This window comes from Metapseudomonas resinovorans DSM 21078, assembly GCF_000423545.1.
Taxonomy (GTDB): Bacteria; Pseudomonadota; Gammaproteobacteria; order Pseudomonadales; family Pseudomonadaceae; genus Metapseudomonas; species Metapseudomonas resinovorans.
Genome location: NZ_AUIE01000002.1, coordinates 57,672 through 170,804 on the forward strand (window position 1 = coordinate 57,672; position 113,133 = coordinate 170,804).

Genomic DNA, 113,133 nt, shown 5'->3' on the forward strand with positions numbered 1-113,133 from the left:
CGAAGAAATGCAGCGCATTGCGTCCGGACTGCTTGGCCCGGTACATCGCGGTGTCCGCCTGTTTGAGTACGTCAGCGGCAACCTGCTCTGCGAAAGGATGCAGGGCGATGCCAATGCTGGCGCTGACCACCAGCTCGTGCTCGCCGATGATGTAGCTGCCATGAAGGCTCTGCAGCAGTTTGTCCCCGACCTCGGCGGCCAGCTTGCCGGCCTGCTCCGGGGTATCGGCCATGGCCTCGAGCAGTACCACGAACTCGTCGCCACCGAGACGCGCCAAGGTGTCTTCATTGCGCAGGCAACCGGCGAGCCGCGCGGTAACTTCCCGCAGCAGGGCGTCGCCCACCGGGTGACCGAGGCTGTCGTTGACCGTCTTGAAGTGATCCAGGTCGATGAACAGCAGCGCACCGAAACGCTCTTCGCGCTGTTCGCGGGCCATGGCGTGCTGCAGGCGGTCGAGCAGCAGGCGGCGATTGGGCAGGCCGGTAAGTTCGTCACTATAGGCCAGGCGCTCGATCTCGCGCTGGTAGCGCTGGCGCTCGGAGATATCGGTAATGCTCAGGCGGATCAGCGGCCTTCCCTCTCCAGGCAGGCGCACCAGGCGTACCTCGCACGGGCGTACACGGCCGTTGACGTCACGCATCAGCCAATCGAACGTCGGGGTCTCCCCCTTGAGCGCCGCACGGGTGTGGGCGTTGCCCAGCTCCCGCGAAGAGCGGCCATCGGCCTGCAGCGGTGGGCTGAAGTCGGTGGGCATGTGGCCGTGCAGCTGTTCGCGAGAAAGGCCGAACAGGCGCGCAGCATTCTCGTTGGCCTCGACGATGCCGCGCTGCGGGTCGAATACCAGAATGGCTTCCGGCGCGTGCTCCACGAGGGTGCGGTAGCGCGCCTCAGCCTCGCGACGGGCACTGATATCTTCCACCAGCGCCAGCAACGCATAGAGCTGGCCATCAAGGTCACGCACACCGCGCACATTGACCCGCGTATGCACGGTACCGCCGGTGCCCTTCATGAAGCGTTTGTCCAGCTCGTAGCCGTCGCGCTCGCCCTTGCGCACCTCTTCCAGCAAGGCTTCCTCGGCGGCACGATCCTCGACCACCGTCATGCTCATCCAGTCGACACCCCGCAGTTGCTCGCGGGAGCGGCCGAGGATGCTGCAGAGCTTGTAGTTGATCTCCTCCCAGCGCTGGTCCGGGGTGCACAGGGCCATGCCGATCAGCGGCGCTTCGAAGAACAGGTGCAGGTGCTTGTCGCGTTCGTGCTGCAAGCGTTCTGCGCGCTTCTGGCTGGTCAGGTCGAGCATGGCGCCGTAGATACGGATCACCTGGTCGCCATCGTGTTCGGCCAGGCCCTTGATCCGCAGCCAGCGCGTGCTGCCCCGGGCGCCCTGCATGCGCAGCTCCACCTCGAAGGGCTCGGTGCTGCGCAGGCACTGCTCCAGGGTGTCTTCCAGAATGGCGCGACTGGCCGGATCGAAGAAGCTGAGCATCTGGCCAAGGCTGGGCGCACCGGCGCCAGGGTCCAGCTCATAGATGCGGAAGCTACCCTCGCTCCAGGCCATCTTCAGGGTGGCAATCTCCAACACCCAGCTGCCGATGTCGGCGATGGCTTCTGTCTGGTTCAACAGGTGGGTCTGGCGCAGCAACTCGTCACGGCGGGTATCCAGTTCCTCGGAGAGCATCTCGCGGCTGCTGACATCGTGCTGCAGGGCGACGAAGTGGCTGATGCCGTGGGCGTCGCGCATGGGCGCCACGGTGATCTCGTTCCAGAACAGGCTGCCATCCTTGCGGTAGTTGCGCAGCACCAGGTGGCACTGTTCGCCGCGTTGCAGGGCATCTTGCAGGCGCGGCAACTCGGACTGGTTGCGGTCGTGGTGGAGAAGGAAGCGCCAGTGGTTGCCCAGGGCCTCCTGTCGCGGATAACCGCTCATCTGCTCGAAAGCCGGGTTGCAGTAGATCAGCGGCTGATCGGCCTGGCGCGCATCCACGATGGTCACCCCCAGGGGGCTGGCCTGCAGCGCCAGGTTGGTCAGGGCCAGCTCCTTCTGCATCTCGTCACGACGACCCAGGGCCAGGCGCAGGTCGCTCAGGCTGCGTCCCACCAGCAGTGCCGACATCATCAGCAACAGCACGCTGAAGTAGAGCTCGACGCCCCACTGCGGCTCGGCCATGTGCGCCGCGCCACCCAGTTGACGCAGTGCCGGCAGGGCGAGCACGGTCAGTGCGGTGAGGCCGGCGCCGCAAAGGGCACCGGGGAACCCCCAGACCAGTGCCAGGCCGAGCATCATCAGGCCAATGGGTGGCAAGGTGAGGATCAGCGGCACCACCGTCAGCAGCCAGGGGATGAGCAATGCCAGGGCCAGCAGCAGCTGCCAGGGCGGCAGGCGGTGCAGGGTTTCCGGCAATGCCTCCACCGGCTCCGGCACCCAGCCACGGCGACTGAACATTGGGGTCAGGTAGGTCAGCAACGGCAGGCTCACGGCCAGGGTGGTCAGGCAGGCTCCGGGCCAGACCAGCAGGGCGGCATTGCCCCAACTGTCCCGCACGGGACTGCCGGCCAACATCAAGGCCGTCTGCTCGCCGTAGACCAGCAGGCTGACCGGCAGCAGCACGCCATAGAGCATGAAGCGCAGCAGTTCGGGGAAGTCCCGCAGATCGGCGTGGCAGCCTGCCCGCTTGAGTGCCCACCAGCCCGCAGCGACGCTGAGGGTTTCCGGTAGTGCATGGAACGGCGCCCAGTACCCGTTCAGGTCCAACAAGGGGGCGCTGAGCAAGGCATTGAAGTAGATGGCGGGCAGCACCCGGGCGCCCCACCAGAGGCAGAACACAAGGCCGAGGGCGAAGGGCAAGTACCAGACTGCGAGTCCGCTGGTCGCCTGTGTCGCCAGGGACATCCAGGTCGCCAGATGCAGCAACGGCAAAGGCAACCACCAGGTCCATTGGGGCAGTCGGAAGGGAGCAGCTGGCATACTGACCTCATGTCGGTGCGCAAGCTGAGGATAGCCCAGCGCCGGCCTAGCGTACCCCGAAAAAATGGCCCAGTGGCATCACCGCCGATGGCAGGCCGGAATCCTGGACCGAAGGGATTTCAGGAGCAGAAGCGCCCCAGCAGGGGCGCTTGCGGTATCTCGTTTCGTAGGAACCTACACCGCGTCGCGGGGGAGCATCAGCCCCAGCGGCAGGCACACCCGCGCTTCCAGCCCACCGCCCGAGCGGTTGCGCAGCTCGACGCTGCCGCCGTGTTGGGCGGCGATGCGCTTGACGATGGCCAGGCCCAGGCCGGTGCCCTTGCCGCCACGGGCGCGGTCGCCGCGGATGAAGGGGTTGAAGATGTCCAGAAGCTCCGAAGGATCGATGCCCTGTCCCCGGTCCAGCACACTCAGCACCACGTAGGGTGCGGCGTTATCGCCAGCCAGGAAGGCCGCCACTTCGACGCCGTTACCGCCGTATCGCAGCGCGTTCTCGATCAGGTTTACCAGCAGACGCTTGATCGACACGCGCCGCAGCGGAAACGGCGGCAGCGGTTCCAGGCACAGGCGAACCTGCTCCTCCTGCTGGTTGTAGGGCGCCACCACTTCACGCACCAGCTCGCCCAGGTCCAGCTCTTCCACGCGCTCGTCGCGGCCATCGCGGATGAAGGCGAGGAACTGGTCGAGGATGGCGTCCATGTCCTCGATGTCGCGGACCATGTCCTCCGTCAGCTCGGAGTCATTGCTCATCAGCTCCAGGGACAGGCGCAGGCGCGTCAGCGGCGTACGCAAGTCATGGGAGACACCGGCCAGCATCAGCTCGCGCTCGCGGGCGCCGCGTTCGACGTCCTCGGCCATCTGGTTGAAGGCACGGTATACCTCGGCCATCTCGCTCGGCGTGTCGCTCACCGGCAGGCGCACGCTGCGACCCTGACCGACCTGGCGGGCAGCGAAGACGAGACGCTTGAGCGGGGCGTTGAGCTGACGCACGAAGATCCAGGCAGCGGCGGTGGACAGCAGGCCAATACCCAGGAACCAGCCGAGCACGCTCCAGATGCGCTGACCACGCAAGGGGTGTGGATAGAGCGGGATGCGCACCCAGTCCGGCCCCAGTTCCGGGGCGTGGACCCAGAGCGCCGGCGGGCTCTGGGCGCGCAGGCGCACTTCAGTGCCAGGACCGAGCTCGGCCTGCATCTGGCGCTGGAAGATTTCGCTGTAGGGCCAGTGCTGCTCGCTAGCCGGCACGGCATCGCGGGTGACCCGCTTGAGACCGGCGGCCTTGGCCAGGTCGTGACGCTCTTCTTCGCTCGCCGCCCAGTAGGCGCGCAGGGTCAGCGCCGCGCCGTGGCTGTACTGGCGGTCCACCAGCACGTCCTCGTTCATCATCAGGTAGACCAGGGTCAGCGCCTTGGAAAACAGCACGACGATGAGCACCAGCCAGAGGGTGCGGGAGAAGAAGCTCTGCGGGAACCAGTAGGGGGTGCGCATCACCACCCTGGGTTGCCCGGCGGCGGGAACTCCCGCCGCACGTTCACTTGTTGCCATCAGGTACGAACACGTAGCCGACGCCCCAGACGGTCTGGATGTAGCGCGGCTTGGAAGGGTCCGGCTCGATCAGTCGGCGCAGGCGGGAAATCTGCACGTCGATGGAGCGCTCCAGGGCGTCCCATTCGCGGCCACGGGCCAGGTTCATCAATTTGTCGCGGGTCAGCGGCTCGCGGGCGTGCTGGACCAATGCCTTGAGTACGGCGAACTCACCGGTGGTGAGCATCTGCACGTCGTCGCCCTTCTTCAGCTCGCGGGTGGCGAGGGACAGTTCGTACTCGCCGAAGCTGACACTTTCGTCCTCGCTGGCCGGGGCACCCGGCACTTGCGGCGCCTGGCGACGCAGTACCGCCTTGATCCGCGCCAGCAACTCGCGGGGGTTGAACGGCTTGGCCAGATAATCGTCAGCGCCCAGTTCCAGGCCCTGGATGCGACTCGTCTCGTCGCCCTTGGCGGTGAGCATGATGATCGGCACCTGGTTGTTGGACGCGCGCAGCCGGCGGCAGGCCGACAGGCCGTCCTCGCCAGGCAGCATCAGGTCCAGCACCACCAGGTTGAAGAGTTCGCGAGCCAGCAGGCGATCCATTTGCTCGACGTTCTCCACGGCACGCACACGGAAGCCCTGCTCGTCGAAAAAACGCTCGAGGAGGCGCCGTAGACGGGCGTCGTCGTCGACGATGAGGATCTTTTCACCTTCAGCGGTCGGGTTGCTGCTCATGTTTTCTCCTGTTCGGCAAGCCGCGCATTATCGCTTGCAACGGGCGCGCGGCGGCTTGCCCATTGTTAGCAGATTTTTCCCCGAACGGTTCCCTACCCTTTGAAACTCGGTGTTTATAATGCGGCGCCTTTCATCACCGGCGAGCCCCTGGCTCGCCGGTCTGTTATTCCGCGGTAGCCTCCGTGGCCCGGCCCGGGCTGCCGCCCATGCAGGTGTTTTCAATGGACAGCATCAACAACCGCATCGCTGAAGAACTGGGCGTGCGCCCGCAACAGGTCGCCGCCGCCGTGGAACTGCTGGACGAAGGCTCCACCGTGCCTTTCATCGCCCGTTACCGGAAAGAAGTCACCGGCAGCCTCGACGACACCCAGCTGCGCAACCTGGAAGAGCGCCTGCGCTATCTGCGCGAGATGGAGGACCGCCGCACCGCGATCCTCTCCAGCATCACCGAGCAGGGCAAGCTGACCCCGGAACTGGAGCGCGAGATCAAGCTCGCCGATACCAAGACCCGCCTCGAAGACCTCTACCTCCCCTACAAGCAGAAACGTCGCACCAAGGGCCAGATTGCCCTGGAAGCCGGCCTCGGTGAGCTGGCCGACGCGCTGTTCAACGACCCGAGCCTGACCCCGGAAACCGAAGCCGAGCGTTTCATCGACGCCGAAAAAGGCTTCGCCGACGTCAAGGCGGTGCTGGAAGGCGCCAAGTACATCCTCATGGAGCGCTTCGCCGAAGACGCCACCCTGCTCGCCAACCTGCGCGGCTTCCTCAAGGACAACGCCACCCTCAGTGCCCGCCTGGTGGCCGGCAAGGAGCAGGAAGGCGCCAAGTTCAGCGACTACTTCGAGCATGACGAGAACTTCAAGGGCGTGCCGTCGCACCGTGCCCTGGCGATCTTCCGTGGCCGCAACGAAGGCGTGCTGAGCATCGCCCTCAAGGTTGGCGAAGAGCAGCCCGGCACCATGCACCCGTGCGAGCTGATGATCGGCGAGCGCTTCGGCGTCTCCAACCAGGGCCGGGCGGCCGATAAATGGCTGGCAGAAGTGGTGCGCTGGACCTGGAAGGTCAAGCTCTACACCCACCTGGAAACCGACCTGATGGGCGAGCTGCGTGAAGCGGCCGAAAGCGAAGCGATCAACGTCTTCGCCCGCAACCTGCACGACCTGTTGCTGGCGGCCCCGGCCGGTCCGCGCGCCACCCTGGGTCTCGACCCGGGCCTGCGTACCGGCTGCAAGGTGGCCGTGGTCGACGCCACCGGCAAGGTGCTGGACACCGCCACCGTCTACCCGCATGTGCCTCACAACAAATGGGACGAGACCCTGGCCATCCTCGGCAAACTCTGCGCCAAGCACAGCGTTGACCTGATCGCCATCGGCAATGGCACCGCCAGCCGTGAGACCGACAAACTCGCCATCGAGCTGATCAAGAAGTACCCGGCCCTGAAGATGACCAAGATCATGGTCAGCGAGGCCGGCGCTTCGGTGTACTCCGCGTCCGAGCTGGCCGCCAAGGAATTCCCTGACCTGGACGTTTCCCTGCGTGGTGCCGTGTCCATTGCCCGCCGCCTGCAGGACCCGCTGGCCGAGCTGGTGAAAATCGACCCGAAATCCATCGGCGTCGGCCAGTACCAGCACGACGTGTCCCAGCTGCAACTGGCGCGCAGCCTGGATGCCGTGGTCGAGGACTGCGTGAACGCCGTGGGCGTGGACGTGAACACCGCTTCCGCCGCCCTGCTGGCGCGCATCTCCGGCCTCAACGCCACCCTGGCGCAGAACATCGTCAGCTACCGCGACGCCAACGGCGCCTTCAAGACCCGCGACGAGCTGAAGAAGGTCAGCCGCCTGGGCGAGAAGACCTTCGAGCAGGCCGCAGGATTCCTCCGCGTGATGAGCGGCGACAACCCGCTGGACGCTTCCGCCGTGCACCCGGAAACCTACCCGCTGGTGCAGCGCATCGCCGCCGATACCGGCCGCGACATCCGCTCGCTGATCGGCGACTCCGGCTTCCTCAAGCGCCTGGACCCGGCCAAGTTCACCGACGAAACCTTCGGCCTGCCCACCGTCACCGACATCCTCAAGGAACTGGACAAACCCGGCCGCGACCCGCGCCCCGAGTTCAAGACCGCCGAGTTCCAGGAAGGCGTGGAAAGCCTCAAGGACCTCACACCCGGCATGGTCCTGGAAGGCGTAGTCACAAACGTCACCAACTTCGGTGCCTTCGTCGACATCGGCGTCCACCAGGATGGCCTGGTGCACATCTCCGCGCTGTCGGAAAAATTCGTCAAGGACCCGTACGAAGTGGTCAAGGCCGGCGACATCGTCCGCGTGAAAGTCATGGAAGTGGACATCCCGCGTAACCGCGTGGGCCTGTCCATGCGCATGGGCGACACCCCCGGCGAGAAGGTCGACGGCCCGCGTGGCGGTGGTCGCCAGGGCGGCCAGCCGCGCCAGCAGCAAAGCGCCCCGCGCCAGAGCGCACCGCCGGCCTCCGGTGCCATGGCTTCGCTGTTCGCCAACGCCAAGCAGATCAAGAAGAAGTGACCATGGACTTCACCGACCAGCAAACCACCAGTGCCTACAGCAAGCTGTTGGGCATCGAGCCGCTGAGCCTTGGCGACGGCGTCGCCGAGGCGCGCCTGCCCATGGACGAGCACCTGCGCAATCGCGGGCAGGTGATGCATGGCGGGGCCATCTTCTCGCTGCTGGACATCACCATGGGGCTGGCCTGCACCAGTACCCATGGCTTCGACCGGCGCAGCGCCACCCTGGAGTGCAAGATCAACTACATCCGCCCGGTTGCGGAGGGTGAAGTGATCTGCAAGGCGCGCGTGCTGCACGCCGGCAAGCGCACCCTGGTGGTGGAAGCGGATGTGCTGCAAGGCGACAAGCTGGTCGCCAAGGGACAAGGCACCTTCGCTCAGCTGTAACAGCGGGACAGTGACAACGCTCTATTCTGGACGAAGCGACAACGCGAGCCGCCGGCGGGAAAAGTATTTCGGCCGGCGGCAAAGTCCGCCTCTTGTAGACAGCTTGGTCCACCCCCATATTGGGGCGACCGACGCGTGAAGGATTCCAAATTGAGCGATCTTCTTTCCCGCCGCCTGGCCTTGCTCGGCGAGCGCGCCAACCTGCCCCTGCTCACCCGCTGCCTGCATGGCATCGAGCGTGAATGCCTGCGGGTCGATGGCAATGGCCAACTGGCGTTGACGCCACACTCCCCCGCCCTGGGTTCGGCCCTGACCCATGCGCAGATCACCACGGACTATTCCGAATCCCTGCTGGAGTTCATCACTCCGGCCGAGACCGATCCGGCGCAGACCCTGGCGGACCTGGAAAAGGTCCACCGCTTTACGGTGAACAAGCTCGGTGACGAACTGCTCTGGAGCCCGTCGATGCCCTGCCGGCTGCCGGCGGAGGAAGACATCCCGATCGCCCGCTACGGCACCTCGCCCATTGGCCGCCTGAAGTACGTTTACCGCAAGGGCCTGGCCGTGCGTTACGGCAAGACCATGCAGTGCATCGCCGGCATCCACTACAACTACTCCCTGCCCGAAGCGCTCTGGCCGCTGCTCAAGCAGGCCGAAGGCGATCCGCAGAGCGACCGCGACTACCAGTCAGCGCGCTACATTGCGATGATCCGCAACTTCCGCCGCTACAGCTGGCTGCTGATGTACCTGTTCGGCGCTGCTCCGGCCCTGGACAAGAGCTTCCTGCGCGGGCACCCGCACGACCTCGACAGCCTGGATGCCGACACCCTCTACCTGCCCTACGCCACCAGCCTGCGGATGAGCGACCTGGGCTACCAGAACAACGCCCAGGCTGGCCTGACGCCCTGCTACAACAGCCTCGACAGTTACCTCGCGAGCCTGCGTCAGGCCGTGTCCACGCCCTACCCGCCCTACGTCGAGATCGGCACCAAGGTGGACGGCGAGTGGGTGCAACTGAACACCAACGTGATCCAGATCGAAAACGAGTACTACTCGTCGATCCGTCCCAAGCGCGTCACCCACACCGGCGAGCGCCCGATTCATGCATTGATGGCCCGTGGCGTGCAGTACGTGGAAGTGCGCTGCCTGGACATCAACCCCTTCCTGCCGCTGGGTATCGACCTGACCGAAGCGCGCTTCCTCGATGCATTCCTGCTGTTCTGTGCCCTGCAGGACAGCCCGCCGATGGCCGGCGAGGAATGCGGTTGCGCCACCGACAACTTCCAGCGGGTGGTGAAGGAAGGCCGGCGCCCAGGCCTGCAACTGCAGCGCCACGGCCATGCCGTCGGCCTGACCGAGTGGGCCACCGAGCTGCTCGACCGCATCGGCCGCACCGCCGAGTTGCTGGACACCGCCCTGGGTGGTGAGGCTCACTCGCAGGCCCTGGCCGCTCAACGTGCCAAGGTCGCCGACCCGGCGCTGACCCCGTCGGCCCAGGTGCTGGCCGAACTGCGCGAACGCAACGAAAGCTTCAGCCAGTTCGCCTTGCGTCACAGCCGCCAGCATGCCGAGTACTTCCGCAGCCAGCCGCTGAGCGCCGAAGACCAGGCCCGCTTCGAAGCCATGGCCCGCGCGTCCCTGGACGAACAGGCACGGCTGGAAGCCGAACCGGAAGTGGACTTCGACACCTTCGTCGCCGCCTACCAGGCGAGCATCCTGGGGTTGATCAGCAACTGATCGCCGAATCGCCCTTCACTGTTCCTGTGGGGGCGATTTCAATCGCCAAGCAGACCGCAGGTCTGCCCTTCGATCTCGCGGGGCAGCTGCGCTGCCCTTAGCGAATAAATTCGCCCCCACAGGCTGAGGCCTTGCCAGCTTGGTCCACGTGGTTCACAGCGTCTTCTCGAACACCTGCGAATTGCGCTGGAAGTTGTACAGCGACGCCCGCGCAGCCGGCAGGCGTTCGACGCCACTGGGCTGGAAGCCGCGCTCGCGGAACCAGTGCGCGGTGCGGGTGGTGAGGACGAACAGGGTCTTCATCCCCATGGCACGGGCGCGTTCCTCGATACGCTCCAGCAGTTCATCGCCGCGGCCGCCGTGGCGATACTCCGGATTGACCGCCAGGCAGGCCAGCTCAGCGGTGTCGGAGTCGGCGATGGGATAGAGCGCCGCACAGGCGATGATCAGCCCGTCGCGCTCGACGATGGTGAACTGCTCGATCTCCCGTTCCAGCACTTCCCGCGAGCGGCGTACCAGGATGCCCTGGTCCTCCAGCGGGGTGATCAGGTCGATCAGGCCGCCGACGTCGTCGATGGTGGCCTCGCGCAGGGACTCGAACTGTTCCTGGTCCACCAGGGTGCCGCCACCGTCGCGAGTGAACAGCTCGGTGAGCAGCGAGCCATCCTCGGCGTAGCTGACCATGTGACTGCGCTTGACCCCGGCGCGGCAGGCTTGGGCGGCCGCATCGAGCAGCTCGGCCTGGTAGTTGTTGCCAAGCCGAGCCAGGTGCGGCGGCACCTGTTGCGGGCGCAATTCGCGCACCAGCTTGCCGGACTCGTCGATCAGGCCACGCTCGGCGCCGAACAGGATCAGCTTGTCCGCCCCCAGGTCGATGGCCACGCGGGTGGCCACGTCCTCGCAGGCGAGGTTGAAGATTTCCCCGGTGGGCGAGTAGCCGAGTGGCGACAGCAGCACAATGGTGCGCTCGTCGAGCAGGCGGCCGACACCCTTGCGGTCCACCCGGCGCACTTCGCCGGTGTGGTGGTAGTCGATGCCGTCGACCACGCCTATGGGCCGCGCGGTGACGAAGTTGCCGGTGCTCACCCGCAACCGCGAGCCCTGCATGGGTGACGCGGCGATATCCATGGACAGGCGCGCCTCGATGGCGATGCGCAGTTGGCCCACGGCATCGATCACGCATTCCAGGGTCGGGCCGTCGGTGATCCGCAGATCGCGATGGAAATGCGGGGTCAGGCCGCGGGCTGCCAGGCGCGCCTCGATCTGCGGGCGCGAGCCGTGCACCAGCACCAGGCGCACGCCCATGCTGTGCAGCAACACCAGGTCATGGACGATGTTGCCGAAGTTCGGGTGAGCGACGCCCTCGCCGGGCAGCATCACAACGAAGGTGCAGTCCCGGTGGGCATTGATGTAGGGGGTAGCGTGGCGCAGCCAGTTGACGTAGTCAGGCATGGTTCCGTGAGCCTTTGGTTAAGCGAAATGACGAGTGCGACTCCCAGCGGTTCTGGGAATGAGAGTAAGGCGGCGCGTTATCGTCGTCGCATGAGCATCAACGGAAACCCTCTCGATCAGTACGTGGTGGCGGATTAAAGGCAGTAATGCTGGATGAGCTGGCGCAGTAGCGCAACGGTAGGCTCGATCCGTGACAGTTCCAGGTGCTCGTCCGGCTGGTGGGCGCAGGCGATATCGCCGGGGCCGAGCACCAGGGTCTCGCAACCGAGCTGCTGAAGATACGGCGCTTCGGTGCCAAAGGCCACCGCCTGCGCGGTATGCCCGGTAAGACGTTCGGCCACGCGTACCAGATCACTTTCCGGCGACTGCTCGAACGGCGGTACCGCCGGGAACAGCGGCTTGAAGTCGATCTTCACCTGGTAATGCTCGGCCACCGGCCGCAGGCGCTGGCGGATCACCGCACGCAGGGTGTCCGGATTCATGCCCGGCAACGGGCGCAGGTCGAACTCCAGGCTGCACTGGCCGCAAATGCGGTTGGGGTTGTCGCCGCCGTGGATGCAGCCGAGGTTGAGGGTGGGCTGCGGCACGGTGAATTGCGGGTTGCGGAATTCCTGCTGCCATTCGCCGCGTAACTCGATCAGATCGCTCATGACCGCATGCATGGCTTCCAGGGCACTGTGGCCGAGGCTGGGGTCGGAGGAGTGGCCGCTCTGCCCGAGGATGTCGATGCGTTCCATCATCACGCCCTTGTGCAGGCGGATGGGCTTCAAACCCGTCGGCTCGCCGATCACCGCCGCGCGGCCCAGCGGCTGCCCCGCCTGGGCCAGGGCGCGGGCGCCGGCCATGGAGCTTTCCTCATCGCAGGTCGCGAGGATGATCAGCGGCTGGCGGAACGGCTGGTCCAGCAGGCCGCGTGCGGCCTCGATGGCCAGCGGGAAGAATCCCTTCATGTCGCAACTGCCCAGGCCGAACCAGCGGTCGCCCACCTCGCTGAGTTTCAGCGGGTCGGTTTTCCACAGGGCGGCATCGAAGGGCACCGTGTCGCTGTGGCCGGCCAGCACCAGGCCACCGGGGCCCGAGCCGTAGGTGGCCAGCAGGTTGGCCTTGCCAGGCGCCACCTGCTGGATCTCGCAGCGGAAACCGAGATCGCCGAGCCAGCCGGCCAGCAACTCGATCACCGCCTGGTTCGACTGGTCCCAACTGGGCTGGGTACAGCTCACCGAAGGCGTGGCGATCAACGCGGCGAACTGCGATTTCAGGTCTGGAACGGGCATCGGGGACCTCCACGGACAAGCGATCATCATAGGCCCAAGCCCGCGCCGGGCGAAACCGCTGCGGCAAGGTGCGGACCTGTCCTGTAAACTTCACCGCCTTGGTAGCCACCCCCTGGCTGCGTATAAAGACCCCGGCGATGAACAAAGAGACCGAAATCAAGCTTCGCGCCAGCCGCGAGACCCTGGAAGCCCTGCGCGACCACCCGCTGCTGAAGAAGCGCAACAAGTCCGGCTGGGAACGCCGCGAACTCTTCAACCAGTACTTCGACACGCCTGAGCGCGACCTGGCTCAGGCCCGCGTGGCCCTGCGCCTGCGCCGTGATGGCGAACAGTTCATCCAGACCCTCAAGACCCGTGGCCAGAGCGTTGCCGGGCTGTCCGAGCGCAACGAGTGGGACTGGTACCTGGACAAGGCCAAGCTGGACCCGAAGAAACTCACCGACGACTGCTGGCCCGCCAGCCTGGCCGAACTGGACAAGAAGCAGCTCAAGCCGATCTTCACCACCGACTTCAATCGCGACCGCGCCGAGATCGCCTGGGGTCGCGGCAAGGCCAAGGTGGTGATCGAAGCCGCCCTGGACCTGGGCAAGGTGATCGCTGGCAAGCAACAGGAAGAGATTTGCGAGCTGGAGCTGGAGCTGCGCCAGGGCGAACCCGAGGCCCTGCTGGAACTGGCCGCCGAACTGGCCGCCGACCTGCCGCTGATGCCCTGCGATATCAGCAAGGCCGAGCGCGGTTACCGCCTCCATGACGCCAACAGCTATCACCTCAGCCTGCCGGCGCCCGCACTGTCGGCGGAACTGACGCTGGACGACGCCTTCGCCGCGCTCGCCTGGCACCTGCTGGGCAGCAGCCAGCGCCTGGCCGAGCAGTACCGCTTCAACGGCCACTGGAAGCTGCTGGTGGACTGGCTGGAGCAACTGATCGACCTGCGCGCCCTGATCGGCAGCCTCGGCCAGGCCGCCCCGCGCGCCAGCAGCCACGAACTGCGCGAAACCCTGGATGCCCTGCTCAAGGACTGGCGCCCGCGTCTCCAGGCCGGTGAGCTGGACGAGGCCGTGCGCCACGGCGCACCGCAACAGTTCGCCGAAGAACTGCAGGGCACCCGCTGGGGCCTGTTCTCCCTGAATACCTCCCGCTGGCTGCTGACCCGCGCCTGGACCGTCGAGCGCAATGAGCGCGGCAACCGCCAAGGCAAGGCGCCGCTGGGCAACTGGCTGCCGCGCCTGCTGAGCGAGGAAGCCGAGGCCCTGAAACTGGAGCGCTACAAGCGCCAGCCCGAGGACCTGGCCGAGCAACTGCCGCGCATCGAGCGCCTGCTAGTCTGGTTGCGCCTGGCGCGCCAGGTGCTGGACGTGCCGGAGGTCGACCGCGCCTATGGCGAACTGTCCAAGTTCGCTGAGCTGGCGGCCCTGCCGCTGGACGGCGAAGTACTGGCCGCACGCGGCGAGCAGGCGCAGACCCTGATCAGCCTGCGCAGCTGGAAGGCGCTGGCCAAGTAAAGCGGAAACGCCACCATGCTCAGGCAAAGCTTCCGCTCCGTGGTCACCACCTGGCTGACCGGCCTGCTGGCCCTGCTGCCGCTGGTGCTGACCCTGGCGCTGCTGGCCTGGCTGGTGAGCCTGCTGAACAAGCTGGTGGGGCCGTCCACGGTGATCGGCCAGCTCCTCGGTGCTCTCGGACAGCCTTTCGCCAGCAATCCGGTGCTGGCGTATCTGGTCGGCACCCTGGTGCTGCTGGGCAGCCTCTATCCTCTGGGCCTGGCGGTGCAGCTCGGCCTGCGCCGGCCACTGGCCTGGCTGCTGGACATGACCCTGCGCCGGGCGCCGCTGGTGGGCAGCCTGTACAGCCTGGCCGACCGTTTCGTCGGCCTGCTGGATCGCAGCAAGAACGCCGATATCGCTGCCATGAGCCCGGTCTGGTGCTTCTTCGGCGGTGACGGTGCAGCCGTGCTGGCGCTGCGCCCAAGCTCGGAATCCTTCGAACTGGAAGGCCGCCAGTACTGCGCCGTGCTCGTGCCCACCGCGCCTATCCCGGTGGGCGGCGGGCTGATTTACGTCCCGGTGGAATGGGTGCGCCCGGCGGACATGGGTGTCGACGGACTGACGGGCATCTACCTGTCCATGGGGCTCTCCCCGCCGCACCAGGCGGGGAAGCTTGCGAAGGAGCAGGCGGTGCTAACGGACGGCGACAAGGCCCCCTGAGAACGCTTTTGTAGGGGCGAAATCATTGGCTATGTCTGCGTTAGCTGTTGCAACGTTGAGTACAGCCCTCTAGCCCGGCACCTCCAGGCCTCCGTGCCAATCCTCCCCCCTCATCCGAACGCGGCCCGCCCCGGCCCCTCTCCCTGAAGAGGAGAGGGGTGACTCGCGCCGGCGAGGCACGAACCATCCTGAAGCCCACACGGGCCTGACACCGGGCAGACGAGGTGGGGCAGCGACTACGCCCCTTCAGGAGGCCGAGTGGAATCGTTGCGCAGGGGGAGGAGCGGCATGGATGCCGCAAGAGGCGTGTGGGGCCATGGATGGCCCCTCTCGCCGTGCCCCCGGAGCAACGATGGAGCGAGGGCACCCGACGAAGTCGGGCCGGATGGTGGGGCAAGCGTTTTTGGTTACTTTTGCCGCGATTGGCAAAAGTGACTCGCCTGGGAAGGCGAAACCAGAAACATCCGCAGAACTCGGCAAGCAGCCTGGCTCAGGACGTTCTAGCAACACTTAACGCAGACATAGCCAAATCATTCGCCAAGCGAGCCGAAGGTTCGCCAATCAGGTAGAGCCTGATGGGTCAGCCGCGCCGCCCCTGGCGATTGAAATCGCCCCTACAGCCCCTGTCCCACCGGCAAGCTGGTGGTCGACTTGATCTCCGACAGCGCCACGATGGAGTTCACCTCCTGGATCCCCGGCACCAGCGACAGCTTCTCGAAAAAGAAGCGCTCGTAGGCCTCGATGTCCCTGGTGACGATGCGCAGCATGAAATCCACCGCGCCCATCAGCACATGGCACTCCAGCACCTCGGGAAACTGGCGCATGGCCTCGGCGAACTCGGTGAGGTTGGAGCGGCCGTGGGCGTTGAGCTTCACCTGGGCGAAGATCTGCGCGTTGAGGCCGACCTTGCGGCGGTCCAGCAGGGTGACCTGGCAACGGATCACGCCCTCATCCTTCAGGCGCTGGATACGCCGCCAGCAGGGCGATTGGGACAGCCCCACCCGCTCGGCGATCTCGGCGGTGGACAGGCTGGCATCCTCCTGCAGCAGGTCGAGAATGCGTTTGTCGTAGACATCCAGGGTGACGGACATAAAATTTCCCCGCTTTTCGAGTTACCCGGAAAGTTTATCCAAATATTCTACCTAACCACGCAATTCAGGCAGAAAAATCCCCATTCAGGCTGGAAAACTATCGGCATCCCCACCGAGGAATCTTCCATGCTCAGCCTGCAGACCGCCCCCGCCCTCCGCGAAGACCACTGGCACCCGCGCACCGCCCAGCTCCACGCTGGCGAGATGCAGTTCGCCATCCTCGCCGAGGCGGAAGCCGACATCCTCGGTCGCCTGCTCGCCTTCTTCGCCCAGCTGCAGCTGGTGCCGCGCTGGCTGGAGGCCAATCAGTTGGGCGACAACCTGCTGGTGCAACTGCGCCAACCAGGGCTGACGCCGCACCGGGCGGAAGTCATCGCGCAGAAAATGCGTTCGCTGGTCAGCGTGTTCTCGGTTGAGCTGGAACAGGCTTCCGTTCCTTGATCCAGCGCTTAGCCGAATGCTGGCGAATCGGGCATGCTTGCCGTCCCGCGAGAAGAGCGATTGACTACTCTTCCAGACTGAGCAGCGTGACCGAGGAGCTTGCATGTCCGCCTTTGCCTCACCCGCCCAGGACCGTTGGCTGGACCTCAACGACCTGATGCGCGAATTGGTGGCCCAGGGCCGCCTGAGCCAGGACCAGGCCGAGCACTGCCTGGCTATTCGCCGTAGCGCGGTGAACAACCAACAGCACCCCCTGGAGTTTCTCGCCGCGCAGCAGGTGGACGACCTCAAGCGCCCCGGCAAGAAGCTCGACCTGGAGACCCTCAGCCACTGGCTGGCCGAGCACGCCGGCCAGCCCTACCTGCGCATCGACCCGCTGAAGATCGACGTCGCCGCCATCACCCCGCTGATGTCCTACGCCTTCGCCCAGCGCCACAAGATCCTCGCTGTGGCCGTCGACAGCGAAGCGGTGACCATCGCCAGCGCGCAGCCCTTCGTACAGAGCTGGGAAAGCAACCTTACCCACGTGCTCAAGCGCCCGATCAAGCGGGTGGTGGCCAACCCGATCGACATCCAGAAATTCACCCTGGAGTTCTACCGCCTGGCCAAGTCGGTCAGCGGCGCCAGCGCCGTGGACCAGAAGACCAGCGGCGTCGGCAATTTCGAGCAGCTATTGAAGATCGGCGCCAGCGACCAGGAGCCGGACGCCAACGACGCGCACATCGTCAACATCGTCGACTGGCTGTTCCAGTACGCCTACCAGCAACGCGCCAGCGACATCCACATCGAGCCGCGCCGCGAACAGGGCACGGTGCGTTTCCGCATCGACGGCGTGCTGCATACCGTCTACCAGTTCCCGCCCCAGGTCACCATGGCGGTAGTTAGCCGCCTGAAGAGCCTCGGGCGGATGAACGTGGCGGAGAAGCGCAAACCCCAGGACGGCCGGGTCAAGACCAAGACCCCGGACGGCGGCGAAGTGGAGCTGCGCCTGTCTACGCTGCCCACCGCTTTCGGCGAAAAGATGGTGATGCGGATCTTCGACCCCGAGGTGCTGCTGAAGAGCTTCGATCAGCTCGGTTTCTCCCAGGACGACCTGCGCCGCTGGCAGAGCATGACCAACCAGCCCAACGGCATCATCCTGGTCACCGGCCCCACCGGCTCGGGCAAGACCACCACGCTCTACACCACGCTCAAGCAACTGGCCACCAGCGAGGTGAACGTCTGCACCATCGAAGATCCCATCGAGATGATCGAGGGCGCCTTCAACCAGATGCAGGTGCAGCACAACATCGACCTGACCTTCGCCAGTGGCGTACGAGCGCTGATGCGGCAGGACCCCGACATCATCATGGTCGGCGAGATCCGTGATCTGGAAACCGCCGAGATGGCCATCCAAGCGGCGCTGACCGGCCACCTGGTGCTTTCCACCCTGCACACCAACGACGCACCCAGCGCCATCACCCGCCTGCTGGAGCTGGGTGTGCCCTACTACCTGCTGCGCGCCACCCTGCTCGGGGTCATGGCCCAGCGCCTGGTACGTACCCTCTGCCCGCATTGCAAGGCGCCGATGGCGCTCGCCGAGGACGACTGGAACAACCTGACCAAACCCTGGAGCGCACCGCTGCCCACCGGCGCCCATCGCGCTGTCGGTTGCCTGGAATGCCGCGATACCGGCTACCGTGGCCGCGCCGGGGTATACGAAATCATGCTGCTGTCCGATGCCGTCAAGCCGCTGATCACCGCCGACACCGACCTCATCGCCCTGCGCCGTGCCGCGTTCAAGGAAGGCATGCGCAGCCTGCGCCTGTCTGGCGCGCAGAAGGTCGCCTCAGGCCTGACGACCATCGAAGAAGTGCTGCGGGTCACGCCACAAAGCGAGCAGAAATGAAATCCTTGTCGGCTTGGGGCGGAGGGGCCCCGACCAACAAGAATCACAGCCAGAAAACGGAGCTTTCCCCATGGAAATCGGCAGTGTCGTCATTCTCTTCGTCGTCCTTGCGATCGCAATCGTGTTCATGGGTTTCAAGGTCGTGCCACAAGGCTTCGAGTGGACCGTGGAGCGCTTTGGCCGCTACACCAATACCCTGAAACCGGGCCTCAACATCATCGTGCCGGTGATGGATCGCATCGGCCGCAAGCTCAGCGTGATGGAAAGCGTGCTGGACATCCCGCCGCAGGAAGCCATCAGCGCCGACAACGCTATCGTCACCATCGACGCCGTGTGCTTCTTCCAGGTGGTCAACGCCGCCCAGGCCGCCTACGAGGTCAACGACCTGGAGCACGCCATCCGCAACCTGGTGATGACCAACATCCGCACCGTGCTCGGCTCCATGGAGCTGGATGCCATGCTCAGCCAGCGCGACTCGATCAACGAGCGCCTGCTGCGCACCGTGGATGAAGCCACCGCGCCCTGGGGCATCAAGGTCACCCGCATCGAGATCAAGGACATCACCCCGCCGGCGGACCTGGTGGAAGCCATGGCCAGCCAGATGAAGGCCGAGCGCCTCAAGCGCGCGCAGATCCTCGAAGCCGAAGGCCGTCGCCAGGCGGAAATCCTCACCGCCGAAGGCGAAAAGCAGGCGCAGATTCTCAAGGCCGAAGGCCAGCGCGCCGCCGCCTTCCTCGAAGCCGAGGCCCGTGAACGGGGCGCCCAGGCTGAAGCCGAAGCGACGCGCATGGTGTCCGACGCCATTGCCCAGGGCAGCGTGCAGGCGGTGAACTACTTCGTCGCGCAGAAATACATCGAGGCGCTGGGCAACCTGGCCAGTGCCAACAACAGCAAAGTGGTGCTGATGCCGTTGGAAGCCAGCCAAGTGATCGGCGCCGTGGGCGGTATTGGCGAAATCGTCCGCGCCACCTTCGACAGCAAGAAGGGCTGAGCCGATGTGGAACTACCTCCAGCACCTGACCTACTGGGACTGGCTGGCCCTGGGCACCCTGCTCCTGATCCTCGAAGTCTTCGGCGCCGGCGGCTACCTGCTGTGGGTAGGCGTGGCGGCTGCCAGCGTCGGCGTACTCACATTCATCGTCCCGGAGCTGCACTGGGCCATCCAGTTTCTGCTCTTCGGCGTGCTTTCGATCGTCACCGCGGTGTACTGGTGGCAGCGCCAGCGCAGCGCCGCCAAACCCTCCGCGCAGCCCGGCCTGAACCAGCGCGGACAGGAGTTCATTGGCCGCGAGTTCGCCCTGCATGAAGCTATCAGCGGTGGACGGGGCAAGATCCGCGCCGGCGATTCCGTCTGGCTGGTGGTCGGCCCCGACCTGCCCGCCGGTAGCCAGGTGCGGGTCATCGGCCAGGACGGCGTGCTGCTCAAGGTTGAGCCGGCCTGACGCCCAGCGGGCAGACCGCCTGGTTTGGGTAGGGGTGAGGTAAGCATCCACGGGCGCATCATCAGACAGCCTTGACGGCCTCCGGGGCATTCACGGAACCTGCACGCCACCGTGAAGCACGCTTGCCAGTACAGCGGACGTCTGCATGTCGAAGCACCACCAGATTCCCCCGCGCCGGCCTGTCCGGCGCCCCGTCTACCCGGTCCTCGCGGGCCTGCTGCTATTGATCGGCCTGGCTGTCTGGTTGTTCGTCAAAGGAGGAAGCGACGCCCTGCCGGGCAAGGCGCCGTCCCAGGCCAGCGGCCAGCCGGCCAGCATGGTCGAAGAAGCGCAATGCGCCGGCTGCCACACCCAGCAGGCCCGTGACTGGCAAGGCAGCCACCATCGGCTGGCGATGCAGGCAGCCAACGACGCCAGCGTTCAAGGCGACTTCAACGATTCGACCTTCCAGAGCGATCAGGAAACCACCCGGTTCTTCCGCAAGGACGGTGGCTTCTGGGTCAATTCCCCCGGCGCGGATGGCAAGCCGGCGGATTTCCGCGTCGCCTATACCTTCGGCGTTGCGCCGCTGCAGCAGTACCTGGTCGACGCCCCCGGCGGTCGCCTGCAAGCCCTGGACGTGGCCTGGGACGTGGAACAGCGCACCTGGTTCAAGCTGCAGCCGGGCCAGGGCGTGGCGGCAAGGAATCCGCAGCACTGGAGCCGTCCGCAGCAGAACGCCAACGTCCTCTGCGTGGAATGTCACACCACCGGCTACCAGCGCAATTACGACCCGGCCAGCGACCGCTACGCCAGCCGCTGGAGCAGCCTCGGCGTTGGCTGCCAGGCCTGCCACGGCCCGGCGTCCCGGCACCTCGACTGGGCAACGAAGACGCTCAAGGCGGCCAACGCCGGATTCGATGTCGACCTGACCCGGGCGGACCGGATCAAGTCGGTGGAAACCTGCGCCCGCTGCCATTCCCGTCGCGTGCCCCTGGATGACGGCTATCACCACGACAAGCGCTTGATGGACGACTATCTGCCCAGCGCGCTGACCCGTGAACTCTTCGAGCTGGACGGCAAGATCAAGGACGAGGTGTACGAATACGCCGCCTTCGCCCAGAGCCGGATGTTCGCCAAAGGATTGCGTTGCAGCACCTGCCATGATCCCCACAGCACAGCGCTCAAGGTGCCGGGCAACGGCCTCTGCCTGCAATGCCACAACCCGTCGGGCAAGGCCGGGATCGAGGGCATCGACGGCAAGGGCCTGAAGGCGAAGAACTACGACAGCCCCGAGCATCACCACCACACCCAGGGCGAGGCAGGCTCGCAGTGCGTGGATTGCCACATGCCGGGCAAGCTGTTCCTGGGCAACGACTACCGCCACGACCACGGCTTCACCCTGCCCAACCCGGCCCGCGCCCTGCGTCTGGGCACCACGGATGCCTGCCTGGGTTGCCACCGCGACCAGCCGGGCGACACGGTCGCCGAGCAGTTCCGCCTCTGGTACGGCGAAGGCAAGGTCAACGCGACGCGCTACGACGAGAGCCTGTGGCTGATCCGCAATGGCCGACCAGGTGCCTCGCGGGCGCTTTACCAGCAACTGGAATCCCGCGAACTGCCGGCCATTCGCCGCGCCACCCTGCTCGCCGAGCTGCCCAGCTACCCCAGCGAACGCGCCCTCAAGGCTGCCGCCCGTGACCTGCCCCATCCGGCACCACAGGTGCGCGAGGCCGCAGTCAGGGCAGTGGGCGCCCTGGTGCCGCCGGAGCAGCGCCGCAACCTGCTGGCCCCCCTGCTGAATGACCCGGTGCGCGCGGTGCGCATCGCCGCCGCCCGCGAGCTGCTGGGCATGCGCGCAACGGGCCTGGGCAATTACGAGAAGAGCTGGAGCAAGGCCATTGCCGAGTACGAAGCGGCACAGCTCAGCCTGCAGGATCGCGCTGAGGCGAATCTGAACCTGGCGCTGCTGTACCAGGCCGACGGCCGCGCCGACCAGGTGGAGTCGCGCCTGCGCACCGCGCTGCAGCGCGACCCGGCCTACCTGCCGGCCCTGGTAGTCCTGGTGCAATGGCTGGACGGCAACTTCCGCTGGGAAGAAGGCCGCGCCCTGCTCGAGCAGGCCATCCGGGAGCATCCGCAATCGGCACTGCTGCAGCACGCCAACGGCCTGTTGCTGCTTCGCAAAGGCGATCTGCCCGCCGCCCTCAAAGCCTTCGCCGAGGCGGTCCGGCTGGAGCCGAAGAGCGTTGCGTACGACTACGCCTACGCGGTAGCCCTGCACGACAGCGGCCAATTGGAAGCCGCCGGCCACCGCCTGGAGGAGCTGCTGGAGCGCGACCCCGCCAACCGCGAGGCACGCCTGGCGCTGATCAATTACTGGCGCGAAGCCGGGCAGATCCAGAAAGTCCAGGCGCTGCTGGCGGAACTGGAACAGCAGAACCCCGACGACCCCGCATTGCGTCGGGAATGATCCGGCCTGGCGAGACACCATGACCGGCCGGCAGCCAGGTTGAACTCCGCAAAAGGCGGCCGAATCTGATGGTTCAGGTCCACCCGCAATCGGAGTAACCGCCATGCGCACTCGCCTGTATGCCGCCGCTCTCGCCCTGATCGCCCTGCCCGTGGGGTCGGCCATGGCCGACAGTGACTTCTGGCGCGACGTCATTTCGTCCGGCGCCACCACCGCCTCCACCTACCTGACCTTCAAGGACGACAAACTGATAGTCGCGGCCCGCGACGACGCGAGCAGCTTCGTCGCCAGCGGCGGCGAGATTCGTGGCCCGTACCTGGAGGCCGCGCTGCAGCGCATCCGCAGCGAGCACCCGGACCTGAAAGCCAGTGACGGCGAGCTGGCCAGCGCGATTCTTGCCGCCGAAGAGTGAGCCCCCAACGCCGTCGCGTATCGCCCAGCCATGCGCGGCGGGCGTTTTCTCCGGACAAAAAAAGAGCCCCGCCATGCAGAGGGGCTCAGGGGTTGCTACCCACACCGGTAGCACATGATGAACACGTCCCACGCCGACGAGAGTCCACATGGGCGGAGTGCGGGGCACACCTTGACGCCCGTCCCGGGTCAGGTCAACGCCATGGGCGAGACTTCAGAAAAAGCCGACACAGCCCGGGAACTTGCCTACTCGCGATAGTCATCCACCGGCACACAGGCGCAGAACAGGTTGCGGTCGCCGTAGACGTTGTCCACCCGGTTTACGGTCGGCCAGTACTTGTGGGCACGGGTATGGGCGCTGGGGGCGACGGCTTCTTCGATGCTGTAGGGACGCTCCCAGTGACCGATCACGTCGGCCAGGGTGTGCGGGGCGCGCTTGAGCGGGTTGTCCTCGGTCGGCCAGTCGCCCGCCTGCACCTTGGCGATCTCGGCCCGGATGCTCAGCATCGCCTCGATGAAGCGGTCCAGCTCGTGCCTGTTTTCGCTCTCGGTGGGCTCGACCATCAACGTGCCCGGCACCGGGAAGCTCATGGTTGGGGCATGGAAGCCGTAGTCCATCAGGCGCTTGGCAACGTCCTCCTCGGAAATGCCGGTTTCCGCTTTGAGCGGTCGCAGGTCAAGGATGCATTCGTGGGCCACCCGGCCATTGCGCCCGCTGTAGAGCACCGGGTAAGCATCGCCGAGCTGCTTGGCCAGGTAGTTGGCGCTGAGGATGGCCACTTCGGTGGCATCGGCCAGTTCCGGCCCCATCATGGCGATGTACATCCAGCTGATCGGCAGGATGCTCGCACTGCCCCAGGGCGCCGCACTGACCGCACCATTCTCCGGATTCGGCCCCTTCAGCTCGATCACCGGGTGGTTGGCGACGAAGGGCGCCAGGTGCGCCCGTACGCCGATCGGCCCCATGCCCGGCCCGCCACCGCCGTGGGGAATGCAGAAGGTCTTGTGCAGGTTCATGTGGGAAACGTCGGCACCGATATCTGCCGGTCGCGCCAGGCCCACCTGGGCATTGAGGTTCGCGCCATCCATGTAGACCTGGCCGCCGTGGCTGTGGATAACCTCGCAGATCTCGCGGATGCCCTCCTCGTACACGCCGTGGGTCGACGGGTAGGTGGCCATCAGGCAGGACAACTGGCCGCCGGCTTCAGCGGCCTTGCGCTTGAGATCTTCCAGGTCGACGTTGCCGTCCTGGTCGCACTCGACGATCACCACGCGCATGCTCGCCATCTGCGCCGACGCCGGGTTGGTGCCATGGGCAGAAGCCGGGATCAGGCAGATATTGCGGTGCCCCTCGCCGCGGCTCTCGTGGTAACGGCGGATGGCGAGTAGCCCGGCGTACTCACCCTGGGCGCCGGAGTTGGGCTGCATGCAGATGGCGTCGAAACCGGTAATCGCGCAAAGCCAGTCTTCCAGCTCGTCGATCATCAGCTTGTAGCCCAGGGCCTGTTCGCGGGGGGCGAAAGGGTGCAGGTTGGCGAACTCCGGCCAGGTGATGGGGATCATCTCGCTGGTGGCATTGAGCTTCATGGTGCAGGAGCCCAGCGGGATCATCGCCTGGTTCAACGCCAGGTCCTTGTTTTCCAGCTGCTTGAGATAGCGCAGCATCTCGGTTTCGCTGTGGTGGGCGTTGAACACCGGGTGGCTGAGATAGCCCGTGCTGCGCTGCAGTTCCGCCGGAATGCCCGGGACCAGCACCGACGCGTCCAGCTCGGCAATAGAGAGGCCGTGGTCGGCGCCGAGGAAGATGCAGAACAGCTGTTCAAGGGTGTCGGCCGTGCAGGTCTCGTCGAGACTGACGCCCAGCTTGCCGCGACCGAGGATGCGCAGGTTGATGCGCACCGCCTTGGCCGATTCGATGATGGCGGTCTGGCTGCCGCCCACATCCAGGGTGAGCGTATCGAAGTAGTACTGGTTGTCACGCTGGATGCCCCGGCGCGCCAGCCCTTCGGCGAGGATGGAGGTAAGCCGGTGGACCCGCTGGGCGATGCGCTTCAGCCCCTCGGGGCCGTGATAGACGGCGTAGCAGCTGGCGATATTGGCCAGCAGCACCTGGGCCGTGCAGATGTTGGAGTTGGCCTTCTCACGGCGAATGTGCTGCTCGCGGGTCTGCAGCGCCATGCGCAGCGCGACATTGCCTCGGGCATCCTTGGAAACGCCGATGATCCGTCCCGGCATGGCCCGTTTGAAGTCGTCGCGGGTGGCAAAGAACGCCGCATGGGGTCCGCCGTAGCCCATGGGCACGCCGAAGCGCTGGGCCGAGCCGAATACCACGTCGGCGCCCAGCTCTCCGGGCGGGGTAAGCAGCAGCAGGCTGAGCAGGTCGGCGCCGACGCAGGCAAGCGCCTGCTGGCCGTGCAGGTGTTCGATCAGAGGCCGCAGGTCGCGGATTTCGCCATGGGTGTCCGGGTACTGCAGCAATGCGCCGAATACCTGGTGTTGCGCCAGGTTATCCACAGGGGCCACCACCAGGTCGAAGCCAAAGGCCTGGGCGCGGGTTTGCACCACCGAGATGGTCTGCGGGTGACAGTCTTCGTCGACGAAGAACAGGTTGCTCTTCGACTTCGCCACGCGCTTGGCCAGGGCCATGGCTTCGGCGGCGGCGGTGGCCTCGTCCAGCAAGGACGCGCTGGCGAGATCGAGGCCGGTGAGGTCGATGGTCAGTTGCTGGAAGTTCAGCAACGCCTCCAGCCGCCCCTGGGCGATTTCCGGCTGGTAGGGGGTGTAGGCGGTGTACCAGCCGGGATTTTCCAACACATTGCGCACGATCACGGTGGGCGTGACCGTACCGTAGTAGCCCATGCCCATCAGGCTGGTCCACAGCTGGTTCTGCTCCGCGTAGCCACGCAGCTTGGCCAGGGCCTGCTGTTCATCCAGCGCCGGTGGCAGGTCCAGGGGCCGATTCAGGCGAATCGCCGGCGGCACCGTCTGCACGATCAGCTCGTCACGGCTGGCGAGGCCCAGGGCCTCGAGCATGGCCTGCTGTTCCGCCTCGTCCGGGCCCAGGTGGCGGCGAAGGAAGGCGTCGGGCTGTTGGAGCTGGGACAGCGAGGGCATCTGGGACATGGGGCAGAACCTCGTTTGGCCTCTTCAGAAAAACAAAAAGCCTCGACTAGCGAGGCTTTTTGAAGGATAGCGGGAGAATCAGCTATCGGCGTCGGCGGCGGCCTTGTAGGCAGCGGCATCGAGCAGCTTGTCCAGTTCGGCCACGTCGCTCGGCTTGAGCTTGAAGAACCAGGAACCGTACGGATCGCTGTTGACGCTTTCGGGGGCGTCGCTGACCGACTCGTTCACCGCGATCACTTCACCGCCGATCGGCGCATAGATATCAGAGGCGGCCTTCACCGACTCCACCACGCCAGCTTCCTGACCAGCGGCAACGGTCTTGCCGACTTCCGGCAGTTCGACGAAGACCACGTCACCCAGGGCCTCCTGGGCATGGTCGGAGATACCCACGGTAACGGTGCCATCGGCTTCCAGACGGGCCCACTCGTGGCTGGGGGCGTAACGCAGATCAGCGGGGATGTTGCTCATGTCGAGTTCCTCAGAGACTGTGGCGGATGGCCCGCCTGCAAATTTAGATCAAGGCTTTGCCATTGCGCACGAAGTTCGGCCGCACAACGCGGACCGGGAACCATTTGCCGCGAATTTCCACCTCGGCGCGATCACCGGTGGCCATCGGCACGCGCGCCATGGCGATGGATTTGTTCAAGGTCGGGGAGAAGCTGCCGCTGGTGATCTCGCCCTCGCCCACGCCTTCCACCCGCACCACCTGATGGGCACGCAGCACGCCGCGTTCCTCCAGTACCAGACCGACCAGCTTGCTGGCCACTCCGGCAGCGCGCTCGGCTTCCAGGGCCTGGCGGCCGATGAAGTCACGGGTTTCGGGCTCCCAGGCAATGGTCCAGGCCATGTTGGACACCAACGGGGACGCGTCTTCGGTCATGTCCTGGCCGTAGAGGTTCATGCCGGCTTCCAGGCGCAGGGTGTCGCGGGCGCCAAGGCCGATGGGCGCGATACCGGCTCCCACCAGCTCGTTGAAGAACCCGGCGGTCTGGTCGGCAGGGAGCATGATTTCCAGGCCGTCTTCGCCGGTGTAGCCGGTGCGGGCGATGAACCAGTCACCGTCGGGCAGGCCCTGGAAGGGCTTGAGCTCGTGGATCAGCGCGGCACGTTCGGTGCTCAACAGTTCGGCGACCTTGGCACGGGCACTGGGACCCTGGATGGCGAGTATGGCCAGGTCAGCGCGCTCGGTCAGTTGGACATCGAAACCCTGGCAGCGGGCCTGCATCCAGGCCAGGTCCTTGTCGCGGGTAGCGGCATTGACGACCAGGCGGTAGCCGAATTGGGTGAGGTAGACGATCAAGTCGTCGATCACCCCGCCCTGCTCATTGAGCATGGCACTGTACAGGGCCTTGCCGGGCGCCTGCAGGCGCTCGACATCGTTGGCCAGCAGGTGCTGGAGCCAGGCTTTGGCCTGGGCACCGGAGACATCCACCACGGTCATGTGGGAGACGTCGAAGACACCGCAGTCGCGCCGCACCTGGTGGTGCTCTTCGACCTGGGAACCGTAGTGCAGCGGCATGTCCCAGCCGCCGAAATCGACCATCTTGGCTCCCAGCGCCAGGTGCTGGTCGTGCAATGGAGTGCGCTGTCCCATGGGTTTCTCCTTCCGGGCTTGGCGAGGATGCGGCAGGCCCTGGGCGCGGAAAATTCCGCTGCCGCAGCAGGGTAGGCCGCAACGAATGGCGCGCATTGTAGCCGCAAGGTGAGGCACTGGACACTCCAGCCAGCGGTGAGCGAACGGTACCGCCGTGAGTCGGAAAATCGGCAAGGGACCCTGTTCAGGTCTAGCTTGCGGACGCCTTTGCGCCCGTCGTCAGTGGCCGATCCGCCGTGCCGAACGGCGGATCAGGCCGATCACCGGCAGCAGGCCGACCAGCACCAGGGTCAAGGCAGGCAACGCGGCCCGGGCCCACTCGCCTTCGCTGGTCATCTCGAAGATGCGCACAGCCAGGGTGTCCCAGCCGAATGGGCGCATCAGCAGGGTGGCGGGCATCTCCTTGAGCACATCGACGAACACCAGCAGGGCAGCACTGAGGGTGCCGGGCAACAACAGGGGCAGGTAGACCCGGAAGAACAGCGCCGGGCCGCCGACACCCAGGCTGCGAGAGGCTTCCGGCAGGGACGGGCGGATGCGCGCCAGGCCGTTTTCCAGCGGCCCGTAGGCTACCGCCATGAAGCGCACCAGGTAGGCCAGCAACAGCGCGCCGAGACTACCCAGCAGCAGCGGCTTGCCGGCACCACCCAGCCAACCGGACAGCGGGATCACCAGATGGCTGTCGAGGTAGCTGAAGGCCAGCATGATCGACACGGCCAGCACCGAACCCGGCAGCGCATAGCCGAGATTGGCCAGCCCCACCGCAGCACGTACCGGCCGCGTCGGCGCCAAGCGCCGGGCGAAGGCCAGCAGCAGCGCCACACAGACCGTGAGCAGCGCAGCCATGCCGCCGAGGTAGAGGGTGTGCAGGATCAGCCCGGCATAACGCTCATCGAGGTCGAAACGTCCTCGCTGCCAGAACCAGACCAGCAACTGCAGCATGGGGATGACGAAGGCGCAGGCGAACACCAGGGCGCACCATGAGGTGGCCGCCAGGGCCTTGATGCCGTGCAGATGGTAAAGCGCCTTGCCCCGCGGTCGTTCGCTCGCCGGGCGGCTGGCACCACGGGCACGGCGCTCGCCGTAGAGCACCAGGCAGACGCCCAGCAGCAGCAGGCTGGCCAGTTGCGCCGCACTGGAGAGGCTGAAGAAGCCGTACCAGGTCTTGTAGATGGCCGTGGTGAAGGTATCGAAGTTGAACACCGCCACGGCACCGAAGTCGGCCAGCGTCTCCATCACGGCCAGGGCCAGGCCAGCTCCAATGGCGGGCCGCGCCATGGGCAAGGCGACGCGCCAGTAGGCCTGCCAAGGCGACAGTCCGAGCACCCGCGCGGCTTCCATAAGGCCCTTGCCCTGGGCGAGGAAGGCCGCGCGAGCCAACAAGTAGACGTAGGGATAGAAGACCAGCACCAGCACCAGGATCACCCCACCGGTGGAGCGCACGCGCGGCAGCCGCAGGCCGCTGCCGAACCACTCGCGGAGCAGGGTCTGTACCGGGCCGGAGAAGTCGAACAGGCCGATGAAGACGAAGGCCAGCACATAGGCCGGAACGGCGAAGGGCAGCATCAGCGCCCAGTCCAGCCAGCGCCGGCCGGGGAATTCGCAAAGACTGGTGAGCCAGGCCAGGCTGACGCCGATCACGGTCACCCCCACCGACACACCGGCAACCAGCATCAGGGTGTTGCCCAGCAGGCGCGGCATCTGGGTTTCCCAGAGGTGGGACCAGATCTCCCCATCCACCTCGCCCCAGGACAGCAGCAATACGCTCAGGGGCAGAAGAACCAGGACGGCGACGGCAAAGCTGATGGGATACCAGCGACGCTGGGCGGGATGGGCCACGCAAACCTCTCGGGGATCAAAACAGGACGCCCCGGGCAGGCCGGGGCGTCGAGTATAGCGGCACAGCGGCGGATCAGTTCCAGCCGACGCGGTCCATCATCTTGATGGCTTCGGCCTGGCGCTTGCCAGCCACTTCCACTGGGATGCTGTCGGCTTTGAAGCTGCCCCAGGCAGCCACCTCTGCCGACGGCTTGACCGTTGGATTGGCAGGGAACTCCTGGTTGATGCCGGCGAACAGGCCTTGCGCCTCATCGGTGGTCATCCACTCCACCAGGGCCTTGGCGGCCTCGGGGTGCGGGGCGTGCTTGGTCAGTCCGATGCCGGACAGGTTCACGTGTACGCCGCGATCAGCCTGGTTTGGCCAGAAAATCTTCACCCGCAGGTTCGGGTTTTCCTTGTGCAGGCGGCCGTAATAGTAGGTGTTGACGATACCGACGTCGCACTGGCCGGCATCCACGGCCTGAATCACGGCGTTGTCGTCGGCGAAGACGTCGGTGGCCAGGTTGTTCACCCAGCCCTTGAGGATTTCCTCGGTCTTGGCCGCGCCATGGGTCTCGATCAGGGTGGCGGTCAGCGACTGGTTGTAGACCTTCTTCGCAGTACGCAGGCAGAGACGGCCTTCCCAGTTCTTGTCAGCCAGCGCCTCGTAGGTGGACAACTCTTCCGGTTTCACCCGCTCGGTGGAGTAGATGATGGTCCGTGCGCGTAGCGACAGGCCGGTCCAGGCATGGCTGCCGGAGCGGTACTGGGGAGGAATGTTGGCGTCGATCAGAGGCGAGGTGAAGGGCTGCAGGATACCCATCTGCTCGGCTTGCCAGAGGTTGCCGGCGTCGACGGTAAGCAGCAGGTCGGCCACGCCGTTCTCGCCCTCGGCCTTGATCCGCTGCATCAGCGGGGCTTCCTTGTCGGTGATGAACTTGATCTCCACACCGGTCTTGGCGGTGTAGGCATCGAATACCGGCTTGATCAGCTCATCGATCCGCGAGGAATAGACCACCACTTCTTCGGCGGCCTGGGCCGAACTGGCGGCGGCGGAGAGCGCGAGGAGCGCGAAAAGAGACTTACGTGCCCACATTGCTGGAACCTCTTGATGGCGACAAAGGCTGAATGATAGTCAACCTCAGTTGCAAGCTGAAGGGTGATTTATGTCCGGGTGTGTATCTTTTGCCTGAGGAATCAGAGAAGCCTGGGGTGGGAAAGTGCCCACCCCAGGTTCAAGCCCGTGCCAGGTCCGGCAGGTCACCGGACAGGCCAAGGGCCTGGCGGACGAAAAGCGCCTTGGCCTCAGGCATGCCGTCCACCCATTTCAGGCCGCTGTTGCGCAGCCAGCGAAGCGGCAGCGGATCGGCCTGGAACAGCCGCTCGAAGCCTTCCATCGCCGCCATCATCGCCAGGTTGTGGGGCATGCGTCGACGTTCGTAGCGGCCCAGCACGCGCTCATCAGCCAGACGCTCGCCACGGCCGTTGGCGTGCAGCAGGACTTCCGCCAGCACCGCCGCGTCGAGGAAACCGAGGTTGACCCCCTGCCCCGCCAGCGGGTGGATGGTGTGGGCAGCGTCACCGATCAGCACCAGCCCCTCTTCCACATAGCGCTTGGCATGACGCTGGCGCAGCGGGATGCACAGGCGCGGGTCGGCGCCGAGCACCTCGCCCAGGCGCCATTCGAAGGCACGGCCGAGTTCGCGACAGAAACCGGCATCGTCCAGTGCCATCAGGCGCTCAGCCTCGGCGGGGGTCACCGACCAGACAATGGAGCACCAGTGCTCGCCTTCCCGCTCCAGCGGCAGGAACGCCAGCGGGCCGTCGTCGGTGAAGCGCTGCCAGGCGGTGCGCTGGTGCGGTTCGGCACAACGCACGCTGGTGACGATGGCGTGATGCAGGTAATCCCACTCGCGCGTTGCGCAGCCGGCCAGGCGGCGTACCGCGGAGTTGGCACCATCGGCGGCCACCACCAGCGGGGCGCGCAGTTCGCGGCCATCCACCAGGGTCAGCAGCCAGTCGTCGCCGGAACGTCGCAGGCGCTCCAGGCGCGCACCGGGCATCAGGCCGATGCCGCTGTCGTGCAGCGGCTCCATCAGGGCATCCTGGACCACGCGGTTTTCGACGATGTGGCCAAGCACCTCGGCATGCACGCTGGCGGCCGAGAAGTGGATCTGCCCAGTGCCGGAACCATCCCAGACATGCATTTCGGAATAAGGGCTGCTGCGCCGCGCCATGACGCCCGGCCAGGCGCCCAAACGCAGGAGGATGCGCTGACTGGCGGCGGACAGCGCGCTGACCCGCGGCTCGAAAGCCGAACTCGCGTCGAAGGGTTTGACGCTGAGCGGGCTGCCGTCGATCAGCAGGATGTCCAGGCCGCTGTCTTTCAGCGCCAGGGCCAGGGCACTGCCGACCATGCCGGCGCCAACAATGATCAGATCCGCGCGCAGTTCCATATCAGGCCTTGAGGCTCCCTGTGTGTACGAATGAGGCACGCCCGATCAGTCCGGGCGGGTGCCCAGGCCCATGGCCTGGCGGGCGAACCAGCGCTTGGCCGGCGGCAGCAGGTCGAGGCCGAGCAGGCCCAGGTTGCGTCCGGCGGCCAGTAGCGGCTCGGCATTGGAGAAGAGGCGCGTCACCTGGTCGGAGAAGCCTACCGTGAGGTTCTGGTCGAGGCGCTGGCGCTGCAGGTAACCCTGCAGGGTGGCGATATCACCCAGCGGCTGTTCGCTGGTCAGCAGCGCCTCGGCCAGGGCTTGGGCGTCGCGCAGGGACAGGTTGTAACCCTGCCCGGCGATGGGGTGCAGGCTGTGGGCAGCATTGCCCAGTACCACCAGGCTGGAGCGCACTTGTTCCTCGGCTTCCACCAGTTCGAGCGGGTAGAGGTGCCGCGCGCCCACCTGCTGGAAAGCCCCCAAACGGTAGCCGAAGGTCTCTTGCAGCTCGTCGAGGAAACGCCGCTCATCCAGCCGGGCGAGGCGCTCAGCGCCATCCCCCGGACGGCTCCAGATCAGCGCGCAGCGGTTTTCCGGCAGCGGCAACAAGGCCATCGGGCCATCATCGGTGAAGCGCTCGAAGGCCTGGCCGCGATGGGCTTCCAGCGGGCTGACGTTGGCGATCAACGCCGTTTGCCGGTAGGGAATACGCCGCACGCCGATGCCCAACTGCTCGCGCAGCCCGGAGCGACCACCATCGGCCAGCACCGCAAGGTCACAGTCGAGCTGGGTTTCGTCGTTCAAGGTCAGGCGGTAGCCACCCTCCAGCGCCTGCATGCCGACCACTTCGGCCGGGCAGTGCCAGGTCACCACCTCCTCGTCCAGGGCCTGCCAGAGGCACTGGCCGAGCCAGGCGTTCTCCACCACGTAGCCCAGGGCCGGCACGCCTTCTTCAAGGGCAGCCAGGCGCGCGGCACCGAAACGTCCGCGATCGGACACGTGGATTTGCAGGATGGGCTCGGCGCGCTGGGCGATGGCCTGCCAGAGGCCGAGACGTTCGTAGACCTGCCGGCTGCCGAAAGACAGTGCGGACGACCGAGCATCGTAGCTGGGCTGGAAGCTGTTACCGGGGGCGAAAGGTTCGATCAGGACGATTTTCCAGCCCCGTGCGCGGGCACCTTCCTGCAGCGCCAGGGCGAGGCTGGCGCCAACCAGGCCACCGCCGATGATCGCGACTTGGCAGTGATGCATATCAGGCGGCCTGGGTGCGCGCAGCAGCCATCAGCGCCTCGATTTCGTCGACCGTCTTGGGCACGCCACCCGTAAGGATCTCGCAGCCGGTCTTTGTCACCACCACGTCGTCCTCGATTCGCACACCGATGCCGCGCCACTTCTTCGGCACGTCCTGATTGTCGGCGCCGATGTAGATGCCGGGCTCGACGGTCATCGCCATGCCCGGCTCCAGCACGCGCCACTCGCCGCCGACCTTGTACTCGCCGACGTCGTGCACGTCCATGCCCAGCCAGTGGCCGGCACGGTGCATGTAGAAGGCCTTGTAGGCTTCGGAGGCGATCAGTTCGTCGACATCGCCCTTGAGCAGGCCGAGCTCAACCAGACCGGCGGTGATGACCCGCACGGTCGCCTCGTGGGCTTCGTTCCAGTGTTTGCCGGGGGCGATTTCGAGGAAGGCGGCTTCCTGGGATTTCAACACCAGCTCATAGATGGCCTTCTGCTCGGGGCTGAAGCGGCCACTGACCGGGAAGGTGCGAGTGATGTCGCTGGCGTAGCAGTCCAGCTCGCAGGCGGCGTCGATCAGTACCAGGTCGCCATCCTTCAGCGGTGCGTCGTTCTCGCGGTAATGCAGGATGCAGGCGTTCTTGCCAGCGGCGACGATGGAGCCGTAGGCCGGCATCTTCGCTCCGCCCCTGCGGAACTCGTATTCCAGTTCGGCTTCCAGATGGTACTCGTAGAGCCCGGCCCGGGCGGCCTGCATCGCGCGCACGTGTGCGCGCGCGGAGACCTCGGCGGCCTCGCGCATGACCTTCACTTCAGCCGCCGACTTGTACAGGCGCATGTCGTGCAGCAGATGGTCGAGGGCGACGAATTCCTTGGGCGGTTGTGCGCCCTGGCGGGCCTTGGAGCGGATGGTGTTGACCCACTCCATCAGGTGCTGGTCGAACTCGGTGTTGGTGCCGATGGAGTAGTAGACGCGGCTGCGCCCTTCGATCAGGCCGGGAAGGATGTCGTCGATGTCACCGATGGGGAAGGCATCATCGGCGCCGAAGTCCCGGATGGCGCCATCCTGGCCGGCGCGCAGGCCGTCCCAGAGTTCACGTTCCGGATCGCGCTCGCGGCAGAACAGCACGTACTCGCCATGTTCGCGGCCGGGAATCAGCACCAGCACGGCTTCCGGCTCGGGAAACCCGCTGAGGTACTGGAAGTCGCTGTCCTGACGGTAGACGTGCTCGACATCGCGGTTGCGAATATGCACGGGCGCGGCGGGCAGGATGGCAATGCTGTTGGCTTCCATCTGCGCCATCAGCGCCTTGCGGCGGCGGGCATATTCTGCCTTGGGGATACGGGTCATGCGCGCTCCTTCAGGGCGGGCAGACGGCCCGCCGCTCGAGTCAATGCAACGAGGGTTTGGCGGCCGGCGCGGCAGGCTTGGCGCATTCTGCGAAGAGCAGCAGGGGCGCGACGCGCAGGTACTCCATCACTTCCATATAGTCGCTCTCGCCGTCGTCGGAGTCTTCCAGGGCACTCTGCACCTGGGCGATCGAGGCGAGGTCCTGGAGCACTTCGACGGCTTCGCCGGACAACGCGCCTTCACGGGCGGTCAGGCCGAAGCCGCCGAGGAAGCCTTGGCACCACTGGCCAAGGGCGGCAGCACGTTCGGCCAGCGGCGCATCGTCGCTGGGCAGCAGAAGCACCACGGCCATTTCGGTGCCGGTCAGCTCGCTCTTGACCATTTCCTGCAGGCCGATCAGGGCCTGGCGCAGGTTGTCCTGCGGGGCGCCACCGAGCAGCTCGGCAGCATCCTCCAGCCAGGGCTCGGGGTCGAAGCCGGCGCCGGCGCAGCTGCGACCGAGCAACACGCCGTGCAGTTCGGCGGGGGAAACCGGCTGACCGGTGGAGGCGAGGAGCGCGGCGAAAGCGTTGTAGGGAGAATTCGAACTGGACATAAGGGTGGCTAGGCGCCAGAGGGCGCAATCACTAGAATGACGGCCTCGTATCCTAGCAGCCTGGCGCCGTGAAGGCAGCATTGGCCTTGCGGTCCTCAGGACCTGACCGCAGGCGTGCAACCAATCGCGCCGGCGCTTGCGGGTTTGACCCTTCCCGGAGTCGGTCCTATATAGTCCCGGTCACTCCCCACCAAGTAGACAGCCCATGGAAGATGCCGAACTGCATGCACTGACAGCCAAGCTGGAACTGCTGATCCAGCGTGTCGAGCAGCTCAAGGCCCAGAACCGGCTCCTGCTTGCCAGCGAGAAGGCCTGGCGCGAAGAACGCGCTCATCTGATCGAAAAGAACGAAATGGCCCGGCTAAAGGTCGAAGCGATGATTTCGCGCCTGAAAGCCCTGGAGCAGGATTCATGACCCAGTCCAACACCGTTACCGTCCAAATCCTCGATAAGGAATACTGCATCGCCTGCCCTGCGGACGAGCGCGCCAACCTGGAAAGCGCCGCGCGCTACCTGGACGGCAAGATGCGCGAGATCCGTTCCAGCGGGAAAGTCATCGGTGCCGACCGTGTCGCCGTGATGGCCGCCCTGAACATCACCCATGACTTGCTGCACAAGCAGCAGCGCCTGGACCAGGAAGCCTCGTCCACCCGAGAGCGGGTCCGCGACCTGCTGGAGCGTGTCGACCACGCCCTGGCGGCTGACCCGGACACCCAGCAGGCCTGAGCCCCCGGCCGCGACAAACTGACGCTCTCTGGCGTTTTTTGACGCGGCCGGACCGACGCGCAGCAGTTTCCTGAACGGTTCTTGGGGTATACTCGCCGCCAGCTCCCTGGTGTGTTGGCCAGTCGGTGATGTCCCTGAGCCGATAAATGCAACCACGGGGGTTGCAAGTTGAGGCCGGTGTGCATGTCCGCCTGACGGAAAGCCTTAACGCCTCCTGCAGCCTCCACCTTGAACTTTCGGGTTCAAGGGCTAACCCGACAGCGGCACAACCGGGGAGTCTATTTTTTTCATGATCTGCGCCGGTTCACATTCCCGCCAGAGCCTGCGCCGCCAGCTTCGCCAGGCCCGCCGCGCACTCACCCCCCTCCAGCAGAAAAACGCCGCAAAGTCCCTCTATCGCCAGCTCGCGCAGAACCCGCTGTTCCGCCGCGCCCGACATGTCGCCCTCTATCTGCCCACCAATGGCGAGATCGACCCACGTCCGTTGCTGCGCGAAGCCCAACGCCGGGGCAAACAGGCCTACCTGCCGGTACTGAATGCCTGGCCACGGGAAAAGATGGTGTTCCAGCGTCTACGGCCGGGAGAAAGGCTGCAGAAGAACCGCTTCCGCATCCTCGAGCCACGTGCCAATCCGGCGCAGCAGCGCAAGGTCTGGGCACTGGATCTGGTCATGTTGCCCCTGGTGGGTTTCGATGAATACGGTGGGCGTCTGGGAATGGGCGGCGGTTTCTACGACCGCAGCCTGGCCTATCTGGCACGTCGACGCCAATGGCGCAAACCAGCCCTGCTGGGCCTGGCGCACGAATGTCAGAAGGTGGACAGGTTGGAACTGGCCCGCTGGGACGTGGCCCTGCAGGCAACCGTAACGGATAAAGGCTGGTACTGACGGACCTGACGACGGCACCACGATCCTTGCGGTGCCGATCAGCGTGAAATCAGGGCTGCTGGGTCAAATTGATGGGTGCGCTGCTCTGGCGCTCCCACAGGCTTTGGGTGTAACCGGTAGTAACCACACCCAGGCCAAAAATGATGACCAATACCCAGAGAATGTCTGGCTTGCGTTTCATCGATTGCCTCCCCCTTGCAGGCAAACTTCGCGCGATGACCGATGGCGAGTTGTTGTTTTGATTGGACCGAACGGCGGTAGCAGCTTAAAGCGCGGCATTCTCCGGCAACGTGAGCGAACACGCAATTTATGACGCCAACCGGCTGTCGGCCAGACCCCAAGCTTGAGTACCCCAATTAAGGACGAACGTACAGGAGCAAAGTTCATGCCTTTCTGGCTGATGAAATCCGAACCCGACGAACTCTCCATCCACGACCTGCAGCGCCTGGGCAAGGCACGCTGGGATGGCGTGCGCAACTACCAGGCACGCAACTTCATGCGCGCCATGCGCCCGGGCGAACTGTTCTTCTTCTATCACTCCAGTTGCCCCGAGCCAGGCATAGCCGGTATTGCACGGATTGCTGGCGAGACCTACCCGGACCCCACAGCCCTGGACCCGCAAAGCCACTATCACGACCCCAAGGCCAACACAGAGAAGAATCCCTGGAGCGCCCTGGACGTGGAATTCGTCGAGGCCTTCCCCCACGTCATTCCACTCGCCGCCCTGCGTGAGCAGGCCGTGCTCGCCGGCATGCCCCTGGTGCAGAAGGGCAGCCGTCTGTCGGTAATGCCGGTGACCGAGGAAGAATGGTCCGGGGTACTGGCCCTGCGTTGAGTCAGGAATGGCCCTGTGCTATGAGGGAGGGGAATCCTCCGGGGCGCATCCATGCCGCATTCTCATCCTGCCTGGCTGGTCCGAACGACACTCGCCCTGCTCTTCCTGGCGATGTGCGGCACCAGCCTGTTGCTCTGGAAGCAACTGGAAGACGCCCAGCAGGAGCGCATCCGTGACCGCGTGGGCTATCAGGCGCGAACGCTCGCGACCGAGCTGGAAAACAACCTGATCGATGAGGTCGAGGGCCTGCGTCGCATGGCCCTTTTGTGGAACCATCGAGGCCGTATCCCCCGGGACGAGTGGACCCTGGAAGCCAACTTCGCCCTGGAGCACTTCCCCGGCTACCAGTCGATCCAGTGGATGGGGGCCGATCTGCGCATGCGCTGGGTACTGCCCGAGCAGGGCAATGAAGCCGCAATCGGCTTCCGCCTGACCCGCAACCATCCCAACTTCAACCTCGCCATGCAGGCCAAGGCCAGTGGCGAGGCGCAGATGTCCAACAGCTTCGCCCTGGTCCAGGGCGGGCGCGGCTTCGTCCTCTATACCCCGCTCTACATCCGCGACGAACAGAGTGATCGGAGCTTCGACGGTTTCCTCCAGGGCGTATTTCGGGTCGAGACCTTGATGGATGAGCTCCTCGCCGACCTCGACAACCAGGACTTCAGCGTCCTGCTATTGGAATCCGGCCGCTCCATCTATCACCAGGAGCAGCCCGAAATCTTGCCGTCCCTCAGCCAACGCGTGCCGCTGCACCTGCTCAATAACAGCAACTTCTCCCTGCAACTCTCTCCGACCCCCAAGTTGGTGGAGCAACTCAGGTCGCCACTCCCGCAGGTGGTTCTCGGCGCCAGCCTGCTCACGAGCCTGCTGCTGGTCGCCGCCCTGGTCCTGGCGCTGGAAAACGCCCGCCGCGCCAGCGCCCTGCAGGCCGGTTACCGGCGCCTGAATGAAGAGGTCAGCCAGCGTGAGCACGTCGAACAGGATCTGCGTGAAAGCCGCGAGCGCCTGCAACTGGTACTCGACCTGACCGATTCCAGCGAGGATGGACTGTTCATTTTCGACCTCGCCAACCGTGAGGTCCTGCACATGAACCGGGCCACCCATGCCGGCCTGGGCTACAGCGCCGAGGCATTCCGACAACTGCTGAAGGAAGATCCGGAACAACTGCTGCCCGGCTTCCATACCTGGCTGGAGCTGGTGCGCCAGGCACGCAGGGATGGCGACTCCGGCATCTTCCAGCGGCAGATGCGCCGCGCCGACGACAGCCTCCAGGCAGCCGAGATCAGCGCACAAATGGTCAGTCTGAATGGCCGTGACTATCTGATCGGCGTGTCCCGCGACAACCGCGAACGTCTCGAGCTGGAGGCGCGTCTGCAGCGACTATCCCAGCAGGACGGCCTCACCGGACTCTTCAACCGGCGATACTTCGATCGTCAGCTCAATGGCGAGTGGCGCCGCCTGCGTCGCCTTGGCGCGCCGCTGGCCTTGCTGATGCTGGATGTGGATCACTTCAAGGCATACAACGACCGACTCGGCCATCAGGCTGGCGACGACGCGCTGCGCCAAGTGGCCCAGGCGCTGCAACAGAGCCTGCAACGCGAAGGCGACGCGGCTTGCCGATACGGTGGCGAGGAGTTCGCCATCATCCTCGCCAATACCGCCGAAGACGGTGCGCGACATGTGGCAGAACGGGTAATGGCGCAAGTGGCCGCACTGGCCATCGAACACCCGGCCAGCCCGGAGGGGTACCTGACGTTGAGTATCGGTATCGCGATTTCCGACCCAGCCCGCGAGGACCAGCCCGACAGCCTGGTATCACGCAGCGACGCCGCGCTCTACCGGGCCAAGCACGAGGGACGCAACCGCACCTGCTTGTGGGAGAAGGGTCAGGGCTGAATGATCAGGTTGTTGAACAGCAGGTCGTCCACCAAGGGCAGACCTTCCTCGCTGTGCAACACCTGCTGCACCTGCTTGAGGGCTTCCTGGCGCAACTTCTCCTTGGAGTCGGACGCGTTCAGGGTCTCGTCGGTCTGCTGGGAGAAAAGCATCACCAGTTGGTTGCGAATCAGAGGCTCATGACGAGTGACCTTTTCCTGGGCTTCAGGACCGGTGACCCGCAGGGAAATATCCGCCTTGTAATACTTCAGGCGCGGCCCGGAACCATAGTTGCCGACCAGGGAGGGCACCAGATCAACATAGGCAACCTTGGGCGTCTCTCCTTCCTTGGGCTCGTCCTCACTGGCGACCGCCAGCAGCGGAAGGGTCAGGGCCAGCAACATTGCAGTCAGTCTTTTCACCTGGATTATCCTCAGCACGAATGGCGCCTAGCATAGCCACAGGCGCGGCCGGCCCCAAGACCTTCGTTTATGCAGGTCCATCAGGCGCAGCCATGCTGATTGACCCTCCAGGCACCCCACCTACACTGCAAGGCCACATGCCCGGGGCCAGCGCCCCAAGCCAAGGAGCTCCGCGATGAAAGCCGTCTTGTGCAAAGCCTTCGGTCCGGCCGATACCCTGGTGCTGGAGGAAGTCGCCAGCCCTGAACCCAAGAAGAACGAGATCCTGATCGACGTACACGCCGCGGCGGTCAACTTCCCCGACACCCTGATCATCGAAGGCAAGTACCAGTTCAAGCCACCATTCCCCTTCTCCCCGGGCGGCGAAGCAGCCGGTGTGGTCGCGGCGGTTGGCGAGAAGGTCAGCCACCTCAAGCCCGGCGACCGGGTGATGGCGCTGACCGGCTGGGGCAGCTTTGCCGAACAGGTGGCGGTGCCGTCCTACAATGTGATGCCGATTCCCAAAGGCATCGACTTCAACTCCGCCGCCGCCTTCGGCATGACCTACGGCACCTCGATGCATGCCCTCAAGCAGCGCGCCAACCTGCAACCCGGCGAAACCCTGCTGGTACTTGGCGCCTCCGGCGGCGTCGGCCTGGCGGCGGTGGAAATCGGCAAGGCCATGGGCGCGCGGGTAATTGCTGCGGCCAGCAGTGTGGAGAAGCTGGAAGTGGCCAAGGCCGCCGGTGCCGACGCGCTGATCAACTACAGCGAGGAAAACCTGAAGGACCGCGTCAAGGAACTCACCGGCGGCCAGGGCGCCGACGTGATCTACGACCCGGTGGGCGGTGACCTGTTCGACGCCGCCGTGCGCTCGATCAACTGGAATGGCCGCCTGCTGGTCGTCGGCTTCGCCAGCGGTCGCATCCCCGAGCTACCGGTCAACCTTGCGCTGCTCAAGGGCGCCTCAGTGGTGGGCGTGTTCTGGGGTTCTTTCGCGCAACGCCAGCCCCAGGACAACCTGGCCAACTTCCAGCAGCTGTTCGCCTGGTATGCCGAGGGCAAACTGAAACCGCTGGTGTCCCAGACCTTCCCGCTGGAGCGCGCAAGCGACGCCATCAATGCCCTGGCCACGCGCCAGGCCGTGGGCAAGGTGGTAGTGGAAGTGCGCTGAGGCATGGACCGGCAGGATAGGTTGATCGAACACGAAGCGATACCCATCCTATGGAACGCACAAGGCCGCCCGAGGGCGGTCTTTTCATGTCCGGAGTTCAGGGGCGCGGCGCATAGGCGAACACGTCAGCACGCATCTGGTGGGCATCCATCCCGGCTGCCACCAGGGCATCGAGGGTCGCATAGACCATGGCGGGCGAGCCGCTGGCGTAGACCCGCAGGGACTTGAGGTCAGGAAAGTCCTCACACACCGCTTCATGCAACAGGCCGCAGCGACCCTGCCAGTCAGCCGGTTCGCTGACTACTTTGTGCAGGAAGAGGTTGTCCAGGCGCTGCCAGTCGTCCCAGTGGGCCAACTGATAGAAGTCCTCCGACTGACGCACCCCCCAGTACAGGTGCACCGGGTGCCTGAAGCCTGCAGATCGGCAGTGTTCGATCAGGCTGTGCATCTGGCCCATGCCGGTGCCAGCAGCGATCAGCACCAGAGGGCCGTCAGGCAGTTCCGCCAGGTGGGTATCGCCGAAGGGCATGCGGACCTTGGCCATGCGGGTACGCTGCAGTTGCGCGAGCAGTGCCTTGGCGCTGCTCTCGCGCGCAAGGATATGCAGCTCGATCTCCCGCCCGGCGCTGGGCGCCGAGGCCATGGAAAAGGCCGATGACTCACCGTCGTCACGCTCGATCAGCAAGTACTGCCCGGCGTGGTAACGCGGCGGCTTTCCGGCCGGGGCACGCAGGCGCACGCGCCAGACATCGCCGCCCACTTCCACACACTCGCTGAGCTGGCAGCTCAATGCGCGCACCGGCAGTTCGCCCGGGGCCAACACACCGTCCCAATGCAGCACGCAGTCTTCCATCGGTTCAGCCAGACAGGTGAAGAGCTCGCCCTGACTCAGTTCGGCACCGTTCTGGCGCACCCGCCCTTCCACCAGCAGGGCCGCGCACACGTGGCAGTTGCCGTTGCGGCAGCTTTGCGGGCACTCGTAGCCGAGACGGCGCGCCGCATCCAGAATCCGCTCGTTGGGAGCCGTCTGGATGACCGCGCCAGAAGGTTGCAGGGTGACACGCATCAATCGATTCCCAGAGAAGACCAAAGCTCATCGACGCGGCGCTTCACCGCTTCGTCCTGGACGATAACCCGACCCCATTCGCGGTTGGTCTCGCCGGGCCACTTGTGGGTGGCGTCCAGGCCCATCTTCGAGCCGAGGCCGGAGATGGGCGAAGCGAAGTCCAGGTAGTCGATCGGCGTGTTGTCGATCATCACCGTGTCGCGTTTGGGATCCATGCGCGTGGTGATGGCCCAGATCACGTCGTTCCAGTCGCGCGCATTGACGTCGTCGTCGGTGACTATGACGAACTTGGTGTACATGAACTGTCGCAGGAACGACCAGACACCCAGCATTACGCGCTTGGCGTGGCCTGGGTACTGCTTCTTCATGGTCACCACCGCCATGCGGTAGGAGCAGCCCTCCGGCGGCAGGTAGAAGTCGACGATCTCGGGGAACTGCTTCTGCAGGATCGGCACGAAGACTTCGTTCAGCGCCACGCCAAGGATGGCCGGCTCATCCGGCGGCCGTCCGGTGTAGGTGCTGTGGTAAATCGGTTTCTGGCGGCGAGTGATGCGCTCCACCGTGAATACCGGGAAGCTGTCCACTTCGTTGTAGTAGCCGGTGTGGTCACCATAGGGACCTTCATCGGCCATCTCGCCGGGATGGATCACCCCTTCGAGAACAATTTCGGCGCTGGCCGGCACCTGCAGGTCATTGCCACGGCACTTCACCAGCTCGGTGCGATTGTCCCGCAGCAGGCCGGCGAAAGCGTATTCGGAGAGAGAATCCGGCACCGGGGTAACGGCACCGAGGATGGTCGCCGGATCAGCGCCCAGGGCGACTGCCACCGGGAACGGCTGGCCTGGATGCTTGGCGCACCACTCGCGGTAATCCAAGGCACCGCCACGATGGCTCAGCCAGCGCATGATGACCTTGTTGCGGCCGATTACCTGCTGGCGATAGATGCCGAGGTTCTGCCGCTCCTTGTTCGGGCCACGAGTGACGGTCAGGCCCCAGGTGATCAGCGGAGCGACATCGCCAGGCCAGCAAGTCTGCACCGGCAGCCGGGTGAGGTCGACATCATCGCCCTCCTCCACCACTTCCTGGCAGGGGCCGTCCTTCAGCACCTTGGGCGCCATGGCAATGACCTTCTTGAAGATCGGTAGCTTGGACCAGGCGTCCTTCAGGCCCTTGGGCGGCTCGGGCTCCTTGAGGAAGGCCAGCAGCTTGCCGATCTCCCGCAGCTCGCCGACGTCCTCGGCACCCATCCCCAATGCCACGCGTCCGGGGGTGCCGAAGAGGTTGCCGAGCACCGGGATGTCGAAGCCGGTGGGTTTCTCGAAGAGCAGCGCCGGACCTTGCTTGCGCAGGGTGCGGTCGCAGATTTCGGTCATTTCCAGCACGGGCGAAACCGGGGTGACGATGCGCTTGAGCTCGCCGCGCCGTTCCAGGCCGCTAATAAAGTCGCGCAGATCGCGATACTGCATGCTTGAGCCTCTTGGGGCGTGCAGGTCGGGGCGCAAAGTTTAGCGCCGAACTGGGTTATTCAGAAGGACAAAGGGCCAGCACAGAAACGCAAAAGCCGGGTTTCCCCGGCTCTTGCGGCACATCCAAGACTTACTTGCGCTTCATCGACAGGAAGAATTCGTCGTTGGTCTTGGTGTCTTTCAGCTTGTCGAGCAGGAACTCGATGGCGGCGATCTCATCCATCGGGTGCAGCAGCTTGCGCAGGATCCACATGCGCTGCAACTCGTCATCGGCGGTCAGCAACTCTTCACGGCGGGTGCCGGACTTGTTGATGTTGATGGCCGGGAACACACGCTTCTCAGCGATGCGACGGTCCAACGGCAGCTCCATGTTACCGGTGCCCTTGAACTCTTCGTAGATGACTTCATCCATCTTCGAGCCGGTTTCGACCAGCGCAGTAGCGAGGATGGTCAGCGAGCCGCCTTCCTCGATGTTGCGCGCGGCGCCGAAGAAGCGCTTGGGCTTCTCCAGGGCATGGGCGTCGACACCACCGGTGAGTACCTTGCCGGAGCTCGGAATCACGGTGTTGTAGGCACGTGCCAGACGGGTGATGGAGTCCAGCAGGATGACCACGTCCTTCTTGTGCTCGACCAGGCGCTTGGCCTTCTCGATCACCATCTCGGCGACCTGCACGTGGCGGGTCGGCGGCTCGTCGAAGGTGGAGGCGACCACTTCGCCGCGCACGGTGCGCTGCATCTCGGTCACTTCTTCCGGGCGCTCGTCGATCAGCAGGACGATCAGGTGGCACTCGGGATTATTGCGGGTGATGTTGGCTGCGATGTTCTGCAGCATGATGGTCTTGCCCGCCTTCGGCGGCGCCACGATCAGGCCACGCTGGCCCTTGCCGATCGGTGCGCAGAGATCGATCACGCGGCCGGTGAGGTCCTCGGTGGAGCCGTTGCCGGCTTCCATCTTCAGCCGCTCATTGGGGAACAGGGGCGTGAGGTTCTCGAACAGGATTTTGTTCTTGGCGTTCTCGGGGCGGTCGTAGTTGATCGAGTCGACCTTGAGCAACGCGAAGTAACGCTCGCCTTCCTTCGGAGGACGAATCTTGCCAACTATGGTGTCGCCGGTCCGCAGGTTGAAGCGGCGGATCTGGCTCGGGGAGACGTAGATGTCGTCAGGGCCGGCCAGGTAGGAAGAGTCAGCGGAGCGCAGGAAGCCGAAGCCGTCCTGGAGTATCTCCAGCACACCGTCACCAGAGATCTCCTCGCCGCTCTTCGCGTGCTTTTTCAGCAGGGCGAAAATGATGTCCTGCTTGCGCGAACGGGCCATGTTCTCCAGGCCCATGGCGTCGGACATTTCCAGAAGTTCGCCAATCGGCTTTTGCTTGAGTTCGGTCAGATTCATAGGAATGACGTAGATAGATATGGAGAAGGGAAAGCATTGAGCTTTTTAGGCCGCGCCGCTGAGAAGGCGACAGGATCGCTGTGCTTATTCGAATAGGAGTGCGTCGGCGACGGCGTGGAGGGCTGCGAGAAAGAGCAGCGGTCCGAATGTAACACCGGCGCAACGGGGAGTCTAGTGCAGGCCAATGAAAAAGCCCCGCTTTGCGCGGGGCTTTTCCGGGACGCTTCTGATGCGGCTTCGGCGGCGCTGGTGGCCGCGCGAATCAGATGTTGGCGTCGAGGAAGGCAGCCAGCTGGGACTTGGACAGGGCACCTACCTTGGTCGCTTCGACGTTGCCGTTCTTGAACAGCATCAGGGTCGGGATGCCACGCACACCGTACTTCGGCGGGGTGTCCTGGTTCTCGTCGATGTTCAGCTTGCAGACTTTCAGTTTGCCCTGGTAGTCCTTGGAGATTTCGTCGAGGACCGGGGCAATCATCTTGCACGGACCGCACCACTCGGCCCAGTAGTCGACCAGCACCGCGCCTTCGGCTTTGAGCACGTCTTGCTCGAAGCTGGCATCGGTGACGTTGGTGATGAATTCGCTCATGGAAGAATCTCCGTGGTTCGGAAGCAAAAAAGTGGAGCCATCATAGCCCGGCTTTTCCGGGACCGAAAGCCGAAGGCGATTGAGCTTCGCTATGGTGTTACGGGGAAAAACTGATAGATGTGCGGGCCGGCGTCAATCTGGCAGCCGATCCGGGGCTGCCTGAGCAGACCGCTGGCCCTATGACGCGCGACTGTCATATCCCACCTATAGTTTGCACAGCCAGCTATTCGCCAGAAGACCGCACCCAACCGACCGCTGCCGGCTCACGCCAGACTGGTACCAACGTACCGCTATTCGCATTGGCGCGACCGGGCAACCGTGGCAGGATTGCGCGGTTCAGCCTCGAGACCCGAAACCATGCCGCAAAAGCCCGTCGAAATCCCGTCCCTGATCGCCGCCATCGACCTCGGCTCGAACAGCTTCCACATGGTGGTGGCCAAGGTCGACCACGGTGAGATCCGTATCCTGGAACGGCTCGGCGACAAGGTGCAGCTGGCGGCAGGCCTGGACGAAGCGCGCAACCTCAGCGAGGAGTCCATGCAGCGTGGCCTCGATTGCTTGCGCCGCTTCGCCCAGATGATTGCCGGCCTGCCGGAGGGTGCGGTGCGCATCGTTGGCACCAACGCCCTCCGCGAAGCGCACAACCGCGCCGAGTTCATCCGCCGCGCCGAGGAAGTCCTCGGACACCCGGTGGAAGTCATCTCCGGCCGCGAGGAAGCGCGACTCATCTACCTGGGTGTCTCCCACACTCTGCCGGACACCCCCGGTCGCCGCCTGGTGGCGGACATCGGCGGCGGCAGCACCGAATTCATCATCGGCCAGCGCTTCGAATCACAGCTGCGGGAGAGCCTGCAGATGGGCTGTGTGAGCTACACCCAGCGCTACTTCCGCGACGGCAAGATCACCCCGGCTCGCTATGCGCAGGCCTACACGGCAGCGCGCCTGGAGCTGATGGGCATCGAGTACAGCCTGCGCCGCCTCGGCTGGCAGGAAGCCGTAGGCGCCTCCGGCACCATCCGCGCGGTGGGCCTGGCGATCCAGGCCGCGGGCCTGGGCAATGGCGAGATCAACCCGGAAGGCCTGGCCTGGCTCAAGCGCAAGCTGTTCAAGCTGGGCGACGTCGAGAAGATCGACCTGGACGGCATCAAGCCGGATCGCCGCCCCATCTTCCCGGCCGGCCTGGCGATTGCCGAAGCCATCTTCGAAGCGCTCGAACTCAAACGCATGACCCATTCCGAAGGTGCCCTGCGCGAAGGTGTGCTTTACGACTTGCTGGGCCGCCACCACCACGAGGACGTCCGCGAGCGCACCCTGAGCGCCCTGATGGAACGCTGCCATGTGGACCTGGAGCAGGCCGCGCGGGTCGAGGCCAAGGCGCTGGCGGCCCTGGAAAAGGTCGCGGACAGCTGGGGGCTGGACGATGACTGGCACCGCGACCTGCTGCTGTGGGCAGCACGGGTCCACGAGATCGGCATGGACATCGCCCACTACCACTACCACAAGCACGGCGCCTACCTGATCGAGCACTCGGACCTGCCCGGCTTCTCCCGCCAGGACCAGTTGATGCTGGCCCTGCTGGTGCGCGGCCACCGCCGTAACATCCCCAAGGACAGGTTCGCCGAATTCGGCGAGGAGGGCGTGAAGCTGCTTCGCCTCTGTGTGCTGCTGCGCTTCGCCATTCTGTTCCACCACATCCGGGGCACCTCGGCCATGCCTGAAGTGAAACTCAAGGCCGCCGACAACAGCCTTGAAGTGCAATTCCCGAAAGACTGGCTGGAAGCCAACCCGCTGACGCAAGCGGATTTCGAGCAGGAAGCCGAGTGGCTGAAGCGCATCGATTTCGCGCTGAAGGTGAGCTGAGGTAACAAGCAGGGGGTGGAATGAAAGACGCCCCCACCCTGCAAGACTCGACAATGACAACGGGGCCCGAAGGCCCCGTTTTCATGTCCGCACTCAGCGTGCGCTGATCGGCGGGTTGGTCAGCTTGTCCAGCAGCGTTGCCTGGGCGTTGCGCGAGTTCTGGTTGCCGCTCGGGCTGTTGCGCAGGTAGCGACCATCCGGCTGCAACACCCAGCTCTGGGTGTTATCGCTGATGTAAGCCTCCAGCTCCTTCTTCACGCGAGTCAGCAGCTTCTTGCCTTCCACCGGGAAGCAGGTCTCGACGCGCATGTCGAGGTTGCGCTCCATCCAGTCGGCGCTGGAGAGGTACATCTTCTCGTCGCCACCGTTGAGGAAGTAGTAGATCCGGCTGTGCTCGAGGAAGCGGCCAATGATCGAACGCACCTGGATGTTGTGCGACACACCGGGAATACCGGGGCGCAGGCAGCACATGCCGCGCACCACCAAATCGATGCGCACGCCGCTCTGGCTGGCCTTGTAGAGCGCGCGGATGACCTTGGGATCGGTCAGCGCGTTGACCTTGACCATGATGTGCGCCGGCTTGCCTTCACTGGCATGCAGAGCCTCACGGGCGATCATGTCGAGCAGCGTCTTCTTCAGGGTGAAGGGCGCGTGCAGCAGCTTCTTCATGCGCAGGGTCTTGCCCATGCCGATCAACTGGTTGAACAGCTTGTGCAGGTCTTCGCATAGCGCATCGTCGGCGGTCAGCATGCTGTAGTCGGTATACAGGCGCGCGTTACCCGCGTGGTAGTTGCCGGTCCCCAGGTGCGCGTAGCGGCGCAGCTCGCCGTTCTCTCGGCGCAGGATCAGCATCATCTTGGCGTGGGTCTTGAAGCCAACGACGCCATAGATCACCACGGCCCCCGCCTGCTGCAGACGGCTCGCCAGCTGCAGGTTGGACTCCTCGTCGAAACGCGCGCGCAATTCGATCACCACGGTGACTTCCTTGCCGTTGCGTGCCGCCTCCACCAGGGAGTCGACGATCTCGGAGTTGGCACCGGCGCGGTAGAGGGTCTGCTTGATCGCCAGGACATTGGGGTCCTTGGCGGCCTGGCGCAGGAAATCCACCACCGGGGTAAAGGATTCGAAGGGATGCAGCAGCAGGATGTCCTGCTTGCCCACCACGCTGAACAGGTTCTCGGCCTTCTGCAGCAGCTTGGGGATCACCGGGGTGAACGTCGAGTGCTGCAGTTCCGGATGGCTTTCCAGGCCGGTGATGCTGAACAGGCGCGTCAGGTTCACCGGACCGTTGACCTGATACAGCTCGCTCTCAGCCAGGCCGAACTGTTTGAGCAGGTAGTCCGAGAGGTTCTTCGGACAGGTGTCGGCGACTTCCAGCCGTACCGCGTCGCCGTAGCGGCGCGAGAACAGCTCGCCACGCAGGGCGCGGGCAAGGTCGTCGACGTCTTCGGTGTCCACCGAGAGATCGGCGTTTCGGGTCAGGCGGAACTGGTAGCAGCCCTTGACCTTCATGCCGGGGAACAGGTCATCGGCATGGGCGTGGATCATCGAGGACAGGAAGACGAAGTTGTCCCCCGGCCCACCGATATCTTCGGGCACACGGATCACCCGCGGCAGCAGGCGGGGCGCCGGGATGATCGCCAGGCCGGAATCGCGGCCGAAGGCGTCGACACCTTCCAGCTCGACGATGAAGTTCAGGCTCTTGTTCACCAGCAGCGGGAAGGGGTGCGTCGGGTCCAGGCCGATGGGGGTGATGATCGGCGCGATCTCGTCGCGGAAGTAGCGGCGCACCCAGGCCTTCAGCTTGGCGGTCCAGTAGCGGCGACGGATGAAGTTGACCTGGTGCTTGGCCAGCTCCGGCAAGAGGATGTCGTTGAGGATGCCGTACTGACGGGTCACCTGATCGTGCACCAGCTCGCTGATGCGCGCCATCGCCTGGTGCGGCAGCAGGCCATCGGCGCCAGCCTGTTCGCGGGCGAAGGTGATCTGCTTCTTCAGGCCCGCAACGCGGATTTCGAAGAACTCGTCCAGGTTACTGGAGAAGATCAGCAGGAACTTCAGACGTTCGAGCAATGGATAGGACTCATCCAGCGCCTGCTCCAGCACGCGGATGTTGAACTGCAACTGAGACAGCTCACGGTGGATGTACAGGCTGCTGTCATCCAGGCTCGGCACCACCAATGGCGCCGGAGCGGGCGCCGGGGCTGGGGCAGGTGCCGCCTCGGCGACCGGCTCCTCCGGGGCCACCGGAATCTCTGTGGCCTCTTTCAGGGGTTCGAGCAAAGCGCTGGGATTGAGTCCTTCGGTGTTCATCTGCAGTTCCTGGGGGGAGATCAAGCTCCCGTCTTGAGCATTTCTGCGGCGCGTACGGCGAAATAGGTGAGGATGCCATCGGCGCCGGCGCGTTTGAAGGCCACCAGGGATTCGAGGATGACCGCCTCGCTCAGCCAGCCGTTCTGGATCGCCGCCATGTGCATCGCGTACTCGCCGCTGACCTGATAGACAAAAGTCGGCACGCGGAATTCATCCTTCACCCGACAAACGATGTCGAGGTAGGGCATACCGGGCTTGACCATCACCATGTCGGCGCCTTCGGCCAGGTCCGCGGCCACTTCGTGCAGGGCTTCGTCGGTGTTGGCCGGGTCCATCTGGTAGCTGGCCTTGTTGCCCTTGCCGAGGTTGGCGGCGGAGCCGACCGCATCACGGAAGGGGCCGTAGTAGGCACTGGCGTACTTGGCCGAGTAGGCCATGATGCGCACATTGGGGAAGTCAGCCAGTTCCAGGGCTTCGCGAATCGCCTGGATGCGGCCGTCCATCATGTCCGAGGGGGCCACTACCTGGGCGCCGGCTTCGGCATGGGACAGTGCCTGCTTGACCAGTGCATCGACCGTGATGTCGTTCTGCACGTAGCCGTTCTCGTCGAGGATGCCGTCCTGGCCATGGGTGGTGAAGGGGTCCAGGGCCACGTCGCTGATCACGCCGAGCTCCGGGAAGCGATCACGCAAGGCGCGGATGGCGCGCTGGGCAATGCCATTCGGGTTCCAGGCCTCGGCGCCGTCGAGGGATTTCTTTTCCAGCGGCGTCACCGGGAACAGCGCCAGCGCCGGGATGCCCAGCTTGACCCAGGCCTCGGCTTCCTTGAGCAGCAGATCGATGGACAGGCGCTCAACGCCCGGCATCGAAGGCACGGCTTCGCGGCGGTTTTCACCGTCCAGCACGAATACGGGGAGGATCAGGTCGTCTACGGTCAGGACGTTCTCGCGTACCAGGCGGCGGGAGAAATCGTCACGACGATTGCGGCGCAGGCGGGTTGCGGGGAACAGGCGATTGGCGGGGGTAAAGCTCACAGCAGACTCCAGGGCCCGGAACGGACGCAGTGTGACAAATATAAGCGCCGATTATGACCGAATGGTAACAACGCGCGACAGCGACCCGCGGTCGCGTCGACCGGCGTAGTGCGCCTGGCGATGCCATGCGGGCATTGTCCGGGGTCAATCTGATGGCAATCAGCGCGGGGCGGAGCTTTTCCCGGGGCGCCAACCCGGTTAGGCTGCGCGTTCATTTCGCTGTGCACCCCAACCATGCTGCAACAATTTCTCCAGGATTTCGGCTACGTCGCCCTCTTCCTCGGCACCTTCTTCGAGGGTGAGACGATCCTGGTCCTGGCCGGCTTTCTCGCCTTCCGGGGCTACATGGACATCAACGCCGTGGTTGCCACGGCGTTCTTCGGCAGCTATGCCGGCGACCAACTCTGGTACTACATGGGCCGCCACAAGGGCCGTCAGATCCTTGCCCGCAAGCCGCGCTGGCAGGCCATGGGCGACCGCGCCCTGGCACATATCCGCCGCCACCCGGATATCTGGGTCCTGAGCTTCCGCTTCGTCTACGGACTGCGCACCGTGATGCCAGTGGCCATCGGCCTGTCCGGCTACCCGCCGCTGCGCTACCTGATCCTCAATGGCATCGGTGCGCTGGTCTGGGCCCTGGCCCTGGGTTTTGCCGCCTTCCACTTCGGTTCCGTGCTCGAAGGCATGCTGGGCAACCTAAAACGCTACGAGCTGATGGTCCTCGGCGGCCTGCTCGCCCTTGGCGGTCTGCTCTGGCTGAGACGCCGCCTGCGCAACAACGGCAAGGACAACTGATTCAGATCGCCAGCGCTGCCTCGCGGCGCGGCAGGCCGAACAGTGCGACCAGACTGATCAGACTGTAAAGCGCCGGCATTCCCCACCCCATCGCCCCGAGCGGCAGCAGCCCCAGCGTCGCGCCAGCCCAGAGGGTCGGCCAGTTGACTGCCAGCCGCACCAACTCCAGCCAGCGCGCCCAAGGGCGATTCTCCAGCCAGCTGCCGATCACATAAAGCCCAAAGGCCATCCAGGACCAGGCCAGCCAGAGCCCGGCCAGCGAAACCTCGCTACCAGTGCCCAGCAACCAGGTGCCGGCCACGACGTAGAGGGTGAACTGCAGCCCGGCGTACCACTTCTGCCCCAAGCCCAGGGGCACCTCGAACTTGGCGAAGCGTGACAGGTCGGGCTTGGCCTGTGGATAACGTTCAGCGACGTCCGCCGGACGCCAGCCGGTGCGCATGAACCAGATGCGCAGCTTGTCCCACCCGGATTCGGTGCGCACCGCGTCGCGCCAGAGCTGCACATAGAACTGCAGGTTGGCCCAGATCGGGTTCCAGCTCGCCAGCGGCGTAGTCACACCGAAGATCACCGGCTCCTCGTCAAGTTCCTCCTGGAAGGTGCCGAACAACCGGTCCCAGAGAATGAACACGCCGCCGTAGTTGCGATCCATGTAGACCGGGTTCTGCGCATGATGGACGCGGTGGTTGGACGGCGTGATGAAGATCCACTCGAACCCGCCCAGCTTGGGCACGTGGCGCGTGTGCACCCAGAACTGGTACAGCAGGTTCATCGCGCCCACGGTGAGGAACACCAGGGGCGGCACGCCGGCGAGGGACATGGGCAGGTAAAAGATCCAGCCGAAAAGAAACCCCGTGCTGGTCTGGCGCAGGGCGGTGGAGAGGTTGTACTCCTCGCTCTGGTGATGCACTGAGTGAGCCGCCCAGAGCACGTTGCGCTCATGACCCAAACGGTGATTCCAGTAGTAGCAGAAGTCGTAGAAAACGAAGGCCAGCAGCCATACCCAGAGGTTCGACGCCGACAGCTCGAACAGCGCCAGGTGCTCCCAGGCGAACGAATAGGTCAGCACCCCCACCACCTTGGTCAGCAGCCCGCTGGTAGTGGACAACACGCCAGCGCTCAGGCTGTTCAAGGCGTCAGCGGTACGGTAGTTGTTCATTCCGCGCCAGCGGTCGGCGATCAGTTCGATACCGATCAGCAGGAAGAAGAAGGGCACTGCATAGAGGACGTAATTCATGGGGCAGCCTTATCGTCGTTCTTGTCCGGTGACCCACAGGCGGCAAAGAGGAGTGGCGCAGCGCTCGCGACCCTATTCCCCGGCCTGCTAGGATTGCTCGTCAGGGTCTGGACGAAAGCTCGCCAAGCACAGGCAACTTTCGTTCAGTACCCGGGATGCTACTCCCGCAGCCGCCCCGCCCCCGCGGCATGGCGTGCCAACCCAAGCGGCATATGACGACAGCATGCGCAAACTCCTGAAACCCGCCCTGATAGTCCTGCTTCTCCTGGCCTGCGCGGCCCTGCTCGGACTCTATCCCTATCGCGATGCCCTGCTGCCGCAAACCGCCGACCTGCCTGCGACGGAACAGCGCCTGGCACCTCACCTGGATCTGTTCACACCGGAAGGCAGCGGCCCCTTTCCCACCGTGCTGGTGTTCCACGGCTGCAGTGGCCAGAGCCCCCTGTTCGTGCGCAACGTGAACGCTTGGCTACTGCCCGCCGGCTACGCCGTGATGTTCGTCGACAGTCACGCCGCGCGCGGCATCGAGAACTGGCGCCCGGTTTGCGACGGCAAGCGCCTGTGGGGCAACGAACGCGCCATCGACGTATACGCAGCCCTGGCACTGGCACGGAAAAACCCGGCCATCGACAGCAGCAAGCTGGCCCTGCTTGGTTATTCCCACGGCGGCTGGACCATCCTCGACGCCCTCTCCTATGACGGCAGTGCCGGCCACGGCTTCCCTGCCACAGGCAAAGGAGCGCTGGCCGGCGTGCGTGGCGTGATCGCCTACTACCCCTACTGCGGCTTCCCCGCCCACCTGCGTGCAGGCCTTGGACACAACACGCCGGTGCTGATGTTCCTCGGCGGCAAGGACCACATCACCGACCACAAGCAGTGCCTCTCGGCCCTCGACAGTCTGGACGATGCACGTCTGGAACTGGTGCAGTACGGCGATGCCGACCACGTCTTCGACCAGCGCAGCGACTTGAATACCTACCAACCCGGCCCAGCCCAGGATGCCCAGCGACGCGCGCTCGCGTTCCTGCGCGAAACCCTCGGGCCGGCCCAATGACCTGGAGATGTCCATGACCAAGAAAGTTGCCGTGATCCTGTCCGGCTGTGGCGTTTATGACGGTGCGGAGATCCACGAGAGCGTGGTCACCCTGCTGCGCCTGGACCAGCGCGGTGCCAAGGTCCAGTGTTTCGCCCCGAACATTGCACAGCACCATGTGATCGACCACACCACCGGCGACGAGATGCCGGAGAGCCGGAACGTGCTGGTGGAATCGGCTCGTATCGCCCGTGGCGAGATCAAGGACGTGCGTGAACTGAATGCCGCCGACTTCGACGCCCTAATCGTTCCCGGTGGCTTCGGCGCAGCAAAAAACCTTTCTGACTTCGCCATCAGCGGCGCCAACTGCACCGTCCAGCCCGACGTGCTGGCCGCCGCCCGAGGTTTTGCCGAGGCGGGCAAACCGGTGGGTCTGATCTGCATCGCTCCGGCACTGGCGGCGAAGATCTACGGCGAAGGCGTGAGCTGCACCATCGGCAACGACGCCGGTACTGCAGCTGCCCTGGCGGAAATGGGCGCCCAGCACGTGGACTGCGTGGTCAGCGAAATCGTCGAAGACGAGAAGCGCAAGCTGGTGACCACCCCGGCTTACATGCTGGCGCAGTCCATCAGCGAAGCCGCCGCCGGCATCTACAAACTGGTGGACCGGGTGCTGGAACTGGCCCACTGAAGTCCCCCGGGCGGGTGGCGCCAGCCACCCGCTCCGTGTCGATCCGGCCAATCCTCCCGCCTCTCCCGCCGCCCCTCTGGCACCCCGGCCGTTTCTGCGGCAGCGTCGAAGCATCGATGTATCCAGGAGGCGCCATGAGCCAGACCGATTTCACCCTCACCCCTGAACTGCAACAGGCCGTCGCTGGCTTCTTCGAACGCATTCCCTTCAACCGTGTGCTCGGTATCCAGCTCGGCGAGATGAGCACTGAGAAGGTGGTCATGCACCTGCCGATGAAGGACGAACTGATCGGCAACTTCGTCCACGGCATCCTCCACGGCGGGGTGATTTCCAGCCTGCTGGATGTAGTGGGTGGTGCCATGGCGTTGATCGGTGCCTTCGAGCGACACCAGCACTTATCCACAACGGAACGCATGGCGCGGCTATCCAAGCTCGGCACCATCGACCTGCGTATCGACTACCTGCGCCCCGGTCGTGGCCAGCACTTCACCGCCACCGCCGTGCTGCTGCGCTCAGGCAACAAGGTGGCCGTGGTGCGCTCGGAACTGCATGCCGACGACGGCACGCTGGTGGCGGTGGGCACCGGCACCTATCTCTGTGGCTGAGCAGATCGTGACCGGCCTCATCCTGTAGCGGTGAATTCATTGGCTATGTCTGCATGACGTGTTGCAAGCACCTGCATCGCCCGTAGGAGCTGACTTGCCAGCGAATGGCCCCGTTTCGCTGGCAAGCCAGCTCATACAAGGCTCTTGGCCCAAGGGTCAATCTCTAGCAACAGCTAACGCAGACATAGCGAATTCATTCGCCAAGCAGGCCGCAGGCGTGCCCTCCACATCAGCCTCGGCTCAGTTTCGTCAGCAAGCGGTCCAGGGTGTTGGCGAAGGCCTGCCGCTCTTTCTCACCATAGGCGGCTTGGCCACCGCCCATCTGGCCCTGGTCGCGCAAGTCGGTAAGCAGGTTACGCACTGCCAGGCGCTCGCCCATGTTGCGCTCGTCGAACTCGCGACCGCGCGGGTCGAGAGCAACCACGCCTTTCTTCACCAGGCGATCGGCCAGGGGCACGTCGCTGCAGATCACCAGCTCACCAGGTACGGCGTTCTCCACCAGGTAGTCATCGGCGGCATCCGGTCCGCTGGGTACCACCACCAGCTGCACGCAGGCGAAGGCCGGTTTCACCTGGCTCTGCCCGGCCACCAGCACCACCTCGAACTTTCGCTTCAGGGCGAACTTGATCACCTGGTCCTTGGCCGCCCGGGGGCAGGCATCGGCATCGATCCAGACGCGCATTGGCTTCACCTTCCGAAATGAAAAAGGGCGAAGAGTTTACACCCCTCGCCCCGGATTCAGGCCTGGGCCACGTCGCGCTCGCGCAGCCAGCTGCGACCATAGAGCGCCGCGATGGCCAACAGCGCCAGCCCCTGCGCCGACAAGGTGTAGGCGTCCGGATGGATGCCCAGCCAGTCGAACTCGAAGAAGGCTACCGGACGAGTGCCCAGCACCCCGGCTTCCTGCAGCGCCGCCACACCATGGCCGGCGAACACCACCGACAGGGCACAAAGCAAGATGGCGTTGGCCATGAAGAAGGTTCCCAGCGGCAGCTTCGCCGAGCCGCGCAGGATGACCCAGGCCAGCCCCACCAGCAGCACCAGCGCAGTCAGCGCACCGGCGATCACCATGCTGTGTCCGGCCGGGCCGGCCTGCAGCCAGAGGGTTTCGTAGAACAGGATCACTTCGAACAGCTCGCGGTACACCGAGAAGAACGCCAGGGTCGCGAAGCCGAAGCGGCCGCTGCTGCTCAGCAGGTGTTCCTTGATATAGCTCTGCCAGGCAGCCGCATGGCGGCGGTCGTGCATCCACACACCGAGCCAGAGCACCATCACGCAGGCGAACAGCGCGGTGAAGCCTTCCATCAGCTCGCGCTGGGCACCACCGACATCGATCAGGAAGGCCGCCACTGCCCAGGTCGCAAAGCCGGCAACGACGGCCAGCCCCCAACCAACGTGGACACCGCGTACCGCATGCTCCTGGCCGGTCTTGCGCAGGAAGGCGAGGATCGCCGCCAGCACCAGGATCGCCTCCAGGCCCTCACGCAACAGGATCAGCAGGCTGGAGATAAAACTCAGCGAGCCGCTCAACCCATCGCTACCCAGCAGGTTCGCGGACTTGTCCAGCTCAGCCTTGGCCTGCTCCAGCAACTGCGCCGCCTGCCCCACGGACTGGCGATCCTGCAGGGCCTGCCGGTAAGCCATCAGCGCACGCTCGGTGGTTTTGCGCTGCACCGCATCGAGGTTGTCGAGGGAGCTCTCCACCAACTCGAAGCCTTCGAGGTAGGCAGCGACCGAAAGGTCGTAGGCCTGGTCGGCATCGCCATCACGGTAGGCCTTGAGACTCTGCTCCAGGGTCGCGCGGGTATGGCCGATCAGCTCCTTGGGCCCGCGCTGCTGGATCGGCGGCTGGGCCCGCTGGGCGCGGAACAGCGCCTGGGCCGCAGCGCCCTGGCTGACGCCGACTTCCTCCGGCGTGCGGCCTGCCAACTCCCCAAGGGAAATGGCCTGACCGTTCACCGAAGGATCGGCGCTGAAGCCGGCGATGTAGCTGGCCAGATCCCAGCGCTGACGATCATCCAGTTGGTCGATGAAGGCCGGCATATCGGTGCCTTCAACGCCCAGGCCGAGCGTGTTGTAGAGGTCGTAGAGGCTCATCCGGTCCATCCGCGCCTGATCGCGCAGATTGGCCGGTGGCGGCTCCAGCCCCAGGCCCGCCGGGCCATCACCGGCACCGCTGTCGCCGTGGCAGACGCTGCAATGCTGGGCATAAAGTGGTGCACCACGAGCGGGGTCAGGGGTGATGAGCGGAGCCTGGCTGACCTCGTAGGTCGCCGCCAGCCGGGTGGCCAACTGGCGCGCCTGACGGGCCACGGCGGCGCCATCCTGCTTGCTTTCGATGGCCTGGTGCAGGCTGGCGACGCCCTGTTCCAGGTCCTTCTGGCCCTCACGAGCCGGCAGGGCAACGATCAGGCCCTGCAGCACACCGAGGAATTCGATCTGTTCGCGGTATTCACCGGAGTCGATGACCTCGCCATCGACCACGGTAGCGGGGTAGTCGGCACCAATGTAACTGAGCAGGTGCAGTGCCTGGGCTGCGCCGTCGGCCGGGTCGGCCATCAGGCTGAAACTGCAGAGCGCCATCAGCGGCATCAGGAGCCAGCTGAGCAATCTCGGAATCGGGAACATGAGTCAATCTCAAATGAGAATGGGGAGCGGAATTGTTACCTTCCTAACGATTCAGCTCAACCCCGGATAACTTGACCCGCTGCGGTAGTTTGTCGCAGGTTTCGGCTGCAGGCCCCGCCATTCCTGGCCTGCAACAGAGTTAAAAATCCTTGGGACAGATCGACGGAAAGAGACTTCCGACAGGAAGACGCCCGGCGAGCGCCCGCTCGCCGGGAGATGCGCAGCTCAGACTGGCGCCCGGCGCACGGTCGCCAGCAATGCTGCGGCGCCGACGAACAGTGCGGCGAAGCTGCGGTTCATCACCCGCTGCTGACCCGGCGTGCGCAGCAGACGCAGGACGCGGGCGGCGAGGCCGGTGTAGCCGGCCATGACGATCAGGTCGACAGTGATCATTGTCACGCCCATTACCAGGTACTGCTCCACCAACGGCGCGTGGGGGTCGATGAACTGTGGCAGCACGGCGAGCATGAAGACAATCGCCTTGGGGTTGCTGAAGTTCACCAGGAAACCGCGCAGCACCAAGGTGAGCGGGCGTCCGATGGGGCGTTCGGCGGAATCGTTGCTGAGGTCGCTGGGCAGCGCTTTCCACTGCTTCACCGCGAGGTAGACCAGGTAGATCACGCCGAACCACTTGATCAGGCTGAAGGCCAGGGCGGAGGTGGCGAGGATGGCGCCGACGCCGGCGGCAACGATGGCAATCTGCAGGGCCAGGCCGATCTGCAGGCCAAGCGCGTTCCAGTAGCCACGCAGGAAGCCGTATTGCAGGCCGGAGGACATGGAGGCGATGGCACCGGCACCCGGTGACAGACTGATCACCCAGCAGGCGACCAGGAAAGCGAGCCAGGTCTGAAGCGCCATGGCAGATACCTCGGAAACGAAAAAAGGCAGGCCGCAGAGCCTACCCCTTCGTCCAACCGCTGCCCAGTACCGTCAGCGCCAGCGGCGCACCGCCTTCTGGAAGAACAGGCTGTTGGGCACCTGCACCAGCGCGCCGTGGCTGTCTTCGCTGAGATCTTCGAGGGTGGTGTAGAAGAGATTGATGGCGATCACCCTGCCCTTCACGCCCGGCTTGTCAGCGCTTTCTATCACCTCCACCTTGTCCCCCAGGCGAAACGGCCCCAGGGAGAAGATCAGCACCGCGCAGAACATGTTGGAGAGCACGCTCCAGATGGCGAAGAAAGCCACGGCGGCCACGGCTGCAAAACCGGTCAAGGCGGTCCACAGCACTTCGGCCGACACGCCGAAGCGCTCCAGCACCAGCATGAAAGCACTGCCGAGGATCATCCAGCGCAGGAGCCCACGCAGGGGAAGCATCAGCTCGGAAGGCAGCTGGGGATAACTTTGCCCGAGACGGGTGATGCCGCGGGTGACGATGCGCTGCACCAGCCAGGCCAGCAGCACGATCAGCAATACCTGCGCTGCGCGGATCAGGGGCTCGCTCCAGGCGGTCAGGAGTTGCAGGTCATCCATCAGTCCGCGGCCTCCAGTTGCCGCTGCAGATCCTCCAGGGTTTCCAGGGCCAGGAGCCAGGCTTCTTCCAGTTCGGCCTCGCGGGCCTTCAAGCGCGCCTGCTCGGCCAGCAGGTCACGCAGTTCGTCCTTGCGTGCCGCCTCGTAAAGGGCGGAATCGCCCAGGCGTTCCTCGATGCCCGCCAACTGCTCGTGCACCTTGCCCAGGTCCTTCTCCAGCTTGTCGGCTTCCTTCTTGTGCGGCGCCAGTTGCTGGCGCAGGGCGGCCGCGGCCTGGCGCTGGGCGCGCTTGTCGGTCTTGTCCGGGTTCACCGGTGTACTGGTCACGGGAGCCTGGCGCGCGCGGTAATCCACCAGCCAGCGGGCATAGTCGTCGAGGTCGCCATCGAAGCTCTGCACGCGGCCATCGGCCACCAGCAGGAACTCGTCGGTGGTGCTCTTGAGCAGGTGACGATCGTGAGACACGACCAGGACGGCACCCGCGAAATCCTGCAATGCCATGGTCAGGGCGAGGCGCATTTCCAGGTCGAGGTGGTTGGTCGGTTCGTCGAGCAGCAGCAGGTTCGGCTTCTGCCAGGCGATCAGCGCCAGGGCCAGACGCGCCTTCTCGCCGCCCGAGAAATTGACGACCGCTTCGTCGCAGCGATCACCGCGGAAGTCGAAGCCGCCGAGAAAGTCGCGCAGGGTCTGTTCGCGTTCGCCCGGTGCGATACGCTGCAGGTGCAGCAGCGGGCTGGCCTTGGCGTCGAGCGCATCCAACTGGTGCTGGGCGAAGTAGCCGATGGCCAGGTTCTCACCGCGTGCCAGGCGCCCGCCGAGGGGCTCGATGTCGCCGGAAAGCGTCTTGATCAGGGTCGACTTGCCGGCACCGTTGGGGCCCAACAGGCCGATGCGAGCGCCCGGCGCCAGCTGCAATTTGACCTGCTGGAGCACGGCCTTGTCGCCATAGCCCAAGCGGCCTTCGGACAGATCCAGCAGCGGGCTGGAGATCTTGTCGGCCTCGCGGAAGCTGAAGTCGAAGGGTGAATCCACATGGGCGGGCGCCAGCTCTTCGAGGCGTTCCAGCGCCTTGATCCGGCTCTGTGCCTGACGAGCCTTGGTCGCCTGCGCCTTGAAGCGGGCGATGTACTTCTCCATGTGCGCACGCTGGGCCTGCTGCTTTTCGTAGGCCTGTTGCTGCTGCGCCAGTCGCTCGGCGCGGGTGCGCTCGAAGGCCGAGTAGCCACCGCGATAGAGGGTCAGCTTCTGCTGCTCCAGATGCGCGACGTTGTCGACGACCGCGTCGAGGAAGTCCCGGTCATGGGAGATCAGCAGCAAGGTGCCCGGGTAACCCTTGAGCCACTCTTCGAGCCAGAGGATGGCGTCGAGATCAAGGTGGTTGGTGGGCTCGTCGAGCAGCAACAGTTCGGACGGGCACATCAGCGCTTGGGCAAGGTTGAGGCGCATCCGCCAGCCGCCGGAGAAGTCGCCGACGCGGCGGTCCATTTGCTCCGAGGTGAAACCAAGGCCGGCCAACAGCTTGCGCGCGCGGGCGTCCGCCGTATAGCCGTCGGCGCTGTCCAGCTCGATGTGCAGGCGGGCAATGGCAGTGCCGTCGTGGCCAGCCTCAGCGGCAGCAAGGTCACGCTGTACCTTGCGCAGGTGCTGGTCGCCGTCGAGCACGTAGTCCACGGCCAGGCGCTCCAGGTTGTCCACTTCCTGGCGCATGTGGGCGATACGCCAATCAGCGGGCAGCAGGCAATCACCAGCATCCGGCCCCAGCTCACCGCGCAGCAAGGCGAACAGGCTGGATTTGCCGGCACCGTTGGCACCGATGAGACCGACCTTCTGGCCGGCATGCAGGGTCATTTCAGCGCCTTCTAGCAGGCGCTGCGGACCTCGCTGTAGAGTGAGATTTTGCAGTCGGATCATGATGGCGGCGGAGTTTATCAGCTTCGTCGCCCCATCGCCCGAGGAGCGCCATGACTTCAGACCTGTGGACTTTCGCCCTTCGCCTCTACACCGAGCCCGGTGTCGAGCAGGCCTGCCTGCGTCTTCAGGAGGCTGGCGCCGACGTCTGCCTGTTGCTCACAGCCTGCTGGCTGGGACGGCGCGGCGCAACGTTCGACGCCTCACGCCTGGACGCCCTGAACAAGGTGTGCGAGCCCTGGCAGGAACAAGTGGTGAAACCCTTACGTGAACTCCGCCAGAATTGGCGGACGCAAGCGCAGGACGATCAGGCGTTGGCCGGGTTACGAGAGCAGATCAAGGCGCTTGAGATGGACGCCGAGCGCAAACTGCTGGCGCGGCTGGAAGGCGCCACCGATGGCTGGGCAGAAGGAGGGTTGGAGCAGGTTCAGCCTTGGCTTCTGGGCATTTGCCCAGGGCTGGAAGGAGCAGACCGCGACGCGCTCGATCTACTGCGCGTCGCGGCCCTGGCGCTTTAGTTCGACGGCGAGGTCGGGGAAGCACCGTTGCTGCTGGTCGGCGCCACGCTGGCAACCGGCGCGGCAGCCGGCACAGTCGGAGCGACCGGAGCAGCGGCAGCCGGTTTGACAGCCGGCGCTACGGCGGGGTTGGCTGCTGCGGGCTTGGCCGGAGCGGCTTTCTTCACGGCCGGTTTAGCCGCTGGCTTCTTCGCCGCGGGTTTGGCAGCGGCTGCAGGCTTGGCAGCAGTCGCAGCTGGTTTGGCGACAGGCTTGGCGGCTGCGGGTTTCGCCGCAACGGCGGGCTTCGCGGCCGGCTTGGCTGCAGTTTTAGCAGCTGGTTTCGCGGCCGGTTTAGCTACAGCTTTAGGCGCAGGTTTGGCTGCGGCAGGCTTGGCAGCAGCGGCCTTCGCAACTGGCTTGGCTGCAGCCTTGGCAGCAGGTTTAGCTGCGGCAGGTTTGGCAGCGGCGGCCTTTGCAACCGGCTTGGCTGCAACCTTGGCAACGGGTTTGGCCGCTGGCTTGGCAGCAGGTTTCGCAGCGGCAGCCTTGGTAGCCGGCTTCGCAACAGGCTTGGCAGCAGCTCTTGCAACCGGCTTCGCAGCAGCCTTAGCAACTGGTTTCGCCGCGGGCTTGGCAGCAACTGCCTTGGCAGCGGGTTTGGCCGCTGGCCTGGCAGCCGGCTTCGCGACCGCCTTGGCGGAGGCAGGCTTGGCTTCGCGGGAGGTCAGGGCCTTGGTGGCAGCCTCCCGTACTTTGCCGACGCCCTGGGCGAGCTTCAGGCTTTCCTGGGAGTCGCGCTTGAGCTGGGCGATATAGGTCCGGGTTTCGGCCTGGCGATTCTTCAGGGTCTCCAGCAAGGCTTCGAGTTCGCCAATGCTGTCCTTGGCCTTGGCTTGCGCCTTGGCTTTGCCGGCCTTGGCCGCGTCTTGCAGCTTGGTGTGCGCGGTATGCAGTTTTTCCTGGGCCTTGCCGCGCTGTTTCTCCAACTTGGTCAGCAACTTTTCAGCGTCGACCGAGGCTTGGGCGCAGGCTTTTTCGAGGTGTTCGAGCAGGCTGTTGGAAAGCTGATGCAGCAGGTGCAGCGGGGTGCTTACGGGCTTCTTCTTGGCCGACATGGTATGCCTCCTGGCGGGCGTTATTTGGCCCATACTAGTCGCCTGTTTCGCGAGTCGCCAGAGGCCAAGCCATTCCGCCCGCACAGGCCTTGCGACTAGGTGTCGGTACAGGGTTCCGCTGGAGCGATCCGAACCTGGCAATGCAAGGCCGGGGAACCCTGTTCGCGCCGACAGCTGTGCAACGCCCGGAAGGCTCTGGAATAAGGCCTGCGGGGCGTACCCCGACCCTATTCCAGCGCCAGCAGGGTGCAGTCAGGCCGGTTGCGAGGCCTGCCCCTGGTGGGCGTTGTGCAACACTTCGATCAGGCAGTCTTCCAGCTCGAAGCGTTCGTGAAGCAGCTGCCCGAGATTCGTTAACTCGGTCGTCAAGCTGAGGTCACGGCAGTCGCCGTTGTCGCAGCGGTCGTTGAAGGCCAGCGCAACTTCGGTGATGGCTTCGATGCGAGGATAGATTTGCTTGGCGAGGTCGAGGCCGCGTTGGTCGCCAAACGCTTTCGCCTCATTGAGCAGTTGCTCGTAGACCTCGAAGTGCCCTGCGGAAACATAGTCCAGCAGGACCTCACAAAACCTTTGCAGCCCTTCTGCATTGGCGCTGGGGGCCTGGGGCTTGTCGCTCAGCGAGCTGTAGACGCGAACCAACTCTTGGCGTTCCTGTAACCAGCGGTCGATCAGCTGGTGCACGCCACCCCAACGTTCCTGAGCGTTCTGGCAACTTTCGAGCATGGTGACGACCTCACTTCCCTAATTCGGTAATGCCGTTATACGTCCGCTCCGAGACGGTTTTTTGTCGACCGGTGCAAGATCCTGGGAAGACACCGCCAAAACGGCAATATTCCGGCGGCGCGTGCGGGCCAGATTATGCCCGCGGGGCAGTACCAGCAAGGCGCTGGCGGGAAAAAATTCATACGAGCGTTTAATTGGCAGGCCGCGGCTTGTCTGGCCGGAGCCTTGAGCGCTGCGCGAGGGATTGGCGCAGGGAAAGAACGCAGGAGAACAGGCGGGAACTAGCAAGCGAAGGGCGCATGACAGGTCATGCGCCCAATTCGGTCAGGCGCGGCGCAGCAGTTGGTAGAGCGAGAACAGCACGCAGCCGGCAAAGGCCAGCAGGCTCCACTCGGGGATGCTCATGCCGAACAGGGTCCAGGTCACTTCCGCGCAATCGGCAGTACCGTGGAGCATGGTTTTGAGGATATCGAGGAAGGGCCACGCCTCGATCATGTAGTCGAAGCTCGGCAGGCAGGCAGGCAATTGGTCCGCCGGCACGCTCTGCAGCCAGATCTGGCGCCCGGCAGCAGCAGCGCCGCCTGCGGAGAACAGCAACGCCAGTACGGCGTAGACGCGCTGCCCGGTGCGCTCTGGACCATGCAGTGCAGCGATCAGGCAGATGACGCCAAAGGCGATGATGAACACTCGCTGGACGATACACAGCGGACAAGGCTCGAGACCGAGGACGTGTTCGAGATAAAGCGCACCGCCCATGACGGCGACACAGCCAAGGAAGGCGAGCAGGAAAAGCGAACGCGGGCTTGCCAGGGACATGGCGGCTCCGTTGGGTTATCGGAAAGGGCGATACGGTAGTGGAAAGCACCTTGGGCTTTCAAGGCGACCGTCTAGGCTGGTGGAGGTCGTCTATCCGGAGAACTCTGCCATGTGTCGGCTTCTGATGCTTACCTTTCTGCTGCTGCCTGGGCTGGCGATTGCTGCCCTGCCTCTGGATCGCATCAGGCTGCCCGAAGGCTTTCGCATCACGCTGTTGAGCGATCAGGTTGCCAATGCCCGGGAGATGGTCTGGGGCGAACGCGGGACTTTATTCGTCGGCAGCAATGCGGCGGGCAAGGTCTACGCACTGGAGCCCTCCAGCGGCAAGGTTCGCACCGTCGCCAGCGGCCTACAGCTGCCGGTCGGCGTAGCCTACAAGGAGGGCGACCTTTACGTCTCGGCGGTCAGCCGAATCCTGCGTCTGCGCGACATAGAGTCGCGACTGGACGCACCACCCAAGCCGGAGGTGGTCTACGCGGACCTGCCGCGAGAAACCCACCACGGCTGGAAGTTCATCGCCTTCGGCCCTGACGGCAAGCTTTACGTGCCGGTGGGCGCACCGTGCAATGTCTGCAACGAGAATCCGGACCTCTACGCCGCCATCCACCGCATGAACGCCGATGGCAGTGACATGGAGCTGGTGGCGCGCGGCGTGCGCAACACAGTGGGCTTCGACTGGCATCCGCAGACCGGTGAGCTCTGGTTCAGCGACAACGGCCGCGACCTGATGGGTGACGATGTGCCGGACTGCGAGCTGAACCGCCTGGAAAAGGCTGGCCAGCATTTCGGTTTTCCCTTCTGCCATGCCGGCGAGGTGCCTGACCCGGAATTCTCCCAGCGCCCCTGCAGCGAATTCGTCTCCCCCGTGGCCAAGCTCGGTCCTCATGTGGCGCCACTCGGCCTGCGCTTTTACACCGGCAGCCAGTTCCCGGCGGAGTACCGCAACAATCTGTTCATCGCCGAACACGGCTCCTGGAACCGCAGCGAGAAAATTGGCTACCGGATCAAGCGGGTTGAGCTTAACCCCGACGGCAGCCTGAAACGCCAGAGCGTGTTCGCCGAGGGTTGGCTGGAGGATGGGGAAGTCTGGGGCCGCCCGGCGGACGTGCTGGTTACCCCGGACGGCGCCCTGCTGGTTAGCGACGACCACGCCGGGGCGATCTATCGCATCGACTATGTGGGGAATTGAACCGAGCGAGGCGTGATGAAAAAGGCCCGGGGGTTTCCCGGGCCTTTTCGCATCAGGCGGTCTTTTCGGCCGGCAAGGGCAAGGCCGGCAGGCGCTGGTCGAGCAGGCCGAGCCCTTCCTGGAAGAGCTGGTTGCTGCGCTCCACCTCGCCCATCTGCGCCAGCAGGCGAGCCAGCTCCGCGCAGGTTTCCGGATCACGACGGAAACTCAGGCTGCTCTCGAAGTACTCCCTGGCCTTGGCCCAAAGGCGGTTGCGCAAGCACAGCCGGCCCAGGGAGAGGAGCAAGGTCCCGTCACTCGGGTGCTCCTTCAACCAGCCTTCAGCCGTCTGCAACTGACGGGCCGGATCGCGACCTCTCAGCAGGCCGTAAAGTCGCACCAGGGCATCATCGTAGCCGCGCTTGATGGCGCTGCGCACGGATTCCTCGGCCTCTTCCTCCGCTCCCAGCCGACGCAGTTGCTCGGCGAAGGCAAGCACCAGGCGGGGTTCATTGCGTTGGGAGGACGTCAGCTGCTGCCAGGCCCGGGTGAGGGGCTGCAGGGCGGTTTCGCCTTCGTTCTGCCCCTCCTCGCCAGCCTGGTGCAGGCGCGCGCTCCAGGCACGCAGCTCGAGCTCTGCCAGTTGGCTTTCCGGCAGCGCCTTCTCTTTGCGCAAGGTCGGCAGCAGGCCAACAAGGGAGGACCAGTCGCCGCGCACCTCATGCAGATGCAGCAGTTGGCGCAGCACCTGGTGATGACGCGGATGACGCTCGTAAACGGCCTTGAGGGTTTCCAGTGCGGCAACGGAGTCACCACGGTCCAGCTGCAACTCGGCATGGGCCAGGGCGATGGCCAGCTCGGCCTGGGGCTGGCGCTCCAGGGCACGTTCCAGCAGTTGCTCGGCTTCTTCGGTCTGCCCGATCTTCTGCGCGGCGCGAGCGGCGCCCAGGTAATAGATCAGCGGCTGCGAATCGCCTTCGGCGGCACGCTTGAGATGACGTAGTGCGCGCGCCCAACGGCCTTCGGCGAGATCCAGCAGGCCCTGCTCGGAAGCCAGACGCGCCCGGCGCCGGGCATTGCGGCGCGACCAGGGATTGACCACACCACCAGACACTGCCACCAGCCGCAGCAGGTATCGCAGGCCAGCGAACAGCAACCAGAGCACCGCCAGCAGCGCCAGGGTGGCCCAGAGAGTGGATTCGTAGCGGAAGCCCTTGTAGGCCACCAGCACGTAGCCTTTGTGCTGGGCCACCGCCATGCCAATGAGCGTAGCGGCAGCACCAATCACCAGGAGGATCAGCAGGACCTTGAACAGGCGCTTCATTGGCCGGCCTCCTTGGCCGGCTCGGCAGCACCCGGCTCCTCGGTTTCGGCGGAAGTAGCGCCAGGAACACGCTGCAGATAGGACTGCAACGCACTCAGCGCCGGCGCGAGATCAGGCGCCTGCACTTCCACAGGCTTGCCTGCGAGTTCGTCGAGTCGGGCCAGCAGGGCGCGACTGTCCGGGTTCTCTTCGTTGAAGTGGCCGCTGAGCACTTCACGGGCTTGGCGCAACGACTGCTGGTAGACCTGGGTCTGGCCGTGCAGCGCGCCCCATTGCGCCTGTTCCAGAGCCAGCGACAGGGCAAGCCGGACCTGCGACAGACTCTGACCTGCGAGCAGCGGCTTGATGTCCTGGCTGGCATTCAGCTGGATGCGGAAGTAGTGAGAGAGCTTTTCCAGCCACTCGGACCAGCGGCTGCGGCCATCGCCCTCGGCGGCCATGTCCAGCAGCACACCACCCTTGTCCTCGAAAGCAGGTACCAGCGGATTGAGCTGGGCTGCCTGTTCACGCAGGGCACCCAGTTGCAGGAACAGGCCGGTGCGGTCCGGCTGCGCGGTACTGCGCAGGGCGACCAGGCTTTTCGCCAGCTGCTCGCGGGCAGCATAGGCTCCGGGGTCATCCTGCTCGCGAAGGATGTCGTCGGCCGCCTGCACCAGTGCGGTGGCGCTGTAGATGTCCTGCAATGCAGACAGGCGCAGGCTGGCCAGGCGCAGCAGGTGCTCGGCCTCGGCCAGGCGCCAGTCCTTGCGGCTGGCGCCAAGGATGGTTTCCAGGCGCTGGCGCAGTTGCTGCTGGTCGCCCTGCAGGTCCACCAGCAGGCGGCGACGCTCATCCAGCTCGGCGGCGCTGGGCAGCTCTTCCAGGCGCTGGGTGAGTTGCTGATCGCGCTCGGCCAGGGCGCGGGTCTGGCCACGCGCGTCTTCGACCATGCTGAGCTGCTGTTGGTCGCGGGCTTCCAGATTTCGAACCTGCCAGATGCCCCAGCCGCCTGTGGCGATGCCGGCGGCGCCAACCAGCAGGGCGAACAGGGCCAGGCCATTGCCTCGAGGGGCAGGCGCAGCACTGCTGGGGGTGACGGGTTCGGCGGCTGCGGTGTGTTGCTCTTGTTTCGGGGCTTCTGCTTCGCTCACGTATCCATCCTTCGCATCAGTGGGCCGGCGCCGGATACTGCCTGAGCGCGGCCAACAAGGCCGCGGCACTGGCGCCACGGCAGTCCACAACATTCTTCGCGCCCGCCTCGGCAGCCTGTTCAGCCACCCGCGGGCTGGGTACGAACAAGGTCAGGCGGGCCAGCTCTGGCCAGGCGTCCCCGGCCAGACGCTGGAGGTTCTCCAGCCCCTGGCCACTGCTGACCACCAGGCCGTTCAGGCGTTCCGACTCGACACGAGACGCCAGGGTGCCGGCCGGGTAATCCGGCAGGCAGCGCCGGTAGAGTTCCAGATAGTCGACCGCGACGCCTTGGCCGCGCAAGCGCTCGGCAAGGAATTCTCGGCCACCTTCGCCGCGCATGATCAGCACCCTGGGGTCGTGCACGGACAGCGCTTCGGCCAGTTGCGGCAGCGTCAGCAAGGCCTCGCTGTCGTCACCTGCCTCCGGCCAGGCCGTAGGCAGGCCGTAGTCCTGGAGCAAGGCGCCGGTGGCTGCGCCGACGCTGAACCAGTGTTGGTCCGTCGGCGGTTGCGGCCAATAGCGGTCGAGCCGCTCGAGGCCGAGACGTGCCGCAGGCTTGCTGACCACCACCACGGCGCAATAACGGTCGAGTTCGAGGATGACGCTGCGCTGTTCGGGCGTTTCCGCGAGAGGTTCGATGGCCAGCAGCGGCAGGCTGCTGCTGAAGACCTGCTGCTCCGCCAGAGTCGCGGCCAGGGCTTCGCACTCCTCAAGGGGGCGCGTCAGCAGCAACCGCCAGCCCGTCACGGGTGACCGGCCTCGCCGTAGACGGCCTTGAGGATAGCCTCGGCGCCCAGTTCCAGCAGTTCATCGGCGACCTTCACACCCAGGGCCTCGGCATCGGCGACACCAGCGCGGGCTTCGGCGCGCAGCAGCTGGCCGCCATCGGGCTGGCCGACCAGTCCGCGTAGCCAGAGCTGGTCGCCTTCAAGTACGGCGTAGCAGGCAATAGGCACCTGGCAGCCGCCGTTCAGGCGTTTGTTCAGGGCGCGCTCGGCGGTGACACGCAGGGCGGTGTCCTGGTGGTGCAGCGGCGCCAGCAGCGCATGGATCTCGCTGTCGGCGGTCCGGCACTCGATGCCAACGGCACCTTGGCCGCCGGCTGGCAGGCTGTCTTCGACACTGATCGAGGAACGGATGCGATCCTCGAAGCCGAGACGGATCAGGCCGGCAGCAGCGAGGATGATGGCGTCGTACTCGCCGGCATCCAGCTTGGCCAGGCGGGTGTTCACGTTGCCGCGCAGGAACTGGATCTTCAGGTCCGGCCGGCGGGCCAGCAGTTGAGCCTGGCGACGCAAGCTGGAGGTGCCGACCACACTGCCGGTAGGCAGGACGTCGAGGCTGTCGAAGCGGTTGGAGACGAAGGCGTCGCGCGGATCTTCACGCTCGCAGATGCAATAGAGGCCGAGACCTTCGGGGAAATCCATGGGGACGTCCTTCATGGAGTGCACGGCGATGTCGGCCTCGTTCTCCAGCAGGGCGGTTTCCAGTTCCTTCACGAACAGGCCCTTGCCACCGATTTTCGCCAACGGCGCGTCGAGCAGCTTGTCACCCTTGCTGACCATGGGCACCAGACTGACCTTGAGGCCAGGGTGCGCCTCCTCGAGACGGGCTTTGACGTATTCGGCCTGCCACAGGGCCAAGGCACTCTTGCGGGTGGCAATGCGGATCTCGCGAGACATTTTCACTTCCGGAAACGGTGATACCCGGAATCATAACAGGCCCGCGAACAGCCTGGGCGCGGGCGGTTGTCGCGCAGCGACACGGGTTGTCGAAGAAACGCAGCGGGCGAACGCCGGACGGCCGTCAATCTGTTCGACGGCAACCGGTCAGAGGTTGTTCATCAGTTTCCGCACACCGGCGACATGGCGGCGGCTGACGGTCAGGGCCTCCCCGTTCATCCCCTTGAGATAGAGCTGGAAATGCCCCAGAGGGGTGCGCTGCAAGCGCTCGATGCGCTCGCGCGCCACCAGGGCGTTGCGGTGGATGCGCACGAAGCGATCACCGAATTCGTCCTCCAGCGCCTTCAATGGCTCGTCGAGCAGCACTTCACCGTGTTCGTGACGGAGGGTCACGTACTTGTGGTCGGCGATGAAGAAGATCACCTGATCCAGCGGGATCAATTCGATTCCTTTCCGGGTACGGGCGCTAATGTGACTTCGGGGACCGCTCCCGCTGACCGCAGCAGGACGGGTCAGCGCAGCGAGTTGCACACGGTTTGGTCGCTCGGCCTTTTTCAACGCCTCGGCCAGCGACTCGGAGCGCACGGGTTTGACCAGGTAGCCCACGGCGCTGACCTGGAAAGCCTCCAGGGCGAACTCGTCATGTGCCGTGCAGAAGATCACCGCTGGCGGTGCCTCCTTCTCACAGAGCCTGGCGGCCACTTGCAACCCGTCCAGGCCGGGCATGCGAATGTCGAGCAGAACGACATCCGGCTTGAGGCTGTCGATCAAAGTAAGTGCCTCCTCGCCATTGCTGGCGGCAGGCTCCAGTACACGGTACCCCTCGAGGTCGCCGACCAGACGGCTGAGGCGCTCGCGGGCAAGGGGTTCATCGTCGACGATCAGGACATTCATATCGCACGGGCTTCCTGCGTGAGTCTCGCACAAGGATAGCGTAGACAGGTGAAGTGGCGGCCGTCACGGCGCTCCACGCTGAGACTTGCCCGCGGCCCGAAAAGTGCCGTCAGGCGGGCGTCGATATTGCGCAGAGCCTGCTGGGTACCACGCGATGGCAACTGCCCCTGGACCTCTTCGTAAGGGTTGCTCACGCAGAGGCGGAACATACCGTCGCGATAATCCGCTTCGATCCGTACCAGCCCCCCTTCGATGCGCGGCTGGATGCCATGAATCAGGGCGTTCTCCAGCAAGGGCTGCAGCGTCAACTGAGGGATTGGTAGATCGTCCGGTACTTCATTCACCTGCCAATCCAACTGTAGCCGTTCTCCGAGACGATATTGCTCGATCGAGAGATATCGTTTCGCCAACTCCAGCTCCTCGCCCCAATCAACCAGGGTGCCGGGCTTGGCCAGACTGGCACGGAATATGTCGGAGAGGTCGAGCACAGCCTGCTCGGCCTTGTCCGGGTCGATCACCACCAGGCTGGCGATGCTGTTCAGGCTGTTGAACAGGAAGTGCGGCCGGATGCGGGCCTGCAGGGACTCGATACGCGCCTTGAGTTCCGCCTGTTGCTGCTTGCGCCACTGGCTCTGAAGGTAGAAATAGCGCAGCAGCAACGCCGACATGATCAGGCTGATCAGCCCGTGACGCAGGTAGAGGTTGACCTCGCCATCGCGCGGCAGCGGCCCGCCGAGATCGAAGTAGTCGGCCACCGCGGTGCCGGCCAGGGTCAGGCCCACCACCAAGGCGCAACAGAGGCCACCGGCCAGCGCCGCGCGCAAACGCGCCAGCAGCGGCCGCAGCTGGCACAGCAGCGCCGCGGAGAGCAGGACGATCCATTGCACGAAGAGCGAGGTCAGGGCCAGGCGCACCCAGTTGAAGCTGGGCAGCATGGGCTCGGCCAGCACCAGCACCAGCACCAGCAGTTCCGCCAGCAGTACCAGCCCGAGCAATGCTTCGGGCAGGCACAGCTCCGGCAGAAAGAAATCGTCGTTGGCGGTTCTGGAACGCGCTTTCTTTTTCAGGCGCTTCGGCATCCCGGACATATCCCCAATGGCCCGGCAGGCGACAAATCGGGGTCGCCGGGCAAAAGCCTGTACTGAACCATCAAATCCACGGCACGTCCGTGAAAGGCTCCGGCAAACTGCCCAGTCCCCGACCGGACAGGCCGCGCCGGTTTTTTCGGCAACACTGTTATTATCGACGGTATTTTCCGGCCCATCGGCTTTCTTTCACCATCCTCACCGAGTGAACCCATGAGCACCGACAAGACCAACCAGTCCTGGGGTGGCCGCTTCAGCGAGCCCGTCGACGCCTTCGTCGCCCGTTTCACCGCGTCCGTAGACTTCGACAAGCGCCTGTACCGCCACGACATCATGGGTTCCATCGCCCATGCCACCATGCTGGCACAGGTCGGCGTACTCAGCGAGACAGAGCGCGACACCATCATCGACGGCCTGAAGCAGATCCAGGGCGAAATCGAAGCCGGCAGCTTCGACTGGCGCGTGGACCTGGAAGACGTGCACATGAACATCGAAGCGCGCCTGACCGACCGCATCGGCATCACCGGCAAGAAGTTGCACACCGGCCGTTCGCGCAACGACCAGGTCGCCACCGACATCCGCCTGTGGCTGCGCGACGAGATCGACATCATCCTCGGCGAAATCACCCGCCTGCAGCAGGGCCTGCTCGGTCTGGCCGAAGCGGAAGCCGACACCATCATGCCGGGCTTCACCCATCTGCAGACCGCCCAGCCGGTGACCTTCGGCCACCACCTGCTGGCCTGGTTCGAGATGCTCAGCCGCGACCATGAGCGCCTGGTGGACTGCCGCAAGCGGGTCAACCGCATGCCGCTCGGTTCCGCCGCCCTGGCCGGTACCACCTACCCGATCCAGCGCGAAATCACCTGCCAGTTGCTCGGCTTCGACGCCGTTGGCGGCAACTCCCTGGACGGCGTGTCCGACCGCGACTTCGCCATCGAATTCTGCGCCGCGGCGTCCCTGGCGATGATGCACCTGTCGCGCTTCTCCGAAGAGCTGGTGCTCTGGACCAGCGCCCAGTTCCAGTTCATCGACCTGCCCGACCGCTTCTGCACCGGCTCCTCGATCATGCCGCAGAAGAAGAACCCCGACGTGCCGGAGCTGGTACGTGGTAAATCCGGCCGGGTATTCGGCGCCCTCACCGGCCTGCTGACCCTGATGAAAGGCCAGCCGCTGGCCTACAACAAGGACAACCAGGAAGACAAGGAACCGCTGTTCGATGCCGCCGACACGCTGCGCGACAGCCTGCGCGCCTTCGCCGACATGGTTCCGGCGATCAAGCCCAAGCGCGAGATCATGCGTGAAGCGGCCCGCCGCGGCTTCTCCACCGCCACAGACCTCGCCGACTACCTGGTGCGCAAGGGCCTGCCCTTCCGCGACTGCCACGAAATCGTCGGCCACGCGGTGAAGTACGGCGTGGACAGCGGCAAGGACCTGGCCGAGATGAGCCTCGAAGAGCTGCGCAGGTTCAGCGATCAGATCGGCGACGACGTCTTCGCCGTGCTGACCCTGGAAGGCTCGGTCAACGCCCGTGACCACATCGGCGGCACTGCACCGAATCAGGTACGCGCCGCCGTTGTGCGCGGCAAAGCCCTGCTCGCCGCCCGCTGACCCTCTTGCCGGGTGGCGCCCCATGCGCCGCCCGGTTGTCTCGATGACAGGAAATCGCAATGACCGACGACATTGATGACGGCGAAGAAGCCTTCGCCGAAGCCACGCTGACCCAGGCCATCGAGAACCAGATCGAGGCCGGCGAACCGCCCGCCGCCCGCGCCACCTTCAACAAGCTCAGCCTGGTGGGCTACGAGCGCGAGGAGATTCTCCAGTTGATGGCGCTGGTCCTGGCCCACGAGATCGATGCCATGCTCGCGGCCGACCGCGCCTTCGACACCGAATGGTACGAAAAGGCCTTGCGGGCACTGCCGGACCTGCCTGAAGATCAGGCCTGACCTCTCTACACTCCATAGACTCCAGATTCCGGCCGGCCATTGCCGGCCTCCGCGGTACAACAAGAACTAGGAGCGATCATGGTCTTCACCCCCGAACTCATTGCCGAATTCGAACTGCTGGCCCTGTTCAACCTGGATAACACCCAGGAAGGCCTGAAAGTCCACAACAATGCCAACCCCAAGGCCCAGGCCGCAGTGATGCGATTGCACCAGAAGGGCCTGATCACCCAGCCCGACGGCGGCTACCTGACCAGCCTCGGCCTGGATGCTGCCGAACACGTCCAGTCCCTGCGCACCATTCTCCAGCCCCAGCCCGCCTGAAGCCGCTGCCGCTCAAGTCGGCAACATAACGGGCGATACAATGCGGACGCCTGCCGGCAGTGAAGGCTGACGGCAGGCTGCCAGCATCGGGACATGAGCAGAGCATGACGCGCACCCAGGAAATCCGCCCGGACATCGACGACGGCATCGACCGCAAGGTCCTCGCGCAACTGCGCGCCCGCTTCCTCAAGGTCAACAATGGCCGCCTGGATCGCGCCATGCAGGCGCTGTCCACGCGCCAGCAACTGGTCCTGAAGCTGTTGCCACTGCTGTTCCACGTCAACCACCCGCTGCTGCCCGGCTACGTCTCCGGCACCACGCCGGCCGGGGTCGCCGCCTACGAGCCCGATGACGACCTGCTGGCCGAAGTCCAGCGGCTCACCCGCTCCTTCGCCTACAAGCCGCGCCGCGCCCCGCAGCCAACGCCGATCCACGGCCTGTTCCTGATGGGCAGCCTGGGGACCATCGCCCAGGCCGAACAGAGCGACATGGACATCTGGGTCTGCCACGCGCCGGACATGGATGCCGCCGCCACCGCCGAACTGCAACGCAAGTGCAGCGCCCTGGAGGAATGGGCGGCCAGCCAGGGTGCCGAAGCCCACTTCTTTCTCATCGACCCGGCCCGCTTCACCCAGGGCGATCGCGAGGCACGACTGACCTCCGACGACTGCGGCACCACCCAGCACTACTTGCTGCTCGACGAGTTCTATCGCACCGCCATCTGGCTCGCCGGGCGCACCCCGCTCTGGTGGCTGGTGCCGGTGTACGAAGAGGCTCGCTACACCGAGTACACCGAGACCCTGCTGTCCAAGCGTTTCATCCGCGCCGAAGAAGTTCTCGACCTTGGGCACCTGGCGCACATTCCGCCCGGCGAGTTCATCGGCGCCAGCATGTGGCAGCTGTTCAAGGGCATCGAATCGCCCTACAAGTCAGTGCTCAAGTTGCTGCTCACCGAGGTTTACGCCAGCGAGCATCCGCAGGTGGCCTGCCTGTCCCTGCGTTTCAAGGAAGCGGTCTATGCCAACCGCCTGGACCTGGACGAGCTGGACCCCTACATGGTGGTCTACCGCCGCCTGGAGGAGTACCTGCGCGGGCGCAACGAAACCGAGCGCCTCGAGCTGATCCGCCGCTGCCTTTACCTGAAGGTGAACAAAAAACTCAGCCGGCCACCACGCAACCGCAACAAGAGCTGGCAGCGCCTGCTGCTGGAGCGCCTGACCGCCGAATGGCACTGGCAGCAACGCCAGTTGGCGATGCTCGACAGCCGCAGCCAGTGGAAAGTACGCCAGGTGCTGACCGAGCGCCGCGCCCTGGTCAATGAGCTGACCTACAGCTACCGCTTCCTCTCCCAGTTCGCCCGCAGCGAACAGGCCAGTGGCACGCTCAGCAGTCGCGACCTGGGCGTACTCGGTCGGCGACTCTACGCTGCCTTCGAGCGCAAGGCGGGCAAGGTGGAATTCATCAACCCCGGGATCGCCCCGGACATCGCCGAAGACACCCTCACCCTGGTGCAGTGCACCAGCCCGGATGCCGAGGGCGAAACCCAGTGGGCGCTATTTTCCGGCAGCCTGAATGCCCTGGAATGGCAGGACTTCGCGCCGCTGAAACGCAGCCGCGAACTGATGCCGCTCCTCGCCTGGTGTCATCGCAACGGTGTGATCGACACCAGTACCCGCGTTTCCCTGCACCCGGGGAGCAGCGATCTGACCGAGTACGAACTGTCCAACCTGCTGACCAGTCTGCAGCAGGCGTTCCCCCAGCCTCTGGGACAGGTGGACGACAGCGCCTTGTTACGGGCCGGCGCGCCGACCGAGGTGCTGTTGCTGGTGAATATCGGCGTCGACCCCCTGAAACAGCACAGCCAGAAAAACCTCCACCTGACCACCGAGCGCACTGATGCCCTGGGCTATTCCGGGGCGCGCGAAAACCTGGTGTTGACCATCGATCAAGTGACCTTGAACAGCTGGAACGAGATGCTGGTCAACCGTTTCGAGGGTCCAGACGCCCTGCTCGCTTGCCTGCGGGACTACCTCAACAGTCTACCCAGCAGCAGCGCACGCCCCGGCCTGCGGGTACGCTGTTTCTGCCGCAACCGGGCCCAGGCCATCGGCCAGCGGGTACAAGAACTGTTCGACGACGCCCAGGCGTTGCTCGGCGCAGCCGGAGTGCCGCGCTTCCTGCTGCAAATCCAGCAGCGCTTCCACGTACTACAACTGGAGCCAGGCCAGGTGAGTCACGCCAGCCTGGTCGACCTGCCGGGGCTGGTGGAGCACCTGGGGCGCGACCTTCCGGGCTTCAGCCCTCTGCAACTGGATCGCCACGCCCTGGAAGATCAGGATCTCGCGGTGATCCTGCCCATCGGCCGACCGGAATGCATCCAGGTGTTCTACCGCCGGGAGGGCGACAGTGCCGAGATCAGCCTGCTGGACGAGCACAACGCTCTCTGGCGCCAACGCCTGCCCTTCCGTGACGAGCAGAGCCTGCTGACGCCACTGCACCGCTTCCTGCAGTCGCTGCTCTACCGACGCAATGCCTTGTTGCCACTGGACAGTCCGCACGCTGCGCTGGTGCCGGAAATCCTTTATTACGAAGTGGTTCGCCAAGGCCGCCACCTGGAACGACGCCCGGTGCCCTCAGCGGCGGTCAGCCACCCCTTCTACGACGTGCAGGCCATCGTCGAGCCGGCTGAACAGGGCCTGGTGCATGTGACCCTGTACTGCAACCACCGCGAATTCTCAGAACTGGAGTACGGCACCGGCCTTTTCGCCGCCGTAGCCCGACACATCCTCGCCCAGCGCCGTACGCCTGAGCGCTACCCGTGCTACATCACCGACCTCGACCTGTCGCGGGTGCCTGGCAAGGGTCAGGCGCAGACCGTCCACTACCTGCGCTACAAGGTGGAGTTGGAAGAACGGTTGAACCGGGCGCTGCGCGACGGTTGAATCGCGGCCCCTTCTCTCTAAGGGCGAATTCATTCGCCAAGGGCGGCAAAGCCGCCCCAATCGAATCAAAAGAAGCGAACCGTCGGTCCGCCTGGCGATTGAAATCGCCCCTACGGCTGGAAGGATCAGCGGCTGTACTCGCCGGCCGCTTCGGGCTGGTACTCGACTTCCAGCAAGGTCAGCTTGAGGGTCTTGCCGCCGGGCACCGGCCAATCGATGTGCTGACCGACGGACAAGCCGAGCAGCGCACTGCCCACCGGGGCGAGGATGGAGACCTTGCCTTCGCCACCCACGTCTTCCGGGTAGACCAGCGTCAGGTGATAGTCCTTGCCACTGCTTTCCTCGCGGCAATGCACGCGGGAGTTCATGGTGACGACGCCCGGCGGAACTTCCTCATGGCCAACCACCTGAGCGCGAGCCAACTCGCGCTCCAGCGCCTCGGCGGCGGGGCCGAACTCCTCCAGGCTGTCGAGCAGGCGCTCCAGGCGTTGCAGGTCGAGACGGGTAATGGTGATGGGCGGGTGGGTGTTCATGGCGAACGCGCGACTCCTTATGCAGGTAGCGAAAAAAGCGAAACCCCGCCCGAAGGCGGGGTTTCAGATTCTGTCTAACCGGACGACTTGCCCGGAAGCCCGACAGTACGTCAGGGCACCCGCGATTGGCAAGACCGGCCGGTCAGCCGCGCATCGGTCGCCGTCTCAGTTCGGCGGCGGCACAGATTTCGCGGCGACGCGGGTCGCCGGCCTGGTTCCACTCGCAGATTTCCGCAAGGGTTCGGCCGCAGCCTACACAGACGTCCGTATCGTCCAGACAGCAGCGTCGGATGCACGGCGACGGATGGCGAGCCAGGGGCGCGCGGTCAGAGTTCGTCGAACTCAAGGTCTTCACCCGCCTGTTCGCGGGTTACGCGGCTGAGCAGCTCGCCCAGCGGTTCGTCGCTGCTGTCGCAGATCCAGCGACCGCTGGCCTGGTCGTAGTCAAAATGGAAGCCCCCCGAACGTGCTGCCACCCAGAGTTGGCGCAGAGGCTCCTGGCGGCTGAGGATCACCTGGCTGCCGTTCTCGAAGCGCACGGTGAGCACACCCGCGCTGTTTTCCAGGTCCAGGTCCAGGTCGCTGTCATCGAATGCGTCTTCCACGCGCTCCTGGGCTTCATCGACCAGGTCGTGGAATTGGGCTTCGCTCAAACTCATCAGGGATTACCTCAGGGCATAGGGGATAAAGGGCGACGGTACTCGCCGAGACTCTGCCCGGTCCAGCGGCGGAAGGCGCGCCCCAGGGAGCCGGGTTCACTGAAACCGACCAGAAAGGCAATGTCGGCCAGCTCCAGCGTCGGATCGCGCAGATAGTGCAGCACCAGCTGCTGGCGCGTCTCGTCCACCAGTTGGCTAAAGGATAACCCGGCCTCGCGCAGGCGGCGCTGCAGGGTACGCGGACTCAGCGTCAGCGCGTCAGCCAGGCGTTCCAGATCCGGCCCGGCGGCAGACAGCTGGGCGGCCAGCATCTCGCGGGCGCGGTCCAGCACGCTATGGCCCTGGCGCAGTTCACCGAGAAGGCGCTCGGCATAGCCATCGAATAGTCGGCGCACCTCGGCGTCGGCCTGGCCAAGCGGCGTAGCCAGCAGGCGCTTGGGAAAAACCAGGGCATTGTCCGTCTGACCGAAGCGTATCGGGCAGCGGAAGATCCGCTGGTGCTCCGAGATGTCCACCGGCGCCTGATGCTGGAAGCGCACCTCGGTGGGTGGGATATCCAGTCCGGTGATCCAGCGCCCGAAGGTCACCCAGCCGGCAAGGGTCTCTTCGGCCAGCAGCGCGCGCTGCTGCGGCAGGATGGACTCCCAACTGTGCGCCACCTGGGGCTCCAGGCCCTCACGGGGTGGCTCGTCGGCCAGCTCGACCCGCCCCAGGTTGCCCACCAGGGCGGCGTAGCGCGCCTGGCGGTGCAGGGCGTCGGCCAGCGTTGCGCAACTCATCAGCAGGAAGCCCAGTACACCGTAGTGGCCGGGGCGCACGGCCTCGCCCAGATGCAGCCCAAGGTGCGGATCGCCGGACAGCCGTGCCGCATGTCCAAGCAGCTCGAGGTAGGCGCTGGCGGCAATGCGCTGGTCACGTTGGGCGAGGATCGCGGGCGTCAGCTGGACATGGCCAAGCAGGTCGGCAGGGGCCACGCCGAGCGGCTCGAGCCGCGCCATCAGACCCTGCAAATAGGCAACCGAGACAGAGCCGGCAAGGGATGCGGCGTTATCCATGGGATCTCCTTTTTCCAGCCGCCAATGCTAGCCCTGCACAGGCCCGCAGGCCACGCCGGACGGGTTTTCCGGCGAATAGGCAAGGCGTCGGGGGGTCGGTATACTCCGGAACAATTCACGTTTTCTGCAAGGATTCCGTCATGAAGCGACTCCACGCCCCCTTCGTCGCCCTGCTCGCTGCTGCCTGCCTGCTGGCTGGCTGCGGCCAGAAAGGCCCGCTCTACATGCCTGACGACGAAAAAGCAGCGAAAGAACACCAGAAAGACGTGTACATCCGCTGATCGGGGGAGCAGTCATGGACGCTTTCACGTACCGCGACGGCGAGCTGTTCGCGGAAGGCGTAGCGCTGTCCGACATCGCCGCTCGCTTCGGCACGCCCACCTATGTCTACTCCCGCGCCGCCATCGAAGCCGGCTATATGGCCTATGCCGATGCGCTGGCCGGGACGCCGGGCATGGTGTGCTATGCAGTCAAGGCCAACTCCAACCTCGGCGTGTTGAACCTGCTGGCGCGCCTCGGCGCGGGCTTCGACATCGTTTCCAGCGGTGAGTTGGAGCGTGTGCTGGCCGCCGGCGGCGCACCTGGACGCATTGTCTTCTCCGGCGTAGGCAAGAGCCGTGACGACATGCGCCGCGCCCTGGAGGCCGGCGTGTACTGCTTCAACGTCGAGTCGCGCAACGAGCTGGAACGCCTGCAGAACGTGGCCGCCACCATGGAGGTGAAGGCTCCGGTATCGCTGCGGGTCAACCCCGACGTGGACGCCGGCACCCACCCGTACATCGCCACGGGCCTGAAGGAAAACAAGTTCGGCATTTCCATCGAAGAAGCCGAAGCCGTCTATACCCAGGCCGCCAGCCTGCCGAACCTCGATGTGATCGGCGTCGACTGCCATATCGGCTCCCAGCTCACCAGCCTGGAACCCTTCCTCGACGCCCTCGACCGCCTGCTGACACTGATTGACCGCCTGAGCGCGCGTGGCATCAACATTCGTCACTTGGACCTCGGCGGCGGCCTCGGCGTGCGCTACCGCGATGAGCAGCCGCCGCAGCCCGGCGACTACATCCAGGCCGTGCGCCAGCGCCTGCAGGGCCGCAACCTGGAACTGCTGTTCGAACCCGGTCGCTCCATCGTCGCCAACGCCGGCGTGCTGCTGACCCAGGTCGAATACCTCAAGCACACTGAACACAAGGATTTCGCCGTGATCGACGCGGCCATGAACGACCTGATCCGCCCGGCGCTCTACGAGGCCTGGATGGACGTGGTACCGGTGCAGCCCCATGCCGGCATCGAGCGCACCTACGACCTGGTCGGCCCGATCTGCGAAACGGGCGATTTTCTCGCCCGCGAGCGCAATCTGGTGCTGGCCGAGGGCGATCTGCTGGCGATACGCTCCGCCGGCGCCTACGGTTTCGTGATGAGTTCCAACTACAACACCCGCGGCCGTGCCGCCGAGGTGCTGGTGGACAGTGAGCAAGCCTTCGAGGTGCGCCGCCGCGAGACAATCGAAGACCTCTACGCCGGCGAAAGCCTGCTGCCGCAGTGAGGGCGCATCCATGTTATTGCGCTTCACCAAGATGCACGGCCTCGGCAACGACTTCATGGTCCTCGACCTGGTCAGCCAGCACGCCCATATCCAGCCCAAGCACGCCAAACAGTGGGGCGACCGCCACACCGGCATCGGTTTCGACCAGTTGCTGATCGTCGAAGCCCCGACCAACCCGGATGTTGACTTCCGCTACCGCATCTTCAATTCCGACGGTTCGGAAGTGGAACAGTGCGGCAATGGCGCGCGCTGCTTTGCCCGCTTCGTCATCGACAAGCGCCTGACGGTGAAGAAGCGTATTCGCGTCGAGACCAAGAGCGGCATCATCGAACTGGATGTGCGCCCCGATGGCCAGGTCACCGTGGACATGGGTCCGCCGCGCCTGGTCCCGCAACAGATTCCCTTCGTGGCCGACGCCGAAGCCCTGAGCTACCCGGTCGAGGTGGACGGCCAGACGGTCGAACTGGCAGCCATTTCCATGGGCAACCCCCACGCGGTGCTGCGCGTCGATGATGTCGCCAGTGCACCCGTACACAGCCTGGGGCCGAAGCTGGAACACCACCCGCGCTTCCCGCAGCGGGTGAACGTGGGCTTCCTGCAGATCGTCGATCGCAAGCAAGCGAAGCTGCGCGTCTGGGAGCGCGGCGCCGGGGAAACCCTGGCCTGCGGAACCGGTGCTTGCGCCGCCGCAGTGGCCGCGATCCGCCAGGGCTGGATGGACTCACCGGTGCAACTCGAACTGCCGGGCGGCCGACTCTCTATCGAGTGGGCCGGCCCGGGGCATCCCGTTATGATGACCGGACCCGCCGTCCGCGTATTCGAAGGACAGGTTCGCCTATGACCGACCAGCATCAGGACCCGCCACAACACCTCGACTCCGAGACGGTGGCGGCCTACCTGCGCCTCCATCCGGAGTTCTTCGTCCAGCATGAAGAGCTGATTCCTGAAATGCGCATCCCGCACCAGCCGGGTGACGCTGTGTCCCTGGTGGAACGCCAGGTGAAGCTATTGCGCGAGAGAAACATCGAGATGCGCCATCGCCTGGCGCAATTGATGGATGTCGCGCGGGAGAACGACCGGCTCTTCGACAAGACCCGCCGCCTGGTGCTCGACCTGCTCGATGCCTCCAGCCTGGAAGAAGTGGTGGGCGCCGTGGAAGACAGCCTGCGGCACGAGTTCCAGGTGCCCTTCGTCAGCCTCATCCTGTTCAGCGAGAGCACCCTGCCGGTAGGTCGGAGCGTTACCGTTGCTGAAGCGCACCAGAGCATCGGTGGACTGCTGGCCGGCGGCAAGACCATCTGCGGCGTACTGCGCGGCCATGAGCTGGAGTTCCTGTTCGGCGCCGAGGAGCGCGACCAGGTCGGCTCCGCTGCCGTGGTCAGCCTGACCTACCAGGGCCTGCACGGCGTACTCGCCATTGGCAGCCCGGACCCGCAGCACTACAAGAGCTCCCTTGGCACCCTGTTCCTCGGCTATATCGCCGAAGTCCTGGCCCGGGTGCTGCCACGCTTCGCCACACCCCTGCGTTCGGTGAGATAGCCCGTCACCACGCACGCCAAGGAAGTCCCATGCAAGCCGACCTGGATGCCTACCTGAATCACCTGCGCAGCGAGCGCCAGGTTTCAGCTCACACCCTGGACGGCTACCACCGCGACCTGCTCAAGGTACGTGCGCTCTGCGAGAAATTCGGCATTGCCGACTGGCAGGGCCTGGACGTCCGCAGCCTGCGCAGCTTTATCGCCCGATTGCACCAGGACGGCCTGTCCAGTCGCAGCCTGGCGCGTCTGCTCTCGGCCGTGCGCGGCCTCTACCAATACCTGATCCGCGAAGGTCGCTGCCGTCACGACCCGGCCAATGGTCTTGCCGCCCCCAAGGGCGCTCGCCGCCTGCCCCGCGCGCTCGACGCCGACCGCGCCCAGCAACTGCTGGACGGTGCCGTTGAGGACGACTTCATCGCCCGCCGCGACCAGGCCATGCTGGAGCTTTTCTACTCGTCCGGTCTGCGCCTGTCCGAACTGGTGGGCCTGGACCTCGACGGCCTCGATTTGTCCGCCGGACTCGTGCGGGTACGCGGCAAAGGCAACAAGACTCGCGAGCTGCCGGTGGGCAGCAAGGCCCGCGAAGCGCTGGACGAGTGGCTGCCGCTGCGCGCCACGACCAATCCGGGGGATCGCGCAGTGTTCATCAGCCGGCAGGGCCGCCGGCTCTCCGCACGCGCCGTCCAGTTGCGGGTGCGCCAGGCTGGAGTGCGTGAACTGGGCCAGCATTTGCACCCGCACATGCTGCGGCATTCCTTCGCCAGTCATATGCTGGAGTCATCCCAGGACCTTCGGGCGGTACAGGAGCTGCTCGGCCACGCCGACATTTCCACCACCCAGATCTACACCCACCTGGACTTCCAGCACCTGGCCTCGGTCTACGATCAGGCCCACCCGAGGGCAAAGCGACGGGGAGCGGACGAATGAGTATTCAGCTGATCACTTTCGACCTGGACGACACCCTGTGGGACAACCGGCCGGTCATCGAGGGCGCGGAATCAGCCATGCGCGACTGGCTGATGGAACACACTCCGGCCCTGGGCACCTTGCCCGTGGAACACCTCTGGGTCATTCGCGGCGAGATCCTGGCTGCAGAACCGAGCCTCAAGCACCGTCTCAGCGAACTGCGCCGCCGCACCCTGCGCCGCGCGCTGGAAGGCGTTGGCTACTCAGCCGAAGATGCCATCGACCTGGCCGAAGGCGCCTTCCAGGCCATGCTCCACGCTCGCCACCGCATCACCTTCTTCCCCGACACCGTACCCACCCTGGAACGCCTGGCCATCCGCTACAACCTGGGCGTGATCACCAACGGCAACGCCGACGTGCGCCGCCTGGGCCTGGCCGATTACTTCAAGTTCGCCCTCTGTGCAGAGGAGCTGGGCATTGGCAAGCCCGATCCGGTGCCCTTCCTCGAAGCGCTCAAGCGTGGCGGTGTCAGCGCGCGGGAAGCCGTACATATCGGCGACCACCCGGCCGACGATATCGAAGGCGCCCGCCGCGCCGGGCTGCGCGCCATCTGGTTCAACCCGCTGGGCAAGGAATGGAGCGGCGAACACCTGCCGGATGCGGAGATCACCAGCCTGCGGGAGTTGCCTGAGGTACTGGCGCGCTGGGCGAAGTGGCACTAGAGAGCCCGCACTTTCGCAGATAAGGTCGCCTGCACACCGATTACGGCGCTTTCTTCCCCTGCACGCATGAAAAAGCCCGCGCAATGGCGGGCTCTTTCGACGGGTGCCGGCCTCAGATGGGGCGGCTGCCGTACTTGCTGTCCGGCTTCTTCGGTGGGTCGGCAACCACATTGGGTTCGACCTCTTGCACCTTGCCACCGCGGGCCAGGAATTCTTCCATTGCCCTGGCCAGGGCATCACGTTCTTTCTGCTTGGCTTCGATGCTGGGCATCTCTTCGACTTCGACCGCGGCCTTGGCCTTCTTCCCAGTGGGGGCAGGGGCCTCGCCATCGTCGTCGCTTTCGCCATCATCGGCTGCAGCCAGCTCTTCGCCGTCTTCCTCGTCGGCCGCTTCCAGCTCGTCTTGTTCCAGTTCTTCGTCGCTCATGTTCTACCTCATGCCTTGCCAAAGCAGGTTAGTTATAGCCCAGCTACGCCAGCTTACTAACGCGGCTGGAAAAAAATCAGGGCGCCTCGCCGTGCAAGGTCGCCAACAGTCGGCGAGCACCACCCTGGTCGCGGTGCTCACCCAGGTAGACACCTTGCCAGGTGCCCATTGCCAGCTGCCCGTCTCGGAGCGGCAGGCTCAGTTGGCAGCCGAGCAGGCTGCCCTTGAAGTGCGCGGGCAGATCGTCCGGCCCTTCATAGTCATGTTCATAGCCGCTTTCACCCTGGGGCACCAGGCGACTGAAGAATCGCTCGAAATCTCGCCGCACAGCGGGATCGGCATTCTCGTTCACCGTCAGGGAAGCCGACGTATGTTGCAGCCAGAGGTGCAACAGACCGACGCGATAGCGCCGCAGTTCCGGCAATGCGGCCAGGATTTCCTCGGTCACCAGGTGGAAGCCACGCGGCTTCGGGCGCAAGGTAATCAGGGTCTGCTGCCACATCCGCAAATACCTGTCTCGGCTTGTACGGCCGGCATTCTAGCGCGGCCGCTGAAAAAGCAAAGGGCGCCTTGCGGCGCCCTTTTAGGCATTTCTGCCGACTTCCCCGTCGGCAGCTGCCGAACAGGGAAATCATCTGCATCAGAGGTTGTAGCCGCGCTCGTTGTGCTGAGCCAGGTCGAGGCCGACGGTCTCTTCCTCTTCGTTGACGCGCAGGCCCATAACCACGTCCAGCACCTTCAGGATCACGAAGGTCACGATGCCGGTGTAGACCACGGTGAAGGCCACACCTTCGAACTGGATGAAGAGCTGGGCGCCGATGTCTTCAACGGTACCGAAGCCACCCAGAGCAGGGGCTGCGAACACGCCGGTCAGCAGCGCGCCGACGATACCGCCGATACCGTGCACACCGAAGGCGTCCAGGGAGTCGTCGTAGCCCAGCTTGCGCTTCAGGCTGGTGGCGCAGAAGTAGCAGACCACGCCGGCCACCAGGCCGATGATCAGGGCGCCCATCGGGCCGACGGTGCCGGCAGCCGGGGTGATGGCAACCAGGCCGGCGACCACACCGGAAGCGATGCCCAGAGCGCTCGGCTTACCGTGGGTCAGCCATTCGGCGAACATCCAGCCCAGGGCGGCGGCGGCGGTGGCGATCTGGGTAACCAGCATGGCCATGCCGGCAGTGCCGTTGGCGGCTACTGCGGAACCGGCGTTGAAGCCGAACCAGCCCACCCAGAGCATGGCGGCGCCGACCAGGGTGTAACCCAGGTTGTGCGGAGCCATCGGAGTGGTCGGATAGCCCTTGCGCTTGCCCAGCACCAGGCAGCACACCAGACCAGCAATACCGGCGTTGATGTGCACCACGGTGCCACCGGCGAAGTCCAGCACGCCCCAATCCCACATCAGGCCGCCATTGCCGCTCCACACCATGTGGGCGATCGGGGCATAGACCAGAGTGAACCAGACGGCCATGAAGATCAGCATGGCGGAGAACTTCATGCGCTCGGCAAAAGCACCCACGATCAGGGCCGGGGTGATGATGGCGAAGGTCATCTGGAAGGTGATGAACACGCTCTCAGGAATCGCGTACACCAGGCTGCTGGTGTTCAGGCCGCTGAGGAAGGCCTTGGACAGGCCGCCCACGAAGGAGTTGAAGTTGATCACTCCCTGTTCCATGCCGGTGGTGTCGAAGGCCAGGCTGTAGCCGTAGACCACCCAGAGGATGCTGATCAGGCCGGTGACGGCGAAGCACTGCATCATCACCGACAGAACGTTCTTGGAACGCACCATGCCGCCGTAGAACAGCGCCAGGCCGGGGATGGTCATGAACAGCACCAGTGCAGTAGCGACGATCATCCACGCCGTGTCACCACTGTTAAGCACGACCTCGTCGGCGGCCATGGCCAGGCCGGGGGTAACGAGGGACAAAAGGGCTCCTAGCCCTGCGGCTTTACGCAGAGTCATGTTGTTTTCTCCTGGGGCGTTGGGGTTCGGAGGCTTAGATCGCGTCTGTGCCGGTTTCGCCGGTACGGATACGGATGGCCTGTTCCAGATTGACGACGAAAATCTTGCCGTCACCGATCTTGCCGGTATTGGCTGCCTTGGTGATGGCCTCGATCACGCGATCCAGTTGATCGTCGGCAATGGCCACGTCGATCTTCACCTTCGGCAGGAAATCGACAACGTACTCGGCGCCACGGTACAGCTCTGTGTGGCCTTTTTGCCGTCCGAAGCCCTTGACCTCGGTGACGGTAATGCCCTGCACACCGATCTCCGACAACGACTCACGCACGTCGTCGAGTTTGAAAGGCTTGATGATGGCGGTGACTAGTTTCATGAAACTCTCTCCCGTGTTTGGTTGACTTGCCCCAGGAAAAACGCGAACCCGGCTCAAGTCTAAGCGCAGTGTCTGGCTTTTGTAATGCATCGGCCCGCCCTGCCTCGGCACGCCGACATCAACCAACCGCTTCTGGCGAAACACTCCCCCGCCTCGCCCGGTGCACCGGAACTGCATCGGTGCATGCGTCGCCCACCTCCAAGCAGATTTCTTGCCAGCTCCGAACAAAGTGCCTTTTTTCAAGCAGATACTGGCCGAATGCCGGTTCGGAGAGACCGGAACCGCACCCTGATCGCACCAAAGCAGTGCGCAACGCCCCAGCATCCTGCTCAAAAAGTGTGCGCCGCCCATCGCCAGTCCGGCCCCCGGGAGCACCGTGGTAGACTGCCGCCCATTCACCTACGGAAACCCACCATGCTGCCGCCCAAAGCCCTGCTCGATACCCTCGCCGCCACTGCCTCGCGCTTGTTCAGCAGCGACAGCCCGCTGCCCCGCGCCGAGGTCGAGACCCAGTTCAAGGCTTTGCTGCAGAGCGCCTTCGGCAAGCTTGACCTGGTCAGTCGCGACGAGTTCGACAGCCAGATGGTGGTCCTCGCCCGCACTCGCGCACGCCTGGAAGCCCTGGAAGCCAAGGTCGCGGAACTGGAAGCCAAGTTGAACCCGCCGCCGGCGGAGTGATCCCGCTCCGGCCCGGCGGACCGATCAAGGAGTGATCAATGTCCCTGGCCATCGTCCACAGCCGCGCGCAGGTCGGCGTCGAAGCCCCTGCCGTGACCGTCGAAGCCCACCTTGCCAATGGCCTGCCGTCCCTGGCCCTGGTGGGCCTTCCGGAAGCGGCCGTAAAGGAAAGCAAGGACCGTGTGCGCAGCGCGATCCTGAACAGCGGGTTCGACTTCCCGCCCCGCCGCATCACCCTCAACCTCGCCCCGGCTGACCTACCGAAGGATGGCGGCCGGTTCGACCTGGCTATTGCACTCGGTGTGCTCGCCGCCAGCGGCCAACTACCGGCCAATGCCCTGGAAGAGGTCGAGTGCCTGGGAGAACTGGCGCTCTCCGGGGCTCTGCGCCCAGTTCAGGGTGTACTGCCCGCCGCGCTGGCCGCTCGTGCCGCCGGGCGGACCCTGGTGGTACCCAAGGAGAACGCGGAGGAAGCCAGCCTCGCCAGCGGCCTCAAGGTGCTGGCCGCCGCGCACCTGCTGGAACTTACCGCACACTTCGCCGGCCATACCCCGCTCGCCCCCTATCAGCCCAGGGGCTTGCTGGAGGAACGACCGCCCTACCCTGACCTCGCCGACGTCCAGGGCCAGGCAGCCGCCAAACGCGCCCTGCTGGTGGCCGCAGCCGGAAGCCATAACCTGCTCTTCTGTGGGCCTCCCGGCACCGGCAAGACCCTGCTTGCCAGCCGCCTGCCCGGCCTGTTGCCGCCCCTGGGAGAGCAGGAGGCACTGGAAGTGGCCGCCATCCATTCGGTCGCCAGTCACGCGCCTCTGCAGTCCTGGCCCCAGCGACCCTTTCGACAACCGCATCACAGTGCGTCGGGCGCCGCGCTGGTCGGTGGCGGCAGTCGACCCAAACCGGGGGAAATAACCCTGGCGCATCAGGGGGTGCTGTTCCTTGACGAGCTGCCAGAGTTCGACCGGAAGGTGCTGGAAGTTCTGCGTGAGCCGCTGGAAAGTGGCGAAATCGTCATCGCCCGTGCCCATGACAAGGTGCGCTTCCCGGCGCGCTTCCAACTGGTGGCGGCGATGAACCCATGCCCCTGTGGATATCTGGGTGACCCCGGTGGCCGCTGCCGCTGCACCCCAGAACAGATTCAGCGCTACCGCGCCAAGCTGTCCGGCCCCCTGCTCGACCGAATCGATCTGCACCTGACCGTCGCCCGCGAATCCACCAGCCTGGAGCCACCGGCCAGCGTAGGCCCGGGCAGTGCGCAAGCCGCGTCCGAAGTGGCTCGGGCACGGCGCCTGCAGCTTCAGCGGCAGGGCTGCGCCAACGCGTTCCTCGACCTGCAGGGCCTGCGTCGGCACTGCGCCCTGGACGCCTCCGACCGCGCCTGGCTTGAAGACGCCTGCGAGCGCCTGAACCTGTCCCTGCGCGCCGCCCACCGCATCCTCAAGGTGGCGCGAACCCTGGCCGACCTGGAACAGGCCGGGAAGATCGCCCGCCATCATCTCGGAGAGGCCCTGCAATACAGGCCCGAGGCACTGACCTGAAGCAATGAAAGCTATTGATCAAATACCGATAAGAGACTTTATCTATCATCTTTGCTAGAATACTGCGCCTTCCGCCCTTGGCGGCCATCCGATTAAAAGGAGAGCTAGCTCAATGGAGGCACGTTCGTCTTCGCAATCCACCCTCAATCCGCCGGTTTTTTTCGGCTCCGCCTTCCTCATCATTGCCCTGGTGCTCTACAGCACCCTGGCCCGCGAACAGGCCCAGACGCTGTTTGGCCACATCCAGGACTGGATCGTCGTCAATGCCAGCTGGTTCTACGTCCTGACCGTGGCGCTGATCCTCATCACCGTGGTCTTCCTCGCGGTCAGTCGCTTTGGCGACATCAAGCTCGGCCCTGACCACAGCCGCCCCGAGTACCGCAACAGCTCCTGGTTCGCCATGCTGTTCTCCGCGGGCATGGGCATCGGCCTGATGTTCTTCGGCGTTGCCGAACCGCTGATGCATTACGCCAACCCGCCAGTGGGCGATGCCAACACCGTCGCCGCCGCCAAAGAGGCGATGAAGCTGACCTTCTTTCACTGGGGCCTGCACGCTTGGGCGATCTACGCCATCGTCGCGCTGATCCTGGCGTTCTTCTGCTTCCGCCACGATCTGCCGCTGACCCTGCGTTCGGCGCTCTACCCATTGATCGGCGACCGCATATACGGCCCCATCGGCCACGCTGTGGATATCTTTGCCATCCTCGGCACCGTGTTCGGCGTGGCCACCTCCCTCGGCTATGGCGTACTGCAGATCAACAGCGGCCTCAACCACCTGTTTGGCCTGCCGGTCAGCGTGCCGGTACAGCTGGGGTTGATCGCTGGCACCTGCGCCCTGGCCACCCTGTCGGTAGCCAGTGGACTGAACCGGGGGATCAAGATCCTCTCCGAGCTCAACCTGGTGCTGGCCGTGATCCTGCTGGCCGTGGTGCTGGTGCTGGGGCCTACCGTGTTCCTGCTGAAGACCTTCGTACAGAACACCGGCGGCTACCTGTCGGAGATCGTCAGCAAGACCTTCAACCTGTACGCCTATGAATCCAGCGACTGGATCGGCGGCTGGACCTTGCTCTACTGGGGCTGGTGGCTGTCCTGGTCGCCCTTCGTCGGGCTGTTCATCGCGCGCATCTCCCGCGGACGCACCATCCGCCAGTTCGTCTCCGGCGTACTGTTCGTTCCAGCCGGCTTCACGCTGCTGTGGATGACGGTGTTCGGCGACACCGCCATTCACATGGTGCTGCAAGACGGCGTCCACAGCCTGCTGGACACCGTGGCCCAGGACAGCTCGCTGGCGCTCTTCGCCTTCCTCGAGCAGTTCCCCTTCGCTTCGCTGTTGTCCATGGTTGCGGTACTCATGGTGGTGGTGTTCTTTGTCACCTCCGCCGACTCCGGCGCCCTGGTGGTCGACATGCTGGCCTCCGGCGGCCGCGAGGTGACGCCACTCTGGCAGCGCCTGTTCTGGTCGATCCTGATAGGCGTGGTGGCCATGGCACTGCTGGTGGCCGACGGCCTCAAGGCCCTGCAGACCGCGACCATCGCCAGCGCCCTGCCCTTCGCCGTGGTGCTGCTGGCGGCTACCTGGGGCTTGCTCAAGGCCCTGCGCCTGGACGCCACCAAGCGCGGAATCCGCTACCAGGCACTCAATCTCTCCCGCCCGGCCCAGCGCCAGCAGGGTGGCTGGCAACGACGCCTGCGCAACATCCTGATGTTCCCGCGTCGCAGCCATGTCACCCGTTTCATCGACGAAGTGGTGCGCCCGGCATGCCTCGAAGTGGCCGAGGAGCTGCGCAAGCAGGGCTATGGGGTCGAGGTGCAGAATGGCGAGGACGGGCGCTGCAAACTGAACGTCGGCCACGGCACCGAGGTGGACTTCAGCTACGAGGTGCGCCCCCGCGCCCTGCCTCTGCCGCGTTTCGTTGCGCGTGACAATGGCGAGGAGAGCGTCGACTCACGCAAGTACTTCCGCGCCGAGGTGTACCTGCGTGAAGGCGGGCAGGACTACGACGTGATGGGCTGGAGCCGTGACGAAGTGATCGGCGACCTGCTCGACCAGTACGAAAAGCACCTGCACTTCCTGCATGTCGTCCGCTGAGGCCATGTCCACTGTAGGGGCGGACTCATTCGCCCCTACAGGCCAGCGGAAACATTTATCCACAGCCTGACGCAGCCCCACCGACGCCAGGCTGCGATACTCGCCGCCTCGTTTCACGGAGTCCGGCATGACCAGCCTCAACCTCGGCCCACTCGCCATCCCCATGCAGCATGCGCTGCTCTACCTTGGTTTCTTCGCAGCGCTGCTGGCCGGCTGGGTAGCCGGGCGCAAGCACAAGACCAATCCCGAGGGTGCGCTGTTCGCCATGCTGATCGGCGGCCTGCTGGTGGCGCGACTGGCTTTCGTCGGACAGTACTTCGAGCAGTACGCCGCAGCGCCCCTGAGCCTTGTGGATATCCGCGACGGTGGCTTCCTCCTCTGGCCGGGCCTGCTCGCCGCCGCCCTCGTCGGTGGTGTACTCGCCTGGCGCAGACCGGTCCTGCGCCAGTCGCTGGCCATTGCCGTGCTGGTGGGAGGCAGCCTCTGGGGCAGCGGCCAGGCACTGGTTTCAGCCCTGGAGCGCAGTCGCCAGCTACCGGCACTGAGCCTGATGGACCTGCAGGGCAACCCGGTGGAACTACGTGAACTGGATGGCCGCCCCCTGGTGATCAACCTCTGGGCCACCTGGTGCCCGCCCTGCCGTCGCGAGATGCCGGTGCTGGTTGCCGCGCAGAAGGCGCACCCCGACGTGCGTTTCATGCTGGTGAACCAGGGCGAGCACGCCGAGGCCGTGTCCCGCTATCTCACCGAACAGGGCCTGGCGCCTCGGGAAGTGGTGCTCGACAGCGGCAATCGCCTGGGCCAGGCCACTGGCTCCTTCGGCCTGCCCACCACCCTCTTCTACGACGCCAATGGAAGGCTGAACCATAGCCACATGGGCGAACTTTCCAGCGCCAGCCTCGAGCACGGGCTACGCCAGCTGCCCTAACCCAGCAGTTCCACTTTCGGAAGCTGCATGGCCGCCACTTCCGCCTGCAGAAAGTCACGCAGCCGGCGCAAACGATCCTGGCCGCTGCGGGCGCGCGGCCAGACCAGGTAGTAACTTTCTCCGCTAGCCACGGCTGTCGGCCAGGGCAGGCCAATGCGCCCTTGGGCGACATCCTCGGCCACCATGAACAGATCACCGATGGATACCCCGTAACCCCGGGCGGCAGCGACTATGCCCAGCTCCAGGGTGTCGAACACCTGCCCGCCCTTGAGCGTGACCTCGTCGTCGAGCTCCATGCGCTGGAGCCAGCGGCGCCAGTCGCGGCGGTCCGGCGTCGGGTGCAGCAGTTCGGTTCCCTGCAGACGCGCCAGGCCCCAGGGTTCGGTGGCCTGCGACGGCTCGCAGACTGGAATCAGCCATTCGCTGAACAGCACGGTTACCTCCCAGTCCTGGCTGAAATGGCCGTCGCTGAGCAACACCGCGCAATCGAAGGGCTCGTGCTGAAAGTCCACCTTGTCCACATCCATCCAGGCGCTGGTGAGCTGCACCTCGATGTCCGCGTTGAGAGGGCGGAAGCGGCTGAGGCACGACAGCAGCCAGCGCATGGTCAGGGTGGACGGTGCCTTCAGGCGCACGGTGGCGTCGTCGACACGCAGGGTGGTGCAGGCCCGCTCCAGGCTATCGAAACCGTCGCGCAGTCCGGGCAGCAGCATGCGCGCCGGCTCGGTGAGCTGCAGGGAGCGCCCCTGACGCTCGAACAGGCGGCAGGCGAAATGATCTTCCAGGGTACGGATGTGCCGACTCACCGCGCTCTGGGTGATGGCCAGCTCCTCGGCGGCGCGGGTAAAGGACGCGTGACGGGCGGCGGCCTCGAAGGCACGCAGAGCGTAAAGCGGCGGCAGGCGACGCGACATATGCCTATACCTATGAGTCAAAGTCATGGATCGCATCATTTTTTTCCTTTTGTGCCGATCGATCAAGGCTCAGAGAATTGCGGAATCCACAGACGGCCACAGGAACAGTCCGGCACGTCGAAAAAGTGAGCCTTACTCATGCCACAAAGCATTCGCAGCGAACTCATGGCCATCCTGCGCCTGGCTGGCCCGCTGATCGCGGCCCAGTTGGCCCACGTGCTGATGGTCTTCACCGATACCGTGATGATGGGCCTGCTCGGCCCCGAAGCACTGGCTGGTGGCGGCCTGGGCGCGGCCAGCTATTCCTTCGTATCGATCTTCTGCGTCGGGGTCATCGCCGCCGTGGGCAATCTGGTTGCCATCCGACATGGCGCGGACGACGCAGCCGGCGCCACCCGCCTCACCCAGAGCGGCCTCTGGCTGGCGTTCGCCATGGCACTGGCCGCCGGCCTGCTGCTGTGGAACCTCAAGCCCATCCTGCTCGCCTTCGGCCAGGCGCCGGAGAGTGTGGAGGGCGCCATGCAGTTCCTTTCCACGCTGGTTTTCGCCCTGCCCGGCTATCTCGGCTTCATGGCCCTGCGCGGCTTCACCAGCGCCATCGGCCGGCCCGGCCCGGTCATGGCGATCAGTATCGGCGGCGCCCTGGCCAACTTCCTGCTCAATTACGTGCTAATCCACGGCATGTTCGGCCTGCCGCGCCTCGGGCTGGCCGGTATCGGCCTGGTCACCGCAGGGGTGATGAACGGCATGGCGCTGCTCCTCGCCTGGCACATCGTGCGCAACCCGGCCTACGCCACCTATGCGCTGGGGCGTGGCCTGCTGCGACCCTCCCGCGAGGCGCTGGCCGAGCTGATGCGCCTGGGCCTGCCCATCGGCGGCACCTACGCGGTGGAGTCCGGTCTGTTTGCCTTCGCAGCCCTGTGCATGGGCGCGCTCGGCAACACCCAGCTGGCGGCGCACCAGATCGCCATCCAGTCGGTGTACGTAGCCTTCATGGTGCCGGTCGGGATCTCCTACGCGGTGACCTTCCGCATCGGCCAACACTACGGCGCCGGTCGGCTTGAGGAAGCGCGCCGCGCCGGGCGCCTGGGGATCGGCTTCGGCGCCGGCTGCATGCTCGCGTTCGCAGTGCTGTTCTGGGTAGCACCGGAATGGGTGGTGGGGCTGTTCCTCGATCGCCACGCCGCCGAGTATCAGGACATCGTGCGACTCGCCGTGAGCCTGTTGGCAGTGGCCGCCTGGTTCGAACTGTTCGATGGCATCCAGACCATCGCCATGGGCGCGATCCGAGGCCTCAAGGACGCCAAGACCACCTTCCTGGTCGGTCTCGGCTGCTATTGGCTGGTGGGCGCGCCGGCAGCCTGGCTACTGGCCTTCCCCCTGGGCTGGGGTGCTACCGGCGTCTGGTGGGGGTTGGCGCTGGGACTGGCCTGCGCTGCGCTGGGACTGACCCTGGGCTTCGAGTGGAAGACCGCACGATTACTGCGGCCAGACGGGTTATCCACAGCCCCTCGGCGCCCGCTCGTGACCCTACGAGTCTTCAATCGCGAATGAATTCGCACACAGCGGTCAGGACTCCTGGCTGGCAAACAGCGCCTGGCGCGCACCGAACACCAGAAAGCGTGCCAGCTCGGCCAGCGGCAAGGGCCGACTGATCCAGTAGCCCTGGGCCTGGTCGCAGCCGAATTGGCGGAGCAATGCCAGTTGTTCGGCGCTTTCCACGCCCTCGGCCACGACTTCCAGCTTGAGGTTCTGCGCCAGGTTGATCATGGCCTTCACCAACAGGCGATTCTCCGGACGATCATGCATGCCGCCGACGAAGCTCTTGTCGATCTTCAGCAGTGCAATGGGCAGGCTGTTGAGGTGGACGAAGGAGGAGAAGCCGGTGCCGAAGTCGTCCAGGGAAAAGCGCACGCCCAGCCGCCCCAGGGCGTCCATGGTCTGGCGCACCTGTTCGCTGCGGCGCATCACGGCGGTTTCGGTGAGCTCGAATTCCAGCCAGCGGGCATCGACACCGCGTTCGTGGATCAACCGGCTCAAAGTGGAAAGCAGCTGGCTGTCCTGGAACTGGCGGAACGACAGGTTCACCGCCATGTGCAGCGGCGGCAGACCGCGTCCGCGCAGCCACTGCATATCGCGCAGGGCACGGGAGATCACCCAGTAGCCCAGCGGTACGATCAGGCCGCTTTCTTCGGCCAGCGGCACGAACTCATTGGGCGTGAGCAGGCCGCGTTCGCTGTGGCGCCAGCGCACCAGGGCTTCCAGGCCCAGGATGTTGCCGGTCTTCAGGCAGAGCCGTGGCTGGTAGTGCAGCTCCAGCTCGTCCCGGCGCAGCGCCCGACGCAGCTCGCTTTCCAGGTCGGCGCGGCTGCGGGCACTGTGATTGATGCGCTCATCGAAGACATGGAAGGTGCAGCCCTGGCTGGCCTTGGCCTGCTGCATGGCGATGTGGGCGTGCCACATCAGTGGGTCGGCACCTTCGCTGCCTCGGGAATGGGCGATACCCAGGCTGCAGCCGAGCAACAAGCTCTCGCCGTCTACCTGGTAGGGTTCGGCCAAGGCCTCGGCGATACGCTCGGCAACTCGCTCGGCGCGAGCCGGGTCGCGACGGGTATCCAGCAGCAGGGCAAATTCATCGCTGCCCAGGCGCGCTACCTGGTCGCCAGCGCGGAGCTGGGCCTTGAGCCGCGCGACCACTTGCAGGATCAGACGGTCACCGGCCTGATAGCCGAGGGCGTCGTTGGCATGGCGGAAGTTGTCCAGATCCAGGTGACCGAGTGCCAGACCGCGCCCGTCGTACTCCACCAGCCGCGCGGCCAGCAAGGTCTGGAAGCCCTGGCGGTTGGCAATGCCGGTGAGCGGGTCCTGCTCGGCCAGGCGTTCCAGCGCGTGCTGCAGGTTACGTCGCTCGCGGACATGACGCAGGGTGCGACGAAGGGTGTCGGCACTCAGGTGTTCGCGCACCAGCCAGTCGCTGACGCCCTGGGGAGCTTCGTCCGGTTCTTCTTCCAGCAGCAGGATGATGGGCAGTGGGCAACGCCCGGCCGAGGGCAATCGGGCCGGAGTACAAAGCACCAGGGCACAACCCAGGTCGCCCACCAAACTGCTGGCAGCGTCCCAGGAAGCGGCGGTAATCAAGGGGGATGCGCTGCCCATCGCGGAAAGCATTTCGCGAAAAAGTTCGGCCCAGGCCGGCGTTTCCGCCAGCAGGAGCATGCGCATGGGCTCAACGAGCGCGGACAAATGACCTCCCCGGGGTCACAGATAGTGCGGCACTTTCCCGCCAGACTGCGCCGTTATCGGCGTCGTTCTTACCACGCATCCCTACGTGATCTTCGCCAATTCGCCGACAAAGACGGCACCATCGTACTGGCTGCACGGAAATTTCCAAGCTCAACCCACCAGCAATCTCGCTTGTATCACAGTTGCCCAGAGGTACTTCGGTACAACCCGGCCGGCCTGCTAGAATGCGCGGCCATTCGCCTTGATCCAGCCCCAGCATGTCCCGACTCAACCCCCGGCAGCAGGAAGCCGTGAACTACGTCGGTGGTCCGCTCCTTGTGCTCGCCGGTGCAGGCTCCGGCAAGACCAGCGTGATCACCCGGAAGATCGCCTACCTGGTGCAGCAGTGCGGGATCCGCGCGCAGCACATCGTCGCGGTGACCTTCACCAACAAGGCGGCGCGCGAGATGAAGGAGCGCGTCAGCACCCTGCTGCGCGGCAGCGAGGGCAAGGGCCTTACGGTTTCCACCTTCCACAACCTCGGCCTCAACATCATCCGCAAGGAACACGCGCGCCTGGGCTTCAAGCCCGGGTTCTCGATCTTCGACGAGTCGGATATCAAGGCGCTGCTGACCGACATCATGCAGAAGGAATATGCCGGGGATGATGGCGCCGACGAAATCAAGGGCTACATCGGCAACTGGAAGAACGACCTGATCCTGCCCGAGGAAGCGCTGGCCAAGGCGCGCAACCCGAAGGAACAGACCGCCGCCGTCGTCTATATGCACTACCAGCGCACGCTCAAGGCGTACAACGCGGTGGACTTCGACGACCTGATCCTGCTGCCGGTGAAACTGTTCCAGGACAACCCGGACATCCTGGAGAAGTGGCAGAACCGCGTGCGCTACATGCTGGTGGACGAATACCAGGACACCAACGCCAGCCAGTACCTGCTGGTGAAGCTGCTGGTGCAGCACCGTGCTCAGTTCACCGTGGTGGGTGACGACGACCAGTCGATCTACGCCTGGCGCGGCGCGCGGCCGGAAAACCTGATGCAGCTGAAGGAAGATTTCCCGTCGCTGAAGGTGGTGATGCTGGAGCAGAACTATCGCTCCACCAGCCGCATCCTCAAGTGCGCGAACATCCTCATCGCCAACAACCCCCACGTGTTCGAGAAGCAACTGTGGAGCGAGATGGGCGTGGGCGATCCAATCCGGGTGATCCGCTGCCGCAACGAGGACGCCGAGGCCGAGCGCATCGCCATGGAGATTCTCACCCTGCACCTGCGCACCCAGCGGCCCTACAGCGAGTTCGCCATCCTCTACCGGGGCAACCATCAGGCCAAGCTGATGGAGCTGAAGCTGCAGCACCACCAGATTCCGTATCGGCTGTCCGGGGGCACCAGCTTCTTCGGGCGCCAGGAAGTGAAGGACCTGATGTCCTACTTCCGCCTGCTGGTAAACCCGGACGACGACAACGCCTTCCTGCGCGTGATCAACGTGCCGCGCCGGGAGATCGGCTCCACCACCCTGGAGAAGCTTGGCAACTACGCCACCGAGCGCGGCATCTCGATGTTCGCGGCAAGCGACGAAATGGGCCTGAGCGAACACCTGGACAGCCGCTTCACCGACCGCCTGCAGCGATTCAAGCGCTTCATCGACGGGGTGCGCCAGCAGTGTGCACAGAACGATCCCATCGCCGCCCTGCGCAGCATGGTGATGGATATCGACTACGAGAACTGGATTCGCCAGAACGCCTCCAGCGACAAGGTCGCTGACTTCCGCATGGGCAACGTCTGGTTCCTCGTCGACGCCCTGAAGAACACCCTGGAGCGTGATGAAGAAGGCGGCATGACCATCGAGGAAGCCATCGCCAAGCTGGTGCTGCGCGACATGCTCGAACGCCAGCAGGAGGAAGAGGAAGGCGCCGACGGTGTGCAGATGATGACCTTGCACGCTTCCAAGGGCCTGGAATTCCCCTACGTCTTCATCATGGGCGTGGAAGAAGACATCCTCCCCCACCGCTCCAGCATCGAAGCCGACACCATCGAGGAAGAACGCCGCCTGGCCTACGTGGGCATCACCCGCGCGCGGCAGAATCTGGCCATGACCTTCGCCGCCAAGCGCAAGCAGTACGGCGAGATCATCGATTGCTCACCCAGCCGCTTCCTCGAGGAATTGCCTCAGGAAGACCTGGAATGGGAAGGCATGGACGATGCCCCCGTGGAGGTGAAGGCCGCGCGCGGCAACACCGCCCTGGCGGACATCCGTGCCATGCTGAAGAAGCCGTAATTAAAGAACCCCGGCGCAGACCGGGCCATACATGAGGGTAATGGCGTGGAAGCGCTGAAACAGAAGATTCGCGAAGAAGGCATCGTACTGTCCGACCAGGTCCTGAAGGTCGACGCCTTCCTCAATCACCAGATCGATCCGCGTCTGATGCAGCAGGTGGGCCATGAGTTCGCCGAACGCTTCCGCAGCCAGGGCATCACCAAGATCGTCACGATCGAAGCCTCCGGCATCGCGCCAGCCGTGATGGCCGGCCTGGAACTGGGCGTGCCGGTGATCTTCGCCCGCAAGTACCAGTCGCTGACCCTGAAGGACAACCTCTACATTTCCAAGGTGTTCTCCTTCACCAAGCAAAGCGAAAGCACCATCGCCATCTCGGCCAAGCACCTGACCGCCGCCGACCACGTATTGGTGATTGATGACTTTCTCGCCAACGGCCATGCCGCCAAGGCCCTGCTGGATCTGATCGGCCAGGCCGGCGCCAGCGTCGCGGGGCTGGGCATCGTCATCGAGAAATCCTTCCAGGAAGGCCGTGGCCTGCTGGAAAGCGAGGGCTACCGGGTCGAGGCGCTGGCACGGGTGGCCTCGCTCACCGACGGCCAGGTCACCTTCCTCGACTGAAAGACTGCGACAACAGGTCGCAGCGAACAGGCATGAAAAAGCCGCCCTTGGGCGGCTTTTTACTCATCGATGGCGGCGAAGTTACAGGCCGGACATCTTCTTGATGGCTTCTTTCAGCTCATCGTCGGTGCAATCGGCGCAGGTGCCCTTCGGCGGCATGCTGTTGATACCGGAGATGGCCTTGGCCAGGATGCCGTCGAGACCGCCTTGGTGGTCAGCACGCTCTTTCCAGGCAGCGGTATCGCCGATCTTCGGCGCGCCCAGCACGCCAGCGGTGTGGCAAGCGCCACAGTGCTTGGCGATGATGTCGTCCGGCGTACGCGCACCGCCGCCAGCAGCGGCTGCTACGGCGCCAACGCCCTTGCATTCCTGACCCATGACGCAGACCTCGCCTACCGGCTTGATGCGCTCGGCAACGGCGTCGTCGGTCGCGGCCTGGGCGCTAACAGCCCACAGGGCCAATACGGCAGCGTGGGCCGCCAGCATCTTCTTGATTAGGTTCACCCTTACACCCTCATCGTGGCTAGTTTCGCCCGCGGCCACGGTTTCGCGAGCGGGCGCAAGTATATACGGTTAGTTCGCCACGCTGAAACAACCCAACTTGTCGCAGGGACATGGGCGTGGCGTTTTTGGAATTCAGAAGTTCGCCGGCGTGGTCGCGCTGATCAGGCGTGCCGGAGCATCGAACGGATTGCGGAAGCGGTGCGGTTTGCTGCTTTCGAAATAGTAGCTGTCGCCCGGTTCGAGGATGTACACCTCGCTGCCGATGGTCAGCTCCAGACGGCCCTCAACCAGCATGCCGGCCTCTTCACCTTCATGGGCGTACATCTCGTCGCCGGTATCAGTGCCCGGCGGATAGGTCTCGTCGAGAAAAGCCAGGGCGCGGCTGGGATGGGCCTTGCCCACCAGCTTCATGGTGATGGCGCCGCTGCAGATATCGGTGAGTTCGGAAGCCCGATAAACCACCTGGACCTGGTTTTCCTGCTCAAGATCGAGGGAGAAGAACTCCACCAGCGACATGGGAATACCCCCCAGCACCTTCTTCAGCGAACTGATGGAGGGGCTGACACTGTTTTTCTCGATCATGGAAATGGTGCTGTTGGTGACACCCGCGCGCTTGGCGAGCTCACGCTGGGACAGGCCTTTCAGCTTACGGATGGCTTGCAGTCGTACACCGACGTCCAATGGCGGGATCCTCCTTGGGGATCAGGGGTAGTCACGGTCGCCGTATCATGGCAACAGCGTTCAGTATTTACAACACGCGGGCCGTCAATACTGCGCGAACTTTCCCCGTCCCAAGAAAAATCTCAGTAAAAGCAATGAGCTAGTAAACAACGTCGGCGAAATGATCGTTTTCCTGATCACTCGCCATCCACGCCGGTGATCAGCTATAGACGAGCGGCACCCGGCGCAGATTGCAGAAGATCTGATAGGGAATCGTTCCAGCATGGGCAGCCACATCGCTGGCCAGAACTTCGTTGCCCCAGAGTTCGACGCGGCTGCCAAGGCCGGCGTTGGGCAAGTCGGTGAGGTCGACGGTGAGCATGTCCATGGACACCCGGCCGATCAGTCGGCTCGGCTGGCCGTCGATGCTCACCGGAGTGCCGGTGGGCGCGTGGCGCGGATAGCCGTCGGCGTATCCCATGGCGACCACGCCGACGCGGGTCGGGCGCTCGGTGACGAACTTCGCACCGTAGCCAACCGGCTGGCCGGCGGGCAGCTCGCGCACGCTGATGACCTTCGATTCGAGGGTCATCACCGGCTTCAGGCTGTCTGCCAGCGAATGCGGCTGCTCGAAGGGGGTCGCGCCGTAGAGCATGATGCCGGGGCGCACCCAATCACTCGGCACCTGCAGCCAGCCAAGGACGGCCGGCGAGTTGCGCAGGCTGACCTCCGCTTCGAGGCCGGCACGAGCCTGCTCGAAAACGGCAACCTGCTCGATGCTGCTAGGGCAGTCCAGCTCATCCGCGCGGGCGAAGTGGCTCATCAGTACGATCTTCTCGACCTTTGCGCTGGTGGAAAGGCGCTGCCAGGCATCGCGGTACTCGGCAGGGTGCAGCCCGACGCGGTGCATACCCGAATCCAGCTTGAGCCAGACGGTCAGCGGCTTGCGCACGGCAGCGCGCTCGATGGCTTCCAACTGCCAGTTGGAATGCACCACTGTCCAGAAGTCGTGCTCTTGAATCAGCGCCAGTTCATCAGCCTCGAAGAAGCCTTCCAGCAGCAGGATCGGCTTGCGGATGCCGGCCGTGCGCAGTTGCAGCGCCTCTTCGATGCAGGCCACGGCAAAGCCATTGGCCTCGGATTCCAGAGCCCGGGCGCAGCGCACCGCACCATGTCCATAAGCATCGGCCTTGACCACGGCGAGCGCCTTGGCACCGCTGACTTCGCGAGCTAGGCGGTAGTTGTGGCAAAGGGCTTCGAGATCGATCAGGGCACGGGCGGGACGCATGGCGAGGACTTCTTCTAAATGATCGGGTGGAAAAAACCCGGCGCGAACGCCGGGCTGAGCAAGAAACTTAAGGAAGCGCGGCGACGACCGTCATTTCCACCAGCACGTCGGGCGAGTACATCTTCGCTTCGACGCAGGCACGGGCCGGGGCAGCGCCCTTCGGCACCCAGGCATCCCACACCGCGTTCATCGCGGCGTAGTCCGCCTCCATATCCTTCAGGTAGATGGTCACCGACAGGATGTTGCTCTTGTCGGTACCGGCTTCGGCCAGCATCGCGTCGATAGCGGCCAGGGTTTCGCGAGTCTGCTGGCCGATGCCCGCACTGTGTTTCTCATCCAGTTGGCCAGCCAGGTAGACCGTGCCGTTGTGGATGACGACTTCGCTGTAGCGGGTTTCAGTGCGCAGGCGCTGGATTGACATTGTTCGGGGTCTCCTTGGAATTGCCGTAGCGGAAGATGTCCAGGCCGTCGGCGCGGATTTCCGGACGCTTGCGCGCCATCAGGTCCGCCAGCAGGCGGCCGGAGCCGCAGGCCATGGTCCAGCCAAGGGTACCGTGTCCGGTGTTGAGGAACAGGTTGCGGAACGGAGTGGCGCCCACGATCGGGGTGCCGTCCGGAGTCGCCGGGCGCAGGCCGGTCCAGAAGCTTGCCTGGGAGAGGTCGCCACCTTCAGGGTAGAGGTCGGCGGTGATCATCTCCAGGGTGTCGCGGCGAGCCGGATTCAGGTCCAGGTTGAAGCCGGTGATCTCGGCCATGCCGCCCACGCGGATGCGGTTGTCGAAGCGAGTGATGGCGACCTTGTAGGTCTCGTCGAGAATGGTCGAGGTCGGCGCCATGGCCTGATTGATGATCGGCACGGTCAGCGAATACCCCTTGAGCGGATAGACCGGAGCCTTGATGCCGAGCGGCTTGAGCATTTGCGGGGTATAGCTGCCGAGGGCGAGCACATAGCGGTCTGCGGTTTCCAGCTTGCCGTCGATCCACACGCCGTTGATGCGGTCGCCGGCGAAGTCCAGGCGCTCGATGTTCTGACCGAAGCGGAATTCCACACCCAGCTTCTCCGCCATCTCGGCGAGGCGGGTGGTGAACATCTGGCAGTCGCCGGTCTGGTCGTTGGGCAGGCGCAGGGCGCCGGCCAGCTTGTGCTTGACCTTGGCCAGGGCCGGTTCGACGCGGGCGATGCCATCGCGGTCGAGCAGCTCGTAAGGCACGCCGGAGGCTTCGAGGACGGCGATGTCCTTGGCCGCGGCGTCTACCTGGGCCTGGGTGCGGAACAACTGGGTTGTGCCGAGGGCGCGGCCTTCATAACTGATGCCGGTTTCAGCGCGGAGCTCGTCGAGGCAGTCGCGGCTGTACTCGGAAAGACGCACCATGCGCTCCTTGTTCACGGCATAGCGGGAGGCGGTGCAGTTGCGCAGCATCTGCGTCATCCACAAGTACTGGTCGATGTCGCTGGTGGTGCGAATGGCCAGCGGCGCGTGCTGCTGCAGCATCCATTTGACGGCTTTCAGCGGCACGCCGGGCGCCGCCCAGGGCGATGCATAACCGGGGGAAACCTGGCCAGCGTTGGCGAAGCTGGTTTCCATGGCCACGGCGTTCTGGCGGTCGACTACGACCACCTCGAACCCTGCTTGGGCCAGGTAATAGGCGCTAGTCGTACCAATCACACCACTGCCAAGGACCATCACTCGCATGTCTGTCTCCACTCGCAACGGGGATTCCGCTGCGTTTGTTATTTTGAGCGTCGTTGGCGCGAAGTATATGGAGACAGCACCAGTGATATTCACTATATAGCCAGCTATATTTGGCGATAATTCTCGGCAGAATGCGCTCTAACGGAGGGGCATCCACCATGCGCACCCAGCATCAATCCCGTCGTGAACTGGACAAGATAGACCGGAATATTTTACGAATCCTGCAGGAAGACGGCCGGATCTCCTTCACCGAGCTGGGCGAGCGCGTGGGGCTTTCCACCACCCCCTGCACCGAGCGCGTCCGCCGCCTGGAGCGCGAAGGCATCATCCTCGGCTATAACGCGCGGCTGAACCCGCAGCATCTAAAGGCCAGTCTGCTGGTGTTCGTCGAGATCAGCCTGGACTACAAGTCCGGCGACACCTTCGAAGACTTCCGCCGCGCCGTACTCAAACTGCCCCATGTGCTGGAGTGCCACCTGGTATCGGGCGACTTCGACTACCTGGTGAAGGCGCGGATCAACGAGATGGCCTCTTATCGCAAGCTGCTCGGCGACATCCTGCTGAAACTACCCCATGTGCGCGAATCCAAGTCCTACATCGTCATGGAAGAAGTGAAGGAATCGTTGAACCTGCCGATTCCCGACTGATTCGGAACCGCTGTTCCAATTCCACCGGCAAATCCCTTGGCAGCGCCAGGGGGTTCGCCTTATCCTGCCCGAGCGTAAAATTTTCCAAACAACAAAATCAGGATTTCGCACATGAACGCCCGCGTTCGCATCCCGGTGCATACCGAACAGCACGCTCCCTCCTATTACGCCGCGACCGCCAACCGCCGCATCGACTACCCGCCCCTGGCGGGTGAGGAGCTGGCCGACGTGTGCATTGTCGGTGGCGGGTTCTCCGGGTTGAACACGGCGATCGAACTGGCCAAGCGCGGTCGTTCCGTGGTGCTGCTGGAAGCCCGGCAGATCGGCTGGGGCGCCAGCGGGCGCAATGGCGGGCAACTGATTCGTGGCGTCGGCCATGGTGTCGAGCAGTTCGAGTCGGTGATCGGCGCCGAGGGCGTGCGCGCCCTCAAGCTCATGGGCCTGGAAGCGGTGGAGATCGTCCGCCGCCGCGTCGAGGAGTTTTCCATCGACTGCGACCTGACCTGGGGCTATTGCGACCTGGCCAACAAGCCGCGCGACCTGGCCGGCTTCGCCGAGGACATGGAAGAACTGAAAGGCCTCGGCTACCGCCATGAACTGCGCCTGGTACAGCCCCATGAAATGCGCAGCGTAGTGGGTTCGGACCGGTACGTTGGCGGTCTGATCGACATGGGTTCGGGCCACCTTCACCCACTCAACCTCGCCCTGGGCGAAGCCGCCGCGGCCCAGTCCCTCGGCGTACGCCTGTTCGAGCATTCTGCCGTTACCCGCATCGACTACGGTGCCGAGGTGAAGGTGCATACCGCCCAAGGCCAGGTCCGCGCCAAGACCCTGGTACTGGGCTGCAATGCCTATATGAACGACCTGAACGCCACGCTCGGCGGCAAGGTGCTGCCGGCAGGCAGCTACGTGGTCGCCACCGAACCGCTGCCCGCAGACCTCGCCCGCGAGCTGCTGCCGCAGAAAATGGCGGTCTGCGACCAGCGCGTGGCCCTGGACTACTACCGTCTCTCCGCCGACAACCGCCTGCTGTTCGGCGGCGCCTGCCACTACTCCGGACGTGACCCGGCGGACATCGGCGCCTACATGCGGCCGAAGATGATCAAGGTCTTCCCGAAGCTGGAAAACGTGCGCATCGATTACCAGTGGGGCGGCATGATCGGCATCGGCGCCAACCGCCTGCCGCAGATCGGCAAACTGCCGGATCAGCCCAACGTCTATTTCGCCCAGGCCTACTCCGGCCACGGCGTGAACGCCACTCACCTGGCTGGCCAATTGCTGGCCGAGGCCATTTGCGGTGAGCAAAGCAACGGCTTCGACATCTTCTCCAAGGTCCCGCACATCACCTTCCCCGGCGGCCGCCACTTGCGCTCGCCGCTGCTGGCACTCGGCATGCTCTGGTACCGGATGAAGGAGGCGGTGGGAGTCGTCTGATCCCCACCCTCCGAGCGCGAGGTCCGTACTGCGAAACCCATTAATTGGCTGTTCCGCCGCGATGGGTTTCGCTTCGCTCTACCTCATCCGGCCTGGACACGGATTTCAGTCGGGAACAGCCTCGGCATCGTCGTCGAACAGTTCACGGGTCCAGGCCAACCAGACGAATCCTGCCGCCCCCAGAGCCATCATCAGCGGCAGCGCATGGCCACTTATCCACTGGCTTGCCGCACCGGTTACCAGCGGCCCAACCAGGCAACCCACTCCCCAGAGCTGGGCGATATGGGCATTGGCCCGTACCAGCTCGTCGTCGCGATAGCGCTCACCGATCAGGATCAATGCCAGGGTGAACAGGCCGCCGGCACTGGCCCCGAACAGCACCCAGATCGGCCAGATCAGGGGCGTATGCAGCAATAGCGGAATGGCCAGACTGCTCGCCAGCAGCGTGACGCCGCAGACGCGGAACAGGCTGAGGCGGGACATCCGGTCTGCCAGCCAGCCGATGGGCAGCTGCAGAGCGGCATCACCGACCACCACTACGCTGGCCATCAACAAGGCCACTTCCTGGGTGAACCCCTGACGCAAGCCGTAGATCGGCAACAAGGTCAGCATCATCGCTTCGAAGGCGGCGAACAGCACGACCGCCCAGGCGATGGTCGGCAAGCGCATGCAGAAGGACCAGAGGCCGCGCCCCGACGCGCTATGGGCGTCGACAGTGGGCGCGCCGGTACGACCGAGCAGCAGCAGGGAGCCGCCGATCAGCAGCCCGGTACCGGTCCAGAAGCCGAGGTCATTGCCAGTACCGAGGCCCGTCAGCAGCAGCGGGCCTGACAGCTGGCTCAGGGCATAGCCAGTGCCATAGAGGGCAACCAGGCGGCCGCGCCATTCTTCCACTGCCAATTGGTTGATCCAGCTTTCGCCGAGGATGAACACCACCGTCAGGGCAATGCCGATCAACAACCGCAGCAAAAGCCAGACGGGATAGAACTGAACCAGCGCCAGCAAGCCCACGGACAGCGCGCCTACCAGCAGGCAGAGTTGCATCAGGGTCGTGGTGCCGAAGCGTGCAGCCAGGCGCCCAGCAATCACTGCACCGAGCAACACGCCCACGGCCGGGGTTGCCGCCATCACGCCGATGGCAAAGCTGTCGTAGCCCCAGCTCTCCAGCCGCAAGGACACCAGAGGCATGGTCACCCCCAGCGCCAGGCCGATGCTGATGACCGCGCCACAGACCGCGAAGTAAGTTCCCCAACGCATTGCCAATGTCCTCCCTTTCCATGTGGCGCAAAGCAAAAAAGCCGGGCTCCATCGCTGGAAACCCGGCCGCAGGCGTGGCTCGTAGAGCCGGCCCCCGAGGACGGGGGCGGACCTCAATTGGGACTCAGAGCTTGATCCAGGTGGACTTCAGCTCGGTGTACTTGTCGAACGCGTGCAGCGACTTGTCGCGGCCGTTGCCGGACTGCTTGAAGCCGCCGAAGGGTGCGGTCATGTCGCCGCCATCGTACTGGTTGATCCAGACGCTGCCAGCGCGCAGGGCCTTGCCGACCAGGTGGGCGCGGGACAGGTTGTTGGTCCACACCGCTGCGGCCAGGCCGTAGATGGTGTCGTTGGCGATGGCGACTGCTTCTTCTTCGCTGTCGAAGGCGATGACCGAAAGCACCGGGCCAAAGATCTCTTCCTTGGCGATGCGCATGGCGTTACTCACGCCGTCGAAGATGGTCGGCTCGACGTAGGTGCCACCGGTTTCTTCCAGCACACGCTTGCCGCCAGCCACCAGCTTGGCGCCGTCGTCATGGCCAGCCTGGATGTAGGACAGCACGTTGTTCATCTGGGTGGTATCCACCAGGGCGCCAACGTTGGTAGCCGGGTCCAGCGGGTTGCCTGGTTTCCAGGCCTTGATCGCCTCGACCACCATGGGCACGAACTTGTCCTTGATGGAACGTTCCACCAGCAGGCGCGAGCCGGCGGTGCAGACTTCGCCCTGGTTGAAGGCGATGGCGCCGGCAGCGGCTTCGGCAGCGGCTTGCAGGTCAGGAGCGTCGGCGAAGACGATGTTCGGGCTCTTGCCGCCGGCTTCCAGCCAGACGCGTTTCATGTTGGATTCGCCGGCGTAGATCATCAGCTGCTTGGCGATCTTGGTGGAACCGGTGAACACCAGGGTGTCGACGTCCATGTGCAGGGCCAGGGCCTTGCCCACGGTATGGCCGAAGCCCGGCAGGACGTTCAGCACGCCAGCCGGGATGCCGGCTTCTATGGCCAGCTGGGCCAGACGGATAGCGGTCAGCGGCGACTTCTCGGACGGTTTGAGTACCAGCGAGTTGCCGGTGGACAGGGCCGGACCGAGCTTCCAGCAGGTCATCAGCAGCGGGAAGTTCCACGGCACGATAGCGGCGACTACGCCCACCGGCTCGCGGGTCACCAGACCCAGTTCGTTGTGCGGGGTGGCAGCGACTTCGTCGTAGATCTTGTCGATGGCCTCACCGCTCCAGCGAATGGCGCGGGATGCGGACGGCACGTCGACGCTCAGCGAGTCGCTGATCGGTTTGCCCATGTCCAGAGTTTCCAGCAGGGCCAGCTCTTCGGCGTGAGCGTCGATCAGGTCGGCGAAGCGGATCATGACTTCCTTGCGCTTGACCGGCGCCAGGCGCGACCACACACCGGACTCGAACACGGCGCGGGCATCTTTCACGGCCAACTCGGCATCGGCCAGGTCACAGCTGGCAACCTTGCCCAGCAGACGACCATCGACCGGGCTGATGCAATCGAAGGTCTCGCCGGAAACGGCGGTGGTGTATTCGCCATGGATGAAGGCGCGGGTCTCGATCTGCACGGACTTGGCGCGTTGTTCCCAGTCTGCACGGGTCAGGGTGGTCATCGGAGCTTTCCTCTTATTAGAAGAGTGCCGCCAGCTCAGGCATGCACTGTCAAAAATTCTGCAAGGCCGACCTCTATCTGGCCATCCTCGCAACCCTAAACCAGAGAGGCCAGCCTTTTCAATATATTTTACAGTTGCCGGCCAAACACCCTTGTCATGTTCGTTATATTAAACATAGACTCCGGCAAAATCACTACAACACCTCGCCTTGCCTTCTCTGGTGGTCACAATGACAAACGCCTACGCACCTCAACCGGGCAGAATATCCAACAGTCTTGATGATTTCTGGATGCCCTTCACCGCCAACCGTCAGTTCAAGGCCAAACCGCGCCTGCTGGAAAGCGCCGAAGGGATGTACTTCACCAGCACCGATGGCCGCCAGGTCCTCGACGGCACCGCCGGGCTCTGGTGCTGCAACGCCGGCCACGGTCGCCGCGAAATCACCGAGGCGGTGAGCCGGCAGATCGCCAAGCTGGATTTCGCACCGACTTTCCAGATGGGGCACCCCCTGCCCTTCGAGCTGGCTGAACGCCTGGCCGATATCGCGCCCAAGGGCCTGAACAAGGTGTTCTTCACCAACTCCGGCTCGGAGTCGGCGGACACCGCACTGAAAATCGCGCTCGCCTACCAGCGCGCCATCGGCCAGGGTACTCGCACCCGCCTGATCGGACGCGAACTGGGCTACCACGGCGTTGGATTTGGCGGTATTTCGGTCGGCGGCATGGTCAACAACCGCAAGGCCTTCCCCGCCCTGCTGCCAAACGTCGATCACCTGCCACATACCCTGGACATCCAGCGCAACGCCTTCAGCCGCGGCCTGCCGGAATTTGGCATTGAGAAAGCCGATGAGCTCGAGCGCCTGGTCACTCTGCATGGCGCCGAGAACATTGCCGCCGTAATCGTCGAGCCCATGTCCGGCTCGGCCGGCGTGATCCTGCCGCCGGTGGGCTACCTGCAACGCCTGCGCGAGATCACTCGCAAGCACGGCATCCTGCTGATCTTCGACGAAGTGATCACCGGCTTCGGTCGCATTGGCGAGGCCTTCGCCGCCCAGCGTTGGGGCGTCACCCCGGACATCATCACCTGCGCCAAGGGGCTGACCAACGGCGCCATCCCCATGGGCGCGGTGTTCGTCGCTGAGGCGATTTACCAGGCCTTCATGCAGGGACCGGAAAGCGCCATCGAGTTCTTCCACGGCTATACCTATTCCGGCCACCCGGTCGCCTGCGCTGCCGCCCTGGCGACTCTGGATATCTACCAGGGCGAGCGTCTGTTCGAGCGCGCCATCGAGCTGGAAAGCTATTGGCAGGATGCCCTGCTCAGCCTGAAAGAACTGCCCAACGTGATCGACATCCGGGCCGCGGGCCTGGTCGGTGGCGTGCAACTGGCACCGAGTGCCGAAGGCATCGGCAAACGCGGCTTCCAAATTTTCGAGCAATGCTTCCAGGACGGCGTGATGGTGCGCGTCACTGGCGACACCATCGCCATGTCGCCACCGCTGATCGTCGAAAAGGAACAGATCGACATTCTCGTCGGCAAGCTCGCCGACTCCATCCGCAAGGCCGTCTGAACAGGGACCGCACAATGAATATCCAGCAGATCGTCGACTTCGCCCAGGCCACCACTGCCCCGGAACACTACCGCCCGGCACCCGAGAAGATCCTCAAGGGCGACCCCGAGCAGAGCGTACGCAATCACTACGGCAGCCCCTGCGGCCAGTTCAATGTGGGCATCTGGGAAGGCGCGGTGGGCCACTGGACAGTGAGCTACACCGAGCACGAGTACTGCGAGATTCTCCAGGGCGTATCGGTGATTCGCGATGCTGACGGCAACGCCAAGACCGTGCGCGTTGGCGACCGCTTCGTCATCCCGGCCGGCTTCTCCGGTACCTGGGAAGTGCTGGAGCCCTGCCGCAAGGTCTACGTGATCTTCGAACAGGCCACTCACTAAGCCTGTTCACCCCCCATGCTTGTCACCCTTTAGCCCGCCATTGGCGGGCTTTTTTATGGGCGAGAGCGGAGGGCTGTCTTTTCTCTGTGGAGGCGATTTCAATCGCTGAGCAGGCCGCAGATCTGCCCTATGGCCCTCAATGGGTCGGATTCGCCGCCCTTAGCGTATGAATTCGCCCCCCCACAACGAATCGGCAAGCCAAGCCTGGACAAATCGCAGGCATGAAAAAGCCCGCACAGGGCGGGCTTTTTCGACAAGGGCCGGATCAATTACTTGATCTTGGCTTCCTTGTACATCACGTGCTTACGCACAACCGGATCGAATTTCTTGATTTCGATCTTGTCGGGAGTGGTGCGCTTGTTCTTGTCGGTGGTGTAGAAGTGGCCGGTACCGGCACTGGACACCAAACGGATCAGTTCACGCATGATTAGCTCCTTAAACCTTTTCGCCGCGAGCACGCAGCTCGCTCAGCACGGCATCGATACCGCGCTTGTCGATAACACGCATGCCCTTGGCGGAAACGCGCAGACGCACGAAGCGCTTCTCGGACTCGACCCAGAAGCGGTGATGCTGCAGGTTCGGCAGGAAACGACGACGGGTTTTGTTGTTAGCGTGGGAAATGTTGTTCCCGGTAACCGGACCCTTACCGGTTACTTGACAGACTCTCGACATGCCTCAGCCCTCTAAACCACATGCCCAACCCGGCATGGGTTGGCCGCTTGAACTCTCACTTTAATGGGCGCTGAAGCGCCCGTCTCGTCAGGGTCTTACCGGCCGCACAAAGACTGCGAAAGACCGGGCCCCCAGAAAAGAGCGCTGCTTTATATCAGAAAGACCCTAGTGCAGCAAGGGCCGTAGCGATTTACCCACAGGCAGGCCACGCCACAAACCGCGCCCACGCAGCCACATCAGGGCCGCCAACCTAAGCGACCGCTCGTCGCCCACTACGCATTGTTCGCCGACCGGCCTTGGTCTAGGGTAAGGCCTTTGGCCCGCCACGGGCTTACCAGCCATCGCAAAGGAGCCGCCATGCGTCTTGCCGCCCTCCCGCTTCTGTTTGCCCCGCTGCTCGCCCAGGCCGCGACTCTCAGCGTCTGCACCGAGGCCAGCCCCGAGGGCTTCGACGTCGTGCAGTACAACTCCCTGACAACCACCAATGCCTCCGCCGACGTGCTGATGAATCGCCTGGTGGAATTCGATGCACAGAACGGCAAATTGATACCGGGGCTGGCCGAAAAGTGGGAGGTTGCCGCCAACGGATTGACCTACACCTTCCAGCTGCGCCACGGCGTGAGTTTCCATTCGACCGACTACTTCAAGCCGAGTCGCCCACTGAATGCCGATGACGTGGTGTTCAGCTTCCAGCGCATGCTGGATCCGACCAACCCGTGGCACAAAGTTGCCCAGAGCGGCTTTCCCCACGCCCAGTCCATGCAGCTCCCGAACCTGATCAAGCACATCGAAAAGGTCGACGGCCTGCAGGTGCGGTTCACGCTGAACAAACCGGACGCCACGTTCCTCGCCACCCTCAGCATGGGCTTCGCCTCTATCTATTCCGCAGAGTACGCCGACCAGCTGATGACAGCGGGCACGCCCGAAAAGCTCAACGCCCTGCCCATCGGCACCGGTCCCTTCGTCTTCCGTCGCTTCCAGAAGGACGCCGCGGTGCGTTATGCCGCCAACCCGGACTACTTCGGCGGCAAGCCCGGGGTCGACGGCCTGGTCTTCGCCATCACCCCCGACGCCAACGTGCGCCTGCAGAAGCTGCGCCGCGGCGAATGCCAGATCGCCCTGTCACCCAAACCCCTGGATGTGCGATCCGCCGCCAGCGACAAGAACATCAAGGTTATCCAGGTGCCGGCGTTCATGACTGCCTTTGTCGGCATCAATAGTCAGCACCCTCCGCTGGACAAATCCCAGGTGCGCCAGGCGATCAACCTCGCCTTCGATAAGGCCAGTTACCTCAAGGCGGTTTTCGAAGGCAGCGCCACGGCCGCCGACGGCCCCTACCCGCCGAACACCTGGAGCTACGCCGGACAGTTGCCGGCCTACCCCCATGACCCCGAGAAGGCCAAAGCGCTGCTTGCCGAAGCCGGGCTCAAAGACGGATTCAAGACCACCATCTGGACCCGCCCTTCCGGCAGCCTGCTCAATCCCAACCCCAGCCTGGGCGCCCAATTGCTGCAGGCTGACCTCGCCAAGGTCGGCATTCAGGCGGATATCCGCGTAATCGAGTGGGGCGAACTTATCCGGCGCGCGAAAGCAGGCGAGCATGACCTGCTGTTCATGGGCTGGGCGGGCGACAACGGCGATCCGGACAACTTCCTCACCCCGCAGTTTGCCTGCGCGTCGGTGCAGTCCGGGCTCAACTTCGCGCGCTACTGCAACGCCGAGCTCGACAAGCTGATCGCGGACGGCAAGACCCATGCCGACCCGGCTGAACGCTCCACCCTCTACAAAAAGGCCCAGCAGATCATTCGCGAACAGGCCCTCTGGCTGCCGCTCGCCCATCCCACGGCCTTCACCCTGACCCGCACCAATGTCGAGGGTTACCAGGTCAACCCCTTCGGCCGACAGGACTTCGCCAAGGTGAAACTGGACTAGATCCAGCCTCGCTCCGCCATCGACAGGGGCTCACCGTCACCGACGATGAAGTGATCGAGCACGCGTACGTCGATCAGCGCCAGCGCCTCCTTGAGGCGCAGGGTCAACTGGCGATCGGCTTCGCTGGGCTCGGAGACGCCCGAAGGATGGTTATGACTAAGAATGAGCGCCGCGGCATTGTGCGCCAGGGCCCGCTTGACCACCTGGCGCGGGTAGACGCTGGCGCCGTCGATAGTGCCGTGGAACAGCACCTCAAAGGCCAGCACCCGGTGCTTGGCGTCGAGGAACAGGCAGGCGAACTGCTCGTGGGCGGAATGGCGCAACTGCGCCTTGAGAAAATCACGCACTGCCTGGGGATTTTCCAGCGCGGATTCGCGACGCAATCCCTCAGCGAGATGACGTCGGGCCATTTCCAGCACCGCCTGCAACTGGGCGAACTTGGCTGGCCCCAAACCGAGGTGCTGGCTGAAGTCGTGCAGCTCGGCCTCGAGCAATGCGCGCAGGCTGCCGAAGTCGTTGAGCAGGTGGCGGGCGAGATCGACGGCGCTGCGACCGGCTACGCCGGTGCGCAGGAAAATGGCGAGGAGCTCGGCGTCGCTCAGGGACGCCGCACCCAGTTCAAGAAGCTTCTCCCGCGGACGCTCCGCCGCAGGCCAATTGCGGATGCTCATGACACCTCCATGATTGAGCTGCGCCGCTGTTCCAGTGCGGTCGCTGTGCTATCTTAACCCACCTTTTTTGCGCGACGATCGGCCTGGGGAGGCGCCTTCGCCGCAGCACATCTTCAACCTTATAAAAGGCAGGCCTATGCAGCGGCTCTATCGGAAACGCATCCTTCTGGGCGTGGGCGGCGGCATTGCCGCCTACAAGAGCGCTGAACTGGTTCGCCGCCTGCGCGACCAGGGTGCCGAGGTCCGAGTGGTGATGACCCAGGGCGGCCGGGAGTTCATCACCCCCCTGACCCTCCAGGCGCTCTCCGGCCACCCCGTCCACCTCGACCTGCTCGACTCCGCAGCCGAAGCGGCCATGGGTCATATCGAGCTGGCTCGCTGGGCTGACCTGGTACTGATCGCACCTGCCACCGCCGACCTGATGGCGCGTCTGGCCCTGGGCGTCGCGGACGA

Annotated in this window: 105 protein-coding genes and 1 other RNA gene (2 of these 106 running past the window's edge); 48 read left to right on the plus strand and 58 right to left on the minus strand. The window is 64.7% G+C overall.

Translation table 11 applies throughout. From position 1 onward, the window contains the following. The 3 genes from G559_RS0102820 to ompR form a co-directional block, all read right to left on the minus strand. Positions 1-2,965: the 5' portion of a bifunctional diguanylate cyclase/phosphodiesterase gene (locus tag G559_RS0102820; RefSeq protein ID WP_028626793.1), read on the minus strand. Its footprint begins 821 nt before the window's first position; only the first 2,965 of its 3,786 coding nucleotides appear in the window; its start codon is at positions 2,963-2,965; the stop codon falls past the left edge of the window. A 174-nt stretch (positions 2,966-3,139) separates the two neighbouring features. Beyond that, positions 3,140-4,453: an ATP-binding protein gene (locus G559_RS0102825; protein WP_028626794.1), complete on the minus strand. Its 1,314-nt coding sequence runs from the start codon at positions 4,451-4,453 to the stop codon at positions 3,140-3,142. A 43-nt stretch (positions 4,454-4,496) separates the two neighbouring features. Beyond that, the gene (ompR, locus tag G559_RS0102830; protein ID WP_028626795.1) at positions 4,497-5,228 is read right to left on the minus strand and encodes an osmolarity response regulator transcription factor OmpR; all 732 of its coding nucleotides are present in this window, start codon (positions 5,226-5,228) and stop codon (positions 4,497-4,499) included. Between the two features lie 221 nt (positions 5,229-5,449). Between ompR and G559_RS0102835 the strand changes: the two genes are divergently transcribed. The 3 genes from G559_RS0102835 to gshA all read left to right on the plus strand — a co-directional run bounded on the left by G559_RS0102835 (position 5,450) and on the right by gshA (position 9,888). Beyond that, a complete protein-coding gene (locus tag G559_RS0102835) occupies positions 5,450-7,765 on the plus strand; it encodes a Tex family protein (RefSeq protein ID WP_028626796.1) in 2,316 nt (771 codons plus the stop codon). A gap of 2 nt (positions 7,766-7,767) precedes the next feature. Continuing rightward, positions 7,768-8,151 (plus strand): PaaI family thioesterase, encoded by a 384-nt coding sequence (locus tag G559_RS0102840; protein ID WP_028626797.1) that lies wholly within the window; start codon positions 7,768-7,770, stop codon positions 8,149-8,151. Between the two features lie 150 nt (positions 8,152-8,301). Further along, complete coding sequence (gene gshA, locus G559_RS0102845; protein ID WP_028626798.1) at positions 8,302-9,888, plus strand: glutamate--cysteine ligase; 1,587 nt, start codon at positions 8,302-8,304, stop codon at positions 9,886-9,888. A gap of 153 nt (positions 9,889-10,041) precedes the next feature. Here the strand turns inward: gshA and argA are convergent, their stop codons facing one another. Next, positions 10,042-11,340 (minus strand): amino-acid N-acetyltransferase, encoded by a 1,299-nt coding sequence (gene argA, locus G559_RS0102850; RefSeq protein WP_028626799.1) that lies wholly within the window; start codon positions 11,338-11,340, stop codon positions 10,042-10,044. A gap of 134 nt (positions 11,341-11,474) precedes the next feature. Then, complete coding sequence (argE, locus tag G559_RS0102855; RefSeq protein ID WP_028626800.1) at positions 11,475-12,614, minus strand: acetylornithine deacetylase; 1,140 nt, start codon at positions 12,612-12,614, stop codon at positions 11,475-11,477. A gap of 137 nt (positions 12,615-12,751) precedes the next feature. On the opposite strand from argE, the gene G559_RS0102860 reads away from it, so the two are divergent. Together G559_RS0102860 and G559_RS0102865 are read left to right on the plus strand one after the other, a co-directional pair. Continuing rightward, the gene (locus G559_RS0102860; protein ID WP_028626801.1) at positions 12,752-14,116 is read left to right on the plus strand and encodes a CYTH domain-containing protein; all 1,365 of its coding nucleotides are present in this window, start codon (positions 12,752-12,754) and stop codon (positions 14,114-14,116) included. A 15-nt stretch (positions 14,117-14,131) separates the two neighbouring features. Further along, positions 14,132-14,818 carry a DUF502 domain-containing protein gene (locus G559_RS0102865; protein WP_028626802.1) on the plus strand — a complete coding sequence of 229 codons (687 nt, stop codon included), beginning with the start codon at positions 14,132-14,134 and terminating at the stop codon, positions 14,816-14,818. 614 nt (positions 14,819-15,432) lie between these two features. On the opposite strand, the gene G559_RS0102870 is transcribed toward G559_RS0102865, so the two are convergent. Then, positions 15,433-15,909, minus strand: a complete 477-nt coding sequence (locus tag G559_RS0102870) for an Lrp/AsnC family transcriptional regulator (protein ID WP_028626803.1) — start codon at positions 15,907-15,909, stop codon at positions 15,433-15,435. A 126-nt stretch (positions 15,910-16,035) separates the two neighbouring features. Between G559_RS0102870 and G559_RS0102875 the strand changes: the two genes are divergently transcribed. The 6 genes from G559_RS0102875 to G559_RS0102900 all read left to right on the plus strand — a co-directional run bounded on the left by G559_RS0102875 (position 16,036) and on the right by G559_RS0102900 (position 22,544). Further along, positions 16,036-16,350, plus strand: coding sequence for a cupin domain-containing protein (locus G559_RS0102875; protein WP_028626804.1), 315 nt, complete (start codon positions 16,036-16,038; stop codon positions 16,348-16,350). Between the two features lie 103 nt (positions 16,351-16,453). Beyond that, complete coding sequence (locus tag G559_RS0102880) at positions 16,454-18,238, plus strand: GspE/PulE family protein (RefSeq protein WP_028626805.1); 1,785 nt, start codon at positions 16,454-16,456, stop codon at positions 18,236-18,238. Positions 18,239-18,308: 70 nt separating this feature from the next. Then, positions 18,309-19,229, plus strand: a complete 921-nt coding sequence (locus G559_RS0102885) for an SPFH domain-containing protein (protein WP_028626806.1) — start codon at positions 18,309-18,311, stop codon at positions 19,227-19,229. A gap of 4 nt (positions 19,230-19,233) precedes the next feature. Next, entirely contained in the window at positions 19,234-19,680 is a 447-nt protein-coding gene (locus G559_RS0102890) for an NfeD family protein (protein ID WP_028626807.1), read from the plus strand. 145 nt (positions 19,681-19,825) lie between these two features. Then, positions 19,826-22,132, plus strand: a complete 2,307-nt coding sequence (locus G559_RS0102895) for a tetratricopeptide repeat protein (protein WP_028626808.1) — start codon at positions 19,826-19,828, stop codon at positions 22,130-22,132. 103 nt (positions 22,133-22,235) lie between these two features. Then, a complete protein-coding gene (locus G559_RS0102900) occupies positions 22,236-22,544 on the plus strand; it encodes a DUF2388 domain-containing protein (RefSeq protein WP_028626809.1) in 309 nt (102 codons plus the stop codon). Positions 22,545-22,789: 245 nt separating this feature from the next. Here the strand turns inward: G559_RS0102900 and gcvP are convergent, their stop codons facing one another. The 9 genes from gcvP to G559_RS0102945 form a co-directional block, all read right to left on the minus strand. Then, a complete protein-coding gene (gene gcvP / locus G559_RS0102905) occupies positions 22,790-25,666 on the minus strand; it encodes an aminomethyl-transferring glycine dehydrogenase (protein ID WP_028626810.1) in 2,877 nt (958 codons plus the stop codon). Positions 25,667-25,744: 78 nt separating this feature from the next. After that, positions 25,745-26,134: a glycine cleavage system protein GcvH gene (gene gcvH / locus G559_RS0102910; protein WP_028626811.1), complete on the minus strand. Its 390-nt coding sequence runs from the start codon at positions 26,132-26,134 to the stop codon at positions 25,745-25,747. A 43-nt stretch (positions 26,135-26,177) separates the two neighbouring features. After that, the gene (gene gcvT / locus G559_RS0102915) at positions 26,178-27,260 is read right to left on the minus strand and encodes a glycine cleavage system aminomethyltransferase GcvT (RefSeq protein WP_028626812.1); all 1,083 of its coding nucleotides are present in this window, start codon (positions 27,258-27,260) and stop codon (positions 26,178-26,180) included. Positions 27,261-27,479: 219 nt separating this feature from the next. Continuing rightward, entirely contained in the window at positions 27,480-29,099 is a 1,620-nt protein-coding gene (locus tag G559_RS0102920; protein WP_028626813.1) for an ABC transporter permease, read from the minus strand. A gap of 73 nt (positions 29,100-29,172) precedes the next feature. Next, positions 29,173-30,174, minus strand: coding sequence for an extracellular solute-binding protein (locus G559_RS0102925; protein ID WP_028626814.1), 1,002 nt, complete (start codon positions 30,172-30,174; stop codon positions 29,173-29,175). Between the two features lie 139 nt (positions 30,175-30,313). Beyond that, positions 30,314-31,534, minus strand: a complete 1,221-nt coding sequence (locus tag G559_RS0102930; RefSeq protein WP_028626815.1) for a 2-octaprenyl-3-methyl-6-methoxy-1,4-benzoquinol hydroxylase — start codon at positions 31,532-31,534, stop codon at positions 30,314-30,316. A gap of 45 nt (positions 31,535-31,579) precedes the next feature. Then, the gene (gene ubiH, locus G559_RS0102935) at positions 31,580-32,764 is read right to left on the minus strand and encodes a 2-octaprenyl-6-methoxyphenyl hydroxylase (RefSeq protein ID WP_028626816.1); all 1,185 of its coding nucleotides are present in this window, start codon (positions 32,762-32,764) and stop codon (positions 31,580-31,582) included. Position 32,765: 1 nt separating this feature from the next. Continuing rightward, on the minus strand, positions 32,766-34,100 hold the full coding sequence (gene pepP, locus G559_RS0102940) for a Xaa-Pro aminopeptidase (RefSeq protein WP_028626817.1): 1,335 nt from the start codon (positions 34,098-34,100) through the stop codon (positions 32,766-32,768). Positions 34,101-34,140: 40 nt separating this feature from the next. Continuing rightward, positions 34,141-34,695 carry a YecA/YgfB family protein gene (locus G559_RS0102945; RefSeq protein ID WP_028626818.1) on the minus strand — a complete coding sequence of 185 codons (555 nt, stop codon included), beginning with the start codon at positions 34,693-34,695 and terminating at the stop codon, positions 34,141-34,143. Between the two features lie 205 nt (positions 34,696-34,900). Between G559_RS0102945 and G559_RS0102950 the strand changes: the two genes are divergently transcribed. The 4 genes from G559_RS0102950 to G559_RS0102960 all read left to right on the plus strand — a co-directional run bounded on the left by G559_RS0102950 (position 34,901) and on the right by G559_RS0102960 (position 36,307). Continuing rightward, positions 34,901-35,110 (plus strand): TIGR02449 family protein, encoded by a 210-nt coding sequence (locus G559_RS0102950; protein ID WP_028626819.1) that lies wholly within the window; start codon positions 34,901-34,903, stop codon positions 35,108-35,110. Then, entirely contained in the window at positions 35,107-35,421 is a 315-nt protein-coding gene (locus G559_RS0102955; RefSeq protein ID WP_028626820.1) for a cell division protein ZapA, read from the plus strand. Before G559_RS0102950 ends, G559_RS0102955 begins: the two co-directional genes overlap by 4 nt. Positions 35,422-35,521: 100 nt before the next feature. Continuing rightward, positions 35,522-35,701: non-coding RNA, 6S RNA (gene ssrS, locus G559_RS29700), on the plus strand. Between the two features lie 9 nt (positions 35,702-35,710). Further along, positions 35,711-36,307, plus strand: coding sequence for a 5-formyltetrahydrofolate cyclo-ligase (locus tag G559_RS0102960; RefSeq protein WP_028626821.1), 597 nt, complete (start codon positions 35,711-35,713; stop codon positions 36,305-36,307). 49 nt (positions 36,308-36,356) lie between these two features. Here G559_RS0102960 and G559_RS31085 read toward each other — a convergent pair whose 3' ends face one another. Beyond that, on the minus strand, positions 36,357-36,488 hold the full coding sequence (locus G559_RS31085) for a hypothetical protein (protein WP_256658067.1): 132 nt from the start codon (positions 36,486-36,488) through the stop codon (positions 36,357-36,359). A gap of 204 nt (positions 36,489-36,692) precedes the next feature. On the opposite strand from G559_RS31085, the gene G559_RS0102970 reads away from it, so the two are divergent. Together G559_RS0102970 and G559_RS0102975 are read left to right on the plus strand one after the other, a co-directional pair. Then, positions 36,693-37,142, plus strand: a complete 450-nt coding sequence (locus tag G559_RS0102970; protein WP_028626822.1) for an EVE domain-containing protein — start codon at positions 36,693-36,695, stop codon at positions 37,140-37,142. Positions 37,143-37,193: 51 nt separating this feature from the next. Beyond that, complete coding sequence (locus G559_RS0102975; protein ID WP_028626823.1) at positions 37,194-39,038, plus strand: sensor domain-containing diguanylate cyclase; 1,845 nt, start codon at positions 37,194-37,196, stop codon at positions 39,036-39,038. On the opposite strand, the gene G559_RS0102980 is transcribed toward G559_RS0102975, so the two are convergent. Further along, positions 39,029-39,439: a flagellar basal body-associated FliL family protein gene (locus tag G559_RS0102980; RefSeq protein ID WP_028626824.1), complete on the minus strand. Its 411-nt coding sequence runs from the start codon at positions 39,437-39,439 to the stop codon at positions 39,029-39,031. The genes G559_RS0102975 and G559_RS0102980 overlap by 10 nt on opposite strands. Before the next feature lie 175 nt (positions 39,440-39,614). Between G559_RS0102980 and G559_RS0102985 the strand changes: the two genes are divergently transcribed. Continuing rightward, entirely contained in the window at positions 39,615-40,592 is a 978-nt protein-coding gene (locus G559_RS0102985) for an NADPH:quinone oxidoreductase family protein (protein WP_028626825.1), read from the plus strand. 97 nt (positions 40,593-40,689) lie between these two features. On the opposite strand, the gene G559_RS0102990 is transcribed toward G559_RS0102985, so the two are convergent. From G559_RS0102990 to trxA, 4 genes are all read right to left on the minus strand, one after another. Then, entirely contained in the window at positions 40,690-41,658 is a 969-nt protein-coding gene (locus tag G559_RS0102990; RefSeq protein WP_028626826.1) for a CDP-6-deoxy-delta-3,4-glucoseen reductase, read from the minus strand. Continuing rightward, positions 41,658-43,124, minus strand: a complete 1,467-nt coding sequence (gene ubiD, locus G559_RS0102995; protein WP_028626827.1) for a 4-hydroxy-3-polyprenylbenzoate decarboxylase — start codon at positions 43,122-43,124, stop codon at positions 41,658-41,660. Before ubiD ends, G559_RS0102990 begins: the two co-directional genes overlap by 1 nt. Before the next feature lie 130 nt (positions 43,125-43,254). Then, a complete protein-coding gene (rho, locus tag G559_RS0103000; RefSeq protein ID WP_016495310.1) occupies positions 43,255-44,514 on the minus strand; it encodes a transcription termination factor Rho in 1,260 nt (419 codons plus the stop codon). A gap of 262 nt (positions 44,515-44,776) precedes the next feature. Then, positions 44,777-45,103, minus strand: coding sequence for a thioredoxin TrxA (gene trxA, locus G559_RS0103005; RefSeq protein WP_028626828.1), 327 nt, complete (start codon positions 45,101-45,103; stop codon positions 44,777-44,779). Between the two features lie 357 nt (positions 45,104-45,460). On the opposite strand from trxA, the gene ppx reads away from it, so the two are divergent. After that, positions 45,461-46,963: an exopolyphosphatase gene (gene ppx / locus G559_RS0103010; protein WP_028626829.1), complete on the plus strand. Its 1,503-nt coding sequence runs from the start codon at positions 45,461-45,463 to the stop codon at positions 46,961-46,963. Positions 46,964-47,056: 93 nt separating this feature from the next. Here ppx and ppk1 read toward each other — a convergent pair whose 3' ends face one another. Then, positions 47,057-49,276 (minus strand): polyphosphate kinase 1, encoded by a 2,220-nt coding sequence (gene ppk1 / locus G559_RS0103015; RefSeq protein WP_028626830.1) that lies wholly within the window; start codon positions 49,274-49,276, stop codon positions 47,057-47,059. 20 nt (positions 49,277-49,296) lie between these two features. After that, positions 49,297-50,310 carry a porphobilinogen synthase gene (gene hemB, locus G559_RS0103020; RefSeq protein WP_028626831.1) on the minus strand — a complete coding sequence of 338 codons (1,014 nt, stop codon included), beginning with the start codon at positions 50,308-50,310 and terminating at the stop codon, positions 49,297-49,299. A gap of 234 nt (positions 50,311-50,544) precedes the next feature. On the opposite strand from hemB, the gene G559_RS0103025 reads away from it, so the two are divergent. Beyond that, positions 50,545-51,105, plus strand: a complete 561-nt coding sequence (locus tag G559_RS0103025) for a DedA family protein (RefSeq protein WP_028626832.1) — start codon at positions 50,545-50,547, stop codon at positions 51,103-51,105. Position 51,106: 1 nt separating this feature from the next. Here G559_RS0103025 and G559_RS0103030 read toward each other — a convergent pair whose 3' ends face one another. Continuing rightward, complete coding sequence (locus G559_RS0103030; RefSeq protein WP_028626833.1) at positions 51,107-52,342, minus strand: sterol desaturase family protein; 1,236 nt, start codon at positions 52,340-52,342, stop codon at positions 51,107-51,109. A 223-nt stretch (positions 52,343-52,565) separates the two neighbouring features. On the opposite strand from G559_RS0103030, the gene G559_RS0103035 reads away from it, so the two are divergent. From G559_RS0103035 to G559_RS0103045, 3 genes are all read left to right on the plus strand, one after another. Continuing rightward, positions 52,566-53,396: a dienelactone hydrolase family protein gene (locus G559_RS0103035; RefSeq protein ID WP_028626834.1), complete on the plus strand. Its 831-nt coding sequence runs from the start codon at positions 52,566-52,568 to the stop codon at positions 53,394-53,396. A gap of 13 nt (positions 53,397-53,409) precedes the next feature. After that, complete coding sequence (elbB, locus tag G559_RS0103040) at positions 53,410-54,066, plus strand: isoprenoid biosynthesis glyoxalase ElbB (protein WP_028626835.1); 657 nt, start codon at positions 53,410-53,412, stop codon at positions 54,064-54,066. 134 nt (positions 54,067-54,200) lie between these two features. Then, complete coding sequence (locus G559_RS0103045; protein WP_028626836.1) at positions 54,201-54,671, plus strand: thioesterase family protein; 471 nt, start codon at positions 54,201-54,203, stop codon at positions 54,669-54,671. A 229-nt stretch (positions 54,672-54,900) separates the two neighbouring features. Here the strand turns inward: G559_RS0103045 and G559_RS0103050 are convergent, their stop codons facing one another. The 5 genes from G559_RS0103050 to G559_RS0103070 form a co-directional block, all read right to left on the minus strand. Beyond that, positions 54,901-55,353 (minus strand): YaiI/YqxD family protein, encoded by a 453-nt coding sequence (locus tag G559_RS0103050; protein ID WP_028626837.1) that lies wholly within the window; start codon positions 55,351-55,353, stop codon positions 54,901-54,903. A gap of 56 nt (positions 55,354-55,409) precedes the next feature. After that, complete coding sequence (locus G559_RS0103055) at positions 55,410-57,299, minus strand: cytochrome c/FTR1 family iron permease (protein WP_028626838.1); 1,890 nt, start codon at positions 57,297-57,299, stop codon at positions 55,410-55,412. Between the two features lie 225 nt (positions 57,300-57,524). Then, positions 57,525-58,157, minus strand: coding sequence for a homoserine/homoserine lactone efflux protein (rhtB, locus tag G559_RS0103060; RefSeq protein ID WP_028626839.1), 633 nt, complete (start codon positions 58,155-58,157; stop codon positions 57,525-57,527). A 72-nt stretch (positions 58,158-58,229) separates the two neighbouring features. Further along, positions 58,230-58,769 carry a mechanosensitive ion channel family protein gene (locus G559_RS0103065; RefSeq protein WP_028626840.1) on the minus strand — a complete coding sequence of 180 codons (540 nt, stop codon included), beginning with the start codon at positions 58,767-58,769 and terminating at the stop codon, positions 58,230-58,232. Beyond that, entirely contained in the window at positions 58,769-60,679 is a 1,911-nt protein-coding gene (locus G559_RS0103070; RefSeq protein ID WP_028626841.1) for an ATP-binding cassette domain-containing protein, read from the minus strand. The genes G559_RS0103065 and G559_RS0103070 overlap by 1 nt, the downstream gene beginning before the upstream one ends. Before the next feature lie 50 nt (positions 60,680-60,729). Here G559_RS0103070 and G559_RS0103075 point away from each other — a divergent pair, with 50 nt between their 5' ends. Next, on the plus strand, positions 60,730-61,194 hold the full coding sequence (locus G559_RS0103075) for a TIGR02444 family protein (protein WP_028626842.1): 465 nt from the start codon (positions 60,730-60,732) through the stop codon (positions 61,192-61,194). Here G559_RS0103075 and G559_RS0103080 read toward each other — a convergent pair. The 3 genes from G559_RS0103080 to G559_RS0103090 form a co-directional block, all read right to left on the minus strand. Next, a complete protein-coding gene (locus G559_RS0103080; RefSeq protein ID WP_028626843.1) occupies positions 61,191-62,291 on the minus strand; it encodes an AlgP family protein in 1,101 nt (366 codons plus the stop codon). The two genes, G559_RS0103075 and G559_RS0103080, sit on opposite strands and share 4 nt — an antisense overlap. 252 nt (positions 62,292-62,543) lie before the next feature. Then, a complete protein-coding gene (locus G559_RS0103085) occupies positions 62,544-63,014 on the minus strand; it encodes an Rsd/AlgQ family anti-sigma factor (protein ID WP_028626844.1) in 471 nt (156 codons plus the stop codon). 324 nt (positions 63,015-63,338) lie between these two features. Further along, the gene (locus tag G559_RS0103090; protein WP_028626845.1) at positions 63,339-63,830 is read right to left on the minus strand and encodes a disulfide bond formation protein B; all 492 of its coding nucleotides are present in this window, start codon (positions 63,828-63,830) and stop codon (positions 63,339-63,341) included. 124 nt (positions 63,831-63,954) lie between these two features. Between G559_RS0103090 and G559_RS0103095 the strand changes: the two genes are divergently transcribed. Then, complete coding sequence (locus G559_RS0103095) at positions 63,955-65,019, plus strand: PQQ-dependent sugar dehydrogenase (protein ID WP_245586465.1); 1,065 nt, start codon at positions 63,955-63,957, stop codon at positions 65,017-65,019. A gap of 52 nt (positions 65,020-65,071) precedes the next feature. On the opposite strand, the gene G559_RS0103100 is transcribed toward G559_RS0103095, so the two are convergent. From G559_RS0103100 to G559_RS0103125, 6 genes are all read right to left on the minus strand, one after another. Continuing rightward, on the minus strand, positions 65,072-66,322 hold the full coding sequence (locus G559_RS0103100) for a heme biosynthesis HemY N-terminal domain-containing protein (RefSeq protein ID WP_028626847.1): 1,251 nt from the start codon (positions 66,320-66,322) through the stop codon (positions 65,072-65,074). Further along, positions 66,319-67,452: a uroporphyrinogen-III C-methyltransferase gene (locus tag G559_RS0103105; RefSeq protein ID WP_028626848.1), complete on the minus strand. Its 1,134-nt coding sequence runs from the start codon at positions 67,450-67,452 to the stop codon at positions 66,319-66,321. Before G559_RS0103105 ends, G559_RS0103100 begins: the two co-directional genes overlap by 4 nt. 16 nt (positions 67,453-67,468) lie before the next feature. Further along, positions 67,469-68,239: a uroporphyrinogen-III synthase gene (locus G559_RS0103110; RefSeq protein ID WP_028626849.1), complete on the minus strand. Its 771-nt coding sequence runs from the start codon at positions 68,237-68,239 to the stop codon at positions 67,469-67,471. Beyond that, entirely contained in the window at positions 68,236-69,174 is a 939-nt protein-coding gene (gene hemC / locus G559_RS0103115) for a hydroxymethylbilane synthase (protein WP_028626850.1), read from the minus strand. Before hemC ends, G559_RS0103110 begins: the two co-directional genes overlap by 4 nt. Positions 69,175-69,321: 147 nt before the next feature. After that, the gene (locus G559_RS0103120; protein WP_016495333.1) at positions 69,322-70,068 is read right to left on the minus strand and encodes a LytR/AlgR family response regulator transcription factor; all 747 of its coding nucleotides are present in this window, start codon (positions 70,066-70,068) and stop codon (positions 69,322-69,324) included. Then, positions 70,065-71,147, minus strand: coding sequence for a sensor histidine kinase (locus G559_RS0103125; protein WP_028626851.1), 1,083 nt, complete (start codon positions 71,145-71,147; stop codon positions 70,065-70,067). Before G559_RS0103125 ends, G559_RS0103120 begins: the two co-directional genes overlap by 4 nt. A gap of 219 nt (positions 71,148-71,366) precedes the next feature. On the opposite strand from G559_RS0103125, the gene argH reads away from it, so the two are divergent. From argH to G559_RS0103145, 4 genes are all read left to right on the plus strand, one after another. Next, positions 71,367-72,761, plus strand: a complete 1,395-nt coding sequence (gene argH / locus G559_RS0103130) for an argininosuccinate lyase (protein WP_028626852.1) — start codon at positions 71,367-71,369, stop codon at positions 72,759-72,761. A gap of 59 nt (positions 72,762-72,820) precedes the next feature. Beyond that, positions 72,821-73,099 carry a hypothetical protein gene (locus G559_RS0103135; protein ID WP_036996820.1) on the plus strand — a complete coding sequence of 93 codons (279 nt, stop codon included), beginning with the start codon at positions 72,821-72,823 and terminating at the stop codon, positions 73,097-73,099. Between the two features lie 78 nt (positions 73,100-73,177). After that, the gene (locus G559_RS0103140; RefSeq protein WP_028626854.1) at positions 73,178-73,420 is read left to right on the plus strand and encodes a TIGR02647 family protein; all 243 of its coding nucleotides are present in this window, start codon (positions 73,178-73,180) and stop codon (positions 73,418-73,420) included. A gap of 104 nt (positions 73,421-73,524) precedes the next feature. Next, positions 73,525-76,362, plus strand: coding sequence for a class I adenylate cyclase (locus G559_RS0103145; protein ID WP_028626855.1), 2,838 nt, complete (start codon positions 73,525-73,527; stop codon positions 76,360-76,362). Positions 76,363-76,487: 125 nt separating this feature from the next. On the opposite strand, the gene rnk is transcribed toward G559_RS0103145, so the two are convergent. The 4 genes from rnk to G559_RS0103160 form a co-directional block, all read right to left on the minus strand. Continuing rightward, on the minus strand, positions 76,488-76,895 hold the full coding sequence (gene rnk, locus G559_RS0103150) for a nucleoside diphosphate kinase regulator (RefSeq protein ID WP_028626856.1): 408 nt from the start codon (positions 76,893-76,895) through the stop codon (positions 76,488-76,490). A 142-nt stretch (positions 76,896-77,037) separates the two neighbouring features. Beyond that, the gene (locus tag G559_RS29705) at positions 77,038-77,241 is read right to left on the minus strand and encodes a DUF1289 domain-containing protein (RefSeq protein ID WP_081667900.1); all 204 of its coding nucleotides are present in this window, start codon (positions 77,239-77,241) and stop codon (positions 77,038-77,040) included. Further along, on the minus strand, positions 77,222-77,554 hold the full coding sequence (gene cyaY, locus G559_RS0103155) for an iron donor protein CyaY (RefSeq protein ID WP_028626857.1): 333 nt from the start codon (positions 77,552-77,554) through the stop codon (positions 77,222-77,224). Before cyaY ends, G559_RS29705 begins: the two co-directional genes overlap by 20 nt. Positions 77,555-77,565: 11 nt before the next feature. Beyond that, on the minus strand, positions 77,566-78,609 hold the full coding sequence (locus tag G559_RS0103160) for an AraC family transcriptional regulator (RefSeq protein WP_028626858.1): 1,044 nt from the start codon (positions 78,607-78,609) through the stop codon (positions 77,566-77,568). Positions 78,610-78,749: 140 nt separating this feature from the next. On the opposite strand from G559_RS0103160, the gene lptM reads away from it, so the two are divergent. Genes lptM through G559_RS0103190 form a run of 6 tightly spaced genes read left to right on the plus strand, consistent with a single transcriptional unit; the run spans position 78,750 to position 83,318 of the window. After that, the gene (lptM, locus tag G559_RS0103165; protein WP_028626859.1) at positions 78,750-78,890 is read left to right on the plus strand and encodes an LPS translocon maturation chaperone LptM; all 141 of its coding nucleotides are present in this window, start codon (positions 78,750-78,752) and stop codon (positions 78,888-78,890) included. Between the two features lie 14 nt (positions 78,891-78,904). Further along, entirely contained in the window at positions 78,905-80,152 is a 1,248-nt protein-coding gene (lysA, locus tag G559_RS0103170) for a diaminopimelate decarboxylase (protein ID WP_028626860.1), read from the plus strand. A 10-nt stretch (positions 80,153-80,162) separates the two neighbouring features. Next, positions 80,163-80,993, plus strand: coding sequence for a diaminopimelate epimerase (gene dapF, locus G559_RS0103175; protein WP_028626861.1), 831 nt, complete (start codon positions 80,163-80,165; stop codon positions 80,991-80,993). Beyond that, entirely contained in the window at positions 80,990-81,691 is a 702-nt protein-coding gene (locus tag G559_RS0103180; protein WP_028626862.1) for a DUF484 family protein, read from the plus strand. The genes dapF and G559_RS0103180 overlap by 4 nt, the downstream gene beginning before the upstream one ends. Positions 81,692-81,720: 29 nt before the next feature. Then, positions 81,721-82,617, plus strand: a complete 897-nt coding sequence (xerC, locus tag G559_RS0103185; RefSeq protein ID WP_028626863.1) for a tyrosine recombinase XerC — start codon at positions 81,721-81,723, stop codon at positions 82,615-82,617. Next, a complete protein-coding gene (locus tag G559_RS0103190; protein WP_028626864.1) occupies positions 82,614-83,318 on the plus strand; it encodes an HAD family hydrolase in 705 nt (234 codons plus the stop codon). Before xerC ends, G559_RS0103190 begins: the two co-directional genes overlap by 4 nt. A gap of 112 nt (positions 83,319-83,430) precedes the next feature. On the opposite strand, the gene sutA is transcribed toward G559_RS0103190, so the two are convergent. From sutA to glnK, 4 genes are all read right to left on the minus strand, one after another. Then, positions 83,431-83,745 carry a transcriptional regulator SutA gene (sutA, locus tag G559_RS0103195; RefSeq protein WP_028626865.1) on the minus strand — a complete coding sequence of 105 codons (315 nt, stop codon included), beginning with the start codon at positions 83,743-83,745 and terminating at the stop codon, positions 83,431-83,433. 76 nt (positions 83,746-83,821) lie between these two features. Next, entirely contained in the window at positions 83,822-84,247 is a 426-nt protein-coding gene (locus G559_RS0103200) for a secondary thiamine-phosphate synthase enzyme YjbQ (protein WP_028626866.1), read from the minus strand. Positions 84,248-84,385: 138 nt separating this feature from the next. Beyond that, positions 84,386-85,705, minus strand: coding sequence for an ammonium transporter (locus tag G559_RS0103205; protein WP_028626867.1), 1,320 nt, complete (start codon positions 85,703-85,705; stop codon positions 84,386-84,388). A 34-nt stretch (positions 85,706-85,739) separates the two neighbouring features. Further along, positions 85,740-86,078 carry a P-II family nitrogen regulator gene (gene glnK / locus G559_RS0103210; RefSeq protein WP_003457590.1) on the minus strand — a complete coding sequence of 113 codons (339 nt, stop codon included), beginning with the start codon at positions 86,076-86,078 and terminating at the stop codon, positions 85,740-85,742. Positions 86,079-86,492: 414 nt separating this feature from the next. Here glnK and G559_RS0103215 point away from each other — a divergent pair, with 414 nt between their 5' ends. From G559_RS0103215 to G559_RS0103230, 4 genes are all read left to right on the plus strand, one after another. Then, complete coding sequence (locus G559_RS0103215) at positions 86,493-86,756, plus strand: accessory factor UbiK family protein (protein WP_028626868.1); 264 nt, start codon at positions 86,493-86,495, stop codon at positions 86,754-86,756. 38 nt (positions 86,757-86,794) lie between these two features. Continuing rightward, entirely contained in the window at positions 86,795-88,291 is a 1,497-nt protein-coding gene (locus tag G559_RS0103220) for a YifB family Mg chelatase-like AAA ATPase (protein WP_028626869.1), read from the plus strand. Positions 88,292-88,403: 112 nt separating this feature from the next. Further along, positions 88,404-90,380: a BCCT family transporter gene (locus tag G559_RS0103225; RefSeq protein ID WP_028626870.1), complete on the plus strand. Its 1,977-nt coding sequence runs from the start codon at positions 88,404-88,406 to the stop codon at positions 90,378-90,380. A 127-nt stretch (positions 90,381-90,507) separates the two neighbouring features. Beyond that, positions 90,508-91,308 carry a TlpA disulfide reductase family protein gene (locus G559_RS0103230; protein WP_028626871.1) on the plus strand — a complete coding sequence of 267 codons (801 nt, stop codon included), beginning with the start codon at positions 90,508-90,510 and terminating at the stop codon, positions 91,306-91,308. On the opposite strand, the gene G559_RS0103235 is transcribed toward G559_RS0103230, so the two are convergent. Beyond that, positions 91,305-92,222 (minus strand): LysR substrate-binding domain-containing protein, encoded by a 918-nt coding sequence (locus tag G559_RS0103235; RefSeq protein ID WP_028626872.1) that lies wholly within the window; start codon positions 92,220-92,222, stop codon positions 91,305-91,307. The genes G559_RS0103230 and G559_RS0103235 overlap by 4 nt on opposite strands. Before the next feature lie 138 nt (positions 92,223-92,360). On the opposite strand from G559_RS0103235, the gene G559_RS0103240 reads away from it, so the two are divergent. Beyond that, positions 92,361-93,776: a NorM family multidrug efflux MATE transporter gene (locus G559_RS0103240; RefSeq protein ID WP_028626873.1), complete on the plus strand. Its 1,416-nt coding sequence runs from the start codon at positions 92,361-92,363 to the stop codon at positions 93,774-93,776. Positions 93,777-93,791: 15 nt separating this feature from the next. Here the strand turns inward: G559_RS0103240 and G559_RS0103245 are convergent, their stop codons facing one another. Beyond that, the gene (locus G559_RS0103245; RefSeq protein ID WP_028626874.1) at positions 93,792-95,465 is read right to left on the minus strand and encodes a putative bifunctional diguanylate cyclase/phosphodiesterase; all 1,674 of its coding nucleotides are present in this window, start codon (positions 95,463-95,465) and stop codon (positions 93,792-93,794) included. 257 nt (positions 95,466-95,722) lie between these two features. On the opposite strand from G559_RS0103245, the gene rep reads away from it, so the two are divergent. Further along, on the plus strand, positions 95,723-97,735 hold the full coding sequence (rep, locus tag G559_RS0103250; protein ID WP_028626875.1) for a DNA helicase Rep: 2,013 nt from the start codon (positions 95,723-95,725) through the stop codon (positions 97,733-97,735). 45 nt (positions 97,736-97,780) lie between these two features. Beyond that, on the plus strand, positions 97,781-98,353 hold the full coding sequence (locus G559_RS0103255) for a xanthine phosphoribosyltransferase (protein ID WP_028626876.1): 573 nt from the start codon (positions 97,781-97,783) through the stop codon (positions 98,351-98,353). Positions 98,354-98,434: 81 nt separating this feature from the next. Here the strand turns inward: G559_RS0103255 and G559_RS0103260 are convergent, their stop codons facing one another. The 5 genes from G559_RS0103260 to dadA form a co-directional block, all read right to left on the minus strand. Beyond that, positions 98,435-98,857, minus strand: coding sequence for a c-type cytochrome (locus G559_RS0103260; protein ID WP_028626877.1), 423 nt, complete (start codon positions 98,855-98,857; stop codon positions 98,435-98,437). A 132-nt stretch (positions 98,858-98,989) separates the two neighbouring features. After that, positions 98,990-99,538: a cupin domain-containing protein gene (locus tag G559_RS0103265; protein WP_028626878.1), complete on the minus strand. Its 549-nt coding sequence runs from the start codon at positions 99,536-99,538 to the stop codon at positions 98,990-98,992. 199 nt (positions 99,539-99,737) lie between these two features. Beyond that, positions 99,738-100,805, minus strand: a complete 1,068-nt coding sequence (gene alr, locus G559_RS0103270) for an alanine racemase (protein WP_028626879.1) — start codon at positions 100,803-100,805, stop codon at positions 99,738-99,740. A gap of 67 nt (positions 100,806-100,872) precedes the next feature. After that, entirely contained in the window at positions 100,873-101,226 is a 354-nt protein-coding gene (locus G559_RS0103275) for a RidA family protein (protein ID WP_028626880.1), read from the minus strand. Further along, positions 101,201-102,499: a D-amino acid dehydrogenase gene (gene dadA / locus G559_RS0103280; protein ID WP_028626881.1), complete on the minus strand. Its 1,299-nt coding sequence runs from the start codon at positions 102,497-102,499 to the stop codon at positions 101,201-101,203. The genes G559_RS0103275 and dadA overlap by 26 nt, the downstream gene beginning before the upstream one ends. Positions 102,500-102,657: 158 nt before the next feature. On the opposite strand from dadA, the gene G559_RS0103285 reads away from it, so the two are divergent. Both G559_RS0103285 and G559_RS0103290 read left to right on the plus strand, forming a co-directional pair. Continuing rightward, on the plus strand, positions 102,658-103,146 hold the full coding sequence (locus G559_RS0103285) for an Lrp/AsnC ligand binding domain-containing protein (protein WP_016495366.1): 489 nt from the start codon (positions 102,658-102,660) through the stop codon (positions 103,144-103,146). A gap of 111 nt (positions 103,147-103,257) precedes the next feature. Continuing rightward, positions 103,258-104,580 (plus strand): NAD(P)/FAD-dependent oxidoreductase, encoded by a 1,323-nt coding sequence (locus tag G559_RS0103290; RefSeq protein ID WP_028626882.1) that lies wholly within the window; start codon positions 103,258-103,260, stop codon positions 104,578-104,580. Between the two features lie 105 nt (positions 104,581-104,685). Here the strand turns inward: G559_RS0103290 and G559_RS0103295 are convergent, their stop codons facing one another. Next, positions 104,686-105,837 carry an MFS transporter gene (locus G559_RS0103295; RefSeq protein WP_028626883.1) on the minus strand — a complete coding sequence of 384 codons (1,152 nt, stop codon included), beginning with the start codon at positions 105,835-105,837 and terminating at the stop codon, positions 104,686-104,688. A gap of 124 nt (positions 105,838-105,961) precedes the next feature. Further along, a complete protein-coding gene (locus tag G559_RS0103300) occupies positions 105,962-107,455 on the minus strand; it encodes an aldehyde dehydrogenase (RefSeq protein WP_028626884.1) in 1,494 nt (497 codons plus the stop codon). A 229-nt stretch (positions 107,456-107,684) separates the two neighbouring features. On the opposite strand from G559_RS0103300, the gene G559_RS0103305 reads away from it, so the two are divergent. Next, on the plus strand, positions 107,685-109,025 hold the full coding sequence (locus G559_RS0103305; protein ID WP_028626885.1) for an aspartate aminotransferase family protein: 1,341 nt from the start codon (positions 107,685-107,687) through the stop codon (positions 109,023-109,025). 14 nt (positions 109,026-109,039) lie between these two features. Further along, a complete protein-coding gene (locus G559_RS0103310) occupies positions 109,040-109,405 on the plus strand; it encodes a cupin domain-containing protein (protein WP_028626886.1) in 366 nt (121 codons plus the stop codon). Positions 109,406-109,674: 269 nt separating this feature from the next. Here the strand turns inward: G559_RS0103310 and rpmG are convergent, their stop codons facing one another. Together rpmG and rpmB are read right to left on the minus strand one after the other, a co-directional pair. Then, positions 109,675-109,830 (minus strand): 50S ribosomal protein L33, encoded by a 156-nt coding sequence (gene rpmG / locus G559_RS0103315; protein WP_003464575.1) that lies wholly within the window; start codon positions 109,828-109,830, stop codon positions 109,675-109,677. Positions 109,831-109,840: 10 nt separating this feature from the next. Continuing rightward, positions 109,841-110,077, minus strand: coding sequence for a 50S ribosomal protein L28 (gene rpmB, locus G559_RS0103320; protein WP_028626887.1), 237 nt, complete (start codon positions 110,075-110,077; stop codon positions 109,841-109,843). A gap of 357 nt (positions 110,078-110,434) precedes the next feature. Between rpmB and G559_RS0103325 the strand changes: the two genes are divergently transcribed. After that, positions 110,435-112,009, plus strand: coding sequence for an ABC transporter substrate-binding protein (locus G559_RS0103325; RefSeq protein ID WP_028626888.1), 1,575 nt, complete (start codon positions 110,435-110,437; stop codon positions 112,007-112,009). Here the strand turns inward: G559_RS0103325 and radC are convergent. After that, positions 112,006-112,680 (minus strand): RadC family protein, encoded by a 675-nt coding sequence (radC, locus tag G559_RS0103330; RefSeq protein ID WP_028626889.1) that lies wholly within the window; start codon positions 112,678-112,680, stop codon positions 112,006-112,008. The genes G559_RS0103325 and radC overlap by 4 nt on opposite strands. 136 nt (positions 112,681-112,816) lie before the next feature. Here radC and coaBC point away from each other — a divergent pair, with 136 nt between their 5' ends. After that, positions 112,817-113,133 carry the 5' end (the start) of a bifunctional phosphopantothenoylcysteine decarboxylase/phosphopantothenate--cysteine ligase CoaBC gene (gene coaBC, locus G559_RS0103335; RefSeq protein ID WP_028626890.1) on the plus strand. 892 nt of this gene lie beyond the right edge of the window, so the window shows 317 of its 1,209 coding nt (coding positions 1-317); the start codon lies at positions 112,817-112,819; its stop codon lies off the right edge, out of view.

Excerpts from the sequence above, each read along its gene's own strand:
- G559_RS0102825 (WP_028626794.1), bottom strand. The coding sequence starts at position 4,453 with ATGCGCACCCCCTACTGGTTCCCGCAGAGCTTCTTCTCCCGCACCCTC.
- ompR (WP_028626795.1), bottom strand. The coding sequence starts at position 5,228 with ATGAGCAGCAACCCGACCGCTGAAGGTGAAAAGATCCTCATCGTCGAC.
- G559_RS0102835 (WP_028626796.1), top strand. The coding sequence starts at position 5,450 with ATGGACAGCATCAACAACCGCATCGCTGAAGAACTGGGCGTGCGCCCG.
- G559_RS0102840 (WP_028626797.1), top strand. The coding sequence starts at position 7,768 with ATGGACTTCACCGACCAGCAAACCACCAGTGCCTACAGCAAGCTGTTG.
- argA (WP_028626799.1), bottom strand. The coding sequence starts at position 11,340 with ATGCCTGACTACGTCAACTGGCTGCGCCACGCTACCCCCTACATCAAT.
- argE (WP_028626800.1), bottom strand. The coding sequence starts at position 12,614 with ATGCCCGTTCCAGACCTGAAATCGCAGTTCGCCGCGTTGATCGCCACG.
- G559_RS0102860 (WP_028626801.1), top strand. The coding sequence starts at position 12,752 with ATGAACAAAGAGACCGAAATCAAGCTTCGCGCCAGCCGCGAGACCCTG.
- G559_RS0102865 (WP_028626802.1), top strand. The coding sequence starts at position 14,132 with ATGCTCAGGCAAAGCTTCCGCTCCGTGGTCACCACCTGGCTGACCGGC.
- G559_RS0102870 (WP_028626803.1), bottom strand. The coding sequence starts at position 15,909 with ATGTCCGTCACCCTGGATGTCTACGACAAACGCATTCTCGACCTGCTG.
- G559_RS0102875 (WP_028626804.1), top strand. The coding sequence starts at position 16,036 with ATGCTCAGCCTGCAGACCGCCCCCGCCCTCCGCGAAGACCACTGGCAC.
- G559_RS0102880 (WP_028626805.1), top strand. The coding sequence starts at position 16,454 with ATGTCCGCCTTTGCCTCACCCGCCCAGGACCGTTGGCTGGACCTCAAC.
- G559_RS0102885 (WP_028626806.1), top strand. The coding sequence starts at position 18,309 with ATGGAAATCGGCAGTGTCGTCATTCTCTTCGTCGTCCTTGCGATCGCA.
- G559_RS0102890 (WP_028626807.1), top strand. The coding sequence starts at position 19,234 with ATGTGGAACTACCTCCAGCACCTGACCTACTGGGACTGGCTGGCCCTG.
- G559_RS0102895 (WP_028626808.1), top strand. The coding sequence starts at position 19,826 with ATGTCGAAGCACCACCAGATTCCCCCGCGCCGGCCTGTCCGGCGCCCC.
- G559_RS0102900 (WP_028626809.1), top strand. The coding sequence starts at position 22,236 with ATGCGCACTCGCCTGTATGCCGCCGCTCTCGCCCTGATCGCCCTGCCC.
- gcvP (WP_028626810.1), bottom strand. The coding sequence starts at position 25,666 with ATGTCCCAGATGCCCTCGCTGTCCCAGCTCCAACAGCCCGACGCCTTC.
- gcvH (WP_028626811.1), bottom strand. The coding sequence starts at position 26,134 with ATGAGCAACATCCCCGCTGATCTGCGTTACGCCCCCAGCCACGAGTGG.
- gcvT (WP_028626812.1), bottom strand. The coding sequence starts at position 27,260 with ATGGGACAGCGCACTCCATTGCACGACCAGCACCTGGCGCTGGGAGCC.
- G559_RS0102925 (WP_028626814.1), bottom strand. The coding sequence starts at position 30,174 with ATGTGGGCACGTAAGTCTCTTTTCGCGCTCCTCGCGCTCTCCGCCGCC.
- G559_RS0102930 (WP_028626815.1), bottom strand. The coding sequence starts at position 31,534 with ATGGAACTGCGCGCGGATCTGATCATTGTTGGCGCCGGCATGGTCGGC.
- ubiH (WP_028626816.1), bottom strand. The coding sequence starts at position 32,764 with ATGCATCACTGCCAAGTCGCGATCATCGGCGGTGGCCTGGTTGGCGCC.
- pepP (WP_028626817.1), bottom strand. The coding sequence starts at position 34,100 with ATGACCCGTATCCCCAAGGCAGAATATGCCCGCCGCCGCAAGGCGCTG.
- G559_RS0102945 (WP_028626818.1), bottom strand. The coding sequence starts at position 34,695 with ATGTCCAGTTCGAATTCTCCCTACAACGCTTTCGCCGCGCTCCTCGCC.
- G559_RS0102950 (WP_028626819.1), top strand. The coding sequence starts at position 34,901 with ATGGAAGATGCCGAACTGCATGCACTGACAGCCAAGCTGGAACTGCTG.
- G559_RS0102955 (WP_028626820.1), top strand. The coding sequence starts at position 35,107 with ATGACCCAGTCCAACACCGTTACCGTCCAAATCCTCGATAAGGAATAC.
- G559_RS0102960 (WP_028626821.1), top strand. The coding sequence starts at position 35,711 with ATGATCTGCGCCGGTTCACATTCCCGCCAGAGCCTGCGCCGCCAGCTT.
- G559_RS31085 (WP_256658067.1), bottom strand. The coding sequence starts at position 36,488 with ATGAAACGCAAGCCAGACATTCTCTGGGTATTGGTCATCATTTTTGGC.
- G559_RS0102970 (WP_028626822.1), top strand. The coding sequence starts at position 36,693 with ATGCCTTTCTGGCTGATGAAATCCGAACCCGACGAACTCTCCATCCAC.
- G559_RS0102975 (WP_028626823.1), top strand. The coding sequence starts at position 37,194 with ATGCCGCATTCTCATCCTGCCTGGCTGGTCCGAACGACACTCGCCCTG.
- G559_RS0102985 (WP_028626825.1), top strand. The coding sequence starts at position 39,615 with ATGAAAGCCGTCTTGTGCAAAGCCTTCGGTCCGGCCGATACCCTGGTG.
- G559_RS0102990 (WP_028626826.1), bottom strand. The coding sequence starts at position 41,658 with ATGCGTGTCACCCTGCAACCTTCTGGCGCGGTCATCCAGACGGCTCCC.
- ubiD (WP_028626827.1), bottom strand. The coding sequence starts at position 43,124 with ATGCAGTATCGCGATCTGCGCGACTTTATTAGCGGCCTGGAACGGCGC.
- rho (WP_016495310.1), bottom strand. The coding sequence starts at position 44,514 with ATGAATCTGACCGAACTCAAGCAAAAGCCGATTGGCGAACTTCTGGAA.
- trxA (WP_028626828.1), bottom strand. The coding sequence starts at position 45,103 with ATGAGCGAATTCATCACCAACGTCACCGATGCCAGCTTCGAGCAAGAC.
- ppx (WP_028626829.1), top strand. The coding sequence starts at position 45,461 with ATGCCGCAAAAGCCCGTCGAAATCCCGTCCCTGATCGCCGCCATCGAC.
- ppk1 (WP_028626830.1), bottom strand. The coding sequence starts at position 49,276 with ATGAACACCGAAGGACTCAATCCCAGCGCTTTGCTCGAACCCCTGAAA.
- G559_RS0103025 (WP_028626832.1), top strand. The coding sequence starts at position 50,545 with ATGCTGCAACAATTTCTCCAGGATTTCGGCTACGTCGCCCTCTTCCTC.
- G559_RS0103030 (WP_028626833.1), bottom strand. The coding sequence starts at position 52,342 with ATGAATTACGTCCTCTATGCAGTGCCCTTCTTCTTCCTGCTGATCGGT.
- G559_RS0103035 (WP_028626834.1), top strand. The coding sequence starts at position 52,566 with ATGCGCAAACTCCTGAAACCCGCCCTGATAGTCCTGCTTCTCCTGGCC.
- elbB (WP_028626835.1), top strand. The coding sequence starts at position 53,410 with ATGACCAAGAAAGTTGCCGTGATCCTGTCCGGCTGTGGCGTTTATGAC.
- G559_RS0103045 (WP_028626836.1), top strand. The coding sequence starts at position 54,201 with ATGAGCCAGACCGATTTCACCCTCACCCCTGAACTGCAACAGGCCGTC.
- G559_RS0103050 (WP_028626837.1), bottom strand. The coding sequence starts at position 55,353 with ATGCGCGTCTGGATCGATGCCGATGCCTGCCCCCGGGCGGCCAAGGAC.
- G559_RS0103055 (WP_028626838.1), bottom strand. The coding sequence starts at position 57,299 with ATGTTCCCGATTCCGAGATTGCTCAGCTGGCTCCTGATGCCGCTGATG.
- rhtB (WP_028626839.1), bottom strand. The coding sequence starts at position 58,157 with ATGGCGCTTCAGACCTGGCTCGCTTTCCTGGTCGCCTGCTGGGTGATC.
- G559_RS0103065 (WP_028626840.1), bottom strand. The coding sequence starts at position 58,769 with ATGGATGACCTGCAACTCCTGACCGCCTGGAGCGAGCCCCTGATCCGC.
- G559_RS0103070 (WP_028626841.1), bottom strand. The coding sequence starts at position 60,679 with ATGATCCGACTGCAAAATCTCACTCTACAGCGAGGTCCGCAGCGCCTG.
- G559_RS0103075 (WP_028626842.1), top strand. The coding sequence starts at position 60,730 with ATGACTTCAGACCTGTGGACTTTCGCCCTTCGCCTCTACACCGAGCCC.
- G559_RS0103080 (WP_028626843.1), bottom strand. The coding sequence starts at position 62,291 with ATGTCGGCCAAGAAGAAGCCCGTAAGCACCCCGCTGCACCTGCTGCAT.
- G559_RS0103085 (WP_028626844.1), bottom strand. The coding sequence starts at position 63,014 with ATGCTCGAAAGTTGCCAGAACGCTCAGGAACGTTGGGGTGGCGTGCAC.
- G559_RS0103090 (WP_028626845.1), bottom strand. The coding sequence starts at position 63,830 with ATGTCCCTGGCAAGCCCGCGTTCGCTTTTCCTGCTCGCCTTCCTTGGC.
- G559_RS0103095 (WP_245586465.1), top strand. The coding sequence starts at position 63,955 with ATGCTTACCTTTCTGCTGCTGCCTGGGCTGGCGATTGCTGCCCTGCCT.
- G559_RS0103100 (WP_028626847.1), bottom strand. The coding sequence starts at position 66,322 with ATGAAGCGCCTGTTCAAGGTCCTGCTGATCCTCCTGGTGATTGGTGCT.
- hemC (WP_028626850.1), bottom strand. The coding sequence starts at position 69,174 with ATGTCTCGCGAGATCCGCATTGCCACCCGCAAGAGTGCCTTGGCCCTG.
- G559_RS0103120 (WP_016495333.1), bottom strand. The coding sequence starts at position 70,068 with ATGAATGTCCTGATCGTCGACGATGAACCCCTTGCCCGCGAGCGCCTC.
- G559_RS0103125 (WP_028626851.1), bottom strand. The coding sequence starts at position 71,147 with ATGCCGAAGCGCCTGAAAAAGAAAGCGCGTTCCAGAACCGCCAACGAC.
- argH (WP_028626852.1), top strand. The coding sequence starts at position 71,367 with ATGAGCACCGACAAGACCAACCAGTCCTGGGGTGGCCGCTTCAGCGAG.
- G559_RS0103135 (WP_036996820.1), top strand. The coding sequence starts at position 72,821 with ATGACCGACGACATTGATGACGGCGAAGAAGCCTTCGCCGAAGCCACG.
- G559_RS0103140 (WP_028626854.1), top strand. The coding sequence starts at position 73,178 with ATGGTCTTCACCCCCGAACTCATTGCCGAATTCGAACTGCTGGCCCTG.
- G559_RS0103145 (WP_028626855.1), top strand. The coding sequence starts at position 73,525 with ATGACGCGCACCCAGGAAATCCGCCCGGACATCGACGACGGCATCGAC.
- rnk (WP_028626856.1), bottom strand. The coding sequence starts at position 76,895 with ATGAACACCCACCCGCCCATCACCATTACCCGTCTCGACCTGCAACGC.
- cyaY (WP_028626857.1), bottom strand. The coding sequence starts at position 77,554 with ATGAGTTTGAGCGAAGCCCAATTCCACGACCTGGTCGATGAAGCCCAG.
- G559_RS0103160 (WP_028626858.1), bottom strand. The coding sequence starts at position 78,609 with ATGGATAACGCCGCATCCCTTGCCGGCTCTGTCTCGGTTGCCTATTTG.
- lptM (WP_028626859.1), top strand. The coding sequence starts at position 78,750 with ATGAAGCGACTCCACGCCCCCTTCGTCGCCCTGCTCGCTGCTGCCTGC.
- lysA (WP_028626860.1), top strand. The coding sequence starts at position 78,905 with ATGGACGCTTTCACGTACCGCGACGGCGAGCTGTTCGCGGAAGGCGTA.
- dapF (WP_028626861.1), top strand. The coding sequence starts at position 80,163 with ATGTTATTGCGCTTCACCAAGATGCACGGCCTCGGCAACGACTTCATG.
- G559_RS0103180 (WP_028626862.1), top strand. The coding sequence starts at position 80,990 with ATGACCGACCAGCATCAGGACCCGCCACAACACCTCGACTCCGAGACG.
- xerC (WP_028626863.1), top strand. The coding sequence starts at position 81,721 with ATGCAAGCCGACCTGGATGCCTACCTGAATCACCTGCGCAGCGAGCGC.
- G559_RS0103190 (WP_028626864.1), top strand. The coding sequence starts at position 82,614 with ATGAGTATTCAGCTGATCACTTTCGACCTGGACGACACCCTGTGGGAC.
- sutA (WP_028626865.1), bottom strand. The coding sequence starts at position 83,745 with ATGAGCGACGAAGAACTGGAACAAGACGAGCTGGAAGCGGCCGACGAG.
- G559_RS0103200 (WP_028626866.1), bottom strand. The coding sequence starts at position 84,247 with ATGTGGCAGCAGACCCTGATTACCTTGCGCCCGAAGCCGCGTGGCTTC.
- G559_RS0103205 (WP_028626867.1), bottom strand. The coding sequence starts at position 85,705 with ATGACTCTGCGTAAAGCCGCAGGGCTAGGAGCCCTTTTGTCCCTCGTT.
- glnK (WP_003457590.1), bottom strand. The coding sequence starts at position 86,078 with ATGAAACTAGTCACCGCCATCATCAAGCCTTTCAAACTCGACGACGTG.
- G559_RS0103215 (WP_028626868.1), top strand. The coding sequence starts at position 86,493 with ATGCTGCCGCCCAAAGCCCTGCTCGATACCCTCGCCGCCACTGCCTCG.
- G559_RS0103220 (WP_028626869.1), top strand. The coding sequence starts at position 86,795 with ATGTCCCTGGCCATCGTCCACAGCCGCGCGCAGGTCGGCGTCGAAGCC.
- G559_RS0103225 (WP_028626870.1), top strand. The coding sequence starts at position 88,404 with ATGGAGGCACGTTCGTCTTCGCAATCCACCCTCAATCCGCCGGTTTTT.
- G559_RS0103230 (WP_028626871.1), top strand. The coding sequence starts at position 90,508 with ATGACCAGCCTCAACCTCGGCCCACTCGCCATCCCCATGCAGCATGCG.
- G559_RS0103235 (WP_028626872.1), bottom strand. The coding sequence starts at position 92,222 with ATGTCGCGTCGCCTGCCGCCGCTTTACGCTCTGCGTGCCTTCGAGGCC.
- G559_RS0103240 (WP_028626873.1), top strand. The coding sequence starts at position 92,361 with ATGCCACAAAGCATTCGCAGCGAACTCATGGCCATCCTGCGCCTGGCT.
- rep (WP_028626875.1), top strand. The coding sequence starts at position 95,723 with ATGTCCCGACTCAACCCCCGGCAGCAGGAAGCCGTGAACTACGTCGGT.
- alr (WP_028626879.1), bottom strand. The coding sequence starts at position 100,805 with ATGCGTCCCGCCCGTGCCCTGATCGATCTCGAAGCCCTTTGCCACAAC.
- G559_RS0103275 (WP_028626880.1), bottom strand. The coding sequence starts at position 101,226 with ATGTCAATCCAGCGCCTGCGCACTGAAACCCGCTACAGCGAAGTCGTC.
- dadA (WP_028626881.1), bottom strand. The coding sequence starts at position 102,499 with ATGCGAGTGATGGTCCTTGGCAGTGGTGTGATTGGTACGACTAGCGCC.
- G559_RS0103285 (WP_016495366.1), top strand. The coding sequence starts at position 102,658 with ATGCGCACCCAGCATCAATCCCGTCGTGAACTGGACAAGATAGACCGG.
- G559_RS0103290 (WP_028626882.1), top strand. The coding sequence starts at position 103,258 with ATGAACGCCCGCGTTCGCATCCCGGTGCATACCGAACAGCACGCTCCC.
- G559_RS0103295 (WP_028626883.1), bottom strand. The coding sequence starts at position 105,837 with ATGCGTTGGGGAACTTACTTCGCGGTCTGTGGCGCGGTCATCAGCATC.
- G559_RS0103300 (WP_028626884.1), bottom strand. The coding sequence starts at position 107,455 with ATGACCACCCTGACCCGTGCAGACTGGGAACAACGCGCCAAGTCCGTG.
- G559_RS0103305 (WP_028626885.1), top strand. The coding sequence starts at position 107,685 with ATGACAAACGCCTACGCACCTCAACCGGGCAGAATATCCAACAGTCTT.
- G559_RS0103310 (WP_028626886.1), top strand. The coding sequence starts at position 109,040 with ATGAATATCCAGCAGATCGTCGACTTCGCCCAGGCCACCACTGCCCCG.
- rpmG (WP_003464575.1), bottom strand. The coding sequence starts at position 109,830 with ATGCGTGAACTGATCCGTTTGGTGTCCAGTGCCGGTACCGGCCACTTC.
- rpmB (WP_028626887.1), bottom strand. The coding sequence starts at position 110,077 with ATGTCGAGAGTCTGTCAAGTAACCGGTAAGGGTCCGGTTACCGGGAAC.
- G559_RS0103325 (WP_028626888.1), top strand. The coding sequence starts at position 110,435 with ATGCGTCTTGCCGCCCTCCCGCTTCTGTTTGCCCCGCTGCTCGCCCAG.
- radC (WP_028626889.1), bottom strand. The coding sequence starts at position 112,680 with ATGAGCATCCGCAATTGGCCTGCGGCGGAGCGTCCGCGGGAGAAGCTT.